This is a genomic window from Agrobacterium sp. ST15.13.013 (assembly GCF_027956525.1).
GTDB classification, from domain to species: Bacteria; Pseudomonadota; Alphaproteobacteria; order Rhizobiales; family Rhizobiaceae; genus Agrobacterium; species Agrobacterium salinitolerans.
Genome location: NZ_JAQKGP010000019.1, coordinates 1 through 111,933, shown reverse-complemented (window position 1 = coordinate 111,933; position 111,933 = coordinate 1). Strand labels below are relative to the sequence as shown.

At 60.8% G+C, this 111,933-nt stretch carries 113 protein-coding genes, 1 tRNA gene and 1 pseudogene (1 of these 115 only partly in view); 52 read left to right on the top strand and 63 right to left on the bottom strand.

What is annotated here, in order from left to right; all coding sequences use genetic code 11:
- On the top strand, positions 1–22 hold the end of the coding sequence (locus PL597_RS18920) for a hypothetical protein (RefSeq protein ID WP_103036226.1). Its footprint begins 119 nt before the window's first position; the window shows 22 of its 141 coding nt (coding positions 120–141); its start codon lies off the left edge, out of view; it ends in the stop codon at positions 20–22.
- Between the two features lie 231 nt (positions 23–253).
- Here PL597_RS18920 and PL597_RS18915 read toward each other — a convergent pair whose 3' ends face one another.
- The 7 genes from PL597_RS18915 to PL597_RS18885 form a co-directional block, all read right to left on the bottom strand.
- A complete protein-coding gene (locus tag PL597_RS18915) occupies positions 254–2,200 on the bottom strand; it encodes a methyl-accepting chemotaxis protein (RefSeq protein ID WP_271365968.1) in 1,947 nt (648 codons plus the stop codon).
- A gap of 380 nt (positions 2,201–2,580) precedes the next feature.
- Positions 2,581–3,783 carry an MFS transporter gene (locus PL597_RS18910; RefSeq protein ID WP_269834220.1) on the bottom strand — a complete coding sequence of 401 codons (1,203 nt, stop codon included), beginning with the start codon at positions 3,781–3,783 and terminating at the stop codon, positions 2,581–2,583.
- A 139-nt stretch (positions 3,784–3,922) separates the two neighbouring features.
- Entirely contained in the window at positions 3,923–4,834 is a 912-nt protein-coding gene (locus PL597_RS18905) for a homocysteine S-methyltransferase family protein (RefSeq protein WP_271365967.1), read from the bottom strand.
- A 19-nt stretch (positions 4,835–4,853) separates the two neighbouring features.
- Positions 4,854–5,543: an ABC transporter permease gene (locus PL597_RS18900; protein WP_142913663.1), complete on the bottom strand. Its 690-nt coding sequence runs from the start codon at positions 5,541–5,543 to the stop codon at positions 4,854–4,856.
- Between the two features lie 11 nt (positions 5,544–5,554).
- Positions 5,555–6,277, bottom strand: a complete 723-nt coding sequence (locus PL597_RS18895; RefSeq protein ID WP_269824465.1) for an ABC transporter permease — start codon at positions 6,275–6,277, stop codon at positions 5,555–5,557.
- A 12-nt stretch (positions 6,278–6,289) separates the two neighbouring features.
- A complete protein-coding gene (locus PL597_RS18890; protein WP_137410828.1) occupies positions 6,290–7,066 on the bottom strand; it encodes a transporter substrate-binding domain-containing protein in 777 nt (258 codons plus the stop codon).
- Positions 7,067–7,108: 42 nt separating this feature from the next.
- Positions 7,109–7,888 carry an ABC transporter ATP-binding protein gene (locus PL597_RS18885; protein WP_271365966.1) on the bottom strand — a complete coding sequence of 260 codons (780 nt, stop codon included), beginning with the start codon at positions 7,886–7,888 and terminating at the stop codon, positions 7,109–7,111.
- A 744-nt stretch (positions 7,889–8,632) separates the two neighbouring features.
- Here PL597_RS18885 and PL597_RS18880 point away from each other — a divergent pair.
- On the top strand, positions 8,633–9,703 hold the full coding sequence (locus PL597_RS18880; RefSeq protein ID WP_165691104.1) for a GNAT family N-acetyltransferase: 1,071 nt from the start codon (positions 8,633–8,635) through the stop codon (positions 9,701–9,703).
- Between the two features lie 42 nt (positions 9,704–9,745).
- Here PL597_RS18880 and uppG read toward each other — a convergent pair whose 3' ends face one another.
- Positions 9,746–10,825 carry a polysaccharide biosynthesis glycosyltransferase UppG gene (uppG, locus tag PL597_RS18875; protein WP_269824543.1) on the bottom strand — a complete coding sequence of 360 codons (1,080 nt, stop codon included), beginning with the start codon at positions 10,823–10,825 and terminating at the stop codon, positions 9,746–9,748.
- A gap of 2 nt (positions 10,826–10,827) precedes the next feature.
- On the bottom strand, positions 10,828–11,895 hold the full coding sequence (gene uppI, locus PL597_RS18870) for a polysaccharide biosynthesis UDP-hexose transferase UppI (protein ID WP_142913658.1): 1,068 nt from the start codon (positions 11,893–11,895) through the stop codon (positions 10,828–10,830).
- A 177-nt stretch (positions 11,896–12,072) separates the two neighbouring features.
- On the opposite strand from uppI, the gene uppH reads away from it, so the two are divergent.
- A complete protein-coding gene (gene uppH, locus PL597_RS18865) occupies positions 12,073–12,984 on the top strand; it encodes a polysaccharide biosynthesis endo-1,4-beta-xylanase UppH (RefSeq protein WP_271365965.1) in 912 nt (303 codons plus the stop codon).
- Between the two features lie 8 nt (positions 12,985–12,992).
- Positions 12,993–13,937 (top strand): polysaccharide biosynthesis UDP-hexose transferase UppJ, encoded by a 945-nt coding sequence (gene uppJ, locus PL597_RS18860; RefSeq protein WP_271365964.1) that lies wholly within the window; start codon positions 12,993–12,995, stop codon positions 13,935–13,937.
- Positions 13,938–13,959: 22 nt separating this feature from the next.
- Here the strand turns inward: uppJ and PL597_RS18855 are convergent, their stop codons facing one another.
- The gene (locus PL597_RS18855) at positions 13,960–14,208 is read right to left on the bottom strand and encodes a hypothetical protein (protein ID WP_271365963.1); all 249 of its coding nucleotides are present in this window, start codon (positions 14,206–14,208) and stop codon (positions 13,960–13,962) included.
- Between the two features lie 177 nt (positions 14,209–14,385).
- Positions 14,386–15,186: a polysaccharide biosynthesis UDP-hexose transferase UppL gene (gene uppL, locus PL597_RS18850; RefSeq protein WP_271365971.1), complete on the bottom strand. Its 801-nt coding sequence runs from the start codon at positions 15,184–15,186 to the stop codon at positions 14,386–14,388.
- 245 nt (positions 15,187–15,431) lie between these two features.
- On the opposite strand from uppL, the gene PL597_RS18845 reads away from it, so the two are divergent.
- A complete protein-coding gene (locus PL597_RS18845) occupies positions 15,432–15,641 on the top strand; it encodes a hypothetical protein (protein ID WP_003509414.1) in 210 nt (69 codons plus the stop codon).
- 22 nt (positions 15,642–15,663) lie between these two features.
- On the opposite strand, the gene uppM is transcribed toward PL597_RS18845, so the two are convergent.
- Complete coding sequence (gene uppM, locus PL597_RS18840; protein ID WP_271365961.1) at positions 15,664–17,286, bottom strand: polysaccharide biosynthesis protein UppM; 1,623 nt, start codon at positions 17,284–17,286, stop codon at positions 15,664–15,666.
- A gap of 257 nt (positions 17,287–17,543) precedes the next feature.
- Between uppM and uppO the strand changes: the two genes are divergently transcribed.
- From uppO to PL597_RS18825, 3 genes are all read left to right on the top strand, one after another.
- Entirely contained in the window at positions 17,544–18,959 is a 1,416-nt protein-coding gene (gene uppO / locus PL597_RS18835; RefSeq protein WP_191217853.1) for a polysaccharide biosynthesis phosphomannomutase UppO, read from the top strand.
- 150 nt (positions 18,960–19,109) lie between these two features.
- Positions 19,110–19,511 (top strand): globin domain-containing protein, encoded by a 402-nt coding sequence (locus tag PL597_RS18830; protein WP_142913653.1) that lies wholly within the window; start codon positions 19,110–19,112, stop codon positions 19,509–19,511.
- Positions 19,508–19,873, top strand: a complete 366-nt coding sequence (locus PL597_RS18825; protein WP_142913652.1) for a DUF423 domain-containing protein — start codon at positions 19,508–19,510, stop codon at positions 19,871–19,873. The genes PL597_RS18830 and PL597_RS18825 overlap by 4 nt, the downstream gene beginning before the upstream one ends.
- 6 nt (positions 19,874–19,879) lie before the next feature.
- Here PL597_RS18825 and PL597_RS18820 read toward each other — a convergent pair whose 3' ends face one another.
- The 3 genes and pseudogenes from PL597_RS18820 to rutR all read right to left on the bottom strand — a co-directional run bounded on the left by PL597_RS18820 (position 19,880) and on the right by rutR (position 21,376).
- A complete protein-coding gene (locus tag PL597_RS18820; protein WP_271365960.1) occupies positions 19,880–20,170 on the bottom strand; it encodes a hypothetical protein in 291 nt (96 codons plus the stop codon).
- A pseudogene (locus PL597_RS18815) lies at positions 20,151–20,474 on the bottom strand (DUF2325 domain-containing protein); the annotation flags it as partial. The gene PL597_RS18820 and the pseudogene PL597_RS18815, both read right to left, overlap by 20 nt.
- Before the next feature lie 260 nt (positions 20,475–20,734).
- Positions 20,735–21,376 carry an HTH-type transcriptional regulator RutR gene (rutR, locus tag PL597_RS18810; RefSeq protein ID WP_077981450.1) on the bottom strand — a complete coding sequence of 214 codons (642 nt, stop codon included), beginning with the start codon at positions 21,374–21,376 and terminating at the stop codon, positions 20,735–20,737.
- A gap of 259 nt (positions 21,377–21,635) precedes the next feature.
- On the opposite strand from rutR, the gene PL597_RS18805 reads away from it, so the two are divergent.
- The 11 genes from PL597_RS18805 (at position 21,636) to PL597_RS18755 (ending at position 35,296) form a co-directional block, all read left to right on the top strand.
- Entirely contained in the window at positions 21,636–22,883 is a 1,248-nt protein-coding gene (locus PL597_RS18805; RefSeq protein WP_271365958.1) for a Zn-dependent hydrolase, read from the top strand.
- A 188-nt stretch (positions 22,884–23,071) separates the two neighbouring features.
- Positions 23,072–23,506 (top strand): endonuclease domain-containing protein, encoded by a 435-nt coding sequence (locus PL597_RS18800; protein ID WP_271365957.1) that lies wholly within the window; start codon positions 23,072–23,074, stop codon positions 23,504–23,506.
- Complete coding sequence (hydA, locus tag PL597_RS18795; protein WP_271365956.1) at positions 23,503–24,960, top strand: dihydropyrimidinase; 1,458 nt, start codon at positions 23,503–23,505, stop codon at positions 24,958–24,960. The genes PL597_RS18800 and hydA overlap by 4 nt, the downstream gene beginning before the upstream one ends.
- Entirely contained in the window at positions 24,957–25,400 is a 444-nt protein-coding gene (locus PL597_RS18790) for an NUDIX hydrolase (protein ID WP_271365954.1), read from the top strand. Before hydA ends, PL597_RS18790 begins: the two co-directional genes overlap by 4 nt.
- Complete coding sequence (locus tag PL597_RS18785; RefSeq protein WP_271365953.1) at positions 25,397–26,191, top strand: ABC transporter ATP-binding protein; 795 nt, start codon at positions 25,397–25,399, stop codon at positions 26,189–26,191. The genes PL597_RS18790 and PL597_RS18785 overlap by 4 nt, the downstream gene beginning before the upstream one ends.
- A gap of 315 nt (positions 26,192–26,506) precedes the next feature.
- Positions 26,507–27,382, top strand: coding sequence for an ABC transporter permease (locus PL597_RS18780; protein ID WP_271365951.1), 876 nt, complete (start codon positions 26,507–26,509; stop codon positions 27,380–27,382).
- A complete protein-coding gene (locus PL597_RS18775; protein ID WP_271365950.1) occupies positions 27,379–28,251 on the top strand; it encodes an ABC transporter permease in 873 nt (290 codons plus the stop codon). The genes PL597_RS18780 and PL597_RS18775 overlap by 4 nt, the downstream gene beginning before the upstream one ends.
- A 21-nt stretch (positions 28,252–28,272) precedes the next feature.
- On the top strand, positions 28,273–29,265 hold the full coding sequence (locus tag PL597_RS18770; protein ID WP_271365949.1) for an ABC transporter substrate-binding protein: 993 nt from the start codon (positions 28,273–28,275) through the stop codon (positions 29,263–29,265).
- Between the two features lie 360 nt (positions 29,266–29,625).
- Positions 29,626–30,819, top strand: coding sequence for an efflux RND transporter periplasmic adaptor subunit (locus PL597_RS18765; RefSeq protein WP_080789910.1), 1,194 nt, complete (start codon positions 29,626–29,628; stop codon positions 30,817–30,819).
- Positions 30,820–30,832: 13 nt separating this feature from the next.
- A complete protein-coding gene (locus tag PL597_RS18760; protein ID WP_271365948.1) occupies positions 30,833–34,153 on the top strand; it encodes an efflux RND transporter permease subunit in 3,321 nt (1,106 codons plus the stop codon).
- A 453-nt stretch (positions 34,154–34,606) separates the two neighbouring features.
- Positions 34,607–35,296: a Crp/Fnr family transcriptional regulator gene (locus PL597_RS18755; protein WP_271365947.1), complete on the top strand. Its 690-nt coding sequence runs from the start codon at positions 34,607–34,609 to the stop codon at positions 35,294–35,296.
- 101 nt (positions 35,297–35,397) lie between these two features.
- Here PL597_RS18755 and ureG read toward each other — a convergent pair whose 3' ends face one another.
- The 19 genes from ureG to PL597_RS18655 all read right to left on the bottom strand — a co-directional run bounded on the left by ureG (position 35,398) and on the right by PL597_RS18655 (position 51,823).
- The gene (ureG, locus tag PL597_RS18750; RefSeq protein WP_271365946.1) at positions 35,398–36,009 is read right to left on the bottom strand and encodes an urease accessory protein UreG; all 612 of its coding nucleotides are present in this window, start codon (positions 36,007–36,009) and stop codon (positions 35,398–35,400) included.
- Between the two features lie 250 nt (positions 36,010–36,259).
- Positions 36,260–36,931 (bottom strand): urease accessory protein UreF, encoded by a 672-nt coding sequence (locus PL597_RS18745; protein ID WP_271365945.1) that lies wholly within the window; start codon positions 36,929–36,931, stop codon positions 36,260–36,262.
- A gap of 3 nt (positions 36,932–36,934) precedes the next feature.
- Positions 36,935–37,420 carry an urease accessory protein UreE gene (gene ureE / locus PL597_RS18740; protein ID WP_162936589.1) on the bottom strand — a complete coding sequence of 162 codons (486 nt, stop codon included), beginning with the start codon at positions 37,418–37,420 and terminating at the stop codon, positions 36,935–36,937.
- A gap of 298 nt (positions 37,421–37,718) precedes the next feature.
- Complete coding sequence (locus tag PL597_RS18735) at positions 37,719–38,255, bottom strand: peroxiredoxin (protein ID WP_010972294.1); 537 nt, start codon at positions 38,253–38,255, stop codon at positions 37,719–37,721.
- Between the two features lie 154 nt (positions 38,256–38,409).
- A complete protein-coding gene (locus PL597_RS18730) occupies positions 38,410–39,078 on the bottom strand; it encodes a TIGR02117 family protein (RefSeq protein ID WP_271365944.1) in 669 nt (222 codons plus the stop codon).
- Positions 39,079–39,086: 8 nt separating this feature from the next.
- The gene (gene ureC / locus PL597_RS18725) at positions 39,087–40,796 is read right to left on the bottom strand and encodes an urease subunit alpha (RefSeq protein ID WP_006315008.1); all 1,710 of its coding nucleotides are present in this window, start codon (positions 40,794–40,796) and stop codon (positions 39,087–39,089) included.
- A 4-nt stretch (positions 40,797–40,800) separates the two neighbouring features.
- Positions 40,801–41,445, bottom strand: coding sequence for a Urease operon accessory protein (locus tag PL597_RS18720; protein ID WP_271365943.1), 645 nt, complete (start codon positions 41,443–41,445; stop codon positions 40,801–40,803).
- 4 nt (positions 41,446–41,449) lie between these two features.
- Positions 41,450–41,866 carry a lysozyme inhibitor LprI family protein gene (locus tag PL597_RS18715; RefSeq protein ID WP_271365941.1) on the bottom strand — a complete coding sequence of 139 codons (417 nt, stop codon included), beginning with the start codon at positions 41,864–41,866 and terminating at the stop codon, positions 41,450–41,452.
- Positions 41,867–41,869: 3 nt separating this feature from the next.
- Entirely contained in the window at positions 41,870–42,226 is a 357-nt protein-coding gene (locus PL597_RS18710) for a GFA family protein (RefSeq protein ID WP_271365939.1), read from the bottom strand.
- Between the two features lies 1 nt (position 42,227).
- A complete protein-coding gene (locus PL597_RS18705) occupies positions 42,228–42,533 on the bottom strand; it encodes an urease subunit beta (protein WP_063948241.1) in 306 nt (101 codons plus the stop codon).
- A 53-nt stretch (positions 42,534–42,586) separates the two neighbouring features.
- Positions 42,587–42,889: an urease subunit gamma gene (locus tag PL597_RS18700; protein WP_269834206.1), complete on the bottom strand. Its 303-nt coding sequence runs from the start codon at positions 42,887–42,889 to the stop codon at positions 42,587–42,589.
- A gap of 106 nt (positions 42,890–42,995) precedes the next feature.
- Positions 42,996–43,850, bottom strand: coding sequence for an urease accessory protein UreD (locus tag PL597_RS18695; RefSeq protein ID WP_271365937.1), 855 nt, complete (start codon positions 43,848–43,850; stop codon positions 42,996–42,998).
- On the bottom strand, positions 43,754–45,010 hold the full coding sequence (locus PL597_RS18690; protein ID WP_269835126.1) for an alpha/beta hydrolase family esterase: 1,257 nt from the start codon (positions 45,008–45,010) through the stop codon (positions 43,754–43,756). The genes PL597_RS18695 and PL597_RS18690 overlap by 97 nt, the downstream gene beginning before the upstream one ends.
- 255 nt (positions 45,011–45,265) lie before the next feature.
- A complete protein-coding gene (gene urtE / locus PL597_RS18685) occupies positions 45,266–45,961 on the bottom strand; it encodes an urea ABC transporter ATP-binding subunit UrtE (protein ID WP_142913633.1) in 696 nt (231 codons plus the stop codon).
- Positions 45,962–46,160: 199 nt separating this feature from the next.
- Positions 46,161–46,922 (bottom strand): urea ABC transporter ATP-binding protein UrtD, encoded by a 762-nt coding sequence (gene urtD, locus PL597_RS18675; protein ID WP_271365936.1) that lies wholly within the window; start codon positions 46,920–46,922, stop codon positions 46,161–46,163.
- A 4-nt stretch (positions 46,923–46,926) separates the two neighbouring features.
- Positions 46,927–48,090 carry an urea ABC transporter permease subunit UrtC gene (urtC, locus tag PL597_RS18670; RefSeq protein WP_077981429.1) on the bottom strand — a complete coding sequence of 388 codons (1,164 nt, stop codon included), beginning with the start codon at positions 48,088–48,090 and terminating at the stop codon, positions 46,927–46,929.
- A complete protein-coding gene (urtB, locus tag PL597_RS18665; RefSeq protein WP_271365935.1) occupies positions 48,087–49,700 on the bottom strand; it encodes an urea ABC transporter permease subunit UrtB in 1,614 nt (537 codons plus the stop codon). Before urtB ends, urtC begins: the two co-directional genes overlap by 4 nt.
- Before the next feature lie 282 nt (positions 49,701–49,982).
- Positions 49,983–51,272, bottom strand: coding sequence for an urea ABC transporter substrate-binding protein (gene urtA, locus PL597_RS18660; RefSeq protein WP_077981427.1), 1,290 nt, complete (start codon positions 51,270–51,272; stop codon positions 49,983–49,985).
- 344 nt (positions 51,273–51,616) lie between these two features.
- Complete coding sequence (locus PL597_RS18655) at positions 51,617–51,823, bottom strand: DUF2735 domain-containing protein (protein ID WP_162520560.1); 207 nt, start codon at positions 51,821–51,823, stop codon at positions 51,617–51,619.
- Between the two features lie 482 nt (positions 51,824–52,305).
- On the opposite strand from PL597_RS18655, the gene PL597_RS18650 reads away from it, so the two are divergent.
- From PL597_RS18650 to PL597_RS18630, 5 genes are all read left to right on the top strand, one after another.
- Positions 52,306–53,340, top strand: a complete 1,035-nt coding sequence (locus PL597_RS18650; protein ID WP_077981426.1) for a glutamine synthetase beta-grasp domain-containing protein — start codon at positions 52,306–52,308, stop codon at positions 53,338–53,340.
- A gap of 218 nt (positions 53,341–53,558) precedes the next feature.
- Positions 53,559–54,329 carry an SDR family oxidoreductase gene (locus PL597_RS18645; RefSeq protein WP_271365934.1) on the top strand — a complete coding sequence of 257 codons (771 nt, stop codon included), beginning with the start codon at positions 53,559–53,561 and terminating at the stop codon, positions 54,327–54,329.
- 31 nt (positions 54,330–54,360) lie between these two features.
- On the top strand, positions 54,361–57,756 hold the full coding sequence (locus tag PL597_RS18640; RefSeq protein ID WP_271365932.1) for a hybrid sensor histidine kinase/response regulator: 3,396 nt from the start codon (positions 54,361–54,363) through the stop codon (positions 57,754–57,756).
- Positions 57,753–58,682, top strand: a complete 930-nt coding sequence (locus PL597_RS18635) for a response regulator (protein ID WP_077981423.1) — start codon at positions 57,753–57,755, stop codon at positions 58,680–58,682. The genes PL597_RS18640 and PL597_RS18635 overlap by 4 nt, the downstream gene beginning before the upstream one ends.
- A 283-nt stretch (positions 58,683–58,965) precedes the next feature.
- Positions 58,966–59,502, top strand: coding sequence for an AAA family ATPase (locus tag PL597_RS18630; RefSeq protein WP_269826871.1), 537 nt, complete (start codon positions 58,966–58,968; stop codon positions 59,500–59,502).
- Between the two features lie 130 nt (positions 59,503–59,632).
- On the opposite strand, the gene PL597_RS18625 is transcribed toward PL597_RS18630, so the two are convergent.
- From PL597_RS18625 to PL597_RS18600, 6 genes are all read right to left on the bottom strand, one after another.
- Positions 59,633–60,751, bottom strand: coding sequence for a branched-chain amino acid ABC transporter substrate-binding protein (locus PL597_RS18625; RefSeq protein WP_077981421.1), 1,119 nt, complete (start codon positions 60,749–60,751; stop codon positions 59,633–59,635).
- 117 nt (positions 60,752–60,868) lie between these two features.
- Positions 60,869–61,222, bottom strand: a complete 354-nt coding sequence (locus tag PL597_RS18620) for a DUF6867 family protein (RefSeq protein ID WP_077981420.1) — start codon at positions 61,220–61,222, stop codon at positions 60,869–60,871.
- Between the two features lie 182 nt (positions 61,223–61,404).
- Positions 61,405–62,133, bottom strand: coding sequence for an ABC transporter ATP-binding protein (locus PL597_RS18615; protein WP_077981419.1), 729 nt, complete (start codon positions 62,131–62,133; stop codon positions 61,405–61,407).
- Positions 62,133–63,011: an ABC transporter ATP-binding protein gene (locus tag PL597_RS18610; RefSeq protein ID WP_077981418.1), complete on the bottom strand. Its 879-nt coding sequence runs from the start codon at positions 63,009–63,011 to the stop codon at positions 62,133–62,135. Before PL597_RS18610 ends, PL597_RS18615 begins: the two co-directional genes overlap by 1 nt.
- Complete coding sequence (gene livM / locus PL597_RS18605; protein ID WP_416372240.1) at positions 63,011–64,363, bottom strand: high-affinity branched-chain amino acid ABC transporter permease LivM; 1,353 nt, start codon at positions 64,361–64,363, stop codon at positions 63,011–63,013. Before livM ends, PL597_RS18610 begins: the two co-directional genes overlap by 1 nt.
- A gap of 49 nt (positions 64,364–64,412) precedes the next feature.
- Entirely contained in the window at positions 64,413–65,315 is a 903-nt protein-coding gene (locus PL597_RS18600; protein ID WP_077981416.1) for a branched-chain amino acid ABC transporter permease, read from the bottom strand.
- A 334-nt stretch (positions 65,316–65,649) separates the two neighbouring features.
- On the opposite strand from PL597_RS18600, the gene cysQ reads away from it, so the two are divergent.
- The 4 genes from cysQ to PL597_RS18580 all read left to right on the top strand — a co-directional run bounded on the left by cysQ (position 65,650) and on the right by PL597_RS18580 (position 68,799).
- Positions 65,650–66,438, top strand: coding sequence for a 3'(2'),5'-bisphosphate nucleotidase CysQ (gene cysQ, locus PL597_RS18595; RefSeq protein ID WP_269826870.1), 789 nt, complete (start codon positions 65,650–65,652; stop codon positions 66,436–66,438).
- A gap of 347 nt (positions 66,439–66,785) precedes the next feature.
- On the top strand, positions 66,786–67,826 hold the full coding sequence (locus PL597_RS18590) for a DUF2793 domain-containing protein (RefSeq protein WP_271365929.1): 1,041 nt from the start codon (positions 66,786–66,788) through the stop codon (positions 67,824–67,826).
- 191 nt (positions 67,827–68,017) lie between these two features.
- On the top strand, positions 68,018–68,293 hold the full coding sequence (sciP, locus tag PL597_RS18585) for a CtrA inhibitor SciP (protein WP_004430042.1): 276 nt from the start codon (positions 68,018–68,020) through the stop codon (positions 68,291–68,293).
- Positions 68,294–68,517: 224 nt separating this feature from the next.
- Positions 68,518–68,799: a GNAT family N-acetyltransferase gene (locus tag PL597_RS18580; RefSeq protein ID WP_003522924.1), complete on the top strand. Its 282-nt coding sequence runs from the start codon at positions 68,518–68,520 to the stop codon at positions 68,797–68,799.
- A 219-nt stretch (positions 68,800–69,018) separates the two neighbouring features.
- Here PL597_RS18580 and PL597_RS18575 read toward each other — a convergent pair whose 3' ends face one another.
- Together PL597_RS18575 and PL597_RS18570 are read right to left on the bottom strand one after the other, a co-directional pair.
- A complete protein-coding gene (locus PL597_RS18575; protein WP_077981414.1) occupies positions 69,019–69,222 on the bottom strand; it encodes a DUF1059 domain-containing protein in 204 nt (67 codons plus the stop codon).
- A gap of 287 nt (positions 69,223–69,509) precedes the next feature.
- Entirely contained in the window at positions 69,510–69,860 is a 351-nt protein-coding gene (locus PL597_RS18570) for a flagellar export protein FliJ (protein WP_003491821.1), read from the bottom strand.
- 480 nt (positions 69,861–70,340) lie between these two features.
- Between PL597_RS18570 and ctrA the strand changes: the two genes are divergently transcribed.
- A complete protein-coding gene (ctrA, locus tag PL597_RS18565; RefSeq protein ID WP_003491823.1) occupies positions 70,341–71,045 on the top strand; it encodes a response regulator transcription factor CtrA in 705 nt (234 codons plus the stop codon).
- A 204-nt stretch (positions 71,046–71,249) separates the two neighbouring features.
- Positions 71,250–71,765 carry a GNAT family N-acetyltransferase gene (locus PL597_RS18560; protein ID WP_173990064.1) on the top strand — a complete coding sequence of 172 codons (516 nt, stop codon included), beginning with the start codon at positions 71,250–71,252 and terminating at the stop codon, positions 71,763–71,765.
- Positions 71,766–71,904: 139 nt separating this feature from the next.
- On the opposite strand, the gene PL597_RS18555 is transcribed toward PL597_RS18560, so the two are convergent.
- From PL597_RS18555 to chpT, 4 genes are all read right to left on the bottom strand, one after another.
- Positions 71,905–72,243, bottom strand: a complete 339-nt coding sequence (locus tag PL597_RS18555) for a DUF6616 family protein (RefSeq protein WP_271365927.1) — start codon at positions 72,241–72,243, stop codon at positions 71,905–71,907.
- 23 nt (positions 72,244–72,266) lie between these two features.
- Positions 72,267–72,815, bottom strand: a complete 549-nt coding sequence (locus PL597_RS18550; protein WP_137410864.1) for a MarR family winged helix-turn-helix transcriptional regulator — start codon at positions 72,813–72,815, stop codon at positions 72,267–72,269.
- 73 nt (positions 72,816–72,888) lie between these two features.
- Entirely contained in the window at positions 72,889–73,416 is a 528-nt protein-coding gene (locus PL597_RS18545) for a GNAT family N-acetyltransferase (RefSeq protein WP_137410865.1), read from the bottom strand.
- Positions 73,417–73,502: 86 nt separating this feature from the next.
- Positions 73,503–74,150, bottom strand: a complete 648-nt coding sequence (gene chpT, locus PL597_RS18540; RefSeq protein ID WP_077981411.1) for a histidine phosphotransferase ChpT — start codon at positions 74,148–74,150, stop codon at positions 73,503–73,505.
- A gap of 248 nt (positions 74,151–74,398) precedes the next feature.
- Here chpT and PL597_RS18535 point away from each other — a divergent pair, with 248 nt between their 5' ends.
- Positions 74,399–74,995, top strand: coding sequence for a DUF1134 domain-containing protein (locus PL597_RS18535; RefSeq protein ID WP_271365925.1), 597 nt, complete (start codon positions 74,399–74,401; stop codon positions 74,993–74,995).
- A gap of 309 nt (positions 74,996–75,304) precedes the next feature.
- Entirely contained in the window at positions 75,305–76,531 is a 1,227-nt protein-coding gene (locus PL597_RS18530) for a hypothetical protein (protein ID WP_271365924.1), read from the top strand.
- 236 nt (positions 76,532–76,767) lie between these two features.
- Here PL597_RS18530 and PL597_RS18525 read toward each other — a convergent pair whose 3' ends face one another.
- Both PL597_RS18525 and PL597_RS18520 read right to left on the bottom strand, forming a co-directional pair.
- Positions 76,768–77,622 carry a TrmH family RNA methyltransferase gene (locus tag PL597_RS18525; RefSeq protein ID WP_271365923.1) on the bottom strand — a complete coding sequence of 285 codons (855 nt, stop codon included), beginning with the start codon at positions 77,620–77,622 and terminating at the stop codon, positions 76,768–76,770.
- Complete coding sequence (locus PL597_RS18520; protein ID WP_137410868.1) at positions 77,612–78,004, bottom strand: hypothetical protein; 393 nt, start codon at positions 78,002–78,004, stop codon at positions 77,612–77,614. The genes PL597_RS18525 and PL597_RS18520 overlap by 11 nt, the downstream gene beginning before the upstream one ends.
- A 38-nt stretch (positions 78,005–78,042) precedes the next feature.
- On the opposite strand from PL597_RS18520, the gene PL597_RS18515 reads away from it, so the two are divergent.
- From PL597_RS18515 to rpoH, 3 genes are all read left to right on the top strand, one after another.
- On the top strand, positions 78,043–79,065 hold the full coding sequence (locus PL597_RS18515; protein ID WP_269824500.1) for an RluA family pseudouridine synthase: 1,023 nt from the start codon (positions 78,043–78,045) through the stop codon (positions 79,063–79,065).
- 271 nt (positions 79,066–79,336) lie between these two features.
- Positions 79,337–80,161: a class I SAM-dependent methyltransferase gene (locus PL597_RS18510; protein ID WP_077981407.1), complete on the top strand. Its 825-nt coding sequence runs from the start codon at positions 79,337–79,339 to the stop codon at positions 80,159–80,161.
- 167 nt (positions 80,162–80,328) lie between these two features.
- Positions 80,329–81,231: an RNA polymerase sigma factor RpoH gene (rpoH, locus tag PL597_RS18505; RefSeq protein WP_080789876.1), complete on the top strand. Its 903-nt coding sequence runs from the start codon at positions 80,329–80,331 to the stop codon at positions 81,229–81,231.
- 297 nt (positions 81,232–81,528) lie between these two features.
- Here rpoH and PL597_RS18500 read toward each other — a convergent pair whose 3' ends face one another.
- On the bottom strand, positions 81,529–83,832 hold the full coding sequence (locus tag PL597_RS18500) for a hypothetical protein (protein ID WP_271365922.1): 2,304 nt from the start codon (positions 83,830–83,832) through the stop codon (positions 81,529–81,531).
- A 70-nt stretch (positions 83,833–83,902) separates the two neighbouring features.
- Complete coding sequence (locus PL597_RS18495) at positions 83,903–85,201, bottom strand: adenylosuccinate synthase (RefSeq protein ID WP_077981405.1); 1,299 nt, start codon at positions 85,199–85,201, stop codon at positions 83,903–83,905.
- A 240-nt stretch (positions 85,202–85,441) separates the two neighbouring features.
- On the opposite strand from PL597_RS18495, the gene PL597_RS18490 reads away from it, so the two are divergent.
- Positions 85,442–86,329 (top strand): DMT family transporter, encoded by an 888-nt coding sequence (locus PL597_RS18490; protein WP_162520557.1) that lies wholly within the window; start codon positions 85,442–85,444, stop codon positions 86,327–86,329.
- A 91-nt stretch (positions 86,330–86,420) separates the two neighbouring features.
- Here PL597_RS18490 and PL597_RS18485 read toward each other — a convergent pair whose 3' ends face one another.
- Positions 86,421–86,954: a transglutaminase-like cysteine peptidase gene (locus tag PL597_RS18485; RefSeq protein ID WP_077981403.1), complete on the bottom strand. Its 534-nt coding sequence runs from the start codon at positions 86,952–86,954 to the stop codon at positions 86,421–86,423.
- Positions 86,955–87,629: 675 nt separating this feature from the next.
- Between PL597_RS18485 and PL597_RS18480 the strand changes: the two genes are divergently transcribed.
- Positions 87,630–88,214 carry a transglycosylase SLT domain-containing protein gene (locus tag PL597_RS18480; protein WP_077981401.1) on the top strand — a complete coding sequence of 195 codons (585 nt, stop codon included), beginning with the start codon at positions 87,630–87,632 and terminating at the stop codon, positions 88,212–88,214.
- Between the two features lie 196 nt (positions 88,215–88,410).
- On the opposite strand, the gene PL597_RS18475 is transcribed toward PL597_RS18480, so the two are convergent.
- From PL597_RS18475 to PL597_RS18455, 5 genes are all read right to left on the bottom strand, one after another.
- Positions 88,411–89,025: an alpha/beta hydrolase gene (locus tag PL597_RS18475; protein ID WP_137410873.1), complete on the bottom strand. Its 615-nt coding sequence runs from the start codon at positions 89,023–89,025 to the stop codon at positions 88,411–88,413.
- Positions 89,026–89,265: 240 nt separating this feature from the next.
- Positions 89,266–90,210, bottom strand: coding sequence for a VOC family protein (locus PL597_RS18470; RefSeq protein WP_271365920.1), 945 nt, complete (start codon positions 90,208–90,210; stop codon positions 89,266–89,268).
- 164 nt (positions 90,211–90,374) lie between these two features.
- Positions 90,375–91,451, bottom strand: coding sequence for a DUF2218 domain-containing protein (locus PL597_RS18465; RefSeq protein ID WP_271365919.1), 1,077 nt, complete (start codon positions 91,449–91,451; stop codon positions 90,375–90,377).
- Between the two features lie 71 nt (positions 91,452–91,522).
- Entirely contained in the window at positions 91,523–92,236 is a 714-nt protein-coding gene (gene ung / locus PL597_RS18460) for a uracil-DNA glycosylase (protein WP_269835133.1), read from the bottom strand.
- 18 nt (positions 92,237–92,254) lie between these two features.
- On the bottom strand, positions 92,255–92,650 hold the full coding sequence (locus PL597_RS18455; protein ID WP_077981600.1) for a VOC family protein: 396 nt from the start codon (positions 92,648–92,650) through the stop codon (positions 92,255–92,257).
- Positions 92,651–92,903: 253 nt separating this feature from the next.
- Between PL597_RS18455 and PL597_RS18450 the strand changes: the two genes are divergently transcribed.
- Positions 92,904–93,260, top strand: a complete 357-nt coding sequence (locus PL597_RS18450) for a YbaN family protein (protein WP_077981397.1) — start codon at positions 92,904–92,906, stop codon at positions 93,258–93,260.
- Positions 93,261–93,276: 16 nt separating this feature from the next.
- On the opposite strand, the gene PL597_RS18445 is transcribed toward PL597_RS18450, so the two are convergent.
- From PL597_RS18445 to PL597_RS18435, 3 genes are read right to left on the bottom strand one after another with little or no spacing between them, the layout of a single operon-like run.
- Positions 93,277–94,059, bottom strand: coding sequence for a heme ABC transporter ATP-binding protein (locus PL597_RS18445; RefSeq protein ID WP_137410876.1), 783 nt, complete (start codon positions 94,057–94,059; stop codon positions 93,277–93,279).
- Positions 94,056–95,144 (bottom strand): FecCD family ABC transporter permease, encoded by a 1,089-nt coding sequence (locus PL597_RS18440; protein ID WP_077981395.1) that lies wholly within the window; start codon positions 95,142–95,144, stop codon positions 94,056–94,058. Before PL597_RS18440 ends, PL597_RS18445 begins: the two co-directional genes overlap by 4 nt.
- Positions 95,141–96,034, bottom strand: a complete 894-nt coding sequence (locus PL597_RS18435; protein ID WP_269824504.1) for a heme/hemin ABC transporter substrate-binding protein — start codon at positions 96,032–96,034, stop codon at positions 95,141–95,143. The genes PL597_RS18440 and PL597_RS18435 overlap by 4 nt, the downstream gene beginning before the upstream one ends.
- 187 nt (positions 96,035–96,221) lie before the next feature.
- Between PL597_RS18435 and PL597_RS18430 the strand changes: the two genes are divergently transcribed.
- Together PL597_RS18430 and hutX are read left to right on the top strand one after the other, a co-directional pair.
- A complete protein-coding gene (locus tag PL597_RS18430; RefSeq protein ID WP_003522597.1) occupies positions 96,222–96,569 on the top strand; it encodes an antibiotic biosynthesis monooxygenase family protein in 348 nt (115 codons plus the stop codon).
- 9 nt (positions 96,570–96,578) lie between these two features.
- Positions 96,579–97,103 (top strand): heme utilization cystosolic carrier protein HutX, encoded by a 525-nt coding sequence (gene hutX, locus PL597_RS18425; RefSeq protein WP_142913610.1) that lies wholly within the window; start codon positions 96,579–96,581, stop codon positions 97,101–97,103.
- Between the two features lie 90 nt (positions 97,104–97,193).
- Here the strand turns inward: hutX and PL597_RS18420 are convergent, their stop codons facing one another.
- Positions 97,194–98,261, bottom strand: a complete 1,068-nt coding sequence (locus PL597_RS18420) for an ABC transporter substrate-binding protein (protein WP_077981599.1) — start codon at positions 98,259–98,261, stop codon at positions 97,194–97,196.
- An 80-nt stretch (positions 98,262–98,341) separates the two neighbouring features.
- Between PL597_RS18420 and PL597_RS18415 the strand changes: the two genes are divergently transcribed.
- Together PL597_RS18415 and PL597_RS18410 are read left to right on the top strand one after the other, a co-directional pair.
- Complete coding sequence (locus PL597_RS18415) at positions 98,342–99,022, top strand: response regulator (protein ID WP_003491888.1); 681 nt, start codon at positions 98,342–98,344, stop codon at positions 99,020–99,022.
- The gene (locus tag PL597_RS18410; protein WP_077981392.1) at positions 99,019–100,413 is read left to right on the top strand and encodes a sensor histidine kinase; all 1,395 of its coding nucleotides are present in this window, start codon (positions 99,019–99,021) and stop codon (positions 100,411–100,413) included. Before PL597_RS18415 ends, PL597_RS18410 begins: the two co-directional genes overlap by 4 nt.
- Positions 100,414–100,439: 26 nt before the next feature.
- On the opposite strand, the gene purU is transcribed toward PL597_RS18410, so the two are convergent.
- Complete coding sequence (purU, locus tag PL597_RS18405) at positions 100,440–101,324, bottom strand: formyltetrahydrofolate deformylase (protein ID WP_137410880.1); 885 nt, start codon at positions 101,322–101,324, stop codon at positions 100,440–100,442.
- Between the two features lie 232 nt (positions 101,325–101,556).
- A complete protein-coding gene (locus PL597_RS18400; RefSeq protein ID WP_271365917.1) occupies positions 101,557–102,333 on the bottom strand; it encodes a YbaY family lipoprotein in 777 nt (258 codons plus the stop codon).
- A gap of 493 nt (positions 102,334–102,826) precedes the next feature.
- Here PL597_RS18400 and PL597_RS18395 point away from each other — a divergent pair, with 493 nt between their 5' ends.
- From PL597_RS18395 to dps, 9 genes are all read left to right on the top strand, one after another.
- The gene (locus PL597_RS18395; protein WP_142913607.1) at positions 102,827–103,771 is read left to right on the top strand and encodes a Bug family tripartite tricarboxylate transporter substrate binding protein; all 945 of its coding nucleotides are present in this window, start codon (positions 102,827–102,829) and stop codon (positions 103,769–103,771) included.
- Complete coding sequence (locus PL597_RS18390) at positions 103,768–104,262, top strand: tripartite tricarboxylate transporter TctB family protein (protein ID WP_077981388.1); 495 nt, start codon at positions 103,768–103,770, stop codon at positions 104,260–104,262. The genes PL597_RS18395 and PL597_RS18390 overlap by 4 nt, the downstream gene beginning before the upstream one ends.
- A gap of 106 nt (positions 104,263–104,368) precedes the next feature.
- The gene (locus PL597_RS18385; RefSeq protein WP_077981387.1) at positions 104,369–105,886 is read left to right on the top strand and encodes a tripartite tricarboxylate transporter permease; all 1,518 of its coding nucleotides are present in this window, start codon (positions 104,369–104,371) and stop codon (positions 105,884–105,886) included.
- A gap of 127 nt (positions 105,887–106,013) precedes the next feature.
- A complete protein-coding gene (locus PL597_RS18380) occupies positions 106,014–106,271 on the top strand; it encodes a hypothetical protein (RefSeq protein ID WP_271365915.1) in 258 nt (85 codons plus the stop codon).
- A 280-nt stretch (positions 106,272–106,551) separates the two neighbouring features.
- Positions 106,552–107,490 carry a siderophore ABC transporter substrate-binding protein gene (locus tag PL597_RS18375; RefSeq protein ID WP_271365913.1) on the top strand — a complete coding sequence of 313 codons (939 nt, stop codon included), beginning with the start codon at positions 106,552–106,554 and terminating at the stop codon, positions 107,488–107,490.
- Between the two features lie 285 nt (positions 107,491–107,775).
- Positions 107,776–108,741 (top strand): ABC transporter permease, encoded by a 966-nt coding sequence (locus tag PL597_RS18370; protein ID WP_137410884.1) that lies wholly within the window; start codon positions 107,776–107,778, stop codon positions 108,739–108,741.
- Complete coding sequence (locus PL597_RS18365; protein ID WP_271365911.1) at positions 108,734–109,702, top strand: iron chelate uptake ABC transporter family permease subunit; 969 nt, start codon at positions 108,734–108,736, stop codon at positions 109,700–109,702. The genes PL597_RS18370 and PL597_RS18365 overlap by 8 nt, the downstream gene beginning before the upstream one ends.
- On the top strand, positions 109,699–110,457 hold the full coding sequence (locus tag PL597_RS18360) for an iron ABC transporter ATP-binding protein (RefSeq protein ID WP_269826853.1): 759 nt from the start codon (positions 109,699–109,701) through the stop codon (positions 110,455–110,457). The genes PL597_RS18365 and PL597_RS18360 overlap by 4 nt, the downstream gene beginning before the upstream one ends.
- 122 nt (positions 110,458–110,579) lie before the next feature.
- Positions 110,580–111,068 carry a DNA starvation/stationary phase protection protein Dps gene (dps, locus tag PL597_RS18355; protein WP_137410887.1) on the top strand — a complete coding sequence of 163 codons (489 nt, stop codon included), beginning with the start codon at positions 110,580–110,582 and terminating at the stop codon, positions 111,066–111,068.
- A 76-nt stretch (positions 111,069–111,144) separates the two neighbouring features.
- On the opposite strand, the gene PL597_RS18350 is transcribed toward dps, so the two are convergent.
- Positions 111,145–111,366 carry a hypothetical protein gene (locus PL597_RS18350; protein WP_004443464.1) on the bottom strand — a complete coding sequence of 74 codons (222 nt, stop codon included), beginning with the start codon at positions 111,364–111,366 and terminating at the stop codon, positions 111,145–111,147.
- A 384-nt stretch (positions 111,367–111,750) separates the two neighbouring features.
- Between PL597_RS18350 and PL597_RS18345 the strand changes: the two genes are divergently transcribed.
- A tRNA-Gly gene (locus PL597_RS18345) sits at positions 111,751–111,825 on the top strand.
- The last annotated feature ends 108 nt before the right edge of the window (positions 111,826–111,933 follow it).

The following is a 111,933-nucleotide window of genomic DNA, read 5'->3' as shown; positions in this document are numbered from 1 at the left end:
AAAGGACCCCAGCGGGCCGTGAGTGTCCGCCGGTCGGGTTCGGACTTCACCAATTGAATGTTTTCCCGCTTGAGCCGGCGCCGCCCCCCATGGCGCTGGTTGCGGATGCGGATGATCTGGCTGTCGCGAAAATATTGCGTTTCACACGGTGGACATCGATTTCGCCAGAACGGCTTTCCATTGCGCCGCATCGCCGTTGAACGCCGGCGGGGATGTCTCCCCGCCGAAACGCATGCTGGAAACGGACCGCCGCTCAGAACTCCCGCCAGTCGCCTTTTGTATCGACGGCGGCATTGCCCGAAAACGCAGAGGCGATCTTGCGACCCAGCGCGCGGACCGGGGATGCCACATATCTGTCGTTATCGCCTGCGCTGCGAACCGGCGCAGGCTGGTTTTTCGGCTGCTGGGTGCCGTCGGCGAGCCGAAACTGGGAGAGCAGCTGGTTGAGCGACGCCACTTCCTTGGCGAGGCTGTGGCTTGCGGCATTGGTTTCTTCCACCATGGCCGCATTTTTCTGCGTGTCCTGGTCCATCTGGTTGACGGCCGTATTGATCTGCTGCAGTCCGGAAGACTGCTCCTGCGCGGCCTCCACAATGGAGACGACGTGCCGGTTGATCTCCTGAACTTCCGAAACGATCGTTGCCAGCGCCTTGCCGGTGTCGCCCACCAGCTGCACGCCCTGCTGTACCTGGTCGTTCGAGGTGGTGATCAGCGCCTTGATCTCTTTGGCCGCGCTGGCGGAACGCTGCGCAAGCTCACGCACCTCCTGCGCAACGACGGCAAAACCCTTGCCGGCTTCACCGGCGCGGGCTGCTTCCACGCCCGCATTCAGCGCGAGCAAATTGGTCTGGAAGGCGATTTCGTCGATCACGCCGATGATGTTGCTGATCTCATTGGCGGATTTGGCGATCTGCTCCATGGCGACCACGGCGCGGCGCACCACCTCACCGGATTGTTCGGCGCCCGTCTTGGCGCGACTGACGATCAGGCCCGCCTCCTGCGCGCGCTTGGTGGAATCCCTGACCGTCGTGGTGATTTCTTCCAGAGCGGCGGCGGTTTCCTCCACAGCCGCGGCCTGCTGCTCGGTGCGCTTGGCCAGATCGTCGGCAGCAGACTTGATCTCGTCCGCACCCGCGCCGATGCCGCTGGCGTTCTGAGCCACCTTGGTCAGCGCCGCCTGCAGCTTTTCAGCGGACATGTTGAAATCGTTACGAACGGCGTCGAGCGTCGCGGTGAACGGCTGGCCGATGCGATAGGAAACATCGCCTTCCGAAAGCTTCGAGAGGCCGGCTGCAAGATTGTCGACGGCGAATTTGACGTCGGCGGCTTCCCTTGCCTTCTGCTGTTCTCGCTCGATACGGTCTTTCTCCGAGAGGGTGCGGTTGGCATCTGTTTCCTGTTCGAGACGAATGCGCTCAATAGCGTTTTCCCGGAAGACCTGCACGGCTTTCGCCATCTGGCCCACCTCATCCCGACGCGCCATGCCATCGATCTCCGTGGCCGTCTCGCCGCCGGCAAGCGATACCATGCGCTCGCGCAGACGGGCGATCGGGGTGGTGATGCCACGGGACGCCACGAACAGCGCCAGAATGATACCGACCGCAAAAGCGATGCCGACAATCACCAGCGAGGCCATGATGGTCGAATTGGTCTGATCCGTCAGTTGGGTGCTTCCCTTGACGACACCCTTGGCAAGCTTGTCCAAGAGGGCGGCGATATCACTTCCGACCGAGCGGATTGCAACGTCGGCCTTTAGCAGTTCCGCAGCGGATTCTTGGTTGCTGTTGGCAGAGCCAAGTTCCACAGCCTTATCGGTAATTGCAATAATGCCCTGAACCTGCCCCAACAACCTGTCCACCGTCGCGGCCTCTTCCGGGAAAATGGCTTTGACATTGTTCAGGCGCGATATCAAATCTCCCTTGTCTCTCTGATATTCCCGCATGACGATCTTGAAGTCGGGAGCCTTCGCATCGTAGGCCATGACCTGATAGGCGCCATAGGCCATCGCCTCCAGATTGCGATTTGCGCGGGAAAGCTCCACCAGCGCGGCACTGTCAGTAGCGATAAAGAAAGAATAAGCCGTGTCCGCTTGCTTGTAATGGGTGGACATGTAAGCCGTGGCGCCAAGGCCGACGATGCAGAGCGGGAGAATGAGTGACAGGATTTTGGTGCGAATACTGGCGTTTTGAAGAAAAGACACGGAAAGCCTCACGTCATTAAAAACCGCTCCTTCCCCGTGCCGGAGGTGTTCGGCAAGACTGACATTGCACGTCAAGCGCCCCGATCATCGAGGCTTCGCTAGCCGCATCATAGGCTCTGGTCGCATCTGCATCATGCATGCGCCGCAGAAAGCAGCCCGTCCCCTCAAATGCGGGGAGGCCGCTTCCCGCGTTGGCGCGGCGACCCGCCAGCAGGCGGAAACGCCGGACCTAATTTCCGGGAAAAAGCGAAAGCATGCGAGCTTTCAGCCGTCGCCATCGATTTATTTTACAGTAAAATGATTATAATCAAAAACTTTACAATTCCTTCATGCCGTGGCGGGCAAAACCCGCGTGTTTTTTGCCCGTCGAAGACCGGTCGTCAGTCGCCCGGCGTGAAGGGTCGCGCCCTTCGCATGAGCGTCCACCGTTGCAAAATGGCGGCCATGACGGCAAGTCCTGCCATGGCGGCGAATATCGAGGCGATGTCGCGATAGGCGGCGGCAAAGCCGAAGCGGGCAATCCATGGCTGGCTTGCCAGCGGCGAGATGAAATGCCCGAGAAACATCGAGGCGGTGACGATGCCGGCGATACGCCCGCGCAGTCTGAGCGGTGCCAGCAAGATGGTGGTGGACATGATGCCCGGCATCACCAGGCCGAGGCCAAACCCCACCACCGCAAGCGATGACAGCAAGGCAACCAGCCCTTCGGCCCTGGCAAGCAGCGCAAAACCCGCCGCCATCGACACCAGCCCGACGGCAATGATGGCGGTGACGGTGACCCTTGCCCGCAATCGTCCGAAATTGAGCGCCGCCAGCGCCCCTGCCAAATTGAAAATGCCGATGGCGTATCCCGCAATGCTACCGGAAAACACCCCAAGCTCCCGCAGGAAAAACGGCAGCTGCGAGGGAATGGTGTAGAACAAGGCATTGACGAGAAACACCGCCAGCGCCAGCACGCCCACCAGCAGCCAGTTGACCGCAAAATCCCGTTCGCCTCCGGCCTTGACAGCGCCATCGTTCCTCACCGGCTCCGTCAGAAAGAACAGGGCTGCCGGCAGAATGAGCAGGGCGACGGCATAGACCGCGAAGGGCGCGCGCCAATGCAGATCCGCCAGCAAACCGCCCGCCACCACAAAAACCACACCGCCGATCTGAGTAAAGGCCTGTTGCAGGCCGAGATAGCGCTCCCGCGCCGAACCTTCGAAATAATCGCCCACCAGCGCCGTGCCGATCGTCATGATGGCGCCGATCGCCAGCCCCAGAAAAGCGCGCCCGACGAGCAGGCCGACAAGACTTTCGGAAAAAAGGCCGGACATGCCGGAAAAGCTGTAAAGCAGGATCGCGCCGAGCAGCAGTCGCTTGCGGCCGAAGCGATCCGCCAACACGCCGGCGACCGGTGCACAGAGCGCCACGAACACCGATGGCAATGTCAGCACCATGCGGCTCATGATCTCAACATCAGGCGTCGACAGGAAGCTCTGTTCGATGGCGGGCAACGAGGGCGCGACCGTGGTTCCGGCCATGATGGTGAGTGTGGCAACGAATAGCAGCGTGAGCTTCAACGCCTTGGAATTCTCGATCATGGAACGTCCTTATTATAGTGTTCCATGCACTGATAATTCCTCAACTATGGTTGAGGTCAATAGCCGCAGACAAAAAAGCGGCCGGCCTTTCAGCCCGCCGCATTCATTCCCGATAGTGCGTTAAAAGCCGCCGACCGCGTCAGGCGGCCGCGCGCCGCAGCGCTGTCGCAACCTTGTGGATATGCGCCGCACCAATGCCGCAGCAGCCGCCGATCATGGTCGCGCCCGCATCCGCCCAGGAGCAGGCAAAACGGGAATAGACATCGTCTGTCAGGTCGGCACGGGTGCCATGCAGGCCTTCATTGGCAGCGGAATCGCCCTGTTCGCCCTCGAAAGCATTGGCATAAACGCCGATCTCGAGCGAAGCACCCTTGTCCGCAAAGACGGCGGAGGCGGTTTCGACGGCGGCCTTCATGACCTCGGGCTTGCTGCAATTGAACAGCAGCGCGGCGGCGCCCGATTGCGCCGCCCATTCGGCGGCCGCCTTGACCGTTTCGCCGGAGCGAAGCGCAGGCTCCCCGCCGACCGCAGCCGCGTCGTCGTTAAGCGTGAAGGAAATCCAGAACGGTTTGCCGGTCGCGGCAACGGCTTGCCGCACCGCCTCGCCCTCGGCGATCAGGCTGAGCGTCTCACCGAGCCAGGCATCGACATGAGGCGCGAGATTGTCGACCAGCACCTTGAGATAGTCCTGCACCCGGCCCGCATCGAAATTCTGCGGCTCATAGGAGCCGAAGATCGGCGGCAGCGAACCGGCAACCAGCACCTTGCGACCGGAAGCATCCGCCGCCTCGCGGGCCAGCTTGCCAGAAAGGGCGATCAGCGATGCACCATCCTTCTGGAAACGCTCTTCGCCGATGTGGAAGGGCACCAGCGCATAGGAATTGGTGGTGACGACATCGGCACCGGCCTCGATGAACTCCGCATGCACCTGCCGCACGATATCGGGGGAATTGATCAGCGCCAGCGCCGACCATTCCGGCTGTTTCAGCTCAGCGCCCAGCCGCTGCAATTCGCGGCTCATGCCGCCGTCGAGAATACGGATAGTGCCCATGGTGATACTCCTTGAATGTTTACCGCCGGACCGGCACCTGCCGTTCGACAAGGCCGAAACAGCGGGCGATGATGGCGGTGAGAATGAGATAAAAGACGGTGACGACGATCAGCGGCTCATAGACCAGAAGCGTATCCTGCCGCACCTTGTAGGCGACGGCGTAAAGGTCCATGACCGTCACGGTGAAAGCAAGCGGCGTGGCTTTCAACTGCATCACCACCTCGCCAGCGATGGTCGGCAGCGCGATGCGGATCGCGCGCGGCAGCCAGATGCGTCGAATGAGGGTGAAGCGGCCCATGCCGAAAGCCCTGCCCGCCTCCAGCTCGCCCTTCGGCACCGCCAGCAGCGCGCCGCGCAGCACCTCCGCCTCATAGGCCGCATAATTCAGCGTGAAGCTGACGGCCGCGAAGAAGAACCCTTCGCGCAGCACCGGCCACATAAAACTTTGCCGGAGGCCTGGGACCATCGGCAGAAGCGAGCCGACGCCGTAATAAAGCAGCCAGAGCTGGATGAGCAGCGGCGTTCCGCGAAAGAAGGTGCAATAGCCCCGCGCCAGAATTTTCGTCACCCGCCCGCCGCTGACCTGCGCAAAGGCAAGCCCGATGGCGAGCACGAAGCCGATGCTGACGGAGATGACGAGCAGCGCCAGCGTCTGCCATGCGCCGGATAAAAGCAGCGGCCAATATTTGGCGACCCAGGAAAAATCCATGCCGTTCCCCCTTACGCCAAAGCCGGCTGGCCGCGCCGCACCCGGCGTTCCAGCAGTGAAAAGACGAGGTTGGAGACGAGCGTGATGGCGAGATAGAGAAATGCCGCCGCGAGGAAGAACAGGAAATATTGCTTGGTGCTGGCGCCTGCCAACCGCGTCGCGAGCGCCAGTTCCTGGTAACCGACAACAGCCACCAGCGCGCTGTCCTTCGTCACCGCAAGCCAGAGATTGGCGAGCCCTGGCAGTGCATTCGGCAACAGTGCCGGCAGGATAACCCGGCGGAACCGAAGCGCCGGCGACATGCCGAAGGCGCGCGCCGCCTCGATCTGCCCGTTCGGAATGGCAAGGATCGCGCCGCGCAGCACCTCGGTCATATAGGCGCCCTGCACGAAACCCAGAACTGCAACGGCGGCAACGAAACCGTTGACCTCCAGCGGCGGCATGCCGGCGAGCAACAGCAGCCGGTTGAGACCGTCCGTCCCGGCATAATAGAGCCCGACAATGAGGATCAGTTCGGGAACGGCGCGGATGGCCGTGGTGTAGAGATTGAGCAGCAGGCCGAGCGGCCTGTTGCCCGAAAGCTTGCCGAGTGCGCCGGCAAGCCCGATGATAATGCCGATGAGGTAAGCACCGGCGGAAATGGCAAGCGTCGACGCCGCACCCTTCAAAAGGGTGCCGCCCCATCCCGGAGGATAGGGTGACAGCAACTGCAACGTGGTTTCAAGGCTTGCCATCGATGTGACCGATCAGGGCTTGCTGCCGTAAATATCGAAGCTGAAATACTTCTTGGTGATTTCGTCATATTTCCCGCTGGCGCGGACGGCGGCGAGAGCGGCGTTCAGCTTGGTCTTCAGTTCCGTATCGTCCTTGCGCAGGCCGCCGGAAACGCCAAGACCAAGGATTTGCTTGTCGTCGGCCACATTGCCCATGTCGGCGCAGCAATCCTTGCCGGCATCGCTCTTCACGAAGGCATCGAGAACCAGCGAGTCACCGAACACATAGTCGATACGGCCGGCGGCCAGATCCTGAAACGCCTCGTCCAGCGTCTGGTAGGTCTTTTCGTCAGCGACATCAGCGAAATATTTCTTGTAATATTCAGACTGGATGGTCGCGACCTGAATGCCGATGGTCTTGCCCTTGACGTCCTCGGCCGTCGCACCCGCCTTTTCACCCTTGGCGCCGATCAGCTTGCTCGGTGTGTTGTAATATTTGTCGGTGAAATCGATCACCTTCTGGCGCTCTTCCGTGTTGGACATGGACGACCAGATGACGTCGAACTTCTTGGTCTGCAGCGCCGGGATCAGGCCATCCCAGGATAGCTCGACGATCGAGCATTTTTCCTTCATTTCCGCGCAGACGGCGTCCATGAGATCGATTTCCCAGCCCTGCCACTTGCCGGTAGCGTCTTTGGCGAAGAAAGGCGGGTAGGATTCGTTCATGATACCGAAGCGGACATCGGCGCTGGCGGTGAAGGCGGAAAACGCAAATGCCGTTCCGGCAAGCAGCGTAGCGAAGAATTTCATTTAAAGTCTCTCCTGTTGAATACGAACTGTCAGGCAAAAGGGTCAATTGGCCAGCGCGCCGGTGAATTCACGACACCGGGCGCTTGTGGGGTTGCCGAACACCTGCGCCGGCGGTCCCGCTTCCTCCACCCTACCCTGATGCAGAAACATCACTTCCGAGGAAACATCCCGCGCAAAGCGCATTTCGTGGGTGACAAGCAGCATGGTGCGGCCTTCCTCGGCCAGATCGCGGATGACCTTCAGCACTTCGCCCACCAGTTCCGGGTCAAGCGCCGAGGTGGGTTCGTCGAACAGCATCACCGCCGGTTCCATGCAGAGCGCGCGCGCAATGGCGGCGCGCTGCTGCTGTCCGCCGGAAAGGAACGCCGGATAGGCGTTTTTCTTGTCATAAAGCCCGACCTTGTTCAGCAGAGCCTCGGCTTTTTCGACCGCCTCCTGCCGCCTGACGCCCAGAACGTGAACCGGCGCCTCGATGACATTTTCGAGAACGGTGCGATGGGCCCAGAGATTGAAATTCTGGAACACCATGCCAAGCCCGGTGCGCAGTTTTTCCACCTGCCGCCAGTTTTTCGGCACGGCCTTGCCGTCACGACCGGTTCTCGTGGCGATTTCCTCGCCATTGACGATGACCCGGCCGCGATCCGGCGTTTCGAGAAAGTTGATGCAGCGCAGGAAGGTGCTCTTGCCGGAACCGGACGAGCCGATGATCGATATGACATCGCCCTTGTGGGCTTTCAGTGAAACGCCCTTCAAAACTTCATGCGTGCCGAAGCTCTTGTGGATGTCATCCGCCTCGAGCGCACAGGCGCCTGTATCTGTCATCGATTGACCTTGCCGATCCGTTTTTAGTGCCGCCTCGCCAATAGCCAGGGTCTCGCGGTGCGACGTGCACAATAACAAAGACTTGAGCCGCGCATGTTTAGCGAAAATAGCCACAGACGCGCGCAACAATCGGCTCTTTTACATATTTGTAACGAAAAATCATTTCAAAATATCACCTTGGACGAACAACAGCGGAAACCTGTGCGTCTGGCGATGTCGGAGCGACGCCCGCTTCTGGGCCTGTCCGGTTCCCCTCCGTCTTTCTCCACAATGGCCGGCCCGCCAATGCGATTTTTGGGTTATCCGCGATGCACGAGGAGATAGCGCCGTGAACGCACGCTTTGCCCTCGGGAAATCAAAATCGGGAGACAAAAATCAAGACAGTCATTTCCAAAAGTTAAACTTCGGCACCCAAAAAAGCATCCGCAAAAAATGATCCACATTTCATCCACCGGTTGCTTATGTGAGTATATCTTGTTAACCTCGAATAGCGCAGGATTATAAATCCAACTTGTTGATATAAATGTGATTTATCTTCAATTCGATATTTCACACCCGAGCGTATCGCCGGTTTTATATCTATATTAATACATTAAAATATACGCTGCCTATGGTTGATTTCATCTATGCGCAAAAGCTTGGGGGCCGACGGTGGACGTTCCGATACACACCAAAATGGACGACGGCGATAGTGGTCAGTCGCCACAACGCCCGGTTCAGCCAGGTGTCTCCGGCGTTCGCCCCATGCGCAGGGATGACGTGCCCGCCGTCGAAGCCGTCCTCAACAGCGCTTTCAGGAAGACCGGGCAGGAGCGCAATTTCGACTTCCGCTCCTATATAGAAAAACTGTTTTTCGGCAGTCCCGCCTTCAGCCCGGAAAACGGCAGCGTTGTCTACGACGCCGGGGAAAACGGGGTCACCAGCGTCATTCTCGCCGTGCCCATGCGCTTCGTTGCGAATGGAAAAACGATTACCGCCCGGCTGCTTTGCGCCTTCGCATCGGACGGGAAACGCGGCGCGCTCGGCGCGGCGCGCCTGTCCCGCGGCATGCGGGCATCCAAACACGACATGTTGTTCTCGGATACGGCTTCTCCTGTCAGCGCCGATCACTGGGTGGCGACCGGCGGCGACATGCTGCCGATTGAAAGCCTGCAATGGCACAAGGCGCTCAAGCCCTTCTGCACCATAGCGTTGCGCATGCCGCGCCGCTCGAAACTGGCCAAAACCACGCTGGCGCTCGCCGCGCTTGGACTTGTGGATGGAATCCTGCGGCGGTGGAAAAAGGGTCTGAGGCCGCAGGAGGCCGCTGGTGCCAGGGTGAGAACCGTGGATTACGAAACCTTCCGACGCAGCGCGCTCGCGATGATCGAGCGTTTTTCCATCCGCCCGGAATGGTCTCACAAAGAGTTCCACTGGCTGATAGAGATGAGCAAGGCCAATGAAAGCCTCGGCGAACTGAAAAGCGTGATGATCGAGAATGCCGAAGGTCACGCCATGGGCGCCGCACTGTTTTTCGGCCAGCGGGGAAGAACGGCCTATGTGCTCAATCTCGTCTGCGATGCCGGCTGCGAAAACGATGTGCTCAACACCCTGTTCCGCCATTTCGATGATGAAAACTATGCCCATGTCACCGGCATGGCGCAGCCCTTTCTCATCAACGCGCTTTACCGCCAGAACCACATGAGCTTCCGCCACGACGGTTATTTCTGCATGGCGACGCGCGATGACGCGCTGAGGGAAAAGGCGCTGGGCGGCGACATCTATATTGGCGGGTTGTGCTCGGAAAGCTGGAGCAAACTCATCACCGACTATTGAGGTTCCTGCCCGGCCCCGGAGCGGAACACGGTCGCGACGCCCTCAAGCCTTGCGGAACCGCCCGACATTCGCCGAGATGAGATGGCGCAGCGCTTTCGCATAACGTTTGGAGCGCGTCTTGGCCGCCAGCGCGCTTCCCCAGTCCACCATCGACCCGTTGATATCGAAATCGCCGAGCTGGCCTTCGGGAATATCGCCCTTCTCGATGCGCTCGACGATGGAGGGTAGAGCCGCATAGAATTCCGGCGAACGATAGGGCGGATGCAGCGAATACATGCCCTTGCCCGTGCCGAGAAAATCGAGCCGGTGAACGCCGGTGCGCATCATGTTGGTGCTCAGCACTTCCTCGGCAGGCATGGAGACCGGCTGCTGGTTATAGGCATAGGAGCGGATACGCCGTTTGACATCGGGCCTGAGCAGTTCCAGCGAGCCGATCCTTTTCGCAAGACGGTCCATGTCGATCATGAACAGCCGGGTGGACACGGTGGCGAAACGCCAGGTGGGAATGCGCGACGGCAGCTTGCGCGGCGCAGGGATGTTCTTCACGCCGGGCATGCCGACATGGCGGGAAATATCCAGATCGCCGCGAACCGTCGGCGGCCCGGAAAAGGGCGTGATGCACAGCGCATCCGGATTGGCCTTCTGCAATGCAATCGCCTCACTGAACCAACTCTGGCTGCCGCCACCGAACATCATGTCGCTGTCCATGTGCATCACGTAACGGGCATTGGCGCGTTTCAGCCCGTAGAAATAGACATGGAAAGGCCCGCCATCGAAAGCCTTGGCGGGATAGGGGATGGGAGAGCGCGAAAAGAAGGTCTGCGTCACCGTATCACGCGCCGCATCGCTGTAATCGACGATATCCACAGAGAGATGCGGATAATTGGTCTGCATTTCCTCCAGCATGTCGAAGAGACGCTGGCGCGCCGCATCGAAACCATTGCCCTTGTACCGCCCCGCCCCCACCTGGCCCGTATCGACCGTCAGCAAAATGCGGTCCACCTGCCCGCCCCAGACCCTGAGCTGATGCGGCAGCGTCAGGGCCGCATGCGGGGCATCGAAGGGATGGAGGTTGATTTGCAGCGCCTTTTGCACGGGAGGAAGCGGCATTTCAGCATTCATAGTCATGCACCACGGTTGCGGAATTCATTGATGACGGCCATCATGGGTTTTTCGTTGAAACTCCAGTCGAGCGGCAGTGGTCGGTTGGCGGTACCGTCCCGGCGAGGATAGGCCCAGCGGATCCAGGTATATTGATCCGAGATGCCCCATGTGGTGATGGAGGAAAGCGCGCCGCCCGCCGAGGCGGCCTCCAGAAACTCGCGGACCTGACCGTTGATCAGCATATCCCGTTCGGCCTCAGGCGCGGGCAGCGTCTGGTCCATCACGTCAAGCTCCGTCACCAGGACGGCAAGACCGTAGCTGCGCATTTCCGTCGTGAAGGCGGCAAGCTCGTCCTTGGCGATCGGCCAGCCGCCGCGCAAATGCCCCTGCAGGCCAACGGCGTTGATCGGCGCGCCCTTTTCCAGCAGTTCGAGGATGAGATTGCGGAAAGCGGCGCGTTTGGCCGGCGATTTCTCGGCGGCAAATTCGACATCATATTCGTTGAGCACGAGCTGCGCCTTCGGATCGACCGCATGGGCGATCTCGAAAGCCTTCTTGATGGCGTCAGGACCCGCGCCATAATACCAGGCATCGCGCCGCGCCCGCACATTGCCCGGCACATCGGGGATCGGTTCGTTGACCACGTCCCAGCTGTGGATCACGTCCTTATACCGCTCCATTACGGTGACGATATGGGTTTCCATCAGCTTCTCGACCTTGGCGCCGCCAACACTGGCAAGCCAAGGCGCGTTGGAGGCATACCAGATCAGCGGATGGCCATGCATGGCTAGCTTGTGCTGGCGCGCGAAATTGGCGAGTGCATCGGCAGCGGCGAAATCGAAAACCTCCGCCGAAGGCCGCATCACCTCCCATTTCATTTCGGTGACGGGGGTGATGCGCGAGCAATATTTCACCACCGCCTCGCCGATGCGGCTATCGGCATTAAGGTCAGGCAGGTAGACGGCCGCGCCATAGGGGGCGGTTTTGATCGTGGCTTTCTTCTGCGCGGCAAAGGCCGGGCCGGCCACGGCATGCAGCAGGCCAGCGCTTGCCGCACCGCCTATAAAATTCCGCCGCCCGATCCGCATTCGCCCGCCTCCGCAACCTTTATTCCCAAAACATAACATCCCTATCATAGGAAAAGGATATTAAAGATTTGCAAGGTTAACCGACGTTATACCACGTCATAATTGGCCAGACCCGCTTAATGCGGTAGTAACTTCGCTGTGCGAATTCTTGGCCCACGCCGCAGGGAGTTTGAAGTCTTGGTTTCCGTTTCGATTGTCATTCCCGTTCGCAATGGCGAGCGTTACATCGTGGAAGCGATCGAAAGCGTGTTGCTGCAGGGCGAGACCATCGGTGAAGTGCTTGTCGTCGATGACGGCTCCACCGACACCACCGCGCAGAAAGTGGAGGGTTTTTCCGATCCCCGCGTCAAATTGCTTGCCCGGCCGCAGGGAAGGCAGGGCGTTTCCGCCGTGCGCAATTTCGGCCTGTCGCAGGCGCGCGGCGAATGGACGATGTTCCTCGATGCCGACGATCGCCTGAAACCGGGCGCCATCGCGGCCCTTTGCGCCGGCATCTCCGGGCCGGATGTCGTCGCCGTCTATGGCGATTACGAACGCATCGATGAAGATGGCTTCAAGACCGGTCGGCGCAACCTCATCCGCCGCCGGGAAAAACCCGATGGTTTCATTCTCCAGCCGCTGCTCGGCGGAAACTTCATCGTCAATGGCGGCATCATGCTGGTCAGAACCCGCATCTTTCAGGAATTCGGCGGTTTCGACGAGACCTTGCGTTATGCCGAAGACTGGTATGGCTGGTGCCGGCTGGCCGCTGCCGGCCGTTTTGTCTATCTGGCCGGCTGCCATGTGCTCGACTACCGGGTGCACAGGACGAGCGTGATGATGAACCGGCTTTTGACATTCCGGGATTGCGAACCGGCGATCGAGGCTGTGTTTTCCGACCCGGCCATCGTCGCCGCCATTTCGCCGCCGGAACTGCGACGGCTTCGCCGCCGTTCGGAGAACCATATGAACGCCTATACCGTGGCGCAGGCCTTCCGCGCCCGCCGTTACCGTGAGGCTTTTTCGGCGCTGGCCGACACCTTCCTCAACCGCCCGCGCCAAAGCCTCAGGGCCGTCGTTTTTTCCGCCGCAGCGCTTGCCGGAATTTAGGAGTTTCCATGTCCGAGATCATGCCGGAAGCGGTGGTGTGCATTCCGAGTTTCCGCCGGCCGGAAGGCCTGAAAAAGACGCTTCGGTCACTCGCGGCCCAGAAGGTTGATTTTCCCTTCGCCATTGTCGTGGTCGATAATGACGGCGCAGGCCAGCAGGGTCTCGCCGTCGCACGCACATTTTTCTCCGAGAACGGCGTGAACGGTCAGGCGCTGGTGGAGCCGACGCAGGGCAATTGTTACGCCATCAACACGGCCTTCCGCACCGCCCGGCAAAGCTATGCTTCGGCTGAGTGGTTCCTGATGATCGATGACGACGAGGCCGCCTCCCCCCAATGGCTTGCCGAAATGGTTTCAGCGGCGAAATCCTTCGGCGTCGACATCGTCGGCGGACCGGTCAACCGGGAATTCGATGCGCCCGCGTCAAAGGCGGTCCTGTCGCATCCGCTGTTCGGCTCCATCGAAGCGCCGACAGGTCTTGTCGAGCAAATCCACGGATCGGGCAATTGCCTGATCTCGCGACGGGTGTTCGAGACCCTGCCGAAACCGGAATTCGATGTGCAGTTCAACTTCCTCGGCGGCGGCGACATGGATTTCTTCACCCGCTGCCGCAAGGCCGGTTTCAAATTCGCCTGGAATGCCCGCGCCGTCATCATCGAATATGTGCCGGAAAGCCGGATGGCACCGCGCTGGATCATGGAGCGCTCGCTCCGCACCGGCATCATCAATTACAGCATCGACCGCGCCCGCCGCCCCGGCCTGAAGGGAGGGCTGCTGCTCGCCGCCAAAAATACCGTCAGCCTGTGCCTGTCTCTGTTGCGCGCCGTTTCCGCCGGGCTGAAAACCGGCGCATGGCTGCCCGCCACACATCCGCCGCTGATGTCCATCGGCCGGGTGATGGCAAGCCTCGGCATCACACTCACGCCCTACAAGGCGCCGGCGAAGAAGACCTGACCGCAATCGCTCCGCCGCCGGTTTAGCTGAGGGTCTTTTCCCTGCCGAACGACAGCATGGTCGGGCGTCGTTTTTGCAAACCAAGCGCCGAAAAAGCTGTTGCGACAACGAGGAGCGGCACCAGCAGCGGCCAGAAGAAACACAGGACAATGCCGGTCACCCGGTAAAAATCCCAGTTCTTGTCGCGGCGGGCACCTTCAATATAGGTCATGGCGAGAGATGTGGCGGTGCCAATTCCATATATGAAAAGAGAAATGGACGTAATCACCATCGGCTTCCCCAAAATATCTCGGATTCGAATAAATTTTTAATATTGGGACAGTGTAGCGCGCTCCTTCGCAGTTGCAACGAAATTCAGCGGCAAATCCCGTTCGCTCAATACGTTAGCGAAGCCTGATTTACTTGATGCAATGCGATATGCCTGTCACCGAAGGGGCTTGCCGCGCCTTTAACGGCCCTGACCCGACGCCCCGAAGCGATACTTCAACAGCGAATATATGGCGATGGGATTGGTCAGCAGATATCGTTTTCCGAGACGTTTCGGCTCGAGCATTGCCCGATAAAGCCATTCCAGCCCCATATCCTGCATCCATTGCGGCGCCCGGCTGTTCTTGCCGGCAAGGAAATCGAAAAGGCCGCCGCAGGTCTTGATCACGGCGACGCCGGAAAGCCTGTCGAGATTGCGCGAAACGAAACGCTGCTCCAGCGGAATGCCGAAGCCGACCCAGAGAATATCCGTTTTCGAAGCGGCGATATCGGCAAGGACTGCGTCTTCCTCGGCGCGGCTGAAATAACCGTTGCGCCGTCCCGAAAATACGAGACGCGGATAGAGCCTCTGCATTTCTTCGACCGCCGCACGGTTCACCTCTTCCGAACCGCCGAGGAAATAAAACCGGCTTCCCGTCTCTTCGGCACGCTTGGCGACCGCATGAACGAGATCGGTCGTCGCGACCCGTTCCCTCAGCGCCTGCCGGCAGAATTTTCGGGAGAAGATCACCAGTGACATACCATCGGCATGAATCTGGTCCGCCTGCCGCAGCATGGCGTCGAATTCCCGGTCGTGATGACAAAGCGCAATGACCTGGCCGTTCGCCGAGGTCGAATAAAACGGTCTTGCACCGGACACGCGCTCGCTTCCCGCACGCAGGATGAAATCCCGCGCCGTTTCATCGATGGTCGCGTCAGTGATGGGCAGTGCCGCAAGGGAAATAACCGGCCATGCCTGGCCCGGCGCTCCCGCATCCGGCATCTCTCTCCCTGTCATGATCTGTCCGGTGTCCAAGATAGGCATCGTTTCATTGTTATAGTCACGCTTATGCATAGGGTATAAGGCTTCAGACACTACGAAGAACTATCATTAATATTTTTATAAATCCCCGTATGCAGTGGGCATTTTACACGCCTGAAGGTTGTGCGCCACATTTTCTGACTATTCCGGTTTTCCAACCGATGGGTTAAGGGACGCGGAAATCAAACCACGGAAGGGCTCCGGCCATGGAAACAATCTCGATCGACAATCGCGGCGATTTCGGCCTCTGGGCGATAGAACGGGCAAAAGAAATCGTCGCCAACGAAGCGTCCGACCTTGCCATTTCGGTTCGCGATGGAGACGAGGCCGGTATTCGCGATGCCGGCAATGCGCTGGGCGCCGCCATCGCCGCCGCCCTGCTCGAGGTTTATGACGGTCTGATTTCGGAAGAATAAGGCGACACGCAGCCGCCTCGTCTTACCGCGCCACGACATCCGCGTGATCGTCCCGGCGCAGATAACCCCAGAGGCCGAGCGCCACGGCAATGCCAAGACCGAGGAACAGGCCGCCCATGCCGCCGGCGATCAGGAAGGTCAGCTTGCCCGGCGGCCAGCTTCTGGAATTGGGCGCAACCGGCTGCGAAATCACCCGCACATTGGTGGAATCGATCGACTGCTGTTCGGCAAGCTGGCGCGAGCGGGTGAGGTAAGTCTCATAGATCGCCGCCGCCGAGCGGGCGTCGCGCTCCAGATCGCGCAGCCGCACCTGCGCCTCATTGTCGGTAAAGACATTGGCGCGTTCCGCCACGGCCTTCAGCCTCAGCGCATCCAGCGAGGAGCGCGCTTCGGCGACATTGATCTTGGCCGCCTGCAGGATGCGCCGCGCCTCGTCCGCCATGCCGCGTTCCAGCATTGCCCGCTCCGCACCCGCCGTCGCCAGACGCGGATGGCGTGCGCCATAGGTCAGCGTCATCGCGCCGATCTGCTGCTGCAGGGTGCTATATTGCGCGCGGATGGTGTTCATGGTCTGGCTGTCAAAGATGGCGTCGCTTTGCGTGCGGTTCTGGGCAATCGCCGCCTCCATCTGCTTCAGGCGGGATTCCTCCTGAATGAGCCGCTGCTGGGTCGCAAGAACCTGCGCATTGAGCTCGCCGGAGGCGAGATTGCTGACGAGCTGGCCATTATTTTCCTGCAAACCGTTCTCGCGGCGGAAATCTGCCACACGCTTTTCGGCGATGGTCACATTTTCGCGCATTTCCTCCAGCCGCTTCTTGAGATCGTCAACGACACGCTGGCTGCTGTCGGAGGTCGTCTGGAACAGCTCGCTTTCGAAAGCTTTCACGATGGCCTTGGAGACCGTCACCGATTTTTCGGCATCATTGGTCCAGACCGAAAGCGTGACCACGAAGGAGCGCGGGTCGCGTTCCGCCGCCACCCGATCACCCAGTGAACGAAGCGCGCCGACGCGGTTGTCATCGTCTTCCGGTTTCGATGAGAACATTGCCTTCAGCCGCGCAAGCGGCGGCGGGCTGATGAATTCAGGGTCCTGATCGAGCTTCAGCTCGTCCACCACCCGCGCCAGCACGTTGCGCGAAGTGATGGTGCGCAGCTTGCTTTCCACCTCGAGTATCTGTGTGTCACGCTGCTGGTTGGGCGAAAACACCCCATCATTAACGACGTTCAGATTGGAGGGATTAACGACGATATCCGTATAGGCCTTGTAGCGCGGCGGCGTCATAGAGGCGTAAGTGAGTGCGCCGGCGACGCAGAGAATGATCGCCAGCACGATCCAGACGACACCTCTGCGAAGCCAGAGGATGACGTCATCCACACCGATCCTGTCGATATGTTTCAGGCCCGGCAGCGCAGCCGCCAGATTGCCGCTCGGCGAAGCAGCCTTTACCGGCGTCTCGGCAGCGGCCGGCGCAGCGGCGGCCTTCGGCGGTTTCGGCTCAAGATGCTCCTTCAGCACCGTGCGCTCGAAAACCTCGTCCTCGTCCACCAGATCGTCCAGCAGGGAACCATGGGTTCTCGCGGCAGGCGCCGTTTTTTCATCGAGCGGGCGTGCCTGCTTATGTCCCGCCTTTTGAAGCCTGTACATCAGCCAATCCAACTCGAACGAACCACAAAAAGGCCGGCAACAGAGGGTTCCCACCGTCGCCATAGCCGCCATCGACGGACAAGTTTAAATATGACGGGTGAATTTTAGGTTACCCGCACCAGTCCCGCCATCATCGCCTATTCGCGGCCACGTTGAAAGGGATGATTGACTTGGATGGATCGATACGGTTCTTTCAACCGTTATATTTTTGCATTATCCATTTGACCCTCAAAGATTTTATCGAAACGGAGTTTGGCATGAGCCTGAAATTTGGAACGAGCGGCCTTCGCGGCCTCTCCGTCGATCTGAAAGGAAAAGCCTCGGCCGTCTATGCCACGGCATTTGCAAAACACCTTCTCATATCGGGCCAGGCAAAGGCGGGCGACCCCATTCTCGTCGGCCGCGATTTCCGCGATTCGAGCCCGGAAGTTTCCGCCACCTGCATCGCCGCGCTCAAAAAAGCCGGCCTGAACCCGTTCGATTGCGGCGCCGTGCCGACACCGGCGCTGGCGCTTTACGGCCTGTCGCTGAAGGCCGGCGCGCTGATGATCACCGGTTCGCATATCCCTGCCGACCGCAACGGCATCAAGTTCTACCGCCCGGACGGCGAAATCGACAAGCAGGACGAGACGGCGATTGCCGCTCTTGCCGCCGAAATCGAGGCCGAAGGCATAAGTGCCGAGGCGGCGACCGCCGAAGACCATTCCGCCACCGCCGCCGAACTTTTCTACGAGCGCAACATCGCGTTGCTGCCGGAAAAGGCGCTTTCCGGCCTCAAGATCGGCGTTTACCAGCACAGCACGGTGGCGCGCGATCTCTTTGTCGACGTGCTTGCCCATTATGGGGCGGAGGTCGTTCCGCTCGGCCGCTCCGAAACCTTCATCCCCGTCGATACTGAAGCAGTCTCCCCGGAAACGCTGGCCCTTCTCAAAAAATGGTCGCCGGAGCACGGTCTCGACGCCATCGTTTCCGCCGATGGCGACGGCGACCGCCCCCTGCTGACCGATGAAAACGGTGTGCCGCTGCGCGGCGACCTTATCGGCCTGATCACCGCAAATTTCCTCGGCGCCGGCGTGGTCGTCACCCCCGTCACCTCCAATTCGGGTATCGAGGCCAACGGTTCGTTCGACGTCGTCCGCACCAAGGTCGGCTCCCCCTTCGTGATCGCGGGCATGGCTGAGGCGCTCGCCGCCGGCAAGAACGGCGTCATGGGCTTCGAGGCCAATGGCGGCCTGCTGACGGCCTCCGCCTTCACGCTCAACGGCAGGCCGCTTTCGCCTCTGCCGACGCGTGACAGCTTCCTGCCGGTTCTCGCCGTGCTGCTTCTCTCGGCGGAACAGAAAAAGCCGCTGTCGCAGATCGCCGCCGCCTACAACCTGCCGGTCGCCGCCGCCGACCGCCTGGAAAATTTCGCCCAGGAAAAGAGCGCCGCGCTGATGACACATCTGCGCGCCTCCCGCGACAATCTCGAAACCTTCCTCGCCCCGGTCGGCACGGTAAAGGCGCTGAGCGACATCGACGGCCTGCGCGTGGCGCTCACCGATGGCAGCACCATTCATTTCCGCCCTTCCGGCAACGCCCCGGAAATGCGCTGCTACGTCGAAGCCGCCAATCAGGATGAGGCCGAAACGCTTCTGAAAAAGGGGCTCGACCTCATCCGCAATTTTGGCTGAGTGTAGATGCTTGCGCGTCATTTCAGCCTGAAACCGGAATGACGCGCTTCAGCAGTCGAGACCGATGTCCCAAATGTCGCATCCCGCCTTTCCCTGTTGCACTCGCTGGCCCGGAAAGCGATAAGGACCGCAGGGTCCAAGGAGGCGACGATGAGCGGCGAGACCGTTACCCTTTACGAAGCGATCGGTGGCGATGCGACTGTCAGGGCGCTCACCCGGCGTTTTTATGAATTGATGGATACCCTGCCCGAGGCCGCGCGCTGCCGCGCCATCCACCCTGCCGATCTTTCCGGCAGCGAGGCGAAGTTTTACGACTACCTGACCGGATATCTTGGCGGACCGCCCGTCTATGTCGAGAAACACGGCCACCCGATGTTGCGCCGTCGCCATTTCGTCGCCCCTATCGGCCCCGCCGAGCGGGATGAATGGCTGCTGTGCTTCCGCCGCGCCATGGATGAGACGATAGAAAATGCGAAGCTGCGCGAGATCATCTGGGCGCCGGTGGAGCGGCTGGCCTTTCACATGCAGAACCAGGAAGCGGATAAGCCATGACCCACGAGAGACTGCGCGCCTTCATTCTGCTGCTTGGTAGCCTCCTGGGTGCTGCCGGCGTCATGCTTGCCGCCGCCGCGACCCATACCGGCGAAACCTATATGCTGGGCAATGCCTCGGCCATGGCGCTGGCGCATGCGCCGGTGCTGGTGGCGCTCAATATCGGCGCGGACCGCATCAGAACCGCCATTCCGGCAGGCCTAATCCTCGGCCTCGGCACGGCGATCTTTGTCGGTGATCTCGCCGTCAGGCATTTTTCCGGCCACAGTCTGTTTCCCTACGCAGCACCCCTGGGCGGCCTCGGCATGATCGGCGGATGGTTGGTGCTCTGCGCCGGCGCGTTCCTGAAGCCAAAAGGCTGATCGACCTTAACGCCGCCGCGTCCAGCGAAACGGCAGGATGTTACGGCCTTTTTCCGCCGCCTCGCCGAGAGCGAAGGGCGGGGCTTCGCCGGGCTGGCGGGTGCGCAGGTGGGGAAAGATCGCCACATTGCCGCCGGCGGTCGCGGCGCGGTTGCGCCTTCGACGTTCGCCGACGATCTCAAACATTTCCATCAGGGCCGGATCGGCAGCCTGTTCGGCCATCTTGTGCAGTTCCACGCGGCAGGCCTCGTCTGCCGCCGGCTCTTCACCCTTTAAATTATTGCGCTCGTCGCTCATCGTTGGGGGTCCGTTCATTCATCGTCTGCAGCGCCCGCTCCAGACTGGATTTGCTGCCATTGCGCAGCGGAATGAACGTCTTGCCGAATTTCTTGCAACCGGACTTCACCCGCAGACACGCATCGTGGCTGATACAGTCGATCGGGCAGAAAACGCAGTCGACGGAGGGGAGCACGGTATCGATGCGCGAGACCGCCTCACGCAGGCCGCCATCGTGGTGGATCAGTTCGGCGCCGAAATTACTGGCGATCTGGCGAAGATGTGCAACCTGACAGTCACGGCCGCCCACATAAAGAAAGCTTTTCGGACCCGAGAGCTGCTCTTCGGCCGCCACCTTTTCAGTCTGCGGCGCGCCCTTGCCCTGCTTGCCGCCACGTTCGGCCTTCTTCTTTTCCTTGCGTGCCATTCCCTCACCTGCCGGTTGGTTTTTGATACCCCGATATTGGGCCCCGACATTCGGGATGCGGGCACCATAATAAAGATGAGTTTTCTAGTAAAGTATAAAGGTGATAATTTTCATCATGTTTTTCACAGCACGCTCAGGCGCTGAGAATCCGGCGATGCTCAGCCGGTTATCCGTAATCCGCCCATGAAAAGCTGCTCGAGATGGCGGGCCGCATCTTCGAAACGCCCGTCGCCGCCGTGTCTGTCCCCCAGCACCGCCCGCACCTGCACATCGAAATCGGCATAGTGCTGAGTGGTTGACCAGATAGAGAAAATGAGGTGGTAGGGGTCGCATTTGGCCATCCGCCCGGCCTTCACCCAGGCGCGGATCACCTCTGCCTTCTCATCCACCAGCTGTTTCAGCGGGCCTTTCAGTTCGTCCTCGATATGGGGCGCCCCCTGCAGGATTTCATTGGCGAACAGGCGGCTTTCACGCGGAAAATCCCGCGACATTTCCAGCTTGCGGCGAATGTAGGAGCGGATTTCGCTTTCGGGATTACCCTCGGCGTCAAAGGCGCGCAGCGGGTCAAGCCATGTATCCAGCACTCGCTCGATCAGCGCGCGATGCATCGCCTCCTTGGTGCGGAAATAGTAAAGCACGTTCGGCTTGGACATGCCGGCCGCCTCGGCAATCTGGTCGATGGTGGAGCCGCGGAACCCATTCGTGGAAAAAACACTGAGCGCAGCTTCAAGAATCGCTTCCTGCTTTTCCTCCTGAATGCGGGTCCGCTTCTGTGTTTTCGCTGCGCGCGGTATGGCCATTCTCAGCTCTCTGTTTCTTTTCAATGCAATTGCCGCTACAGTATGCTTAAAAAATAATCGCCGTTCATAGCTTAGGCAAAATTACTGCGATTCGTCACAAAATCCCTTGCTGACGCCAGTGCGAATTTGCAATGTTTACCAGCCGGTCAATTTATCCACCATCGCCGCCACAAGGCAATGGCTGTTATCTTAACCGGCAAAAAAGGGAACGGCACAAGCTTTGCTTTGATAAAAACAAAACAGGTGAGGACGACACTGCATGGCGGCGGGTAAGAACTTGACGGTCAATGGCGACCGTCTGTGGGACAGTCTGATGGACATGGCGAAGATTGGCCCCGGCATCGCCGGCGGCAATAATCGCCGCACACTGACGGATGAGGATGCGGAAGGCCGCCGCCTGTTTCAGCGCTGGTGCGAGGCGGCGGGTATGACGATGGGCGTCGACCGCATGGGCACCATGTTCGCCACCCGCCCCGGCGAAGACCCGGACGCGCTGCCGGTCTATATCGGCAGCCATCTCGACACCCAGCCGACCGGCGGCAAGTACGACGGCGTGCTTGGCGTGCTGGCCGGGCTGGAAGTGGTGCGCAGCCTGAACGACCTCAATATCAAAACCAGACACCCGATCACCGTCACCAACTGGTCGAATGAAGAAGGCGCGCGCTTCGCGCCCGCCATGCTGGCCTCGGGCGTCTTCGCCGGCATTCACGATCTCGATTACGCCTATAGCCGCACCGATACCGACGGCAAGACCTATGGCGAGGAGCTGAAGCGCATCGGCTGGCTGGGTGAAGAAGAGGTCGGCGCCCGCAAGATGCACGCCTATTTCGAATATCACATCGAGCAGGGGCCAATCCTGGAGGCGGAAGGAAAACAGATCGGCGTCGTCACCCATTGCCAGGGCTTGTGGTGGCTGGAAGTGACGCTGACCGGCAAGGAAGCCCATACCGGCTCGACGCCGATGGCCATGCGCGTCAATGCCGGCCTAGCCGCCGCCCGCATTCTTGAAAAAGTGCAGGAAGTGGCAATGGCCCACCAGCCGGGTGCCGTCGCCGGCGTCGGCCAGATGATCTTCACGCCCAATTCCCGCAATGTCCTGCCCGGCAAGGTGGTTTTCACCATCGACCTTAGAACCCCCTCGCAGGCGAAGCTCGACAACATGCGGGCCATCTTCGAACGCGAGGTGCCCGCTATCGCCGAAAAACTCGGCGTCGGCTGCTCGATCGAGGCCATCGGCCATTTCGATCCCGTCACCTTCGATCCGGTGCTGGTGGGCCGCGTGCGCAATGCCGCCGAAAAACTGGGTTATAGCCACATGGACATCATCTCCGGCGCCGGCCACGATGCCTGCTGGACCGCACGGGTCGCCCCTTCCACCATGATCTTCTGCCCCTGCGTGGACGGGCTTTCGCACAACGAAGCGGAAGAGATTTCGCCGGAATGGGCAAAGGCTGGCTGCGATGTGCTGCTGCATGCGGTGCTGGAGACTGCGGAGATCGTGGAATGATCGTGCCCACGAGGCCTTGCCCCCTCATCCGGCCCTTCGGGCCACCTTCTCCCCGGCGGGGAGAAGAAACACGCGGCAACACCCCCGACCCTACCACCGGCGTCATGAAAATCTGCGACGGTGCCTCCCATTTCTTCTCCCCGCCGGGGAGAAGGTGGCCCGAAGGGCCGGATGAGGGGGCAAGGCTCATGGTGGACCACACGGGCAAAAAAGCAGCAAAACGCCAACCTGGCAAAACCACGCAAGCCCGAAAACTCCGCCGCGACGAGACCGACGCCGAATACCGCCTCTGGTATGAACTCAAAGGCCGGCGGCTAAACGGCTTCAAGTTCAGCCGGCAAGTCCCGCTTGGCGCTTACATCGCCGATTTCGTCTGCCGCGAGAAAATGTTGATCGTCGAACTTGACGGATCGCAGCACGCCTCTTCCCCCCACGACCGGCAACGGACGCTCTGGTTAAACGGGCAGGGCTATGCCGTGCTCCGGTTCTGGAACCACGAAGTTTTCGAAGACCTCTCCTCCACGCTCACCACCATCCTCGCCGTCCTGAACGCCGAGACTTTCCTGCCCGATCATCCCGACCGTTATTTGCCAGCCCTCGTCACCGGGAACACGCCACAATGACCGCCACCATCATCAAGAACGGCACCGTCGTCACCGCCGACCTCACCTACAAGGCCGATGTGAAGATCGAAGACGGCAAGATCACCGAGATCGGACCCGACCTCACCGGCGGCACGATCCTCGATGCCACGGGATGTTACGTCATGCCCGGTGGCATCGATCCGCATGTGCATCTGGAAATGCCCTTCATGGGCACCTATTCCGCCGATGATTTCGAGAGCGGCACGCGCGCCGCACTTGCCGGCGGCACGACCATGGTGGTGGATTTCTGCCTGCCGGAGCCGGGGCAATCGCTTCTCGATGCCCTGCAACGCTGGGACAACAAGGCAACGCGTGCCAATTGCGATTATTCCTTCCACATGGCCGTCACCTGGTGGGGCGAGCAGGTCTTCGATGAGATGAAGACGGTGGTTCAGGAAAAGGGCATCAACTCCTTCAAGCACTTCATGGCCTATAAGGGCGCACTGATGGTGAATGACGACGAGATGTTCGCCTCCTTCTCGCGCTGCGCGGAACTCGGCGCCATTCCCTTCGTGCATGCGGAAAACGGCGATATCGTCGCGCAAATGCAGGAAAAACTGATGGCGGAAGGCAATGTCGGGCCGGAGGCACATGCCTATTCCCGCCCTCCCTCGGTGGAAGGCGAAGCCACCAACCGCGCCATCATCATCGCCGATATGGCCGGCGCTCCGCTTTATGTCGTCCACACCTCCTGCGAGCAGGCGCATGAGGCCATCCGCCGCGCCCGGCAAAACGGCATGCGGGTCTATGGCGAACCGCTGATCCAGCACCTGATCCTCGATGAAAGCGAATACGCCAATCCCGATTGGGATCACGCCGCCCGCCGGGTGATGTCGCCGCCCTTCCGCAATCGCCAGCATCAGGACAGCCTCTGGGCCGGTCTCGCCTCCGGTTCGCTGCAATGCGTGGCGACCGACCATTGCGCCTTCACGACCGAGCAGAAACGCTTCGGCCTCGGCGATTTCCGCAAGATACCGAACGGCACCGGTGGGCTTGAAGACCGCATGCCGTTGCTGTGGACCCATGGCGTGGCGACCGGCCGCCTGACGATGAACGAATTCGTCGCCGTCACCTCCACCAATATTGCGAAAATCCTCAACATCTACCCGAGAAAAGGCGCGATCCTCGTCGGCAGCGATGCCGATATCGTCGTCTGGGATCCGGCGCTCACAAAGACCATCAGCGCCGCAAGCCAGCAATCGGCCATCGACTACAACGTGTTCGAAGGGCAGAAGGTGAAGGGCATGCCACGCTACACCCTGTCGCGTGGCCTCGTCAGTGTCGAGGAGGGCACCATCGAGACACAGGAAGGCCACGGCCAGTTCGTCGCCCGCGACCCCTACCCCGCCGTCAGCCGTGCGCTTTCCACCTGGAAGGAACTCGTTTCGCCGCGCAAGGTGGAGCGTAGTGGCATTCCGGCATCGGGCGTATGACCATGAGCAGCGAGCCGAAACGCGAAATCCTCATCGCCGCCGCCGTTCTCCTTAATGAGCACAGGCAGATGCTTGTGGTGCGCAAGCGCGGCACCACGCAGTTCATGCAACCGGGCGGCAAGATCGATCCGGGCGAAACGCCGGAGCAGGCGCTGCACCGCGAACTGGCCGAGGAAATCGGCCTGACGCTGCCCGAACATGCCGTTCGTTATGAGGGCATCTTTCGCGAGGAAGCCGCCAATGAACCGGGCGCCGATGTCGTCGCCCATGCCTTTACCGCCAGACTTCAAGCCGAAGTCATGCCGCAGGCGGAAATCGAGGAAGTGCGCTGGCTCGATCTCGACCGTAACACCGGCGTGACCATCGCCAGACTGACGGAAACCCAGATGCTGCCGCTGGCGCGCGCAGCGCTCACGGAAAGCGACAATCAGCAAAGATGAACCAAGCCTCTCCCTATTCCGTCGTTTCCGCCAAAAAGCTGGGCCTCACCTTCGAAACGGGGGATGGCCCGGTCCACGCGCTGTCCAATGTCGATCTGGATGTAAAAAAGGGCGATTTCGTCTCCTTCATCGGCCCTTCCGGCTGCGGCAAGACCACCTTCCTGCGGGTCATCGCCGATCTTGAAAAACACACGTCAGGCGAGATCACCGTCAACGGCACGACGCCGGAAAACGCCCGCAGGGACCGGTCTTACGGTTACGTCTTTCAGGCCGCCGCACTTTACCCGTGGCGCAGCATCGAAAAGAACATCGCCCTGCCGCTTGAAATCATGGGTTACAGCAAGGCCGAGCAGCGCGAGCGCATCGACCGCACGATGGACCTCGTCAACCTCACCGGTTTCGGCAAGAAATACCCCTGGCAGCTTTCCGGCGGCATGCAGCAGCGCGCCTCCATCGCCCGCGCACTCGCCTTCGATGCCGACCTGCTGTTGATGGACGAGCCTTTCGGCGCGCTGGACGAGATCGTTCGCGATCATCTAAACGAACAGCTGCTGAAACTCTGGGATACGACCGGCAAGACCATCTGTTTCGTCACCCATTCCATTCCCGAAGCGGTCTATCTCTCGACGAAAATCGTCGTCATGTCGCCGCGGCCGGGGAGAGTGACTGATGTGATTACATCCACGCTGCCGCGGGAAAGGCCGCTGGAGATCAGGGAGACGCCGGAGTTTCTGGCCATTGCCCATCGGGTGCGTGAGGGGTTGAAGGCGGGGCATAGTTATGACGGGTGAGGTCAGCGCCAGCATTGGCTCATTTGGCGGGAGGTTGCCACACGTTTCTTCTCCCCGCCGGGGAGAAGGTGGCCCGAAGGGTCGGATGAGGGGGCAAGGTTGCGGCCTACCGCTACCCTTGCCCCCTCATCCCGCTGCCGCGACCTTCTCCCCCTCGGGGAGAAGAAGGCAGGCGGCTCTACCTCCATTCCATTCGCAAACAGTGAGATGGCCGAGACCCACCCACGAGTCGATCTCCCCCCTTGAGGGGGAGATGTCCGGCAGGACAGAGGGGGGGAAGCCTCACCCTCGGAATGATCGGCGGAGCAAAACCCCATGACCCTCCTCCGCCACCGCGTCCTTCCCATCCTCACCGTCCTCCTCGCCATCCTCATCCTCTGGCACATCGCCGTCATCTACCTCAACATGCCCTTCGCCCGCGATCAGGCCACCCGCGCCGGGCAGACGCCGGGTTTCTTCGAACTCCTGCCGCAAACCTTCGCGCAGGAGCGCCCGGTCCTCCCGGCCCCGCACCAGATCGCCGCCGAACTCTGGGACACGACCGTCAACAAGGCCATCACCTCCAAGCGCAGCCTCGTCTACCACGCCGGCATCACGCTTTCGGCCACCCTGCTCGGTTTCGCCATAGGCGCAGTGCTGGGCATTCTCCTCGCGGTCGCCATCATCCACAACCGCGCCATGGACCGCTCGGTCATGCCGTGGATCATCGCCAGCCAGACGATCCCCATCCTCGCCATCGCGCCGATGATCATCGTCGTCCTGAACTCCATCGGCATTTCCGGGCTTCTGCCGAAGGCGCTGATCTCCACCTACCTCTCCTTCTTCCCCATCGTCGTCGGCATGGTGAAGGGCTTAAGAAGCCCCGAAAGCCTCCAGCTCGATCTGATGCACACCTATAATGCCTCACCGGCCCAGATCTTCTGGAAGCTGCGCTGGCCCTCCGCACTGCCTTATCTTTTCACCTCGCTGAAGATCGCCATTGCGATTGCGCTTGTGGGTGCCATCGTCGGGGAACTGCCGACGGGCGCCGTCGCCGGCCTCGGCGCGCGCCTGCTCTCCGGCTCCTATTATGGCCAGACGGTGCAGATATGGGCGGCGCTGTTCATGGCCGCCGGTGTGGCGGCGTTGCTGGTGTCGATCATCGGCATTGCCCACGCCGCCGTCCTCAAGAGAATGGGAGCACGGCCATGACGAACCCCTTCTGGTTTATCGGCGCGATCCTGTTCTGGCTTGCCGCCTGGGCCTTCAACGAATGGCTGGTGCGGCGCAATTTCACCTCGATCTCTGGAAAGCGCATCGGCCGCATCGCCGTGCCCCTCCTCTTCGGCCTTGCCCTTCTGGTTCTGTGGGAAGGCATCGTGCGTGGTTTTTCCGTGCCGCCCATCCTGCTGCCGGCCCCCAGCGCCATCCTCGCCCGCCTTCTCGGCTCGCTGCCGATCCTCTGGGCGGATTTCCGCCAGACCTTCCTCAAATCGGTGCTGACGGGTTATGTGCTCGGCTGCGGCCTCGGCTTTCTCGTCGCCATCCTCATCGACCGCTCGCCCTTCCTCCAGCGCGGGCTTCTGCCCATCGGCAATTTCGTCTCCGCCCTGCCGGTCGTCGGCATCGCACCCATCATGGTCATGTGGTTCGGTTTCGACTGGCAGTCGAAAGTCGCCGTCGTCGTCATCATGACCTTCTTCCCGATGCTGGTGAACACGGTGCAGGGACTTGCCGCCGCCAGCCACATGGAACGCGACCTGATGCGCACCTATGCCGCCGGCTGGTGGCCGACGCTGATAAAGCTGCGCCTGCCCGCCGCCTGGCCCTTCATCTTCAACGCGCTGAAGATCAATTCCACGCTGGCGCTGATCGGCGCCATCGTCGCGGAATTCTTCGGCACGCCCATCGTCGGCATGGGGTTCCGCATATCCGCGGAAATGGGCCGCAGCAATGTCGATATGGTCTGGGCCGAAATCGCGGTCGCCGCACTCGCCGGCTCCGGCTTTTATGGTCTCGTGGCGCTCGCAGAGCGGGCCGTCACCTTCTGGCATCCGTCCGTCCGTGGGGGACGAACGTAAATAACGAAAAAGGGAACAGCGATGAAAATGAAACTTGCATCCATGCTTCTTGCCGGCGCGTCACTTCTGACCGCATTCGGGGCTGAGGCCGCCGACAAGATCACCCTGCAGCTGAAATGGGTGACCCAGGCGCAATTCGCCGGTTATTACGTCGCCAAGGACAAGGGCTTTTATGAAGCCGAAGGCCTCGATGTCGACATCAAGCCCGGTGGCCCGGATATCGCGCCCGCGCAGGTTCTGGCTGGCGGCGGGGCCGATGTGATCGTCGACTGGATGCCGTCAGCACTCGCCACCCGCGAAAAGGGCGTGCCGCTGGTCAATATCGCGCAGCCGTTCAAATCGTCGGGCATGATGCTGACCTGCCTGAAGGAAACCGGCATCACCAAGCCTGAAGATTTCAAGGGCAAGACGCTGGGCGTCTGGTTCTTCGGCAATGAATATCCGTTCCTGTCTTGGATGGCGCATCTGAAAATCCCGACCACCGGCGGCGCCGATGGCGTTACCGTGCTGAAACAGGGTTTCAACGTCGATCCGCTTTTGCAGAAACAGGCCGCCTGCATTTCCACCATGACATATAATGAATATTGGCAGGTGATTGACGCCGGCATCAAGCCGGAAGAACTCGTCACCTTCAAATATGAAGACGAAGGCGTGGCGACGCTGGAAGACGGACTTTACGTTCTCGAAGACAAGCTGAAAGACGCCAAGTTCAAGGAGGACATGGTCAAATTCGTCCGCGCCTCCATGAAAGGCTGGAAGTGGGCCGAAGAAAACCCTGACGACGCCGCCGATGTCGTTCTCGAAAACGACGCCTCCGGCGCGCAGACGGAAAAACACCAGAAGCGGATGATGGGCGAGGTTGCCAAACTCACCGCCGGTTCCAAGGGCGCGCTTGACAAGGCAGACTACGAGCGAACGGTAAAAACCCTGCTCGGCGGCGGCTCCGATCCGGTCATCACCAAGGAACCGACAGGCGCCTACACCACTGAAATCACCGATGCGGCGCTGAAATAGCCGAATTAAACCCGAATGAAGGGAACGCGCGGCGCCATCCGCGCGTTTTTCTCGCTGGTAACCCATTCGAAGAATTACAATATCCAGCCCCATACAAAAATGTATATCAACCATCGCGGCTATGCGGATTGATTTGCACGGCAACAGGAATTACAGTCCAGCCTACAAGACTGCCAACTTTGATCTTGTAAAATAAGCACAGGGCAAAGGTGCTTAAGATTCGCGTTGAGGGGCGTTTGAATCGGGAGGATCGAAAAGGAAGTATTGTGATCCCTTGTTTCACATTCGCTATCGCATGACCTTTTAAGACACGCCTTGGGCTGCAGGACATGCGATCGGATATTGCGCGAGCCAAGACACATGCAGCATAAAGTCACGTTTAACCGGTTTGTATTCCTTCTTCTTTCGGCAACGGCGCTTCCCCTCTCAGCAGCCGCCGAGGGAGAGACGCAGGCGCCGGCCAAACAGCAGAACCTGCCATCAATCATCGTCGCGCATGCGGCAAAACGCGATCTCGTGGACCGCATCATCGCCACCGGCACGATCCGCCCCGTGGACGAGATTTACGTCCAGCCGCTGGTCGACGGTCTGTCGATCGACACGCTGAACGCCGATATCGGCGACCGGGTGGAAGCGAATGCGGTTCTCGCGGTCCTTTCATCGGACAGTCTGATCCTTCAGAAAAGCCAGCTTGAGGCCAATAAGGCCAAGGCACAGGCCGCTGTTGCGCAGGCCAAGGCACAGGTTCTGGAAGCGGAGGCGAGCGCCAACGACGCGAACCGCCAGCGTGACCGCGCCGCAAAGCTCGGCCAGAGCGGTTCCGGATCCGTCTCGCAGGTTGAGCAGACGCAGGCGCAGGCGGAAGTCGCCGCCGCCAAGCTGAACGCCGCCCGCCAGGCCGTTTCCGCCGGCGAAGCCGATATCAAGGTTGTGGATGCGCAGATTGCCGATATCGACCTGAAATTGACGCGCACCGGCGTGAAAACCCCGGTCGCCGGTATTGTTTCGGCCAAGAATGCCAAGGTCGGCGCGATTGCCAGCGGCGCCGGTGATCCGCTGTTTACCGTCATCAAGGATGGCGCGATCGAACTTGTCGCCGATCTGTCCGAGACGGATATCCTCAAGGTGAAACCCGGCCAGAAAGCCTATTTGACGGTTGCCGGCGGAGCTGAGAAAATAGAGGGCAAGGTGCGCCTCGTGTCGCCCACCGTCGATCCGACCACGCGCCTCGGTTCCGTGCATGTGGTGTTGCCCGAAGGTAGCCCGGCGCGATCCGGCATGTATGCCAGCGCGGCGATCATCGTCGAGGAGACGAATGCGCTCGCCTTGCCGCTGTCGGCCGTCACCTCCGGGCGTGAAGGTTCAACCACCCGCAAGGTGGAAGGCGACGTCGTCAAACAGGTAAAGATCGAGACCGGCATCGAAGACGGCGGTTTTATCGAGATTGTCAGCGGTCTTGCCGCTGGAGACAAGGTTGTCGAGAAAGCTGGGGCATTCGTGCGTGATGGGGACCGGATCAGACCGGTGGAAGCCCAGACGGCTGCGTCCAACTGACTGAGGGAATGAGATGAACTTTTCCGCATGGTCAATCCGTAACCCGATTGCGCCGCTGCTCGGCTTCGCGCTTTTGATGATCCTCGGCATGCAGGCGTTCAACACCCTGCCCATCACCCGTTTTCCGAACATCGACGTTCCCGTCGTGGCCGTCACCGTCACCCAGAGCGGCGCTTCGCCGTCCGAGCTCGAAATGCAGGTGACGAAGGAGATCGAGGACGCCGTCGCCGCCATCAGCGGCGTCGACGAAATCCAGTCCACCGTGGTCGATGGCCAGTCCACCACCACGGTCGTCTTCCGCATCGAAAAGCCGACGGAAGAAGCGGTTCAGGATACGAAGGACGCCATCGACAAGATCCGCAGCGATCTTCCCGCCGATATCGAGGAACCGATTGTCAGCAAGATCGACGTCGAGGGTCAGGCGATCCAGACCTTCGCCGTCTCCTCGCCCAACATGACGCTGGAAGAACTGTCCTGGTTCGTGGATGACACGATCAAGCGTTCGCTCCAGGGCCAGTCGGGCATCGGCAAGGTGGACCGTTATGGCGGCGCTGACCGCGAAGTGCGCGTTTCGCTGAACCCCGAAAAGCTCGATGCCTATGGCATTACCGCCACCGAGGTGAACAGCCAGCTGCGCGGCACGAACGTCGATCTCGGCTCGGGCCGAGGCCAGGTTGGCGGCAACGAACAGACCATCCGCACGCTCGGCGATACGCGCGACGTGAGCCAGCTTGCCAATACCACGATAGCGCTGTCCAACGGTCGTTTCGTCAAGCTCTCCGAACTCGGCACGGTCACCGACACCTATGAGGAGCAGAAATCCTTCTCGCGCTTCAACGGCAATCCCGCCGTCACCTTCGCGGTGTTCCGCTCCAAGGGCGCGAGCGAGGTCTCGGTCGCCGAAACCGTGGCGGCAAGCCTCGATCAGGTGCGCAAGGATCATCCCGACGTCTCGATCGAAATGGTCGATGACGCCGTCTATTTCACCTATGGCAATTACGAGGCGGCGCTGCATACGCTGATCGAAGGCGCTATCCTCGCCGTTATCGTCGTCCTGCTCTTCCTGCGCAACTGGCGTGCAACGCTGATTGCCGCCGTAGCGCTGCCGCTTTCCGCGATCCCGACCTTCTGGATCATGGATATCATGGGCTTCTCGCTCAACCTCGTCAGCTTCCTGGCCTTGACCCTCGCCACGGGTATTCTCGTCGACGACGCCATCGTGGAAATCGAGAACATCGCCCGCCATATCAAGATGGGCAAGACGCCCTATCGGGCAGCGCTGGAAGCGGCGGATGAAATCGGCCTCGCCGTCATCGCCACCAGCTTCACCATCATCGCCGTTTTCGTGCCCGTCTCGTTCATGCCTGGTATTCCGGGCCAGTACTTCATCCAGTTCGGCCTCACCGTCGCCTTCTCGGTGTTCTTCTCGCTTGCCGTCGCCCGCCTCATCACACCGTTGATGGCGGCCTATCTGATGCGCGCCGAAGATGCGATGGACGATCACCACGACAATGACAGCCGGCTGATGAAGGCCTATACGCGCATGGTCACCGCCACCACCCGCAAGTGGTGGGCGCGATATCTGACGCTGCTCGGCGCCATCGGCTTCCTCGTCGCTTCCGTCATTCTGCTCGCCGGCGTTCCGGGGAGCTTCCTGCCGCCGGACGACGCCTCGCGCGTGACGCTTTCGGTGGAACTGCCGCCCAATGCGACGCTCGACGAAACCGACCGCACGACAACGCAGATTTATCACGCCATCCGCGACATCGATGGCGTGGAAAGCGTCTTCATCCTTGGCGGCGCTTCGCCCAAGGGGGACCTGGAACTGCGCCGCGCCACCGTCAACGTCATCCTGCAGCATATCGACCATTCGCTGCTGAAAACCCTTGTCAACAAAGGCCTCGGCTCCCTTCCGCTCATCGGTCAATATCTGCCGAAGGTGGAAGAGAAGGGCCGCACACGTCCGCAATGGGATGTGGAGCAGGATATTTTCGCGCAGGTGCGCGGCATTCCCGATGTGCGCATCATCAAGCTCAACGACCGTGCGGAACGCGAGCTCTCCTTCAACTTCCTCTCCTCAAACGAGAAGGACCTGAACGACGCCGTCGGTATTCTAGAAAGCCGCCTGCGGGCCTCGCCGATCCTTGCCAATGTCAGCTCGGAAGGCGCCCTGCCCCGGCCGGAACTGCAAATCCGCCCGCGCAAGGATGAAATCGCCCGCCTTGGCATCACGCCGCAGCAGATTTCGCAGACCGTGCGTGTCGCCACCATCGGCGATATCGACGCGCAGCTGACGAAGATTTCGCTGGACGACCGGCAGATTCCGATCCGCGTGCAGGCGTCGCTCGACACCCGCCGCGACCTCGCCACCATCCGCGCGCTGAAGATCAAGACCGCCTCCGGATCGCTGGTGCCGCTCTACAGCGTTGCCGATATCGATTATTCGGAAGGTCCAAGCTCGATCAAGCGCAACGACCGCAACCGCGTCGTCTCCATCGGCTCCGACGTTCCCTTCGGCACGGCGCTCGATACGTCGACGGCCGAATTCAAGCGCATCGTGTCGGAAACCGAACTGCCGGCGAGCGTTCGCCTTGCCGAAAGCGGCGACGCCAAGGTACAGGGCGAAATGCAGCAGGGCTTCGTCAATGCCATGCTGCTCGGCCTGATGCTGGTGCTGGTCGTGCTCATCCTGCTCTTCAAGGATGTCATCCAGCCCTTCACCATCCTGTTCTCGCTGCCGCTCGCCATCGGCGGCGTGGCAGTGGCGCTCATTATCACGCAGAACGCGCTCTCCATGCCGGTTCTCATCGGCATCCTGATGCTGATGGGCATCGTGACGAAAAACGCCATTCTGCTGGTGGATTTCGCCATCGAAATGCGCCGTCACGGCATGGAACGGGTGCATGCCATGGTGGAGGCAGGCCGTAAGCGCGCCCGCCCGATCATCATGACCTCCATCGCCATGTCGGCGGGAATGTTGCCCTCCGCCCTCGGCGTCGACGAAGGCGGTTCGTTCCGCGCGCCGATGGCGATTGCGGTGATCGGCGGCATCATCGTCTCGACGGTGCTGTCGCTCATCGTGGTGCCGGCCTTCTTCCTGATCATGGACGACCTCTCGCGCCTGCTCGCCCACCTCTTCGGCCGCTTCGTCGGCAAGAAGGAAGTGGAGGAGGAAGCCCTCTCCAACGAGAAACTCTCGGAGATCGCCCACGAAAACAGCCTCGCCCTTTCCTCGCTGGAGGCCCGCGTCGCCAACATGGAAAAGGGCACCGGCGAAAAGGCAGGCGAAAAGGGCAGCAATATATTGCGACTGCCGCCGCTTGCTGCGGAATGAAAGTTGCAAATACGAAGATTGAAACGCCGGGGCTTGTACCCGGCGTTTTTTCGTCTCTGTGGTAAAGCACGACATCGCGGCATATTTCTTTTCCCCGCCGGGGAGAAGGTGGCCCGAAGGGTCGGATGAGGGGGCAACTTTGCCGAATCTCTCTACCCTCGCCCCCTCATCCCGCTGCCGCGGACTTCTCCCCCTCGGGGAGAAGAAATATGCCGCACCTACTCACTCCATTTTCCCCTGCCGCCCTGATCTTCAACGGCTCGGCCGCATTGCCAAACCCGTTTGATCGAAATCAATTCGCTTTCCAGATGAACTGCTAGTCTCCCTCGCATCGGGAATTGCCGGTTGAGGATTAATGCTATGGGTTCTTTGCAGATAGGCGTGAGGGAGAAGGAACTTCCCCGGTTTCGTATCGCTTCGGACAGCCCGGCAAAAGGTTTAAGCGGGAGCCGGATGGACGTGAACAAGACCGTGAAGCTGAGCAACAGGGACAGGAACATTCTGCTGCGCGCACCCTTGATCGGGATAGCGGATGATGCGGCGGCGCTGAAGCTGATGGAGGCGGCGACCATCACCAATGTCAACGCCCGCCACGTCATCTTCAAGGAAGGTGAAGCGGCGCAGCATTTTTACTGCGTGCTGTCGGGTTATATCAGGCTTTACCGGCTGGACCGGCACGGGCGCGAGGCGGATGTGCGCGTCAGCGGCCCCGGCGATACTTTCAATGAGTGCCTGATCTTCGGCAGCGATACCTATCGTTACAGCGCGCAGGCGGCGGAAAACTGCACCGTGGCGCGGTTCGAACTCACGAGAATCCGCAGCCTGATCGACCAGGAGCCGGCCATCGCCAAGGCCGTCATGCGCTGCTTGTCCAACAGCCTGCTCGGCACCATGGATTGCATCGCCAACGACCGGCTGCAAACTGCGCCGCAACGTGTCGCCCATTACCTCATCAATCAGGGCCCGCGCGACGCCACGTCCTTTTCGCTGCGGCTGCCATTCCAGAAAAGCCTGCTTGCCGGCAAGCTCGGCCTTGCACCGGAAGCCTTGTCACGCGCCTTCTCGACGCTGAAAAAATCAGGCGTCACGGTGCGTGGCCGCATCGTACAGGTCAATGACGTCGCGGCGTTGAAGCAGATTTGAAAAATCTCGGGGAGAGAGGGAGGAGGACGGCGCGCCCTCGGGCAGCCGTCCTCTGACGTTTCATGCGACCGAATGCCCGGCCCTCCAACCTTCGGGCTATTTCAAAGACCGCCCTGCTCTTTCAGGAAACCAACGATACGATCGACGCCATCGCCGCGCTTCATGTCGGTGAAAACGAAAGGCATGGTGTTGCGCATCCGCGTTGCATCGCTGTCCATGACGGTCAGATCGGCGCCGACATAGGGCGCAAGGTCCTTCTTGTTGATGACCAGCAGGTCCGAGCGGGTGATGCCCGGCCCGCCCTTGCGCGGAATTTCCTCGCCCTGGCAGACGGAAATGACATAGATGGTGATATCGGCGAGATCTGGCGAAAAGGTCGCGGCGAGATTGTCGCCGCCGGATTCGATGAAGACCACATCGAGATCGGGAAACCGCGCATTGAGCCCGGCAATCGCTTGCAGATTGATCGTGGCGTCCTCACGAATGGCGGTATGCGGGCAACCGCCCGTCTCCACCCCGACGATACGCTCGGACGGAAGCGCCTGCATGCGCACCAGCGCCTCGGCGTCTTCCTTGGTATAGATATCATTGGTGACGACGGCGACGGAATAATCCCCGCTCATCGCCTTGCAGAGCTTCTCCGTCAGCGCCGTCTTGCCGGAACCCACCGGCCCACCAATGCCGACGCGCAGAGGCCCATTACCCGATTTCATCACTCTGTTCCCTTCATCATGCTGTGGTCCAATCTTACGACAACCACTCAAATTTCAGCTCAAATATACGCAAGGATCGTGCCACTTGTTTCTTCTCCCCGCCGGGGAGAAGGTGGCCCGAAGGGTCGGATGAGGGGGCTAGCTCTCGGTATATCTCTACCCTTGCCCCCTCATCCCGCTGCCGCGACCTTCTCCCCGGCGGGGAGAAGAAACAAGTGGCATGCGCTCGCCCCATCGATTGCCGTCGCTTTCACGACCGGAAAAGCCGCGTACCCTGTGTTTCGTGCCGCATCGCCGCCGTATCGGCGATAACAGTGGCGCTGCCGAGATCATCGAGCGTGGATAATGCGGCCCGTGCCGCAACCTCCAAGACAACACCCTCGCTTGCAGCCACAATGGCGACGCCATCCTTTTGCCCCGCGACGCCAAGACGGATGCCGGCTGAAACGATCTGCGAAACACCTGCATGCAGAAAAGCGGCAAGCGTCTCGCGCAGCGGTACTCCATGTCCGGCAGCAATAGCGCCTATGGCGACGGGATAAGGAGCCTCCTTCGGCAACAGCTCCAGAACCGCGTGCGGCCATGCGCCGGCAGCGGCAACGAAAGCATCGCCCAGAAGCACGGTCTCACGATAACGCTCCGCCGAGCCGGCCAGCGCACGGCCGAGATCAGCCATTTCGCTGAGCGCCGCGGCATCCTGCGAGCTTCGCCAGGCATGCGCCAGAAACACCGCATCGTTCCACAGGCTACCGTGGCTCAGCAGCGTTTCGAGCCAGTCGCGCAGGGCCGCCGCATCGCCGACGCGCCGATCTTCCACCGCCTTTTCAAGCCCGCCGGAATAGGAAAAACCACCGACGGGAAAAGCCGGCGACATCCAGGCCATCAACCGCAGCAGCGCGGCGACGCCGCTTTCCGCGCTCACGGCTCAGCCGTGATCGTGATGGTGGTGGCCATGATCATGGCCATGGGAATGACCGCCATGAGCGTGGTAAGCGCCGCGTGCCGGCTGGAACGGTTCTTCGACCTCCCGCACGGTAGCGCCCAGACCTTCCAGCATGGCACGAATGACGTGGTCGCGCAGGATGAGAATTCGCTCTTCCTCGATCTGCGCCGAAAGATGCCGGTTGCCCAGATGCCAGGCAAGCTCGATCAGGTGAAGACGATCCTTCGCTTTGATTTCGAACAGCTTTTCATCCGCCGCACGGACCTCGATCAGGTCGCCGTTTTCCACCACCAGAAGATCGCCATGGGCAAACAGCACCGCTTCCTTCAGGTCCAGCATCACCATTTCGTCATTTTGCAGATGCAGCAGCTTGCGGCGCAGATGCCGTTGGTCATGCGCCAGCGTGACATAACCGGAGGGCTCGTCGGCAGGGGTTCCGGCCGGATGATAGGAGGTGACGCGCAGCATGGGATGATCCGTTTCAGAAACAGTCTTGGGAGGCTGATTTTTGCCGGATAGGCGGGGTGATTTCAAGACGCGATTTCAGGGCACATGGCCACCAGAATGACAAAGCCCGGCATCACGGCCGGGCCAAGTGCAAACCTTTCTCCACTTTCGACGTCATCCTCGGGCTTGACCCGAGGATCCACCCGTCAGACGCCTATGGATCCTCGCCTCAAGGGCGAGGATGACGGATGAGAGGTTTTCGCCTCCTGTCAGCACCCCGAAGACACGACATCGGTGCCGGGCCTTCGCAAAACCAAAATCAGGCCGCAGCGCGGCTTTTCAGGTTTTCGAGAATATTCTGCGGCGAAGAAACGCCGTAAGGGTCGGATTCGCAATTGTCGGAATAACCCTCTTCCTCGAACCACTGCTCCACCAGACCGTCATTGATGACGGCGGCGTAACGCCAGGAGCGCATGCCGAAACCGAGATTGTCCTTGGCGACCAGCATGCCCATCTTGCGGGTGAACTCGCCCGAACCGTCAGGAATGACCTTGACGTTTTCGAGGTTCTGGCCCTTGGCCCAGGCATTCATGACAAAGGCATCGTTGACCGACAGGCAATAGATTTCGTCGACGCCCAGCGCGCGGAATTCACCCGCCAGCTTTTCGAAATCCGGAAGCTGGTAGGTCGAGCAGGTCGGCGTAAAGGCGCCGGGCAGCGAAAACAGCACGACCTTCTTGCCCTTGAAATAATCGTCGGAGGTCATGTCCTGCCAACGGAACGGGTTGGGGCCACCAACGGCCTCATCGCGAACGCGCGTGCGGAAGGTTACGGCGGGCACTTTTTTGCCGAGCATGTCTTGTCTCCTGTTCTGGCGTTTTGCGGGATCGCTTGGGATCGATCCGCGCGGACTTGTTTAGCAGTTTCCATAGCGCATGACGCGCTGCGGTGCAGCATAAAAAAAGGATTTCAGCCGCCAAATACGCGAAATGGCCGCACGGAATTTGGGATCAATTGTGCATATCTAACGACCAGCGCAACAGCGGCGGCAAGGGCGTCCACCAGCCGGTTTGAATGCCCGCGTCCCGCAACATCGCGGCTGACCATGTGTTGCATCCGGCGACCGCATTGAACCAGCCATTTGCCTCGAAAAACGCGTCCGTCAGGCCGTAGCCGGCACCGGCAACCGGCCTGACACCGTTGTCGTTTCCGGCAAAACTTGCCCTGATGCCCGCGACAAGGCGCTGATAGCCCGCTTCGGAAATGCGAAGCCGTTTCACGCCGGCGAGATTGGCGGGAAAATCGCCTGTCACATCCACATGCATGACGGCGCTGTCCAGCGTGAAGGAGCGCAGCACCGGCATCGGCTTCAGATCGGCCCAGGTGGGCGTTTGGATGTAAAACGAGCGGCCGCCCCAGCCGAACACCAGATAGGCGGCCGCCGGATGATTGACCGCAATGCCGCCCTCCTGCAACTCGGCAAAAACCCGCCGCAGATCGTCATCGACCGGCAGGGCAATGTCCGTGTGGATCGGGTTGGACAACAGCAGGATTTCGCGATCTTTCGCACCGTTTGCATCATCGGCGAGAAAGGGGCGCGGCACCACGGTGCCGAGCACGAAAAGCAGGACGACCAGCAGCAAGCCGCCGCCGATCCATCTGAGAACAGTCCGCAACACAACGTCCGTTAAAACAGGAAATAACGCTGCGCCATCGGCAGCACCGTTGCCGGTTCGCAGGTCAGAAGCTCGCCATCCGCCCGCACCTCATAGGTCTCGGGATCGACCTCGATATGCGGCGTCAGCGAATTGTGGATCATCGACGCTTTCGAGATACCGCCACGCACGTTCTTAACCGCCAAAAGCTTCTTGGCGACCCCGAGGCGCTGGGCAAGGCCACCGTCGAGCGAGGCCTGCGACACGAAAGTGACCGAGGAATTGGTGCGCAGCTTACCGTAGGCCGCAAACATCGGCCGGTAATGCATCGGCTGCGGTGTGGGAATGGAGGCGTTCGGATCGCCCATCGGTGCCGCGGCGATGGAACCGCCGAGCAACACCATTTCCGGCTTCACGCCGAAAAACGCCGGATTCCACAACACCAGATCGGCGCGCTTGCCGACTTCGACGGAGCCGATCTCGTGGCTGACACCCTGGGCGATGGCCGGGTTGATGGTATATTTGGCGATGTAACGACGAACACGGAAATTGTCGTTCTCGCCGGTCTCTTCCTTCAGGCGGCCGCGCTGGCGCTTCATCTTGTCGGCGGTCTGCCAGGTGCGGATCGCCACTTCGCCGACGCGGCCCATGGCCTGGCTGTCGGAAGAGATGATCGAAAAAGCACCGATATCGTGGAGAATATCCTCCGCCGCGATGGTTTCCTTGCGGATGCGGCTTTCGGCGAAGGCGATATCCTCGGGAATGGATGGCGACAGATGGTGGCACACCATCAGCATGTCGAGATGTTCGGCGAGCGTATTCACCGTGTAGGGCCGGGTCGGATTGGTGGAGGACGGAATGACGTTCGGGTTGCCGCAGACCTTGATGATGTCTGGCGCGTGCCCGCCGCCCGCACCTTCGGTGTGGAAAGCATGGATGGTGCGGCCTCTGATCGCGGCGACCGTGTCTTCGACGAAACCGCTCTCGTTCAGCGTATCGGTGTGGATCATCACCTGCACGTCATATTCATCGGCCACCGTCAGGCAATTGTCGATGGCGGCGGGCGTCGTGCCCCAGTCCTCATGCAGCTTCAGCGAGGAGGCGCCGGCGAGGATCATCTCTTCCAGCGGCGCTGGCAGCGAGGCATTGCCCTTGCCGGCCAGCGCGAGGTTCATCGGAAAGGCATCGAAGCTTTCGATCATCCGCTCAATGTGCCAAGCACCGGTGCAGGTGGTGGCAAGCGTGCCGTGCGCCGGGCCGGAACCGCCGCCCAGCATGCAGGTCACACCGCTCATCAGCGCTTCTTCGATCTGCTGCGGGCAGATGTAATGGATATGCGCGTCCATGCCGCCGGCCGTCAGGATCTTGCCTTCGCCGGCAATTGCTTCCGTCGAAGGGCCGACGATGATCGTGACACCCGGCTGCGTATCCGGGTTGCCCGCCTTGCCGATGGCATGAATGCGGCCGTTTTTCAGGCCCACATCCGCCTTGTAGATGCCGCTATGGTCAACGATGACGGCATTGGTGATGACGGTATCGACGGCGCCTTCGGCCCGCGTCGCCTGGCTCTGGCCCATGCCGTCACGAATGACCTTGCCGCCGCCGAATTTCACTTCCTCGCCATAGGTCGTGTGGTCCTTCTCGATCTCGATGAAGAGTTCGGTATCGGCAAGCCGCACCTTGTCGCCGACAGTCGGGCCAAACATGCCGGCATAAGCGGCGCGGGAAATCTTGTAAGGCATGGGCTCAGGCTCCTTCGGACGCGGAGAAAATCGATGTGGGAGAAATTCGTTTGAGCCGGCCCTCGCCCGCGAGGGCTTCGACCAGCTGTTGTTCGGCGGTAAATGGATGTCCGCTCCAGCCCTGATGGCCGAAGCCGGCAATCGCCACCTCGTCATCCTCATCGCTAACATTCTCAAGAACATGGGCGATGGCGAAAAGGCCGGTGCTGGGGCAGACATAGGGCGCGGGCGCATAGGCTTCGAGCGCGACATCGAGCCGTTCGTGAACGCCCCGATGGATAACAACATGGCTCTTGCCGCCCGCCCGCGCGATTGCCGCAAAACCGGGGGTATAATCGGCGCAGAAATCGGTGAGTTCCGGCCAGCGCGCGCGGATACCGGGTTCCATTTCTGCAAATTTCGCGGGATCACGCACCGACCAGATGGCAGCCGCCTGTCGCACACCGTCGCTTTCGCGCCATTCGGTCCCTTCGGTCATCTCGCGACCCGGCCGCCCGGTATTGCAGACGGCAACGACATCGGTGCGCGTGCCGCCAAGCCCGAGGGAGCGGCAGTCGTTGAAACGGATGACGATATCCGAACGGTCGATGAGCCGGGCGGCGCCAGGCGGCAACTCCCCATTTCCGACAATCGTGATCTGCCGCCCCATGCGTTCAGAAGCCTTCCGACAGCTGGCGCAGTTCGTCGGCGCGCCTTGTGCTCATCTCGGCCAGGCAGGAGGAGATCAGCATCGGCTCCATCGAGCCGCCCCGCGCCTGAAAGCCGGCAACCGCGCAATTGGCGTCGCGAAACGCCACCCACGCCCGCTGCGCTGTCACCAGAGCGTCGGTCGCGCCCTTGCCGTCGGCATCTGCCGTCTTGTCGCGTTCGACAAGCAGCTTGCGCAGCTTCTGATAGTCGACATTGAGCTGCTTGTCGGCCTTCTCATAATCCTTTCCAGCGCAAATCGTCATATCCGCCTGCGTCTGCGGGTCCTTGCAGTTTGGCTCCTGTGCGGCGGCCGGCCCAGAGATGCCTGCAGTCACGCAGAAGACGGCGGCCATGGCGAGGCTGTTTTTGCTGATCGCCATCGCTCAGGCCGCCGCGCCGTCAAAAGCCTGCGATTTCAGCGCCCGCGGATCGACGCCATCGAGACAATTGGCATTGACCGCCACCATGGGCGTGCCATCAGGCCCATCGGCATAAGCGAAGCTTTCAATGCCGCAGTTGGAGCAGAAAAAATGATGGATCTTGTGTTTGTTGAAGAGATATTCGCTGAGCTTATCCTCGCCGGAAAGCAGGGTGAATTTCTCTCGCGGTGCAAAGGCGAGCGTGGAACCCAGACGCTTGCAGCGCGAACAATTGCAGATGACGGTATGGTCGAGATCGGCATCGACCTCGAAGCTCACATCGCCGCACTGGCAGCTTCCATGATAATGCGCCGTCGCCATTTCATAACCTCCCCATGACCTGTTGACGGAAACCATAAACCTCGCGCTTGCCGGACAGCGGCACCAGCGTCACTTCCCGTTTCTGGCCGGGCTCGAAACGTACCGCCGTGCCGGCCGGAATATCGAGGCGCATGCCGCGCGCCTTGTCGCGGTCGAACAGGAGACCCGCATTGGTCTCGAAAAAATGGTAATGACTGCCCACCTGCACCGGCCGGTCGCCCGAATTGGCCACTTCAATCGTCACGGTCGGCTGGCCGGCATTGAGTTCGATGGTGCCCTCTGCGGCAATGATTTCGCCTGGTTTCATGGAATTTCCCCTTTTATCTCAGGCAGCGTTGGCCGCCATGCAGCCTTTGCCCCTCACCTGATCGGTTCGTGAACGGTCACCAGCTTGGTTCCATCGGGAAAGGTCGCTTCCACCTGCACATCATGGATCATCTCGGCGATACCATCCATCACCTGATCGCGGGTAATGACATGCGCGCCCGCCTCCATCAGCTCGGCCACGGCGCGGCCATCGCGGGCGCCCTCGACCACGAAATCGGTAATCAGCGCAATCGCTTCGGGATAGTTCAGCTTCACGCCGCGCTCCAGCCGGCGGCGCGCCACCATGGCGGCCATGGAAATCAGCAGCTTGTCTTTTTCTCTTGGGCTAAGGTTCATCGTGGTCCCGCAGCTTGGAATCTGTTCCGCCAGCATGGTTGCGGCAAGCAGATCCGACGTGTTGACAGACCCCGAGGGACGCCTGATACGAAGCGATCCGAAGGGTTTACAGATTCCAGACTTTCGGCACTGGCGCGCCGTTTCGCAAGAGCGAAATGATCGGAAAAAGCAATTTTCTCAAGGAGAAACCGTCTGCGGCGGCAACCCGTACCACAAGCTTGCCCTGCCATTGGCTGGCGCCGCCGCTTTCCCCGGCAATAGCCCGGATTTTAGGCAGAAGCGCCTCGGCCAGCGGTCCGACATAAAGCAGCGTGGCAAAGGCGACCTGGCCGGCGAGAACCGCCGGTTTCGCCGTCAGCGCCGCCACCTCGCCCGAAAGCAGAAGCTCTTCGGCATGCACAAGCGTGCCCCCGTGGCGAATGCGCCAGCGGTCACGAAAAAGCCCATGCGTCATCGCCTCGCCCATGGCCTGGCGACCGAGCAACACGGCTTCGACGGCGATGAATTCGGAGGATTGGTCGAGATCGGCCTCGAGCCGACGGGTGAGCGATGCCCGGTCGAAGAGAATGGTTTCCTGCGGCAGCCAGTGCAGTTTCGCGCCCGGCCCGGCAGAAATGCGGGCGGTAACCGTGGCTGTGCCTGATGATGCCTTGTAGACTTTCTCACAGGCCTGCGTTGTCACGACAAGCGAGGTGCCGGCACCGGCGACCGCCTGCCATTCGATCTCGTCTCCGCCGGTGAGCCCGCCGGAGGAATTGATGAGAATGGCCTCGGCTTCGTTCGAAAAAGTGTCCGGCAGGCGGATCTTGGCGCAGCCTTCCTGAAACAATTCGTCCAGCCGGCTGCGCCCTTCAACGGCCTTGGTTACAATGCGTCCTCTGCCACGGGCGCGTTGCTGCCGGACAGGCTGTTGAGCGTCTTCACAACCGGAAGGGACGATGACTTGCTGTTGCTGCTGCACGCGGTCTCCGAAGCACTTGCGGAAGCGGACGAGGCTTTTGCGCCGCAATCCTTCTTGACGACGGCGTCCACCACCAGCTGTCCTTCCGTATTGCGGAAGAAATCCCACATTCTTTCGGCCGCATCAACCGTGCGCGTCACTTCGCCTGTGGGCATCTTGCGCTCCACGGCCGGTTCCGCCTTCGGCGTCTGTTCGCCGCCCGGCTTGCGGGTGACGACAGCGCTCGCGGCCAGCACTTCCGCCTTCATCGTGGCGCGCGGCCAGGCATGGTCCCAGTTCTCGATGACATAGGACTGAATGCGCGCACCGGCCTTGCAGACATCATAGGAATTGACGGTGAAGCTCTCGCCCACCTTGCTTTTGGCGGCGCCTTTGCAGCCGTCCATTTCGGCCCAGCGCTTCAGCGCCGTCTCGCCGCCATATTGCCAATAGGACTTGCCGCCGCCCTGATAGGGATTGGCGGGGTCTTTCAGCCCGGCAAATGCGATGATCGACATCGGCCGCGCCGGTTTGCAGCTTGCCGCATCCGGTCCCCATTTGCCTTCGGTCTCCAGCGGATAACCCGCGCGCAGCGAGGCGACGAAACCGGCAGCGGTGAAATCCGCGCCGCCATTGCAGATGAATTGCGACAGCATGCGCCCGCCGCCGGAATAACCGGAACCGTAAAAACGCTCCTCATCCACGCAGAACCTGCCCTTCACCATGGTGATGGCATCGCGGATGAAACCGACCTCGTCCAGCCCGCCCGGGCGCTTGGTGACGCCGGGAACATTCCAGGCATGGGTGCCGGGCAATTCGCCATTCAGGCTGCCGGCCAGCGCCACCACCACCACACCGTCCCGTTCGGCAAGCTTGTCCCAGCCGCTGCGGTTCAGCTGGCCATGCGGATTGCTGTTGGAGCCATGAAAATCGAACACCACGGGCAGCGGCTTTTTTCCATCATAAGCGGATGGAACAAAATAGACGCCATCGCGTTTCTGGCCATTGGAAAGAATGGAAAAATCATGCCTGCCCGGTTCCATGCCGGGTCCGGGCAATTGACCGCAGGTCGATGCCGACGCTGCGACACCGGCGCTCGCGCACATGGCAAGACCCAGAAAGAGGGTGCGTGCGGAGCGGAACAGCCGGGCGGTCCGGCCAATGGCAAAATCTTGATGCATTGACACGCCTTTATTGGGCACGGTTTTCCCGACGATACGTCGGACGTGCGTGGAATGTAAGGGATCAACTGTCGCGGCGTGCGAATAGACTTTTCCTGTGTCCCGCATGCAGCATTTGCGCTGCCAATATCACAGGCTTTTATTCAACGAAATGCTAAGATTGCGCATAAAAGCCATGCAGACACGCATAGACTTTCAAAATATTAATCGACCGTTTGCACATCGTGATCGGCGTGCGGCATCTTTAGTCTCGGTTTATACTGTCAGGTGACGCCGCGCCTCGGGCGTATCCAGCGTCTCGGCCAGGCCCTGATGCACGATCTCGCCGCGATCCATGATGTAGACGTAATCGGCGAGCTCGCGGCAGAAATCCAGATATTGCTCGACCAGCAGGATCGCCATGCCGGTGGAATCGCGCAGATATTTGATCGCCCGGCCGATATCCTTGATGATCGACGGCTGAATGCCCTCGGTCGGCTCGTCGAGAACGAGGATCTTCGGCCGCGTCACCAGCGCCCGGCCAATGGCAAGCTGCTGCTGCTGGCCGCCGGAAAGATCGCCGCCGCGCCTTCCCAGCATGGATTGCAGCACGGGAAACAGGCTGAAAATATCATCCGGAATGAACCGTTCCTTACGCGGCAGCGGCGCATAACCGCTCTCCAGGTTTTCCTGCACGCTGAGCAGCGGAAAGATTTCCCGCCCCTGCGGCACGTAACCGACGCCGCGCTTGGCCCGGTGGTAAGGCGCCAGCCCATCCAGCGGCGCACCGCCAAAGCTGATCGAACCGCCACTGATGGCATGCTGGCCGGTGACGGCGCGCAAAAGCGAGCTTTTGCCTACACCGTTGCGGCCGAGAACACAGGTGATCTTGCCCATTTCAGCATTCAGCGAAACGCCGCGCAGCGCCTGGGCTGCGCCGTAGTGGAGGTTGATGTTTTCGACGTTCAGCATGGTGAAACTCCAATGACGGTATGGTGGGCGGCTTTACCCCCCTCTGCCCTGCCGGGCATCTCCCCCTCAAGGGGGGAGATCGGCAAGCGGCGAAAACTCTGCCCATGGAACGGGCGGGTGCGGCATCTGATCTCCCCCCTTGAGGGGGAGATGCCCGGCAGGGCAGAGGGGGGGGGTACGGCAAACGCAGACGCTTCCATCACCGCCCCAGATAATTCTCGATCACCTTCGGATCGCTGGACACGAAATCGATCGACCCCTCCGCCAGCACCGAACCTTCGGCAAGGCACGTCACCTTCACCCCCAGCTCGCGGATGAAGCCCATGTCATGCTCCACCACGACAACAGAGCGGGTCTTTGCGATTTCCTTCAGGAGCACGGCGGTTTCGGCGGTTTCCGCGTCCGTCATGCCAGCCACCGGCTCGTCCACCAACAGCAGCTTCGGCTCCTGCGCGAGCAGCATGCCGATCTCCAGCCACTGTTTCTGCCCATGGGAAAGATTGGCGGCGAGGTCGCCGCGGCGGTTGGAAAGGCGCACGGTGGCGAGGATTTCCTCGATGCGTGCCTTGTCCTCGTCCGTCAGCCGGTAGAACAGCGTAGCGAACACGCCGCGCTTGCGGTTCAGCGCCAGTTCCAGATTGTCCCAGACGGTATGGCTTTCGAACACCGTCGGTTTCTGGAACTTTCGCCCTATGCCGAGCTGGGCAATATCCGCCTCGTCCTTTTTGGTGAGGTCGATGCTGTCTTCGAACAGCACCGTGCCGGTATCCGGCCGGGTCTTGCCGGTGATGATGTCCATCATCGTCGTCTTGCCAGCACCGTTCGGGCCGATGATGGCGCGAAGCTCGCCCGGCTCCACCACGAAGGAGAGAGAGTTCAGCGCCCTGAACCCATCGAAGGAAACGGAAACACCGTCGAGATAAAGCAGGCTCTTGGTTCTGTTTTCGGAAACCGTGTTCATGGGCTTACTCCGCCGCCTGTTGCGCAACCGCGCTGTCGTTGCCAGCTTCACGCGCCGCGCCCGCCGCCCGCTTTTCGCGCCGTCCGGCCAGATAATGCTGCACCGTGCCGACGATGCCCTTGGGGAAGAACAGGGTTACAGCGATGAAGAGGCCGCCGAGCGCAAACAGCCAGAACTCTGGAAATGCACCGGTGAAATAGCTCTTGCCGCCATTGACCAGCAGCGCCCCGATGATCGGCCCGATCAATGTGCCGCGCCCGCCCACCGCCGTCCAAACCACCACTTCGATGGAGTTGGCCGGGGAAAATTCGCCGGGATTGATGATGCCCACCTGCGGCACGAACAATGCACCGGCAATGCCCGCCATCATGGCAGACACGACGAAGGTGAAGAGCTTGATGTTTTCCACCCGAAAACCGAGGAACCGCACCCGGCTTTCGGCATCGCGCACGCCCACCAGCACCTTGCCGAATTTTGAGTTGACGATGCCCGAGGCAATCAAAAGCGAGATCGCCAGCATCACCGCCGTCATGGCAAACAGGACGGCACGGGTGCCATCGGCCTGTACGGAATAGCCAAGAATATCCTTGAAATCGGTCAGCCCATTATTGCCGCCGAAACCCATGTCGTTGCGGAAGAAGGCAAGCAGCAGCGCATAGGTCATGGCCTGGGTGATGATCGAGAGATAAACGCCATTGACGCGCGAGCGGAACGCGAACCAGCCGAAGACGAATGCCAGCAGCCCCGGCACGACAAGCACCATCAGCGCCGCAAACCAGAACATGTCGAAGCCGTGCCAGAACCAGGGCAGTTCCTTCCAGTTGAGGAACACCATGAAGTCAGGCAGCACGGGATGACCGTAAACCCCGCGCGTGCCGATCTGCCGCATCAGATACATGCCCATGGCATAACCGCCGAGCGCGAAGAAGGCGGCGTGGCCGAGCGAGAGAATGCCGCAATATCCCCAGACCAGATCAAGCGCGAGCGCGAGCAGCGCATAGGCCAGATATTTGCCCAGCATCGACATGATATAGGTCGGGATGCGGAACGCGCTGTCTTCAGGCAACAGCAGGTTGGAGGCGGGCACCAGAACGGCGATGGCGAGAATAATGCCGATGGCGATGGAAATACGGCGATCGAGCGCGCGCAGGAGGAAGCCGGTAATCATGCTTCGATCGCCCTTCCCTTGAGTGCGAAGAGACCGCGCGGCCGCTTCTGGATGAACAGGATGATGAGGACGAGCACGAGGATCTTGCCAAGCACAGCGCCTACCGTCGGCTCGAGGAACTTGTTGAGCACGCCGAGCGACAGTGCGCCCACCAGCGTTCCCCAGAGATTGCCGACGCCGCCGAACACCACGACCATGAAACTGTCGATGATGTAGCTCTGGCCGAGATTGGGCGAGACATTGTCGATCTGCGACAGCGCCACGCCGGCAAGCCCGGCAACACCGGAACCGAGCGCGAAGGTGAAAGCATCCACCCAAGGGGTGCGAATGCCCATGGAGGAAGCCATGCGGCGGTTCTGGGTGACGGCGCGCATCTGCAGGCCGAAGGCCGAACGCTTCAGCAGCACCAGCAGCGCAAAGAATACCGACAGCGAGAAGCAGACGATCCACACCCGGTTCCAGGTGAAATTGAGGTAACCGACGCTGAACGAGCCGGACATCCAGCCGGGGCTGCCGACCTCGCGATTGGTGGGGCCGAAAATCGAGCGTACACCCTGTTGCAGGATCAGCGAGATGCCCCAGGTGGCCAGCAGCGTTTCCAGCGGTCGTCCATAGAGATAACGGATGACGCCACGTTCCATGATGAGGCCGACACAGGCCGTGACGAGAAAGGCGGCTGGCAGGGCAATCGCCAGCGACCATTCGAAAAGGCCGGGGAAATGGCTGCGGATCAGTTCCTGCACCATGAAGGTGGAGTAAGCGCCGATCATCACCATCTCGCCATGCGCCATGTTGATGATGCCCATGACGCCGAAGGTGATGGCAAGACCGATGGCGGCGAGCAGCAGCACGGAACCGAGCGACAGGCCATACCAGATATTCTGGGCGTAATCCCAAAAGGCAAGGGAACTCTCGATGCTGGAAATCGCCTCGTCCACATCCGGCTTCAGGCTCGGATCGACCGACGGCGTCGCCGCAATCAGAATGCTGATCGCATCGCGCCCGCCAAGCGCCTTGATGGTGGCGATCGCTTCTTTTTTGGCTTCGAGGGGGCGGTCGGAGGAGAGCAGCGAGACAGCCCGCGCCTCCTCCATCCGGGTCCGCACCTCACTGTCGGTTTCCTTTGCTATGGCCGCTTCCAGCAATTCGAGATTTTCAGCGCTCGGGGCTTTCAGGACGGCGTCAGCCGCCGAAAGCCGCACGGATTTTTCCGGGCTGAGCAAGGTCAGCCCGCCCATCGCGGCGCGGATAACGCGGCGAAGATTATTGTTGACCCTGATCTTGGAAACCGCCGCCTTCGGCGCCGAACCGGCGCTTTCACCCGTCAGCGGGTCGATGAGCGTGAAATCGGAACCGGCGGGCTTGGTCATGAAGACGAGATTGTCGGACTTGCGCACATAGAGATCACCCGCCGCAAAAGCCTCCAGTGCCGGAACGACGCGCGCATCGCCCGTTGCGGCAAGCTGCCCGATCAGCACTTCGGCCTGCTTGAAATCAGCCGTGCCGAGCTGGTCGATCAGCGCCTTTGGGTCGCTTTGCGCGACGGCGTGGGCTGCGATCCCCATGGTGAACCAGAGGAAGATGGCTCCGAGAAAAGATCGGATCGTCATGTCGGGGTCCTTGGAGCGGTTTGCGATGGGGCGTGTGAACTTGGTGGCCGTTGAGTATGCGGCTTTACCCCCCTCTGCCGTGCCGGGCATCTCCCCCTCAAGGGGGGAGATCGATCTGAGGCTAGGTTCCGCCCATCTCAAATGTTGAGGTGAAGCGATGGGGTTTGTCTTGCTGATCTCCCCCCTTGGGGGGGAGATGCCCGGCAGGGCAGAGGGGGTAATGCTTGCTGAATTTTCAAATAAGTCCGCCCCTCCTGCGAGGGGCGGCACCAACCCCGCTAATCAGCTACCCTTGCCGCCGCACTTACCCGTGGCCACGTTGAAGTTGCCGCAGGACATCGGCTTTCTCCAGTCCGAAATCAGATCCTTCGAGTCCGGCAGGTAATCCGACCATTCGTCACCCACCACCTGCGGTGTCTGCTGCACGATCTCGAACTGGCCGTCGGCCTGGATTTCGCCGATCAGCACCGGCTTGGTGATGTGGTGGTTCGGCATCACGGTGGAGTAACCGCCCGAAAGGTTCGGCACGGAGACGCCGATGATACTGTCCAGAACCTGGTCCGTATCGGTGGTGCCGGCGGCCTCGACAGCCTTTACCCAGGCGTTGAAGCCGATATAGGCGGCTTCCATCGGGTCGTTGGTCACGCGCTTGTCGTTCTTGGTGAAGGCATGCCAGGTCTTGATGAACTCGGCATTGACGGGAGCATCGACGGACTGGAAATAGTTCCAGGCGGCAAGGTGGCCGACCAGCGGCGCGGTATCGAGACCGGCAAGCTCTTCTTCACCCACCGAGAAGGCGACGACCGGAATGTCCTCGGCCTTGATGCCCTGGTTCGCCAGTTCCTTGTAGAAAGGCACGTTGGCGTCACCATTGATGGTGGAGACAACGGCGGTCTTCTTGCCGGCCGAGCCGAATTTCTTGATGTCGGACACGATCGTCTGCCAGTCGGAGTGACCGAACGGCGTGTAGTTGATCATGATGTCCTCTTCCTTGACGCCCTTCGACATCAGGTAGGCCTTCAGGATCTTGTTGGTGGTCTGCGGGTAGACATAGTCCGTACCGGCCAGAACCCAACGCTCGACGCCTTCGGTATTGGCGAGGTAATCGACGGCCGGAATGGCCTGCTGGTTGGGTGCTGCACCCGTGTAGAAAATGTTGCGCGAGGATTCTTCACCCTCATACTGAACCGGATAGAACAGGATGGAGTTCAGCTCTTCGAAAACCGGCAGAACGGATTTGCGCGACGACGAGGTCCAGCAGCCGAAAACGGCGGCGACCTTGTCCTGCGAAATCAGCTGACGAGCCTTTTCGGCGAAGAGCGGCCAGTCGGAGGCCGGATCGACCACCACGGCTTCGAGTTTCTTGCCGAGCACGCCACCCTTCTTGTTCTGCTCGTCGATGAGCATCAGCATGGCGTCTTTCAGCGTCGTCTCTGAAATCGCCATGGTGCCGGACAGCGAATGCAGCACGCCGACCTTGATGGTGTCGTCTGCGGCGAAAGCGCCGTGGAAGGCGGTGGTGGACAGGATCGCGCCAAGCAGCGCGGCACTAAGCGTCTTGCGGAATATCATCGGAAGAACCCCTCTCCTTGTTGGCCTCTCGTGGAGGCTCAGCGGCATCTGCGGCCGCTGCTGGGAGGGACTATCGATCTCGCGAGCGCGAAACCGTATACGTCAATTGACGTAGTCGGGGTGGCGAAAGCTGCAGTGGGGGGTTGGGAGATTAGCGCCCAGGGCGGAACTACCTATATGGAGAGAGACGTCTCCCCTTGTTTCTTCTCCCCGCCGGGGAGAAGTCCGCGGCAGCGGGATGAGGGGCCGAGCGTCAATATATACGGAGGGGTTACGCCCTCATCCGACCCTTCGGGCCACCTTCTCCCCCTCGGGGAGAAGAAATTCGCGGCAACGTCCGCACATCAAGAATGCGGCTTGCCGTCCCGCTCTTCGTCACGGATCGCCTCGTCGTGATACCACGAGCCAAAATCCACATGCGGCTCCCGCGCCTCGCGCTCGAGGTCACTCAGCCCGCTGTTGCGGAACTTGGACACCCCCGCGCGCCCGCCATTCGGGAATTGATAGATCGTCGCCGTCTCACGATGAAAGCCAGTCGCCATTTCGGTCATCTCACTCTGTTTGCATCGAAGCACTTTGGTATCAGGAGCAAACCCTTAAAACCCGGATTCGCTCCGTTTGATTAAAAAAAAATCACCTTGCGAAAAATATAGGCATTAATCGCCTCTTCTACAAGAAAAACCATTCCGAAAGCGCCGGTTTTTGGGGCAATTGCCAATCCCTCGCGCGCAATCGAAATCATTGCACCGCAGCAGGGCATTTCCCAAGAGCATGCCGGCTATCTATCAGGATTCAATGATGAAACATGAGGGGTGAATTTGCCTGCCGCAGTGCAGCAGAAGCGCGCGTGGGCGATATCGCAGCCGCTGAGCGACATGGGCCTTGAAAGATTTTTCGAAAAAATCGCCAGATATCGCCAATCTGGCACGCGGCATGCATCTAAGGGGTCAGCCCTTGAACGCGAATGCGCTTCCGGTGGCGAAAGCCACGGGAGGCCTCAAGGCTTCGCATTGTTACCTATGAGAGGTTCGTAATGACTAAGTTCAAACTCGAGTACATCTGGCTGGACGGATACAAGCCGGTCCCCAACCTGCGCGGCAAAACCCAGATCAAGGAATTCGATGAATTCCCGACACTCGAGCAGCTGCCGCTTTGGGGCTTTGACGGCTCTTCCACGCAGCAGGCCGAAGGCCACTCTTCCGATTGCGTGCTGAAGCCCGTCGCGATCTACCCGGATCCGGCCCGCTCCAACGGCGCGCTCGTCATGTGCGAAGTCATGATGCCCGATGGCGTCACCCCGCATCCGTCGAACAGCCGCGCCACCATCCTCGACGACGAAGATGCATGGTTCGGCTTCGAGCAGGAATATTTCTTCTACCAGGACGGCCGCCCGCTCGGCTTCCCGGAACAGGGTTACCCGGCTCCGCAGGGTCCTTACTACACGGGCGTCGGCTTCAAGAACGTCGGTTCGGTTGCCCGCGAAATCGTTGAAGAGCACCTCGATCTGTGCCTCGAAGCCGGCATCAACCACGAAGGCATCAACGCCGAAGTGGCGAAGGGCCAGTGGGAATTCCAGGTATTCGGCAAGGGCTCCAAGCGCGCCGCCGACCAGATCTGGATCGCCCGTTACCTGCTGCTGCGCCTTTGCGAACAGTACGGCATCGACGTCGAATTCCATTGCAAGCCGCTCGGCGACACCGACTGGAACGGTTCGGGCATGCACTGCAACTTCTCCACCAAGTTCATGCGTGAAGTTGGCGGCAAGGAATATTTCGAAGCCCTCATGGCCGCTTTTGCCAAGAACTGGAAAGAGCACATCGACGTTTACGGTCCGGACAACCACATGCGCCTGACCGGCAAGCACGAAACCGCTCCGTGGAACAAGTTCTCCTACGGCGTTGCCGACCGTGGCGCCTCGATCCGCGTTCCGCATTCCTTCGTCAACAACGGTTACAAGGGTTACCTCGAAGACCGTCGTCCGAACTCGCAGGGCTGCCCGTACCAGATCGCTTCCGTCGTTCTGAAGACGATCGCAGAAGTGCCGCTCGCAAAGTCGGCTGCTGCCTGATAACCCAAGACATGGCGTCGCCCGCAACCGGGCGACGCCATTTTTATGTCCACCGAACGGCCGGACCGGACAGGCGACCTTTCGCCGAGCGCCGCACACGGCATAGTCTTCCCATACGCAAGCTCAAACAAGCGGCGTGGCTTTGACCAACAGCCTCGGGTTTTCCGAAAACCGCAACATCGTTTTCGGTCCGATGCTCTCAAGCAAGAAGGTGAGCGATGGGCATTCTCCAGAAATTCTCTCTCGCAAACCGCATCGCCGTTATTACCGGCAGCGGTCGCGGCCTTGGTTTCGAAATCGCCAGCGCCTTTGCGGAAGCGGGCGCCCATGTGTGGCTGACCGGCCGCAACGCCGAGACGCTCGAACAGGCGGCGGGCATCATTCGCGCTGCTGGCGGAAAAGCCGACTATGCCGCTTTCGACATTGCCGATACCGCCGCCGGAAGCGCCCTCGTCCGCCGTGTCATGGGCGAGTTCGGCCATCTCGATATCCTCGTCAACAATGTCGGCGCGCGCGACCGCCGTCCGCTTGCCGAATTCAGCGACGAGGACGTGCTGGATCTTATCCGCACCGACCTCACCTCCTCCGTCTCGCTCTCGCGCGACGCGGCTGAAGCCATGAATGCCAACGCTTACGGCCGCATCATCACCATCACCTCCATTCTCGGCCATATCGTCAGGCCGGGTGATGCGATCTATCCCGTCGCCAAACAGGGGCTGACTGGACTGATGCGCGCAATTGCTGTCGAATATGGCGCGCGCGGCATCACCAGCAACGCCATTGCGCCAGGCATGTTCGCCACCGAAACCAATGCGGCCCTCGCCGAGAACCCTGAGATGGTTGCCTTTGCCAAGCTGCGCGTGCCGCTGGAGCGCTGGGGCAGGCCGGATGAAATCGCCGGTGCCGCCCTGTTTCTGGCGAGCGACGCGGCCTCCTTCGTCAATGGCCATGTGCTGACGGTGGATGGCGGCATGTCGGTGCGGCTGTGAGAGGCCCCTTGCGGAAAGGCGCTCGATAGGCATGGCGGCACGGCAACGCATCATCCCCGTCAGGCGCGAATATAACCGCTGGGTCGCCAACCAGACGCTGGAAGATTATGCGCTGCGCTTCACCGCCAAGAGCGCCCGGCAATTTTCCTCCAACCGCATCTCCCACACCGCCATCGGCGCGATTTCCTTTCTGGCGCTGGAAGCCATCGGCGGCGCGATCACGCTGTCCTATGGCACCACAAATGCCTTTTACGCCATCCTCGTCGCTGCCGTCGCCATGCTCGCCGTCGGACTGCCGATCAGCCGTTATGCCATCCGCCACGGCGTCGATATCGATCTCCTGACGCGCGGCGCGAGCTTCGGTTATATCGGCTCCACCATCACTTCGCTGATCTATGCCGCTTTCACCTTCATGCTCTTTGCCATCGAGGCGTCGATCATGTCCGGCGCGCTGGAGCTGGCGCTCGGCATACCGCTCTGGATCGGCTACATCATCTCCGCCGTCATGGTCATTCCGCTCGTCACCCATGGCGTGCGCCTCATCAGCCGTTTCCAGATCATCACCCAGCCTTTCTGGATCGTGCTGAACATCCTGCCCTTCATCTTCATCGCCCTGATGGACTGGGAAAAATACGATCTCTGGCGCGCCTTTGCCGGCATTCACCACGCCTCCGGCCCGCCCGGCACCGTGGCGGATTTCAACCTCGTGGAATTCGGCGCGGCCTCGGCCGTCATTCTGGCGCTGATGTCGCAGATCGGCGAACAGGTGGACTTCCTGCGCTTCCTGCCGGCCGAAGGCCAGAGCCGGCTGCGCCATCGCATCGCGGTGTTTCTGGCCGGTGCCGGCTGGGTCGTCGTCGGCGTGCCGAAGCTGCTGGCCGGTTCCTTCCTTGTCGTGCTCACCTTCAGCTCCGGCGTCTCGGTGGACCGCGCCGCCGATCCGGCCCAGATGTATCTCACCGCCTTCGGCTACATGATCCCCAACCAGACGGCGGCCATGCTGCTGATGGTTGCCTTCGTGGTGGTCTCGCAGCTGAAGATCAACGTCATGAACGCCTATGCGGGCTCGCTCGCCTGGTCGAACTTCTTCTCGCGGCTCACCCACAGCCATCCCGGCCGCGTCGTCTGGCTGGTCTTCAATGTGGCGATCGCGCTGCTTCTGATGGAACTCGGCATCTACCGCCTGCTGGAAGAAACGCTCGGCATCTTCTCCATCATCGCCATGGCGTGGCTCTGCACCATTTCGGCCGATCTCTTCATCAACAAGCCGCTCGGCCTTGCCCCACCGGGCATCGAGTTCAAGCGCGCCCATCTCTACGATATCAATCCCGTCGGCGTCGGCTCCATGACGCTTTCGGCCACAATTGCGCTAATGGCGCATTTCGGCGCCTTCGGGCCGCTCGCCGCATCGCTCGCGCCCTATCTGACGCTCATCGTCGCTTTCATCGCCTCGCCGCTGATTGCCTGGGGCACAAAGGGTAAATTTTATCTCGCCCGCAAACCGCGCCAGAAATGGCGCGAGGAGAGCAGCATCACCTGCTCCATCTGCGAACACCCCTTCGAACCGGAAGACATGGCCTGGTGTCCCGCCTATGCCGCGCCGATCTGTTCGCTCTGCTGCTCGCTGGACAGCCGCTGCCATGACATGTGCAAGCCGAAGGCCAAGCTCAACTATCAGGTCGCGACTGTCGCAAAAACCTTTCTCCCGAGACAGCTGGTGGCCAAACTCGCCACCCGGCTGGGGCGTTATGGGATGGCGGCGGCCATCGCCGTCACCGCCATCGGCGGCATATTGGCGATGATCGCCCATCAGGTCGGCACCGCCTCGCCGGCAACGGCAGATGTGGTCAACCGCACCATCCTCATCGTGTTTTTCGTCTTCGCCGTCATTGCCGGCATTGTCTGCTGGTTTCTGGTTCTTGCCCATGACAGCCGCGTGGTGGCGGAAGAGGAATCCTCGCGCCAGAACACGCTACTGTTGAAGGAAATCGCCGCCCACAAAAAGACCGACGCCGCCCTTCAGGACGCCAAGGAAACGGCGGAAGCCGCCAACCGCGCCAAGAGCCGGTATGTCGTTGGCCTCAGTCACGAATTGCGCACGCCGCTCAACGCCGTTCTCGGTTATGCCCAGATCCTCGAGCGGGACGAGACCATCCCCCCTCCCCGCCAATCGGCGATCAAGGTCATCCGCCGCTCCGCCGACCACCTCTCGGGTTTGATCGACGGGCTTCTCGACATTTCCAAGATCGAGGCGGGCCGCCTGCAGGTCTATTCCAACGAGATCAACATTCAGGATTTCCTCGATCAGATCGTCGATATGTTCCGCCCTCAGGCGCAGGCCAAGGGCCTGGAATTCCGCCACGACCGCTCGCCCGCTCTGCCGCAATATGTCCGCACGGATGAAAAGCGTCTGCGCCAGATCCTCGTCAACCTGCTCTCCAACGCCATCAAATTCACCGATGAGGGCGCGGTCACCTTCGATGTCGGTTATCGAAGCCAGGTGGCAAGCTTCACCGTGTCCGATACCGGCCGCGGCATCGCGGAAAAGGACCTCGCCCGCATCTACGAACCCTTCCAGCGCGGCGAGGCCGAAAGCGTGCGGCCGATGCCCGGCCTTGGCCTGGGGCTGACGATTACAAGGCTTCTGACCAATACGCTCGGTGGCGAGATTTCCGTTTCCAGCGAAAAGGATGAGGGATCCACCTTCCGCGTGCGCCTCATGCTGTCTGCCGTGCACCGGCCAAGCACGACGCCAGCGGCGGAAAAGACCATCCGCTCCTATTCCGGGCCGCGCCGCACCGTTGTCGTGGTCGATGACAATGAGGATCACCGCGAACTAATGCGGCAGGTGCTTTCGCCGCTCGATTTCGTAGTGCTGACGGCGCAATCCGGCCCCGAATGCCTCACCCTCATCGAAGGGGTGAAGCCAGACCTTTTCCTCATCGATATTTCCATGCCCGGCATGACCGGCTGGCAGCTGGTGACGAAGCTTCGCGAGGCAGGGCAGACGGCCCCGCTCATCATGCTCTCGGCCAATATCGGCGACGGCACTGTCGCTGGCGCGGGGGAGGACAACCACAATGACGCCATCGCCAAGCCGGTCGATATCCGCCATCTCTGCGACAGGCTCGCCGTGCATCTCGGGCTGAAATGGATTTACGATACCGATCTGCCGCCCGCGCCAAAGCAGCAGCCCCCTGCCGAGATCATCCATCCCGGCGCAATTCATATCCAGGATTTGCAGCGGCTCGGCGAAATAGGCTACATACGCGGCATCGAGGCGAAACTCGCCGATCTTGCCCGCAACACGGATAACCTGCCCTTCACGCGGGAGCTCGGCACCTATGTGCAGGCCTTCGATCTGGCCGGTTACGCGCATTTTCTCAAACGGTTTGCAGATAAAGACACGGGAGACGGCAAGGCATGAGCGGTCAGGCGGCGGCAGCCCCGAGAGACATCGTATTGCTGGTGGATGACAGCCCGGAAGCTCTGGGGTTCCTCACCGACGCGCTGGAACAGTCAGGCTTTTCCGCCCTCATCGCCACCTCCGGCCAGGCCGCGCTCAACATTGCCGAACGCATTACGCCCGATATCATCCTGCTCGACGCCGTCATGCCGGCCATGGACGGTTTCGAGACCTGCCGTCGCCTGAAGGCCAATGCGGCGGTGGCGCAGGTGCCGGTCATCTTCATGACCGGGCTGACAGAGACCGAACATGTGGTGCGGGCGCTCGAATCCGGCGGCGTCGATTATCTGACCAAGCCAATCAATATCGACGAGCTGCGCGCCCGCATCCGCGTGCATCTCTCCAACGCCCGCTCGGCGCAAAGCGCCCGCGTCGCCCTCGACGCCGCCGGCCGCCATCTGCTGGCCGTGCGCGCCAATGGCGCCATCCACTGGTCCACCCCGCAGGCGACGCGGCTGGTCAACGCCGCGACCGGCCGGGATGATGGGCTGGAGATTGTCGTTGCCCATATTTCCGGCTGGCTTTCGCACCGGGCAACGGTGGATGCCGCCCGCGACACGCCGCTGACGATCACCGAGGCCGGGCGGCCCGCTTTGCAACTCTCCTTCCTCGGCGCGATGGGACCGGACGAATATCTCTTCCGCCTGACCGCCGCCAATGAGAAATCCGACGACCATCTGCTGAAGGACCACTTTGCCCTGACAACGCGGGAATCGGAAGTTCTGTTGTGGATTGCCAAAGGCAAATCCAACCGCGATATCGGCGATATCCTCGGCCTTTCCGCGAGAACCGTGAACAAGCATCTGGAGCAGATCTATGTGAAGCTCGGCGTCGAAAACCGGGCATCGGCGGCTGTGAAGGCCGCGCATGTCCTGCATCAGGGGTGACGACCGCCGTTAATATGCTAAGGTTCGTCCGGCATATATTTTCCGCTTGAGTGCACGCCACCCGCTTATTGGCCGGGCGGCCGCCGCTTGTTTCTTCTCCCCGAGGGGGAGAAGTCCGCGGTAGCGGGATGAGGGGGCGAGGTCTCCGAATTCCGGCGAGATTGCCCCCTCGTCCGACCCTTCGGGCCACCTTCTCCCCCTCGGGGAGAAGAAACCAGCGGCGACCCACCACCCAAAAAATCAATGTTCGACCAACTACACCCTGTCACAGGATAGAAATTCCATGGACCGTTTCATCATCCTTTCCGGCTGCTCCGGCGGCGGCAAATCCACCCTGCTTGCCGAACTAGCCCGACGCGGTTTCGCCACCGTCGAGGAACCAGGCCGCCGTATCGTCGTCCAGGAAACCCGCAATGGCGGCACCGCCCTGCCGTGGATCGACATGCAGGCCTTCGCCCGCCGGGCCATCGCCATGGCGCTCGAGGACCGGCAGAATGCGCCACCGGAGGGCCTCGTCTTCTTCGACCGCAGCCTGATCGACGCCGCCTCAGCACTTCGCCATATAAATGGCGATACCTTCATCGAGGCGCTGCGGGCTTCACACCGCTATAACCGCCTGGTTTTCCTAACCCCGCCATGGCCTGAAATTTACACGGGCGACAGCGAGCGCAAACATGGCTTCGATGCAGCGGTCGAGGAATATGGGCGTTTGCTCCGCGACTATGACGAGCTGGATTATGAAACGATAATATTGCCGAAGGTACCGGTATCGGAGAGAGCCGGCGTGGTATTGGAGCAGCTTGCCAAGAAAACGCGCTGAGGCCGGGATTGCAGTTGACCCGCGCGCCAATTTGGCTGGGGTCAGTTATTGCGAAGATTGGAGGCGTCCGCCTCGAAAATAAAAGCCCGGCATCGCTGCCGGGCTTCGATAGGCTATGATCCAGTGAGACTCACGTCCCCTGCTGGATGTAGGTGAACTTGCCGTCCGGACCCTTCTTCCACTCGTACATGACGTAACCGGGAAGCTTCGGGTCGCCCTTCTCATCGAAGGAGATTTCGCCAAGCGCGGTCGGGAAAGTGCCGGACTTCAGGGCCTCGGCAACCTTTTCCGGATCCACGGAACCGGCGGCCTTCGCCGCACCGGCAATCGCCTGCATCGCGGCATAGGAATAGAGCGTGTAGGCTTCCGGGTTGAAGCCGGCGGCCTTGAACTTCTCTACCAGTTCCTTGTTTTCCGGGCGCAGTGTCGGATCGGGGCCGAAGGTGTTGAGCGTGCCTTCGACGGCGTCGCCGGCGATGGAAGCAAGTTCGTTCGAGACGATACCGTCGCCCGAAACGAGCTTGGCCTTCAGGCCCTGGTCAGCCGCCTGGCGGATGATCAGACCGGCTTCGGTGTGCAGGCCACCCCAGTAGATGATGGAAACGCCGGCTTCCTTCATCTTGGAGATCAGCGCGGAGAAGTCCTTGTCGCCGACATTGACGCCTTCATACATGACTTCCGTCACGCCGGCGGCATTGGCAGCCTTTTTGGTTTCATCGGCAAGGCCCTGACCGTAGGGCGTCTTGTCGTGAATGATGGCGACCTTGGCATCCTTGAAATGATCGGCCAGGTACTTGCCGGCAATGCCGCCCTGCTGGTCATCACGGCCGCAGGTGCGGAAGGTGTTCCACAGGCCGCGTTCGGTGAAGACCGGGTTGGTTGCAGCAGGCGTGATTTCGAGAATGCCGTTTTCGGCGTAAACTTCAGAGGCCGGAATGGAAACGCCCGAGTTGAAGTGACCGACAACGAATTTCACGCCGTCAGCGACGAACTTGTTGGCAACCGAAATACCCTGCTTGGGGTCGGATACGTCGTCGCCCAGCACGATCTTGATCTGCTCGCCATTGATGCCGCCGGCGGCATTGATGTCTTTCGCAGCCTGTTCGGCGCCCTTCTGGATCTGAGCGCCGAAAGCAGCGTTCGGGCCGGTCAGCGGTGCGCCGACAGCGATCACGACATCGGCCCAGGCCGAACCGCCAAACGCGACCATGGCGGTCAGCGCAACAGCGGAAAGAAGAGACTTCTTCATTACTTTACTCCCAGTTCCTTGGATGGGTTGATTGCAAGGACCTGTTCGACACCCACCTTAACCGAACAGAAACCGTTCCACTCTGACGAGCATTGTGCAGCCGGAAAAATCCGCCTGTCAATCTTTCTTCTTGTAGGAAAATGCCGACGTCCGGTCGTAGAGCCAATAGTAGTTATTGACCATCTGGCTCGTCCGGCGCATGCGGAAACCGACGCTGGAAAAAGCCAGAAGAAGAACGACGTCAAACACGTAATAGAAACCGTTGATGAACGGCCCGGCAAAGAGCGCGTAATGCAGAAACCGCATCACTACACCCAGAGCGAGCGTATAGATCACCACCCGCGTATAACCGCCCCAGCCATCGGCCACGGACTTGCCCGTGCGCCATGCTGTCCAGAAACCCAGAAGAACAACCAGCGCGCGCAGAACATACCGCACGCCGTTATCCGTTTCGAAAAAAAGGCCCTGCATCTCTTTCCCCATCAGTGCCGGGCTGAAACGCCCTGGCCCTGCCTTGTCTGTCGTCCCGTCGTTTTCCCGCCGGGCATTTTATTGTTTGCACCCCGCCATGGATCCTTAAGGTTTGGCCGAAAGGACGACAGGCCACCGTTTGCAGTCTTGCGCCGCAAAATTTCCGGCGCAAGTAAAATCTTTCAGTGCCGTCCACCTTCGAGATAGGCGGCGCGCACCTGCGGATCGGCGAGCAGTTCCCTGCCCGAACCACTCATGGTCACCTTGCCGTTGACCATCACATAGGCGCGGTCGGAAAGCTTGAGCGCGGCAAAGGCGTTCTGCTCCACGAGGAAGACGGTCAGCCCCTCTTCCTGGTTGAGTTTCTTGATCGCCTCGAAAATGCCCTTGACGATCAGCGGTGCGAGACCGAGCGACGGCTCGTCCAGCAGCAAAAGCTTCGGCCGCGCCATCAGCGCGCGGCCGATGGAGAGCATCTGCTGCTCGCCGCCGGAAAGCGTGCCGCCGCGCTGGCTCTGACGTTCTTTCAGGCGCGGGAACATCACGAAGATCTTCTCGACGTCTTCCTTGAAATATTTCAGATTATCGAGATTGGCGCCCATCTGCAGGTTTTCCAGCACCGTCATGCGCGGGAAAATCCTGCGGCCTTCCGGCGACTGGGCGATGCGCTTGCGGGCGATGAGATGGGTCGGCAGCCGGGTGATATCCTCGCCGTCGAAGATCACCTGGCCGGCGCGCGCCTGCGGGCTGCCGCAGATGGTCATCATCAGCGTCGACTTGCCAGCGCCGTTGGCGCCGATCAGGCTGACGATCTCACCCTTTTTGACCTCGACATCGACACCGGCCAGAGCGCGGATATTGCCATAATAGGTTTCGACACCCTGGACTTTCAGAAGCGGTTCACCAGACATCAGGCCGCTCCTCCGTCGAGTTCTTCCGCAATCACGTCTTCCACTTCATCATCCTCGACACCCAGATAGGCGGCGATGACCTTCGGGTCGTTCTTCACATGGTCCGGCGTGCCGTCGGAAATCTTCTGGCCATATTCCAGAACCACCACATGATCGGAAATCTGCATCACCACGGACATGTCGTGCTCGATCAGCAGCAGCGACGTGCCTTCATCGCGGATACCGCGCAACAGTGTGTTGAGCGCCAGCGATTCCTTCGGGTTGAGGCCGGCGGCCGGCTCGTCGAGGCAAAGAAGCTCCGGCCCGGTGCACATGGCGCGGGCGATTTCCAGACGGCGCTGCGCGCCATAGGGCAGATCGCCGGCCGGATCGTCGGCGCGGTCGATCAGATCCGCCTTTTCCAGCCAATACTTGGCCTTCTCGATCGAGGCGTCCACCGCCCGCCGGTAAGCGGGCAGGCCGAGAAGACCAAGGATCGTGTAACCCGAGGCCTTCATCAGCACGTTGTGCTGGGCCACCAGCAGGTTTTCCAGAACGGTCAGGCCCGAAAACAGCCGGATGTTCTGGAAGGTGCGCGCCACCTTCGCCTTTTTGGTGATTTCGAAATCCGGCAGGCGCTCGAGAAGATGCGCCTCGCCGCTTTGCTGGCGCATGGTAATCATGCCCATGGTCGGCTTGTAAAAGCCGGTGATGCAGTTGAAGACCGTGGTCTTGCCCGCACCGTTGGGGCCGATCAACGCCGTGATCTCGCCGCGCTTCGCCTCGAAGGAGAAATCGTTGATGGCCATCAGGCCGCCAAAGCGCATCGAGAGATGTTCGACCTTGAGGATCGTATCGCCAGTCGTATTGGGTGTCATTGTTGCCGTTCCGGAAGCCATCAACCGTGACCTTCCTTGGTAAAGCTGCCGGAGACGGCCTTGCGTTCTTTAAGGAAAGCCGTGGGTTCACGGGAGCCGACGAAGCCGCGCGGCTTGAACAGCATGACGATGACCATGCCGAGACCGAAGAGCAGCATACGGTAGAGTTCCGGTGTGAAATCGGGCCCGAAGACATGCTTCAGGAATTCCATTTCACGCAGCGCCTCGGTGCCGCCGACCATGACCAGCGCCGCAATGGCGATGCCCGTGAGCGACCCCATGCCACCGAGAACGACGATGGCGAGGATGACGGCGGATTCCAGGAACACGAAGCTCTCCGGCGAAACGAAACCCTGGCGCGCGGCAAAGAAGGAACCGGCAAAACCGCCGAACATCGCACCCGTTGCAAAGGCGGTGAGCTTGGTGATGACGGTATCGATGCCGAGCGAACGGCAGGCGATTTCGTCCTCGCGCAGCGCTTCCCATGCCCGGCCGATCGGCATGCGGCGCAGGCGGATGGTGACATAGGCCGTCAGCATGCAAAGCAGCAGAATCACGTAGAACAGGAAAATCTTGTAATAGGCCGAAGACATGGACAGGCCGAAAACCTTGGCGAAATTGTTCGGCGCGCCGATATCGAAGGACCAGATGCCGAAAACCGACGCCTTGGCGATGCCCGAAATACCGAAGGTGCCCTTGGTCACATCCGTCCAGTTCAAAAGCACGAGGCGGATGATCTCACCGAAGGCGAGCGTCACGATCGCCAGATAGTCGCCGCGAAGACGAAGAACCGGGAAACCGAGAATGATGCCCCAGAAACCGGCGAGAATGCCCGCGACCGGCAACAATACCCAGAAGGACAGGCCGAACTGGCTGGAGAGCAGCGCATAGGAATAGGCGCCCACCGCATAAAAGGCCACGTAACCGAGATCGAGCAGGCCGGCGAGGCCGACGACGATGTTGAGGCCCCAGGCCAGCATCACATAGATCAGGATCTGGATGCCGAAATTGTCGACGAATTTCAGCGAGCCCTGAAAGCCGAAGAGCTGCACGGCGATCATCGGATAAAGCAGCAGAAGGACCAGCGCCAGCTTCAGGAAGTGCTTGTGGAAAAAGCCCTTTTCCTCGGAAATCTCCGGCACGCCGCTTTTGGCCTTTGCCAGCTTGCGGCGGTCCAGCGACGGCTTGATGAAGCCGACCATGAGGAACCGGCCGACGGCGGCAACGGCGACGAAAATCGCCAGAAGGCCCCAGCGCGTACCCCAGATCAGCTGGTTGTTGATATCCTGATAAGTGATGATGCCGACATAAAGAATGAACATGCCGAGCGATACGAGGCCCGCAATCAGGCCCTCCTTCACAGCCGTCGCCATCAGGCTCGGGCTGGAAGCAGCATTGTCGGAAGCGATATTGGTCATGGGATCACACCTTCTCGACTTCCGGACGACCGAGAATGCCGGTCGGCTTGAAGATCAGTACGAAAGCCAGGATGCCGAACGCCGCGACATCCTTGTAGGCGATGGAGAAATAGGCCGACCACAGCGATTCGATGAGGCCTATTAGCAGACCGCCGAGCACGGCGCCCGGCAGAGAGCCGATGCCGCCGAGAACGGCTGCGGTAAACGCCTTGACGCCAGGGATGAAGCCGTCGCTGAAAGACGCAACGCCGTAATACATCAGATACATGGTGCCCGCGACAGCGGCGAGCGCCGCGCCCATGATAAAGGTGATCGAAATCGTCTTGTCGACATCGACGCCAAGCAGCGCGGCCATCTTGCGGTCCTGTTCCGTGGCGCGCTGCGCCCGTCCAAGCGGGGTCTTGTTGACGATATACCAGAAGGCGAAGAGCAGCACCGAGGTAACGACCATGATGATCAGCTGCTTAAGCGACACGGTGATGTCGCCGAAATGATAGCTTTCCGTCACCAGCGACGGGATCGGCTTGTTGCGCGGACCCTGCGTCACCTGAATGAAGTTGGACAGCACGATCGACATACCGATGGCCGTGATCAGCGGCGCGAGACGGAACGACCCTCTGAGCGGGCGGTAGGCGACGCGTTCGATAACCCAGTTCCACAAGCCGGTCATCAACATGGCGACGACCATCATCAAAAGCAGAAGAAGCGCCACCGGAATGCCGGCGACAAAGGATGTCACGATCAGGAAAACGATCAGCGCGGCGAAGCCGCCAAGCATGAAAATGTCACCATGGGCGAAGTTGATCATGCCGATGATGCCGTAAACCATCGTATAGCCGATAGCGATGAGGCCATAGATCGATCCAAGAGTCAGCCCGTTGATGAGCTGCTGGATAAAATACTCCATGTCTTTCCCCCGGGTATGGCCTCAAATGGGCCACGCCTCGTTATGTTAATTATAGGGGAAGCCTTTCAGGCAGACCCCCACCCTCAAAATGCATATCGTGTTCGTTAAAAATGTGAAGTCAAAAACGGGCGATCCTGCACAAAATTTGGAATTTCCACATGGACTGCCGCTTTCCCGGTCAAAAGAGCCATGATTTTGGCAGGAAGTGCTGAAAAAATGACGGCCGGATGCTTATTTCAGCATTGTCCGACGCCATTATTTGACGGGCGGCGGGCAAAGGAGTAGCGAAGATCGGAACGGCGATATCCCGCAGACGGGATCAATTGGCAAAGAGATGATCGACATATTGACGAAAGCGGCGCTGGACGCCGGGCAGGCCATCATGGCGGTCCACCGTGCCGGCCCGCATGTGTCGTATAAGGACGACTGCTCGCCGGTGACCGAGGCCGATCAGCGGGCCGAGACGATCATCCTTGCGGCGCTGGCCGCCCATTTTCCCGATATCCCCGTGGTTGCCGAAGAAGCGGTGTCGAGCGGCATCCTGCCGGAAACCGGTGCGGAGTTCTTCCTCGTCGATCCGCTGGACGGCACCAAGGAATTCATTTCCGGCAAGGACGATTTCACCGTCAACATCGCGCTCATCCGCAACGGCGTACCCGTGGTCGGCGTGGTCTACGCCCCCTGCCGCGGGCAGGCATGGACGGGCGAGCACAATGCCGCCGAAAAGCTCACCATTTCCGGCGAAGGCGTCATCCTTTCGCGCCGCCCCATCCGCGCGCGCCGGCGCGGCGCTTCCCCCGTGGCGCTGATCAGCCGCTCCCACTGTACGGCAAAAACGGAAGCCTTCGTGGCCGAACACGGGCTGAAGGACTGTATCTCCGTCGGCTCCTCGCTGAAATTCTGCATGCTGGCGGAGGGCGCCGCCGATATCTATCCTCGCTTCAGCCGCACCATGATGTGGGACACGGCCGCCGGCGACGCCGTGCTGCGCGCCGCCGGCGGCAGGACGCTCGATTGCGAGGGCAAGCCGCTTGCCTATGCGGTGCGGGGTGACGGCGAGGATGCGCTGGCCAATCCGGATTTCATTGCCGAAGGGGCGATGGCGGTGGAACAGGCGGGGTAATACCCGCTTGCCGTCTCCTGCGGCTACTGCAACGGGTGGATCGGATTTCTGCCTTGGTGAGCTTCGGCGTATGCCGCTTCACCCCCTCTGCCCTGCCGGGCATCTCCCCCTCAAGGGGGGAGATCGGCAGGAGGCGCTACCACCGCTTCATTCGTAAACGTCGTGATAGGCGAGACCTATCCACGAGTCGATCTCCCCCCTTGAGGGGGAGATGCCCGGCAGGGCAGAGGGGGGTGAAGCGGCATACGCCGAAGCCTCCAAAAAATAATCCATCCCCGCTCATCCCCACCCCACGCCACCGCCCCACAATGCCCCGCAACGAAACACCGCAGCGCGGAAGGCACACCATGACGGAACAGACGGCAAGACTTCGGCTTCCCTACATCCTGCCCTCGCAGGCCCAGAAGCACGTCACCCACAACGAAGCCCTGCAAAGGCTGGATGCGATCGTGCAGCTCGTCGTCAGGGCCACCGTCGCGACACCGCCCGAAGATGCAGCAGAAGGAGACTGCTTCCTTCTCTCCGCCGGCGCCACCGGCGACTGGGCCGGCAAGGGCGGCAGACTTGCCTTCCGGCAGGATGGCGCATGGCTTTCGATCACGCCGCAGCCCGGCTGGACGGCATGGTTTGCGACCGAGAGCAGATATCGCATCCTGCGCGACGGCAACTGGCGCGACTTGCCGCTGCCGGCAAGCGGTCGGCTGGAAAGGCTGGGCATCGGCACGGAGGCAGACGCCGCCAACCGCATGGCGCTCGCCTCCCCCGCCAGCCTCTTCACCCATGGGCCGGAAGACGGCAGCCACCGCATGACGGTCAACAAGGCAGGCAAAACCGATACCGCCTCGCTGCTGTTCCAGTCCGGCTGGAGCGGCCGGGCGGAAATAGGCCTTGCCGGCAGCGACGGTTTTTCGATCAAGACGAGTGCGGATGGCGCCACCTGGCATACGGCGCTTTTGTGCAGCGGCGATGGCCGGGTCTCGATGCCGAACCGCGCGCTCACTGTTGCCGGCCTGCCGGCGGGCACGACGAAACCCGCCAACGGCTCGGCGGCAGGTTTTTCCGTGCTCTTCATCGCCGAGGGCGGCTTTACGCTCGGTGATGTAGTGAGCGGCGGCGGGCGTGAACTCGTCGTTCCGGCAAAAGGCCTCTATCTGGCGGTATTGGGGCTTGCCGTCGCGTCTTCCTCCGGCCACCGGGTAACGCTGTTCGTGAACGGCGCGGCGACCAGCTTCAGCATCGCCGGCAACGTCTCCGCCACCGGCACCCAGCAGTCGGCCACATCCATTCTTTCTCTCGATGCCAGCGACCGCCTGCGGCTGCAGCATGAGGGAACGGCGGAATTTACCCAGGGCGATGGGAAAACGTGCCTTTCGCTTGCGGCACTTTGACGGAAACAACCGGTGAGAGAGAAAAATTGCGATTTTTGGAAAAATTTTTTCCCGGCAAAATAAGGCGACTCGAACAAATCAGGCGAAACCGTTCAAATTCTTAATAAATTGTCACGAGCTGCTTAGGCAATTTTTAAAGGTACCGGGATAGAGTTCCCGTCATATGGTCTTGAGTTTGTATAGAGTGTCCAATGACCGAAATGATACGCCCACGAGTTAAATATGTCATCGGCCCCGATGGCAGCCCTCTGACGATTGCGGATCTTCCGCCTGCCAATACCCGTCGTTGGGTCATTCGCAGAAAGGCCGAGGTGGTTGCCGCCGTACGCGGAGGACTGCTGAGCCTCGAGGAAGCCTGCGAGCGTTATACGCTCACCGTCGAAGAATTCCTGTCCTGGCAGTCCTCGATCTCCGATCATGGCCTTGCCGGCCTGCGCACCACGCGCATCCAGCAATATCGCCACTAAACAGTGGGCCGGCGCGGCAACGCGCCCAGACCGAGTGTAGAGAACGCCCCGCCGGATTATCGACGGGGTTTTCGGTCTAATTTCGGATGTCCATCTGAGAACTGCGCTACAGAGCCGGTGATTGTCGCCGGTTTGTGTCCGCTGCGTTTGCTATCATGCTGTTTCAATTCAGGCTGAAGCCGGTACAGTGGCGACAACGAACAGCAATGCGGAAGGCGCTCATCATGGACATCAAGACAACCGAAACCGGATCGCACGGCGAATACTCGGCAACCATCGACGGCCACAAGGCGGAGATGACCTATTCGCGCACTTCCCCTTCCCTCATCATCATCGACCATACCGGCGTGCCCGATGCGCTGCGCGGTAAAGGCGTCGGCCAGGCGCTCGCCGCCCATGCGATCGATGAAGCCCGTAAGGGCGGCTGGAAAATCATTCCACTCTGCCCCTTCTTCAAGGCCCAGACGTTGCGCCATGCCGAATGGGCGGATGTTATCCAGGGGTAACCCGGCAGTATAGCGCAAGCGTCACGGCATATTTCTTCTCCCCACCGGGGAGAAGGTGGCCCGAAGGGTCGGATGAGGGGGCTAGCTCTCCGTATATCTCCACCGTCGCCCCCCTCATCCCGCTACCGCGGACTTCTCCCCGGCGGGGAGAAGAAACAAGCGGTTCACACCTGATCCCTCAACAACCGTTCCAGATATCGCGTTATTCATAAAAGGACGTCACGCCACCTTCAGCGGCGGTGTTCCCGCATGCATGCTGTGACGGACTTCCTCGCGAAATTCAGGCGTATCCTTTGCGCCATGCACAGCCACGGCATGTTGCACGGCTGCTTCCATAAGCTCCTCCGGAGAATCGGCGGAGATGGCAACGGTGCATCTGCTGTCACTGGGGAATTCGCGGCAATCTATATATTGGCGGGCCATTTTTTCCTCCCTGCAAGTGCCGCCCGCACCCGCACGGGGCGCGTGCGCGTAAAAGCCTCCGGCTCACGGTCGGAACCTCCGTAAAATACGCCTTTCCCCAGGTCCGGACAATCGAAATCAGGCCCGACCATCCCGGCGGAAAACACCGGCGACGCGGCAAAACAAAAGGCCGCCCTGAACGAGCGGCCTTTCGAAAAAATGCATGGCGTCCCGTCATTGAAAGCCGCCTCCTGATCCACCGGCAGCCGTCAATGAGGACGATCCTCGTAACCTCCTGCGCCTATAGGTCAGGCGCGGGCGCGGATGGCTCCGTCGCGGTTTTCGAGGGCAGCGGCCTTTTCATATTCGGCCTGCACCTCTTCCAGCGAAGCTTCGGCGGCTTCCTGTTGTGCCTTCAGCTCACGGATCGAGACCTGAAGATTATCCGCCCGCTGGCGCGCGGCCTTGGCGAAGGTCGGATAGGCGAAATGCGTCGGATCGGTAATGCCCGACTTGCTTTCTTCCAGAGATATCTGATGCACCAGTTCCTTTGCCATCCGCTCGAACTCGGACATCATCTGCTGCAGCTGGTTAAGCTGCCGGCGTTTTTCATTGACCTGAAATTCCTTCAGGCGAACCAGGCTGTCACGCGACTTCATACGCAATACTCCATGGATAGCGAGACCCGGATCAAAAAGGCACTATGCCACCCTGATCGGCCCGTTTAACCCGCCCGTTTTTCCGCAAGGGTTGCCCCCTGTCCCGGAATGATTCCCAAAAGTTACCCGGCGTTAATAAAAAACCACCGCCGTTAACCTTTCGTTTACGGGCATCGTTAATGATAAACACGATCATTTAAGGGTCGGTAAATGCCAGGTCCAAAAAAATGGACCCGACGATGTAAGAGTCGATTGAATCACTTAACGGGATTTCCTCACGTTAAGCTTCAATTTTGGCGATGGTGGATTCACGTGCAAAAACAGCAAAATGCCTTGTTTGCTTAATAAATTCGATACACCTTGCCAAAGGCAATTAGAATTTGTTAACCATTTGGTGGCAGCCTGCAAATCAGGCAACGTCTGGATCCGCATCGCGCGAGGCAATGATTTACCGGTTCGCGGGCGGCAAAGGGGATAATTATGCGGGTTCTACTTATTGAAGACGACAGCGCGACAGCGCAGAGCATTGAACTGATGCTTAAGTCGGAAAGCTTTAACGTTTACACGACCGACCTCGGTGAGGAAGGCGTGGATCTGGGCAAGCTCTACGACTACGACATTATTCTTCTCGACCTCAACCTGCCTGACATGTCGGGTTACGAGGTTCTGAGAACGCTTCGCCTCTCCAAGGTCAAGACGCCGATCCTCATCCTGTCCGGCATGGCCGGCATCGAGGACAAGGTTCGGGGCTTGGGCTTCGGCGCAGACGACTACATGACGAAGCCGTTCCACAAGGATGAGCTTGTTGCCCGCATTCACGCCATCGTCCGCCGTTCCAAGGGCCATGCGCAGTCGGTCATCTCCACCGGCGAACTCATCGTCAATCTCGATGCCAAGACGGTTGAAGTGGGTGGCCAGCGCGTTCACCTGACCGGCAAGGAATATCAGATGCTCGAGCTGCTTTCGCTGCGCAAGGGCACGACGCTGACCAAGGAAATGTTCCTGAACCACCTTTATGGCGGCATGGACGAGCCGGAACTGAAGATCATCGACGTCTTCATCTGCAAGCTGCGCAAGAAGCTCGCAAACGCCGCCGGCGGCGCAAACTACATCGAAACCGTCTGGGGCCGCGGCTATGTTCTGCGCGAGCCAGATGGCGCGACGGAATTCCTCGAAACCGCCTGATCCATTCCGGGACAGGACAGTTTTTAAAAGACCCGCTGGAAACGGCGGGTTTTTTGTTGTGATTTGAAGGTCGCAGGTAACGGTGTCATTGGCATATTACGACACACGATCATATTCCGGCGCATGGATACGCCCTCTTTCCTGTGCTTGTACAGGAATGAGGGAAGAAGAGCTTGGCTATGCGCCGCAAAAGGATGATGGCACATGAACCACCCTATCCCCACCCTCAGGACCGAACGCCTGACGCTGCGCCCGCTGATGATCACAGACTTTCCGGCCTATCGGGATTTCATGATGTCATTGCGCTCTATCGGTGTGGGCGGGCCTTACGACCTGCCCTCGACATGGGGTGTGTTCTGCCACGATCAGGCCAACTGGTACTTTTTCGGCCATGGCGCACTAATGATCGAGCTTGACGCAACGGGACAATGTGTCGGCCAGGTCGGCATCAATCACGGTCCGCTGTTTCCGGAAAAGGAACTGGGCTGGCTGCTTTACGAAGGCCATGAAGGATACGGCTATGCGGCGGAGGCCGCCTCGGCGCTGCGCGACTGGGCCTTCAAGACCCTGAACCTGCCTTCGCTTGTCAGCTACGTCTCGCCGCAGAATCGGAAATCTGCAGCCGTTGCCGAGCGAATCGGCGGCATGCTCGATCCGAAAGCGCCCCGTTCAGATCCCGAAGACCTCGTTTATCGGCACCATCCGGCAAACGCCGTTTGAAAGAGGAACACCTCAGGATCATCCCGGTCACGACGCGTCCCGAAACATATGGCAACGCTTAGCAGACCTCGAACGTGTTCACAGTCGTTCTCGATCGCGATCGAGACCGCCACGGCGGCCGCCTCGATCAGGCGGCGGATCAGACCGCTGCAAGCTGCTGGAGATGGCTTGCCATGCCGGCACCCTCCCCGCCCGCATTCACCGTGTCGAAATAGTCATGCCATCCGCTGTCAGCGATTGCCTCCACCAGAAGAGAAAGGGCCTGCCGGTCACGGCAGCGCCACAGCGCAAAGAATTCATGGGGGGACGCGTGGCCCAGCGAGGTATTGACCGCGCCCGTTGTGATCACTTCGATACCCGCCTGAGAAAGCGCGCTCATGCCCGCGCCGATCCGGGCAAAAAAAGCTGCCCGCGCCTCGCCGCTCAAGGCCTTCCAGCTTGGTTTGGCCGAATAAAGTTCAGCGAGAAAATAAGACATGTCATCAGTCTCCATATTTGGAATCAATTGTCGGGAAGGCGGGCCGAAACAGTGGCCGCGCCCGTCTTTGTCCGCACCTTCACAAGAAGCTTGCTCAACAAACAGCGCTCGCTTTGGTCGAGACCGGAAAGCAGCGAGGATATCCATTCGGCATGTTCAACAAACAATGTCTCCACCAACGTCTTGCCGCTGACAGTCAGGGAGACCAGAAGCTTGCGGCGGTCGTCATAAGCGGGTCGGCGCGTCACGAACCCATCCTTCTCCAGCCCGTCAAGCAGGCCGGTAATGGTGGCGCGCGTGACGCCGGAAGCGTCGGCAAGTTCATGCGGCGAAAGGCCCTCCGCCCTGTCTCGCAAGAGTACAAGAAGCAGAAATTTCCCTTCCGACAGACGGTGCGGCGAGAGCCGCGCGGCGCAATCCCGGTCAATAGCCGCAGCAAGCGACAGAAGCTCGAAACAAAGCCTGATCCCGCCGGGCTCTGCGGTGATTTCGTTTGTTAGGGGCCTTCCCGGTTCAGAAACGCCCGATTGCAATGTGCGCGCCAACAGCGCTTCATATTTCTTTTCCAGCATCATAAGCCGGCATATAGTATGCCGCCTTACCATCCGTCAACCCTTTTATTCCTTGGCCCCTGCCCCCGCAGATTTATGTTCCCATAAGTCTTTCGAAAAGCCGCACCGGGCTTTTCCGGAACGTCGTCTCCCGGAAAGGACGGAAGCCGAAGCGGGCGGCGATTGCGAGAGAGGGCGTATTCAGCGGATCGATCATGCAGACGACACGGCTCGATATGCCCGCGGCGTCAAACCAGCCGAGCGCGGCTTGTACGGCCTCGCTGGCCGCGCCTTTGCCTGTCAAATCCCTGTCGATCTTCCACATGGCCTCCGGAGCGGTGTCGAAATCCGCGCCATGTCCACGGCGCATATGGGCAAGACCGACCTCGCCGACGATTCGTCCCGTGGCGGCCTCCTCAACCACGAAGGGGCCGAAGCCGAAGACGGACCAGTGACCGATGAAGCGCAGGAGCCGCGCAAAGGCGAGTTCGGGATCGAGCGGCGCGATTGAGCTCACCCCTGGTATCGGACGAACATCCGCGCCCCAGAAGGAGCAATAAAGTGCTTCGTCCTCAATGGCGTGAGGCCGCAGCACAAGACGCGCGGTTTCGACACGGATCATGAGACCTTCTCCTCGGAAAAGAAAAAGGCCGGGCGCAGGCTAAAGCCGCACCCAACCCTGGTGGCATCCTTGTCGCATTGAAACGATCACGCCGTAATCGTCTTGGCGGTAAACACGATGCGGTCGTCATGCACCTTGTATTCCACCGCCATATTGGCCTCCTCGGCCAGAAGCAGCGTGTAGTAGGGCTGCACGGAATGGGCGTCGACCGCCTCTTCCAGCCTGCCCTCGTAAATTTCCACGAACTTGGCCGGCACCCGCATCATCCGGCCCTTGACGGTGATTTCGAACCTGGCGTCGCCGTCGGGGTTTTCCAGCAGCACGTCCACATTGCCGCCGCGCGGAATGGAGCCGTAAGCGACGAGGAAGAGGTTGAGCAGAAGTTTGACACGATTCTTCGCAACGATGGCGCGCGGGCCGTTCCAGCTCACTTCCGCCTTCTTTTCGGCGGCAGCGAAATCCTGGGCGGCTTTTTCGGCCTCACCGGTGTCGATGGAGGCGCCAGCGGAGCCGGAAGCGCCGAAAGCAAGGCGGGCGAACTTCAGCCGCACGGATGCGTTAAGGGCTGACGTGCGGATGAGATCGAGCGCATCGTCATCCGTGCCGCCCTCGTCCAGAAGCTCGAGGCCGTTATTGATGGCGCCGACAGGAGAAATCACATCATGGCACACACGGCTGCACAGAAGAGCCGCCAGATCGGGACCGGACAGCGTGATATTGAGTTTGCTGGTCATAAAATTCTCTCCTGCGCAAGGGAGGCGCGGACGGTGTGGAAATTGTTAAGCCATAATGACACCATATTTGGTAAACCGATTGTTAATAGGATGGTTTCAAAATGCCAAATGGCTTAACAGGCCACACTGGAGCCATGTGTATCCGCAAGGATGCGCGAAATATGCTGTAGAATTTTTTCTGCACGCCAGTCCTCAAGAAAACCGATTCGGATTTCGGGCTGGTGCGCTAACGAAACAGACGGACGGACATGACGATGCGCCTTACGAAAACCCGCACCATTGCACGCCTGGAACTGGGAAAGATTGTCGCGCTCCTTGCGAGCCTCCTGATATGGGCCGCACCGGCCGCAGCCCAGAACAGCGATCAATATTCTTTCCAGGAAGTCATTGATGCGGGCCACGGATTCTTCGGTGAAACCACCGGCGGCCTTGCCAAGGTGGTGGAGCGCGCCTTCCAGCAATACGGTCTTCCGAACGGTTACATTCTCGGCCAGGAAGGCTCCGGCGCCTTCGTAGCGGGCCTCACCTATGGCGAAGGTACGCTTTACACCAAGAACGCCGGCCAGCACCCCGTCTTCTGGCAGGGCCCCTCCCTCGGCCTCGATTACGGCGGCCAGGGAACCCGCGCCATGATGCTGGTCTACAACCTGCCTTCGGTCGATGCGCTTTACCGCCGTTACGGTGGTGTGAGCGGCTCCGCTTTCATCGTCGCCGGCGTCGGCATGACCTATCTGAAGAGCAGCGACGTGACGCTTGCCCCCATCCGCACCGGCATCGGCGCGCGCCTCGGCATCAATGTCGGTTACCTGAAGCTCACCCAGCAGCCGACCTGGAACCCCTTCTGATTCGCCGAGGTCTGAGTGGAGCTAACGGTGGTCTACAGGATGAGGCATTGCGGCAGGTTTCTTCTCCCCGCCGGGGAGAAGGTGGCCCGAAGGGCCGGATGAGGGGGCGACGTTGCCGTATCTCATAACCCTTGCCCCCTCATCCCGCTGCCGCGGACTTCTCCCCCTCGGGGAGAAGAAGCAAGTGGCAACGTCCCGCCCGCTAACTGCCTAGGGGAAACCCCTCCCCACGGTTGCAATAATAGCGTAACGTGCTTTCGCGCCCTCTTTCCGAATGCGCGCGTATCTGAGTTTCGGAGACTGTCCCGCGTGATCGAATATGCCATTCTTTTCGGATTGGGTTTTCTCACCGCAACCCTGCTGGCCCTGTTGATCGCACCCGCGATCCACCGCCGCATCGTCGCCTATACGGAAAATCGCATACGCGCGACGATGCCCATCAGCCCGCAAGAAGTTCGCGCCCAGAAGGACATGGCGCGTGCGCTTTACGCCGCAGAGAACGCCAAGATCCGCCAGGAGCTGGATACGGAACGGGAAAAAAACACCTCCCTGCGCCTCGCCAACGAGGCCGCCTCCAGCGATGCCTACCGCCTTGGCGAGCAGAACCGCGGTTTCTCCCTGAAAATCGAGGAGCTGACGCTGGAAATCGGCGAACTGCGCGCGGCCCTCGATGCCGCCGAAGAACACGCCGGCGCCCTACAGGCGAACCTCGCGAAACAGGAGCAGGCCGCCAACGAGCGCGCCGGCCAGATGTCCGATCTCACCGCCCGCCTCACCCATCTGACGCGCGAGCTGGATGATTCGAAAATCCTCGCCGCCACCCGCGATCTGGAAGCCGAACAGGCCAAGCAGAGCGCCACGCGTTTCCGCAAGGAGGGCGAGACCGCCACCCGCGAATTGCAGGATGTGGCGGCCCGCAACAAGGAGGCGATGACGGCGGTTGCGCGCGAAAGCCGCAAGGTCACACGGCTCGAGGAGCAGGTCGCGGCTGTCATGGCGAAAAACGCCGATCTCGACACGCTGCTGACACTGCGCAACCAGGAAGTCGCCCGGCTTAAGGAACAGCTTGCGGCAACCGGCGGCCGCAGCAACGACATGATCATCCGTCTGCCGAACCCCGCCGTCTCGGACGACAAAACGGTCAGCCCATCGCAACCGACGGCCCCTGCCCCAGCCGCCGCGCTTGAACCCGCATCCGCCGCCGAAGAGGCGATACCGGCTGCCGCCGCAGAGGAACCAGCCCCCCCGGTATCGACCGAGCCAGCGGCGTCGCAAGGCCTGGAGCAGGAAATCGAGGATATCCGTAATCAGGGCGCCGCGCTCACCGAACGCCTGCTGAATGTGCGCGGCGTCGGCAATGACGAACCCATCCGCCGCGAAATCGCAAGGATCGCCGCCGAGATGATCGCGCTCACCGCCGCGCAGGAGGGTGAGGCCTCGCCTATTCCGGGGTTGCTGGCCAAGGCCTCCGGTTCGTCAGGGCGGGAGAGCCTTGCGACGCGGGCGAAGGTGGTGATGGAGAAGCGGGAACGCTAGGTTCGCCGAGGGTCTGGTTTACCTCAACGTTGAGTGTGCGGCTCACCCCCCTCTGCCCTGCCGGGCATCTCCCCCTCAAGGGGGGAGATCGGCAGGAGGCGCGACCACCGCTTCATTCGCAAACGTTGAGAGGGGCGAGGCCTCACCACGAGTCGATCTCCCCCCTTGAGGGGGAGATGTCCGGCAGGACAGAGGGGGGTGAGCCGCATACGCCGAAGTGCTAAAGCGGCTCTGATCTACACCCGCCCCATCACCCCCGCCATCTGATAAAGCGCCAGCCCCGAAGCCGTCCCCGCATTCAGGCTATCCAGCTGCGGCGACTGCGCAATCCGCGCGGTATGAAACCGCGAGAGCACCGATTGCGGCAACCCCTCGCCTTCTGTGCCGATCACCAGCGCCATGCGCTGTGATCGGGGAATATCGCGTATCTCCGTCTCGCCATTCGGAGACAGGCTCCAGATAGCAAACCCCGCCTCGGAAAGCCGCTCCAGCATGTCCACCGCCCCGCCACCGCGATGATAGGGAACCGACAGCACCGAGCCCACGGAAACCCTGAGCGCCTTGCGATAAAGCGGGTCGCAACACGTCTCGTCCAGCAGCACCGCATCGGCGTAAAAGGCCGCCGCATTGCGGAACATCGCGCCGAGATTATCGTGGTTGGAAATGCCGCAGCCGACAAGCACCAGGGAAGATGCGGGAAGTGCCGCCGTCATTTCTTCCAGTCCGCGATCCTGAACCCGCCGCCCGAGCGCCAGAATGCCGCGATGCAGGTGAAAACCGACGATGCCGTCCAGCACCGGCGCTTCCGCCACATAAACCGGCACATCCGGCGGGAAATCCGCAAGGATATCAACAACGCCGGAAAGGCGGTTGCGCAGGATCAGGATGCTCTCGGCTGCAAAGGCACCGCCCGCTTTATGGGCGGCGGCCAGCATGCGCAGCACCACCGTGCCTTCCGCAATGAACCGACCTTGACGGCCGGTGAGATCACGCTCGCGAATATCGCGAAACGCGGCGATGCGCGGATCGGCGGGATCCTCGACCGGGATCAGCGGTCGCCCCTCCAGCAGGTTATTGGCCTCACTGGCCATCGACCGTCACATCGGCGAGGAACCGGCCGGTCGCAACATTGAAGACCAGCGCCTTGCGGGTGCCATTGGAAAGCCGGCCATAAAACAGCATGTCGCCGCCGGAATAGCTGACATTGTCGATCGTGAAGCCCTGCGGCAGGCTGGCGGTGACCGCCATCGGGCCATTGCCGGTGGGAACGGCAAGGTTCGGCGCTTCCGCCTGTGTCTGAACCGCCTTCGACGGCCCCATCGCCTTGTAGACAACCGCACCGAAGACGGCCATAAGGCTGATAAACATCACGGAGCCCGACACGATCTGCAAACGGATCATCTTGCGGCGAACTTTTTCCATGGCCGGATCAAGCGGCTTGTCTTCCTGTTCGTCTTGCTCGATCTGCGTCATCGGGTTCCCTGAAATGCTGATGGATCGGAAAAATAAGAATGAACGACCCCTTTAAACAAGGCGGAGACGCAAGGAAAGTCCTGATTGCCGGGGAAGATGCCGAAGGCCGCCTCGATTCGTGGCTGGCAGGCGAGGTGGGCGGCGACTTCTCCCGCAGCCGCCTGAAGGCGCTGATCGAACAGGGCGCGGTTTCCCTCAACGGCAATCCGGTGACGGAGCCGAAGAAGAAGGTGCATCCCGGCGACCGTATCGAAATCATCATGCCCGAGCCGGAAGACCCGGAACCCAAGGGCGAGGACATTCCGCTCGACGTGGAATATGAGGATGAAGACCTGATCGTGCTGGTCAAACCGGCCGGTCTCGTCGTGCATCCGGGCGCAGGCAACTGGACCGGCACGCTGGTCAACGCCCTCATCCACCATTGCGGCGACAGCCTCTCCGGCATTGGCGGCGTCAAGCGCCCGGGCATCGTGCACCGGCTGGACAAGGAAACCTCCGGTGTCATGGTCGTGGCGAAGAACGACAATGCCCACCGGCATCTCGCCGCGCAATTTGCCGATCATGGCCGCACCGGGCCGCTGGAGCGCGCCTACAAGGCCGTCGTCTGGGGCCGCCCGCGAACCCTGCGCGGCACCATCGACGCAGCACTCGGCCGCAGCGCCGACCGCACCAAACGCGCCGTCAAACACGAGGATGCCGACGATGCCCGCGAGGCGATCACCCATTACGAGGTGATGGAGCGTTACCATGAGCGGCCGGACGCCACCTGCCTCGCCTCCATGGTGGAATGCCGGCTGGAAACCGGCCGCACCCACCAGATCCGCGTGCACATGGCCCATATCGGCCATCCGCTGATCGGCGATCCCGAATATGGCGCGGCCTTCCGCACCAAGGCGAACCTTCTCGAAGAACCGGCCAAAAGCACCGTCCGCGGCTTTCCGCGCCAGGCTCTGCATGCCTATCTGCTCGCTTTCGAACATCCGCGCACCGGCGAGGTGATGGAGTTCGAAACCGACCTGCCCGACGACATGGAAGCGCTGACCGCCGCATTGCGTGGCTGAAAACCTGCATGGCGCCGTCAAAAAACCGCGCCATGCATTTCGCCGGAAGCCCCGGATAATAAAAAAAGATTAGCGGATAGCGATATTCCGCAGTCGGTCCTTTTTATAGACCGCCCCAATTTCGCTTCAATCGTCACACCTCCTCGGCCCCGCAAAGCCTGAAATCGCGGCCATTAAACTGTGACGATTTCAAGCCTGCCAAATAAAGCGCAGAGACGCCATTCGTTCGATCCGCCCCGAACGGAACCGGCATGATGACGGGATCTATCGCATGAATATCGAAGACCGCCGGTTTATATTTCAGGAGTTGCGCAGCGTCGAAGGTTATATCGACCCGCCCGATGCGCTCGTCTTCAAAGCGCTGTTGCAGGCCCAGACGAAAAGCGGCCTCCATGGCGGCCTGGCGGAAATCGGCGTTTATTATGGCCGATCCTATTTCCTGCTGCGCAAATTCGCGCAGCCGCAGGAAAAGGTTCTGGGCGTCGACTTGTTCGATCTCGACCCGCCGGAAGACGGCAGCCTCGACCAATATGAGCGCCTTATGGAAAACGGTCGCCGGCTGGACTTTCCAATGGACGAGAACCTCATCATCAAGGGCGACAGCACCCGGCTGGCGCCCGCCGATATCACCTCCCGCATCGGCCCCGCCCGCTTCTTCAGCATTGATGGCGGCCACACCCTGCACCATGTGCTGGCCGATGCGAAACTGGCCATGGAGGTGATCGCGCCGCATGGCGTCATCGTCTTCGACGACACTTTCAACCCCGCCTGGCCGGAAGTGACGGTGGGCGTCGCCGATTTTCTGCGCACCCATGGCCATAGCCTCGTCTGCTTCGGCATGACGAAATACAAGACCTATGTCTGTCACCGGGAATTTCACGCCACCTATGCTGCTGCCATCGCCGCCGATCACGATCTACAGGCGCTTTCCCATGTCGAAACGCAGTTCCTCGGCTCGAAGGTGGTGCGCCTGCACAATCCCATGCGCAGACGGGTGATGTATGAACTGATGGTGCGCTCCGGCCTTGGTGGCTTCTCGGAACGAATCTACCGTTCGAAAGTTAAACAGATCAAGGAAGGTGTGACTGGAATATAACGCATGTGTGAACGCAGCGTTCGCTTGAAACGCGGCGGGCGCGTACATATTTGTCACATGGGTTCGTGCGGGGTCGGTAACGACCCGCAGCTTACGGTGTGCCTCGGGCGGGTGATTTGCCATGCCAAAGAGGGTGCCGTTCCAGACCATAGATAAGGGGGTGCTTTATGGCCCGCAATAGTTTGCCTACGATTACAGCCGGCGAAGCCGGCCTCAATAGATATCTCGACGAAATCCGTAAATTTCCGATGCTGGAGCCGCAGGAAGAATACATGCTGGGCAAGCGTTATGCCGAGCATGGCGACCGCGACGCCGCACACAAACTCGTCACCAGCCACCTGCGTCTTGTTGCCAAGATCGCCATGGGTTACCGCGGTTACGGCCTGCCGATCGGCGAAGTCGTGTCCGAAGGCAATGTCGGCCTGATGCAGGCGGTGAAGAAGTTCGATCCGGAACGCGGCTTTCGTCTGGCCACCTACGCCATGTGGTGGATCAAGGCCTCGATCCAGGAATATATCCTGCGCTCGTGGTCGCTGGTGAAGATGGGTACGACCGCCAACCAGAAGCGTCTGTTCTTCAACCTGCGCCGGCTGAAAGGCCGCATCCAGGCGATTGACGATGGCGATCTGAAGCCGGAACACGTCAAGGAAATCGCCACCAAGCTGCAGGTGTCGGAAGAAGAAGTCATCTCGATGAACCGCCGCCTGCATGGCGACGCATCGCTGAATGCGCCGATCAAGGCCTCCGAAGGCGAATCCGGCCAATGGCAGGACTGGCTGGTGGACGATCATGACAGCCAGGAAGACGTGCTGATCGAGCAGGACGAGCTGGAAACCCGCCGCCGTATGCTGGCGAAAGCCATGGGCGTGCTGAACGAGCGCGAACGCCGCATCTTCGAAGCCCGCCGCCTTGCCGAAGACCCGGTGACGCTGGAGGAACTCTCCTCCGAGTTCGACATCAGCCGTGAACGCGTGCGCCAGATCGAGGTTCGCGCCTTCGAGAAGGTGCAGGAAGCGGTGCAGAAGGAAGCGCTGGAAGCCGCGCGTGCATTGCGCGTGGTGGATGCGTAAGCGCTCCTTAAAACGCTAGTCGACATAAAGCCCGCGGATCGCAAGAACTGCGGGCTTTTTGTTTGAAACCGGCATTATTCAGGACGGTAGGTGCAGCCCCCTCATCGCCTCGCTGCGCTCCGGCACTTCTCCCCGGCGGGGAGAAGAAGCTGGGGCACCGTCTCATTCCACAGGGGATTTCAGACTGATGCTTTGAGAGGTCGATAGGTTGCCGCAAATTCTTCTCCCCGCCGGGGAGAAGTGCCGGAGCGTAAGCGAGGCGATGAGGGGGCCAGCTCTCGGCAAGCCCCCGGATCATCACTGCCCGGTCGCCGGCGTTGCCGCCGCCCATTCGCTGAGCGCCTTGTCGAAGGCGGCGATGCCGTCATTGCCCTTTTGCAGGGTCAGCAGCGCACGCCGGCCATTGCGATAGGAAACCGGAATGTCGATCCAGTTGCGACTCTTCAGAAGCTCCAGATTGGTCTTCATCGCATCCGGGAAATCGTTGAGCGCAATCATGTGGAAATCGTCGGTGATCTTGGCCGGAACCGCAATCAGGGCGTTGCCGCGATCCTGCTCGGTGCTCTTCATCGCGATGCGCTGGACGCTGTCGATAGCGCCGCCTTCGAAGCCGGGCGATACCGAGAAGACGATCTCGATCAGATGGCTGGCCGGCAGCGACGGGTCGGTATTGCGCTTGAAGGTGATCAGTGCGCTGAGGCCACGGCCGGGAACGTTGATCTGACCCTGCACGGTGGGCGAAGGTTTGCCATCGCCGTCATTTTCCTGCTGCAGCGACCAGGAAACGCTGCCCTGAATGGCGGTCGGCACCGTCTGACCCAGCACTTCCTCATAAAGGAACATGCGGTCGCCGGCGGCGGCGGGCTGCTGCGCCGGCGTGCCGGCAGGCGTTCCGGCTGGCGCACCGGCATTATTGGCCGGAGCCTCGCCCGCAGCCGGCGGCGCGACATTCTGCTCATAGACCGACTGGCCTTCGGCGGTAACGGGCTGGCCGTTCGCGCCCGGCGCAGGTCCCTCGTCACGCTCTGTGCCGTCGGCCAGAAGCCGCTGGGTGAACTTGGTGCCGGTGACGGAGCCGTCATCGCCATGGGCCGGCGTCTGTTGGTTGGTCGGGGACGTCGGCTGCTGCCCCGTGGCGGGCGGCTGCTGGGTCGCCGGCGGTGTCGAGGTCTGCGCCTCACCCGTCCCGTTCGAAGCCGTCTCGCTTGAGCCGCCGTTCTGTGCGGAGCTGACCAGCCCGCCGACCATATCGTTCAGCGCATCGCGGTTCATCCACACGGCATAACCGCCGCCGGCTAGCAGCGCCACGCCGGCAAGGGCAAGCACCACCGACGCATAATTGCGACGCGGCTTCTTCTTGACCATATAAGCGGGCGTCGCGGCGGCAGCGCCCACACCATTCGGTTCGCCCGGAGCCTGACTGGTGGAGGACGACGCGCCGTCATAACCGATCAACTCGTCCAGATCGTCCCAGGGCGTGCGTTCCTTATTGTCCTTTGCCGCTGCCTGATCGCCGAAGAGATCGTTATCGGCGCGCGGCAGCGCTGGCGCGTCCTTCGGCGGAATGGCGATATCCGCATCCTGGAAATAGGACGAAAAATCCTCGACCACGGCTGCCTTTTTCGGGGCCTGCTCTTCCGTCTGGCGATGATCGTCGAAATCGTGCCGGCCACCAAAGGCGGGCGCGTGCTCCACGGCGGCAGGGCCGAAATGGTCATCCGCCTCGCGACGCTCATGCTCGTCGTAAGGGGCCGGCTCGAAGCTTACCTCCGGTTCCTGGTAATGCTGAGCGGCATAACCGGCAACGAGCGGACCTTCGTCGGTCTCGTTACGAACCTCTTCATATTCCTCTCCGGCCGGACGCACATCGTCGTCCTGCGCGTCCTCGAGCTTGCGCCAGTCGTCCTCATCCACCGGCTGCGCCCAATGGGACGGAACGGAATCATCAGCAGGGGCGGACGCCGTTTCAGGCTCCACATAGTCATCCTGCGGCTGGTGAGCCGGCTCTTCTTCCGTACGGACGAAATAGGTGCCGACGGCTTCGTCGGAGCCGTGTGCCGGAGCGTGAGCGGCATGAACCGTTTCCGGCGCATCATAAAGCTCTTCCGGCTCGCGGCCGCCGTGATGCGGCTCCTCATCAGCAGCGGTGTCAGCGTGCCGGGGCTCTTCCTCTTCGACCGCGTCTTCGTAAACCGGCTCGGATTGCGCGGGTTCAGCGGCTGCCGGTTCTTCGTAGACCGGCTCGTGCCGCGCCTCTTCCCGGTCGGCATCCTCCGCCGGCTCGGCGGCGCGGGCGTCGTCTTCGTCGGCGGCATCCTGCTGGTAATAGGACGCCGCCGTCTCTTCCGCAGCGGGAGAGACAGCGTCATCTTCCTCCAGCGCCGGAAGCGCCTCTGCATATTCGCTGTCCACCTCGGCGATTGCGGCGTCCAGCTTGGCGATCTGCCGGCGCAACAATTCTTCCGGCGGACGTGGCTTCATATTCTCGAGCTGGCGCACAACAGCACTGCGCGCCTTGTCGTAAACCTTCGCCCGGTTTTCGGGAGTATTGTTCGCCAAGCCATCCACGGCCTTGCGAATGACTGCTACAAAATCCGCCATAAGCACTTTCTCGTCGTGACCGGCGACGTACCGGCCCGATATGGTTTATGAATCTAGATCGCCGAGGACATTAATCCTCAAACGGATCAGTCACAAGTATGGTGTCGTCACGCTCCGGACTTGTCGACAGAAGCGCGACAGGCGCCCCGATCAATTCCTCGACCTGACGGACATATTTGATTGCCTGAGCAGGCAAATCCGCCCATTTTCGGGCACCGACGGTAGATTCCTTCCAGCCTTCCAGTGTGACGTAGATCGGCTCGACCCGCGCCTGCGCGCCCTGGCTTGCCGGAAGATGATCGATTTCCTGCCCGTCCAGCTTGTAACCGACGCAGATTTTCAGCTCGTCGAGACCGTCGAGAACATCGAGCTTGGTGAGCGCGATGCCGGTAATACCGTTGGTGGCGACCGACTGGCGCACCAGTGCGGCATCGAACCAGCCGCAGCGGCGCTTGCGGCCGGTGACGGTGCCGAATTCATGACCCTTTTCGCCCAGGAACTGGCCGATCTCGTCGTTCAGCTCGGTCGGGAACGGACCTTCGCCAACACGGGTGGTGTAGGCCTTGGTGATGCCGAGAATGTAACCCAGGGAACCCGGACCCATGCCCGAACCGGCAGCGGCCTGACCGGCAACCGTGTTGGAAGAGGTCACGTAAGGATAGGTGCCATGGTCGATATCGAGCAGCGACCCTTGAGCGCCTTCGAACAGGATGCGCGCACCGGCGCGGCGCTTCTTGTCGAGCAGCAGCCAGACGGTTTCGCTGAACGGCAGGATGCGTTCGGCAATCGAGCCCAGTTCTTCCATGATCGTCTCATGCGCCACTTCAGCCGCGCCGAAACCGCGACGAAGCGCATTGTGATGGGTGAGGATGCGGTCGACCTTGGCGGAAAGCGCCTCCATGTCGGCGAGATCCATGACGCGGATGGCGCGGCGGCCGACCTTGTCTTCATAGGCCGGGCCGATGCCGCGGCGTGTGGTGCCGATCTTGGTGCCGCTGTTGGAGGCGGCGTCTTCGCGCATGCCGTCCAGTTCGCGATGCAGCGAAAGAATGAGCGTGGCATTGTCGGCAATGCGCAGGTTTTCCGGCGTGACCTTGACGCCCTGCGCTTCCAGACGGCCGATTTCGGCGATCAGGGCATGCGGATCGACCACGACGCCATTGCCGATGACGGCAAGCTTGCCGGGACGCACGACGCCGGACGGCAGGAGCGAAAGCTTGTAGCTGATGCCATCGATGACAAGCGTATGGCCGGCATTATGGCCGCCCTGATACCGCACGACGACATCTGCCCGCTCGGACAGCCAGTCGACAATCTTGCCTTTGCCTTCGTCGCCCCATTGCGAGCCGACCACCACAACATTCGTCATTTCTTGCTTTCCTGCTCATGGCGCTTGCACGCCCGATAACCCGATGGGAAACCCAAACCCGCGAATGTATACTGCGTTGTTTTACGGAAAGCGACCCTGTTTCTTATGGAGAATTTTGCTTTTTCCGTGACAAGACGCGGATTTCCCGCATTATCTCGCCCCGTGGGGGCCAAGCGCGGGCGCAAGGCCGCCATCCACCCCTCTCCGTTTTCCCACCCATTGAAGAAGCGAAACATCAGCGTGCCTTCGAAAGCCTATATCGCCCTCATCATCGCCACGCTCTGCTGGGGCGGCAACACCGTTGCCGGAAAGCTGGCCGTCGGCCACATCAGCCCCATGGCCTTCACCTTCCTGCGCTGGGTCTTCGCCGTCGCCATCATCTTCGCCATTTCCGTGCCGCAACTCATCAAGGACTGGCCGGTGGTGAAACAGCGCCTGCCCTATTTCTTCGTGCTCGGCAGTGTCGGTTATACCGCCTTTAACGTGTTTCTCTACACGGCCCTGCAACACACCTCGGCCATCAATGCCGCCGTCATCCAGGCCGGCATTCCCATGGTCATCTTCGTCCTGAACTTCATACTGTTCCGCACCCGCGTGCTGTTCGGCCAGATCGCCGGCTTCTGCCTCACCATCGCCGGTGTGGCGCTGCTCGCCTCGCATGGCGATCCGGTCTCACTGCTGCAACTGGAAATGAATGTCGGCGACGCCGTCATGCTGCTCGCCGTGCTTGTTTATGCGATCTACACCGTCATTCTGCGCTGGAAACCGGCCGTCGACTGGCGCACGCTGATGGCCATCCCCGCCTTCTTCGCGCTCCTCACCTCGGTGCCGCTGGTCTTCTGGGAAATCTCCCGCAACAGCGTCGTCTGGCCGGATCAGAAGGGTTGGGTGCTGGTGGTCTATGCCGGCATTTTTGCCTCACTCGTCGCGCAGATCCTGTACATCAAGGGCGTGGAACAGATCGGCGCCAACCGCGCCGGCCTCTTCATCAACCTTGTGCCTGTCTTCGGCACGCTGCTGTCCGTCTTCGTGCTCAGCGAAACGCTGCACACCTATCAGATAGCCGCACTCATCATGGCGCTGGCGGGCATTGCCGTCGCAGAACGAAAAAAATCGCCGGCTTCCTGAACCAACAGGGTCAGGAACACCGGCGCAGTCTGGCAGGCATGAAAGAATGGAGCATCGGATCGCAAACTGTTTCCGATGCTCGAACCAGAGGTCAAAGCGCGGTTTCGCGCTCTGCCGGAGAAAAGACGGCGTTGCCAAGGACGATATCGCCCTTGTCGGTGGTAACGATCAGCACTTTTTCGAGCGATCCGTCATTGTTCAGCGAAAAGGCGAGGCGCAGCGCGCTGGAGGACCAGCCGGCGCCGGCAAGGGCCGTGCGCTTGATGGCGGCGCAATCACCGCAATCGCCAAGGCTCAAAGACGGCGTTGCCGGAACATCGGTTGCAAAACCGGAGACATAATCGTCGAGCGCGCCCATTGTGGCGTTCACGTCGCGGTTGACGCGCAGCAGTTCCTCACGGCGCTCGACCGTCAGCGGCGCAGCGATGGCAGAGACGCACTGGCCGGCTGAAAGAACGCAGCCGTCGAAACCATCAGGCGCGGAAACACCGATCTGCGTCACGGCGGACTTCTCGACGGCGGCGAAACCGCGGGCAAAACCGGCAGCGCCAGCAGCGTCGGCATGGTTGGACATGGAAGCAACGGCAATCCCGCAGATGGCGGCAGCAATAATCTTCTTCAGCATTTCATACCCCGTTTGCGATCCGCCGGCTTGTGCCGGTCTCGATTTCTGTTTTGTGGAGCGCCTCTTGCAAGGGCCGCTCTCCGTCTGTGATCCCACAATGGCACAGCACTGTTTTCAGGCGCTTTAAGCCGATTGCTACAATTTTATCGGTTTTGATTTTTGGGACACCGAGCACATTTTCAGACATGCGCCGATGCCGTCGCCGCGACAGTCGCGGCAACGTGGCGGGAGAGAAAGGGCCGCATCGCTGCGGGGCATGGATTGGTATTGGAGGGTTTGCAGACGATGCGGCCCGGCTCCGATATTTTAACCTGTAACGCACCCGCCAAACCGGTTCCTGTTTGGAAGGAGGTCACATGCCGGCCACCTCAACCGTGACATTGGGAAACTCCCCAGTCTCGGCCGCCTGCCCCGCCCATCTCGCGCCGCGCGCACGTTTGATGACCGGTATGGAGACAAGCCTACCGCGCAGATAGACACCGGGGATGCACGGGGAAGAAAAAAGTCGAAAGATGACAGGAAGCGACGATGCGCGGCTGGTTTTGCCCCATCCCCGCCACAGGAATTTTCAGCGGGTTAACGGCCGCGCGATGTCAGGCATTTGAATTAACCTTGTCTTAAAACCCGACGTTAATGGTTAGCAATTTAAGAATAACGGAACGAAAGGGTTCCGTTATGCGTGGCGTATCTGCCGTTGTTTTTCTGATGCTCGTCCTGGCCGGCTGCGCCACCGCACCGTCGCAGGTCACCAATGCCTGTGCGATTTTCGAGCAGCGGAACGGCATCTTCAACAACTGGCGGCGTGATGCCAAGGCGGCCGAGCGCGAATTCGGCGTGCCCGTGCCGGTCATGATGGCGACGATCTACACCGAATCCGCCTTCCGCCCCTATGCACGGCCGCCGCGCACCAAACTCTTGGGCTTCATTCCCTGGAAACGCCAGTCGAGCGCCTATGGTTATGCACAGGCGCTGGACGGCACATGGAGCGTTTACCAGCGCGAAACCGGCCGCTGGTCGGCAAGCCGCACCGATTTCACCGATGCCATCCATTTCGTCGGCTGGTATCACGCCAAGAGCCGGCGCGAAAACGGCATTGCGCTGAACGACCCCTATAATCTCTACCTCGCTTATTATTCCGGCCATGCCGGTTATGCGAAGGGCAGCTGGCGCAACAATTCCGCGGTCCAAAAGGCCGCCCGCCGCTCCGCCAACATGGCGATGCGTTACGAGGCGCAGTTGCAGCAATGCGGATATCGCTGAGGCGAGACTAGACAAGTTCACTTGAGAACAAGGGACGGAGTAGCAACCACCTCCGTCATCCTCGGGCTTGACCCGAGGATCCATGGTCACGCCGGGCGGTGGATCCTCGGGTCAAGCCCGAGGATGACGTTTTGTCGGGAGCGGCATGGTGCCGGAATGGTCGCGCCAGACGGAGAACGCCTGTGCAGCCACACGCCTATTCCCCATAAGCCGCCAGAAAACCCCTGACCGCATCGATCTCGCCGGCGCGGATTTCATGCCCGCCCGGATGCCATACGGTTTCCACCGTGCCGCCCTGTGCCTTGAGGCTCTGTTCCAGCGCCTTCGTCAGCGGCACCGGGCAGATAGGATCGCGCTCGCCGGCCGTAATCAGCACCCGGCGCGAGGCCTTGGCGGGAGAAATCTTCGGCTCGAACGGGATGAGCGGATGCATCAGCACCGCCGCATCGAAAAGTCCGGGTTCTTCGATCAGCACATTGGCGAGAATATTCGCACCATTGGAAAAACCGAGGCCGATGACCGGACCCGCCTGGTAATGCTCCCGGTTCGCCTTGATGAAATCCGCCATCTTGACGGTCGCCCGTTGAAGGTCGGCCATGTCGTAGACGCCCTCTCCCGTGCGCCGGAAAAACCGCGCCGCACCGTGTTCGGAGACATCGCCGACGGGTGAGAGAATGGTCGCCTCAGGCAGCAGGCGCGAGCCGAAATCGAAGAACTGGTTTTCATCGCCGCCGGTGCCGTGCAGCAAAACGAAAAGTGGAGCATCCGCAGTGCCGGCGCGGGATTTGTGGAAATAACTATCCTTGGTCATGGGAGTATCCTTTCTGGAAGGAAGAAGGTTCAACGATACACGCGGCTTCTTCAGCCAAGCGGAGCAATCATGGGGAGCGAGCGGCTGCCGCCTGTTTCTTCTCCCGGCCGGGGAGAAGTCCGCAGCAGCGGGATGAGGGGGCAAGGGCGGTGAGATACGGCAACGGTGCCCCCTCATCCGACCCTTCGGGCCACCTTCTCCCCGGCGGGGAGAAGAAACGGGCGGCCAAGTCCCTGACAATTAAACCGTCTTTTCATCCCCAAGCGGTTCCAGCTGCTCTTCCAGCACGGAGCGCAGATGCGCGTGCTGGGTCGGCAGTTTCAGCGTCTCGCCGAGATGGGCGGTGTCCTCGTCGCGGTCGAAACCGGGTTCGTTGGTGGCCACTTCGAACAGCACACCGCCTGGCGTGCGGAAATAGATCGCCCAGAAATAATCGCGGTCGATCACCGGCGTCACCTGATAACCGGTATCCATCAGCGCCTTGCGCACCTCCAGCTGCTTTTCACGGTTTTCGACCGCAAAGGCGATGTGGTGCACAGACCCCGCACCCAGCCGCGCGCCAGAAATATTCGGCATGGTCTCGATGTCGATGAAGTCGGCGCCGTTGCCGCCGGGAATGCCGAGGCGCAGTACGCCATCCTGACGATCCACTTCCTGATAGCCCATGAATTTCAAAAGCTCGGCCGTCGCACCTTCATCGCGAAGGCGCAGCGACGCACCCTGAAAACCATGGATCGCCTGATCCGCGCCGACACCGTTGCCGATCCATTGCGCACGGTTGTCGTCCCTGACCTCGACCAGCGCGAAACCGTCGCCATCGGGACCTGCGAAATGCAGGCGCTTGTTGCCGAAGGCTTCATCACCCTTCAGGCCGTCCACGCCGGCCTTCGAAAGACGATCCTGCCAGTAGCCGAGCGATCCTTCCGGGACGGAAAACAGCGTCGTGCCCACCTCACCGGTGCCGGGACGGCCACGGGCGATGTGCGGGAACGGAAAGTAGGTCATGACCGAGCCGGGCGTGCCGACCTCATCGCCATAATAGAGATGATAGACGTCAGGCGCGTCGAAATTGACCGTCTTCTTCACCCGGCGCAGGCCGAGCGTATCGGTGAAAAAATTGTTGTTCTGGCGCGCGCTCGCCGCCATGGACGTGACGTGGTGCAGGCCCTTGATCTGGTTGAGCATGATAAACCCCTTTTGCCTGGCGGGCCTCACGGTTGGGGCCTGCCCTGTTCATGGGGTAAAGATGGGGTAAGAGCGCTCTTGCGCATAGAGTGGGCAACGGGAACGGATTGTTCCCGAATGATGAACGATAAATTCGACTGTTCAACGAGCCCGATAAGGCAGCCTCAATGATCGTCGGCAGCGCCCAAAGTCCAGTAACCGACGGCGCGCAGCGATGCTTTCGGGAAAGCTATCTCGTCGGTGAGGAAGGATTTTGCCGCCCTCGCCTCGGATTTTTCGCAGGCGACAAAGACATGCAGACCGTCATGATCCGCGCTCCAGCCATGGTCGCGCAGCGCCTTTTCGATGAGGCCGGCGGTGCCGGCGGGCTTGCCGCGGCGATAAAGCCATGTCCACTCGACATTTGCCGCGCAGACGATCTCCTGCCGCTCGGCTTCGTCATCGATTTCGGCATAGACGCTGAGCTTTTTCCCGGCCGGCATTTCGGCCGCCATGCGCAGCATCACCGGCAGCGCCGTTTCGTCACCGGCAAAGACATAACGCTCGGCTTCCGGGCAAACACCGCTCGGGCCGATAATGCCGAGAACATCGCCGGGCTTCGCCGTCGCGCCGAAGGTCGCGCCCGGCATGTTCTCACCCTCATGCATGACGAAGTCGATATCGACTTCACCGCGCGCGATATCCCCGGAACGAATGGTGTAAACACGCCGTGTGAGAAGATCGTCGCCCGCCGGCCAGACGATCGCCCCGGTGGGCGCAAGATAAGGCCAGACCGGCGCACGGGCCTGATCCGGCACCAGAAGCAGGCGCACATGCATGCCGCCGGTCAGCAGCTTTTCGATGCCGCTTTCGACGGAAACCACCAGCCGGCGCATATGCGGCGTCAGATTATAGGCGCGGGCAACCTTGCCGACGAAAAGATTGGGCAGTTCACGCTGCTCGGCGCCATGGCCGCTCCAGCGGAAATCCAGCCCCGTCTCGCCGGAGAATTCGACGATATGCTCGGCCACCATCGCCTTTACCGACATCAATATATGTTCGGAAATGCAGCTGACCCTTGCGGCGAAACGGCCGCTCTCGGCGCTGAAGCTGCCATGGCCATATTCGGTCTTGAACCGCACCGTCGCACCTTCGCGTTCCATCTCCATATGCTCGGAAAAATGATCCTCGAAAGCATCGACGATCGACAGCGGATCGGACAGCGAGACGGAGGTTTCGGCAGACAGGAGAGACACGGGCATAATCCTTCACTTCATAGTCCGGTTATCTTTAATCCCGACAACCGCGAAGCGTAAAGGTATTTTATGAGTGTCTAGAGAAGGTTTTTGTCGCTTCCCACCGTTTCCGGCAATTGCCAGTCGATCGGCTGGCGGCCATGGGAGAGGAGAAAGGCGTTTGCCTTGGAAAAATGGCCATTGCCGAAAAAGCCATTATGGGCCGAAAGCGGAGACGGATGCGGCGAGCGCAGCACGAGGTGCTTGCGCTGGTCCACGAAGGCCGCCTTCTTCTGGGCATAGGAGCCCCAGAGCAGAAAGACGACAGGGTCGCATTCATCGTTGACGGCGCGGATGACGGCGTCGGTGAATTTTTCCCAGCCCTGCCCCTGATGCGAGGCGGCGCGGGCCTCTTCCACCGTCAGCACGCTGTTGAGCAAAAGCACGCCCTGTTTCGCCCAGCTTTCCAGAAAGCCGTGACCGACCGGGCGAATGCCGAGATCGTTCTGCAATTCCTTGTAGATATTGACGAGCGAGGGCGGAATGCGCACGCCGGGCTGGACCGAAAAGCACAGCCCATGCGCTTGGCCGAGCCCGTGATAGGGGTCCTGGCCTAAAATGACGACCTTGACCTCATCGAGAGGCGTGAGATCCAGCGCCCGGAAATAGTCCGCGCCCTTCGGGAAGATGCGCTTGCCGGCGGTCTTTTCGGCAAGCAGGAACTCCTTCAGCTTGAGCATATAGGGGCTGGCGAATTCACCGGAAAGAACGCGCTTCCAGCTATCCTCGAGTTTCACGCCTGCCTCTGCCATGCCTGTCTCCATCCGAGCTTATTTGAACCGGTTGCCGCGCTGCAGCACTTCGATCTTGTAACCGTCCGGATCGCAGATGAAAAAGTATTTCGCGAAGGGCTGGCCCTTATAATCGGCTTCGATGATCTTGCCCGGAGAAAGCCCCATGTCGATGAAACGTTGGTGTTCGGCGTCCACATCGGCAACGCTGACGGCAAGGTGGCCGTAACCGTCGCCCAGCGCATAGGGCACTTCGCGGCCGCGATTGACGGTCAGTTCCAGTTCGAAATCACCCTCGGCATTGCTGAGATAGATCAACGTGAAATTCTCGAACTCGGCGCGTTCCGCGATCTCAAGGTCGAAAGCCTGCCTGTAAAATTCCACCGAACGCTTTTCGTCCAGCACCCGGACCATCGAGTGGATCAGCTTGGCCATGGTGTTTTCCTTCTTCTTCCTGTTGACGGCCCGGTTATGCTCCGTGCATCGCGGCCCAAGGGAATAAGGATTGAGCGTCACGCTTTCAACCCTAAAGGCGGTCTGCGACAGGACCTAGCGGCCAGATCACGGCAAATGTGATAGCGGAAACCCCTGATTTTTTGTGGTGTGGCCGGGGCATGCGGCAACGGGACCGCATGGTTTTGAGCCCGCCGCTCTATCCTGAGTGACGAACTCATGATACCGGCTAGGCATGCGCCTTTTATACCTCTGTCTTGGCTGGGTGATGGTCGCGACCGGCATTGTCGGCGCGTTTCTTCCCGTTTTGCCCACCACGCCGTTCCTGCTTCTGGCGCTCTGGTGTTTTTCCCGCTCCTCGCCAAAACTCGAAGCGTGGCTTCTGGCCCACCCCCGATTCGGCCCTTCGCTGCGGCGCTGGCGTGAACGCGGCGCAATTGCCCGCAATGCCAAGGTCGCAGCACTTTCTGCCATGTCCGTCAGTTACGCCGCCTTCTGGTTTCTCAGCGAGCCGCCGCCGCTGCGGGCGACAATCGTCGCCGTCGTCATGCTGGGTTCCGCGCTCTTCATCGCCACCCGTCCGGAAAGCTGAAGCGAAGGACAGGCCCTTAACGGTGGCGCGACTGCGGCAGCACGTAAGGAATATGCCGCGCCGGCAACCGGCCGACGACACCGCCGATGCCATAGACACGCGCAATCGTCTCGTCGCTGATCGTTTCCAGCGAGGGGCCGCTCGCCGTCACGCGGCCGCCATGCATGACGATGAGTTGATCGGCAAATTCCGCCGCAAGATTGAGGTCGTGCAGAATGGCGAGCACCAGCCCGCCGCCGCTTGCAAAGTCACGCGCCGTTTCCAGCACGGCGATCTGGTGGCCGATATCGAGACTTGCGGTGGGCTCGTCGAGAAAGAGCGCCCGCGCCTCGCCGTTTTCCATCGGGTTCGGCACCTGTGCCAGCGCCCGGGCAAACTGCACCCGCTGCTGCTCGCCGCCGGAGAGCAGGTTGTAGGACCGCTGCTCAAAACCGCGCAGCCCGGCCTTGGCGAGCGCCCGGCGGGCCTGTTCCTCCGGCGTACGAGCCCCCTGTGCAACCGCTCCCATGCGCACGATTTCGAGCGCCGTGAAAGGAAACGCCAGCTGGGTGCTCTGCGGCAGTACGGCCCTGAGACGGGCAAGCTGGAGCGGTGTGAAGGCCGGCAGATCGACATCGTTATAGGTCACCGACCCGGCCTCAGGGCGCATCTCGCCCGAGAGAACCTTCATCAGCGTGGATTTGCCAGCACCGTTGGGGCCGATGATGACATTGACCTTGCCGGGCTTCAGATCGACGCTGACCGCATCGAGAAGCCTGCGGCCGGAGCGGATGAGGGTGATGTTTTCAGCCCGGATCATGACATGTTCCGCATGGAAAACCCGCCGCGTCCCAAGAGCAGGAACAGGAAGACCGGCGCGCCGATGAGCGCCGTGACGACGCCGATGGGCAGTTCCGCCGGTGACGCAACGGTGCGGGCGAAACTATCGGCCAGAAGCAGAAGTGCCGCCCCGCCAAGTGCGGAGGCCGGCAGCAGGAAGCGGTGCGACGGACCGATGGCGAGGCGAAGCAGATGCGGCACGACGATACCGACAAAACCGATGGAACCGGCCGCCGCCACGCTTGCGCCGCAGGCGGCGGCAACGGCGAGAATGACGATCCGTTTCAGCCGCTGCACCGGAATGCCCATGTGGAAGGCGGCGGCATCGCCGAGAATGAGCGCATCGAGCCCGCGCGCAACGAAGGGAATGATGGCGAGAACGACAATGATGAATGGCAGGGTGGCGAGCACCTTGGCGGGCGTGGCCCCGCCGAGCGACCCGAGCGACCAGAAGGTGATGTCGCGCAGCGCCCGGTCATCCGCCACGAAGATCATCAGCCCGGTCAGCGCGCCGCTGATCGCCGCAACCGCAATGCCGGCGAGAATGAGCGTGGTGGTGGAGGTCGCGCCGTCCTTGGTGGCGATCAGGTAAAGCACCCAAGTATTCAACAGCCCGCCGAAAAACGCCATGAGCGGCAGGAAATGCGGGCCGAAAAACACGGCAACCGTGGCGAGCGCGCCTTCCCCCAGCGAAATCGCCGCAACCGCAAACAGCGCCGCACCCGAGGTGACGCCGACAATGCCGGGATCGGCCAGCGGATTGCGGAACAGGCCCTGCATCATCGCCCCCGAAACGGCAAGTCCCGCGCCGATCAACATGCCGAGCGCCGTACGCGGCAGGCGCACCGCCTCGAGAATGACCCTGTCGCGCGCATCGAGTTGATCCGCGCCGCCCGTGAAATAAGCCCAGAGTTCGGACATGCCGACACCCGTGGGTCCGCTGACCAGCGACACGCCACAGGCAAACAGCAGGATGCCGACGAGCACGGCAAGGGTGACGACCCCCTGGCGGGATCTGTCGCCCGCAACCCTGCCTTCAGCGGAACTCAAGGCGGCAAGGCTCACGGCTTCACCACGTCGGGATAGAGCTTAGCAGCCAGCTCGCGGCCCGCAGCGGGCGTGCGCGGGCCAAAACCGATGAGATAAAGCCCATCCATGCTGATGAGCGCCTTGCTTGCGGCGGCAGGCGTGGACTGGAAGGCCGGCAACGCGAAAATCTCTTCTGCCTTGGCGGCATGGTCGCCGCGCGCCATGGTCAGCACCACATCGGGTGCTGCGGCAATGACCGCCTCGTCCGTCAGTGGTTTATAACCCGTGATCTCCTGCGCCGCATTGATGCCGCCTGCCATTTCGATGATCGCCGCCGCTTCAGTATCCTTGCCCGCCGCCATGATGCGGCCGCCAGCCGTGGAAAGCACGAAGAGAACGCGCTTTTTGCCCTTTTCCGGCACAGCCGAAACATCTTTGGCGAGCGCATCGAGCCCGGCTTTGGTCTCGGCTGCCAGTGCCTTCGCCCTGTCCGACAGCCCCACGGCCGCGCCGACATCCTCGATCTTTTTGGGGATGGCATTACCGCTCGGCGGCGTATCGACGGTGACGAAAGGCACGGCGCTTGCCTTCAGGATGGCGATGACATCGGCCGGGCCGGAACCGTCTTCAGAGAGGATGAGATCGGGCTTCTGCGACAGGATGCCCTCCGAAGAAAGCGCCCGCATGTAACCGATGTCAGGCTTGGTCAAGGCGTCAGCCGGGTAGCTGCTGGTGCTGTCACGCGCCACGATACGGTCCTGCGCACCCAGCGCATAAAGGATTTCCGTCACCGTGCCGCCCACCGCAACGATGCGCTTCGCCTCCGGATTACCTTTGTCCGAAGCCATGGCAGCCGGCGCTGCAAAGGCGATTGCGACGGGCACGAGGGCGGCGAAAACGAAGGAACGAAGGCGGGAATTCAACATGGCGCTATCCTGAAATACGACCCGGCACGGCTTTGCCCGCGTCACTTAATCTTGAGTTCTTTGCACATGTTTATGGACGGCGCAATCGATAAGTGGAGTATTTTTGTTTGCTTTGTCGTGACCCCCTTCCCAACCTCCCCTCGGCTGGATATCCTGACTCAAACTGGAAACTTAAAGGGAGACTTTCATGTTTATCGCAATGAACCGCTTTCGCGTGGTGCCGGGTTATGAGGAAACCTTCGAATCCATCTGGCGCGAGCGCAAATCGCACCTCAGCGAATTGCCGGGCTATATCGAATTTCACATGCTGAAAGGCCCGAAGGCGGACGACCACACGCTTTATGCCTCGCACACCGTCTGGGCCACCAAGGACGATTTCCTTGCCTGGACGAAATCCGAACAGTTCCGCGCCGCCCATGCCAAGGCCGGCGAAAACCGTGGCAAGGTTGAATATCTTTCCGGCCCGCATTTCGAAGGTTTCGACGTCATCATCCATGAAGACAAGAATGGCGAACGCCGTTCGATTGCGGCCTGAGGCCGCCCGATGAGCATTGCAGCCCAAAAGACCGACGACGAGAGGCGGGCCCGCGCCGCCGCTGCACTCGCCGAAAAGCCTGACGGCGTCGTGGAGGCCATCGCCGCCAAGGCCGAGGTGACGCCAGCCGAAATTCTGGCGATCCTGCCGCAAGGCGCCGCCGTTTCCGCTGCCGCCGACCGGTTCGACACGATCTGGAACGAGATGCGCGGCTGGGGTGAGGTCCTGATGATCGTGCAAACCGGCGACATCGTGTTCGAAGTGCCGGGCCACCTGCCGGAAGGCAACGAAAGCCACGGCTGGTTCAACATCCATGGGGACAGCCCCATCGGCGGTCACATCAAGAAGGACAATTGTGCCGGCATCACCTTCGTCGATCGCGGCTTCCATGGCCGCCGCTCCTGTTCCGTCTGGTTCATGAACGCCGCCGGCAGCGCCATGTTCAAGATTTTTGTCCGCCGTGACGAGAACAAGGAGTTGCGCCCGGAGCAGCTGGCGAGGTTCGAAGCGCTGCGGGACGGTTTCCGCGGCTGAGACCCTGGGAGGAGAGGCTGCCCCGCCTCTCCCAGCCTCCTGTGACAAGCACTGGATGAGGGGAATTCCAGCATTCGCCATTCTCCACGCTTACTGCGACCGCAAGGCCTCGTTCCAGCGCTCGATCAGGCGGCTGCGCTTGACCTGATCCAGATAGACCATCAGGCCAGGGCTGACCGGGACCGGGCGCAGTTGCGCGCCGTGGATGGCCTGCATGGTGTTGGCGGTGTTTTCGCCCGCCACTTCCGGGCTGACGGCGGGGATCTGCAACTGCCGGGCCATGATCGTCTGACCTTCCTTCGACATGAAGAATTCCAGATAACGGCGGCCGAGCGCCGGGTTGGCGGCGGCTTCCGGCACGAGCCCGATGCGTGACATGACTACGGTATAGTCTTTCGGCAGCACGATGCCGACATCCGGGTGGCGCGAGGCCCAGTCCGCCGCATAGGAGCCGAGAATGTTGTAACCCATCACGAAGCGACCGTCCGAGACACGCTCCAGAATGGCGGACGAGGTGGAATAGACCTTCACGCCCGCCGCGCCCATGGCCTTGATGACGCTCCATATATCGCCGAACTGCTCCTGGTCGCGCGACATGAAGAGGAAGCCGACGCCGGAGCGCTCGATGTCGTAAGTCGCGATACGGCCATGCACTTCTTTCGCATGGCGTTCGAGATAGTCGACGAATTCGGCGCGGGTTGCAGGCGGTTTTTCGGTGGTGAAGCTCGGCTTGTGATAAACGAAAACCGCCGGCTCGAAGGTTAGCGCGTAAGCGGTGTTGCGCCAGTTCGCCCAGGCGGGCCAGCGGGCGCTCATGGCCAGATCCGAGCGCTGGGCGTAACCGTCATTGCTCAGCTTCACCTGCAAATCCATGGCGGAGGAGAAGGCGAAATCGGCGGTCTTTTTCCCCGCATCGGTTTCTTTCACGATGCGGTCGTAAATCTCGCCGGTCAGCATATCCTCGTAATGGACGGCGATATCGGGATTGGCCTTCTGGAAACCCTCGATCATCGGCGTCGCCAACGGCTCGTCCAGCGAGGAATAGACGACCAGCGTTTCGGCATCCGCCTTGCCTGACGGCGCCGGAAAGATGGCGACCTGGGCAAGCGCCGGCGAGGCCATGCAAAGACAGAGGCAGAGAAGAAGGCGGATACGCATGAAAAGATCATGCCGCAGGCGGCGGCCATTCACAAGCGCTGAGGGTCTGGTTAAACTCGGCAATGCTGTGGGAGGAAAATTTGCGCATTTTACTGGTCGAGGACAATCAGGTGCTGTCGGAGGGGTTGTCGGCGCTTCTGCGCGGCAGCGGTTATGCCGTGGATGTGGTATCCGACGGCGCTTCCGCCGATGCGGCGATTGCGGCGGAAAGTTTCGATCTCGTCATTCTCGATCTCAACCTGCCGGAAATGGACGGCATTGAGGTGCTGCGCTCCATGCGTTCACGTCAGGACAAGGCGGCGGTGCTGATTCTGACGGCGCGCGGCACGCCGGAGGAAAAGGTCAAGGGGCTCGATCTCGGCGCCGACGACTACATGATCAAGCCTTTCGACATCACCGAATTCGAGGCGCGGGTGCGGGTGCTCCTGCGCCGCAACGCCGGGCTGCGCTCCTCGGCGCTGAGTTTCGGCAAGGTGCTGTTCGATCTCAATTCCCGCACCTTTTCGGCCGATGGGCGCCCGCTCGATATTCCGGCGCGCGAGGTGGCGCTGCTTGAAGTGCTGTTCATGCGGGCCGGCAAGGTCGTCGCCAAGGAGGCCATCGTGCAGTCGCTGACCGGCTTCGACGACGATATTTCCGCCAATGCCATCGAGCAATATGTCAGTCGCCTGCGCAAGCGGCTCGCCCCCCACGGGCTGACGGTGAAGACGGCGCGCGGCATCGGCTATTATCTGGAAAAGCTGCCGGAGATGGCTGAATGAGACAGGCCGGCTATTCGCTCAGGCGGCGACTTTTAGGCTGGCTTCTTATTTCAACCGCCATCATCGGTTGCGTGGCGCTCACCGATACCTGGCGCGAGGCGGTGAATACCGCCAATGTCGTTTCCGACCGCGTGCTTTCCGGTTCCGCACTTGCCATCGCCGAGCGGGTGGTTGTGGCCGAGGACGGCTCGCTGGAAGTGGACATTCCCTATGTCGCGCTGGAAATGCTGACATCGGCCGCGCAGGACCGGGTATTTTACCGTGTCGACGGGCCGAACGGGCAATTCCTCACCGGTTACCAGAACCTGCCGACGGTGGAGAACAAAAATGGCGATACGCCCGCCTATCGCGATGCGGTGTTCCGCGATGAGCCGATCCGCGTCGCCGCCATCAGACGGTTTGCGTCCACCGGCATCAATTCCGTGCCCTTTTCCGTCACGGTTGCCGAAACCACCATTGCCCGCAGCCAGCTTGCGCAGGCGATCATCCTGCGATCTGCGCTGCGCCTGCTTTTGATGATCGTGGGGGCGGCGATCATCGTCTGGATCGCGGTGACGATTTCGCTCAGGCCGCTTTACCGGCTCAGCGAAGCCATTGCCGAGCGCAGCCCGAACGACCTGCACCCCATTCGTCAATCCGTGCCGGTGGAGGTGGAAAACCTGGTGGAAACGGTCAATTCCTTCATGGTGCGGCTGCAATCGGCGCTCGATGCGCTCCGGCATTTCACCGGCAATGCCAGCCACCAGCTGCGCACGCCGCTTGCCATCATCAGCACCCAGCTCGCGCTTTCCGCCCGCGCTGCAAGCCTTGAGGAGGCGCAGGCGGCGGCGCTGAAGGGCGGGGCATCGGTGGCCCATGCCGAACATATCCTCGCCCAGCTGCTGCGCATGGCCAATATCGACGCCGCCGGCTCCAGTGAGAAACACGATTTTTCCGCGATCGACCTCGTGGCTGTGGCGCAGAACGTGACGGCCGATTTCGTGCCGCGCGCCGCAGAGGCGGGTATCGATCTCGGTTTCGAAGGCGAAGGCGAGGCGACAATTCTGGCTGAGCCTCTGCTCATCGGCGAGCTGATCGGTAATCTTGTGTCCAACGCCATCAATTATGCCGGACGCGGCGCGGAAGTCACCGTGCGGGTCGGCAGGCAAACGGGCGCCGTCTGGCTGGAAGTGGAAGATAACGGCCCCGGCATCCCACACGAAAAGCGCGCCATGGTGCGCCAGCGTTTTGCACGCGGCGAAGCCAACGCCGCCCCCGGCGCCGGTCTCGGCCTCGCCATCATCGAGGAGATTGCCGGGCTGTTCGGCGGGCGGCTTACGCTGGAGGATGGCACGGACGGGCGTGGGCTGAGGGCGCGGGTGGTGTTTGGTGGTCCGGAAAGAGCGGCGTAGCAGGGCGGCTTGTCAGGCAGCCGTTATCACCCCATCCGCTCGGAAGCATAACTTCCCGGGCTTGGCGGGAAGACGACCGTGCGGTTGCCGTTGATGAAGGTGCGGTGGTGGATATGGGCGTGGATGGCGCGGGCCAGCACCTGGCTTTCGACATCGCGACCAAGCGAGACATAATCGTCGGCCGATTGCGCGTGGGTGATGCGCACCGTGTCCTGCTCGATGATCGGGCCTTCGTCGAGATCGGCGGTGACGTAATGGGCCGTGGCGCCAATCAGCTTCACGCCGCGCTCATAGGCCTGCTTGTAAGGGTTGGCGCCCTTGAAGCTCGGCAGGAAGGAGTGGTGGATGTTGATGATTTTGCCAGACATCTTCCGGCACAGGTCATCCGAGAGCACCTGCATGTAACGCGCCAATACCACCAGTTCGGTTCCGCTGGTCTCGATCAGCTCCATCAGCTGCGCTTCGGCCTTTGGTTTATTCTCCTTCGTCACCTTGATGTGGTGGAAGGGAATGTCGTGGTTGACGACGACCTTCTGATAATCGAAGTGGTTGGAGACGACGCCGACGATATCGATAGGCAGCGCGCCGATCTTCCAGCGGTAGAGCAGGTCGTTGAGGCAATGGCCGAAACGCGACACCATCAGCATCGCTTTCATGCGCTGGCCGTCCGGGTAGATATCCGCATCCATGCCAAACTTTTTCGCCACCGCCTGGAAGCCTTCGGTAATGGCCTCAAGCGAGGCGCCCTCTTCGGAGATGAAGGAGACGCGCATGAAGAACTTGCCGGTCTCGAGGTCGTCGAACTGCGAACTATCGACGATGTTACAGCCTTTTTCCGCCAGATAACCGGAAATCGCGGCCACAATGCCACGGGTCGATTTGCAGGCTACGGTCAGAACATAGGATGTCATTCGTTTTCCCTCACAGACTTGGCGTCGGCATCAGCCGGCACAGTTCAGCGCGTTCCATAGCGCAGCTCTGCGGCGGTGCAAAGTGTCGAGACGAACGCAGCCAAAGTCATAGGGCGGGAAAGGGCAGCGCGCCGTGCCGGAAGCGACATGGAATGTTCCATGGCCAGCACAGTTGGGCCAGCACAGTTTGGGCCAGCACGGCGACGCAGCGTGTTTCGGCAGGTTGTCGGCCTCAGGCGCGGCGCAGACGCATCGCCGTACGGCCGCGGCCGTCGATCAGTTCCAGCGTACCGCGACGCGGCTCCAGCCTAAAGGAGCGGGCCTGTTCCAGGGTTTCGATGAACTGCCGTTCCTGGCGCATGATGTCCGGGGCGCAGGCCATCTGGGTGGAAATCATCCGGCCGAAATCGACACGGTTGCGGCGGATTTTCACCTCGCCGCCGATGCCGTTGCAGCCGGCATTGCCCGAAACGCGGCCCTCGCGGGTAATTTCCAGCGTCGCCTGACGGCGGCCGCGAACCCGTTCGCCGCGGATCTCCTGCACCAGCCAGCGCCCGTCGATGCTGGCTTCCGGCTCGGGTCTGCCGGGACCAGCGCCCACACGCTCCAGCACGAGGTCGGTATCGTCGCGACCGCCGGTCAGCACGGAGTAACGCTGCGTGGTGGTGAAGAGCAGCCGGTCGCGGTCGCGGATTTCGGCGCTCAGCGCATAGGAACGGCGGCCCCTGATGTCGCGGTCGTCATAACGCAGCACGAAGGGCACGGGCACCTGACCGCGCGGGCGGATTGTGGTTTCGGCAATTGTCTGCGACGGCGCATCCGCCAGCGAAACATCGATCAGGCGCACGGTGACGGTCGCGCCCGGCGGTAGCGCGATGCGCTCGCGATAGGAGACGCTGCCGCGCAGGCTTGCCGGTGCGGCAGCCGCGCCGCCCGCTGCAAAAAGCGGGGCGAGAGCCAGGAGACCGGCGAAACTGCGGCGCGAAAGAAGAGGTTGGCGGTCGGTCATGGTGCTTGCTCCGTGCTGGTGCCGTTTGAATTTGAACAGATGATAGAAAACGGCACTGAACGGGCGATGAACCGTGGATATTTCAGTCATGTGCAGAGGGCGAGATCAGCCCGGATGGTGGCGGGCGCGATTGTGAGAGTTGTGTCCGGCGCGTCCCCATAGCCTCATCCCTGTGCTTGTCGCAGGAATGAGGGCGGAACAAGCATCGAAAGCACAAAGCAAAGCCATCCCACGCGCCACAGTAGACGTCCGATACAAATTAATAGAGAGTAAATGCGCAAGGACTTGCGTAGCGTCAGTTAGATGACAGCTTTTTGTGATGCTCTGCAATCCTTCTTCATTCCGTGGAGGCGGAAGAAGATGCGGGAGGAAATTCAGGACGGTTGCCAGGTCACCACGCTGAGCATTCAGCGCTGGCGCACGCGTGTCTAAAAAGCCCCCCGCATAAACGAAAAACGACGCCCAAAAAGGGCATCCTGAGGAGGGTTTTCAAGTGAAGCATTTTCTTATCGGCACATTTCTGGCGGGCGTGATCGCCCTTCCGGCAGCGGCAGCGGATTACACCATCATCGCGCCGGCCAACCCCGGCGGCGGCTGGGACCAGACCGCGCGCTCCATGCAGACCGTGCTGCAGGAAGAAGGCATTTCCAAGAGCGTGCAGGTGCAGAACGTACCGGGCGCCGGCGGCACCATCGGTCTCGCGCAGTTCGCCAGCCAGCAAAAGGGCAATCCTAACGCCCTCATCGTCGGCGGTTACGTGATGGTCGGCGCTATCCTCACCAACAACGCGCCCGTCACCCTCAAGGAAGTGACGCCGATCGCGCGTCTGACCGGTGAATATGAAGCCATCGTCGTTCCGGCGTCCTCACCGCTGAAGACCATTGGCGACCTCGTCGACCAGCTCAAGAAGGATCCCGGCAGCGTGTCCTGGGGCGGCGGCTCCGCCGGCGGCACCGACCATATCGCCGTTGGCCTGATCGCCAAGGCGGCCGGTGTCGATCCGACCAAGATCAACTACATCGCCTATTCCGGCGGCGGCGAAGCGCTTGCCTCGATCCTCGGCTCGCAGGTGACGGCCGGCGTTTCCGGCTACGGCGAATTCGAAGGCCAGATCAAGGCCGGCACGCTGCGGCTGCTCGCGGTCACCAGCGAAAACCGTCTGGACGGCGTGGACGCGCCGACGCTGAAGGAAAGCGGCCTCGACGTCGTCGTGCAGAACTGGCGCATGGTCGCGGCTCCTGCCGGCCTTTCCGCCGATCAGGAAAAGGCGGTGAATGCCGACATCGAGAAACTGGCAAAATCCGAAAAATGGCAGGAAACCCTGAAGACCAAGGGCTGGATGGACACCTATCTCGCTGGTGACGCCTTCAAGGAACAGCTCGCCAAGGATACCGCCGCCACCGAAACCATTCTCAAAGACATCGGACTGGTAAAATGAGCCAGGGTTCCAACCCTTCGCAGCATCAAAAGCGCCGCCCTGACTGGGCGGCGCTGGCGATCGCCGTCTTCCTCGTCATCATCGCCTGCGTGATCTTCTGGGACAGCGCCCGTCTTGCAAGTGTCACCGGTTATTCGCCGGTCGGCCCGGCGACGGTGCCTTACGCCATCGGCTTCTGTCTTGTCGGCCTGGCGCTGTGGACAGCCATCGAGGCCTGGCGCGGTGATTTCCCCGCGCGCGACAAACAGGAAATCGCCCCGGTTATCTGGGTCGTCGCTGGCCTTGCCGCGCAGATGTTGCTGCTCAACGTCGCGGGGTTCTCCATTGCCACCGGCCTGCTTTTTGCCTTTACGGCGCGTGCCTTCGGCAAACGCAAGCTCTGGTATTCGATCCCCATCGGCATCGCGCTCAGCTTCTTCATCTGGTTCATCTTCGCGCGGCTGCTGCAGCTTTCGCTGCCTGCCGGGCCTCTGGAGCGGCTGTTCTTCTGACAGCCATTCCGACCAAAATTCGAGATCACGGGAACAGCCGGCGCGCAATGACGCAAAAGCCAGCCGTTCCGCCCGCTCATTTGCTCGACTTGGGGGACATCTGCCCATGAGTACCTTTGAATTCCTGCTGCACGGTCTTGAGGTTGCCGCCCAACCCATGAACCTGCTCTATGCGCTGATCGGCGTCACGCTCGGCACCGCCGTCGGCGTTCTGCCCGGCATCGGCCCTGCGCTGACCGTGGCGTTGCTTCTGCCCGTTACCTATAGGCTCGATCCCGCCGGTTCGCTCATCATGTTCGCCGGCATCTATTACGGCGGCATGTATGGCGGCTCGACCACCTCGATCCTGCTCAACACACCGGGCGAGAGCGCCTCGATCGTGACCGCGCTCGAAGGCAACAAGATGGCCCGCAAGGGCAGAGGCGGTCCGGCGCTGGCCACCGCCGCCATCGGTTCCTTCGTCGCCGGCCTCATCGCCACCATCGCGCTCGCCTTTATCGCGCCCTATATCGTCAAGCTGGCGCTGGTCTTCGGCCCGCGTGAATATTTTGCGCTGATGGTGCTCGCCTTCGTCACCGTTTCTTCCGCTTTCGGAGATTCGGCGCTACGCGGCCTCACCTCGCTATTCATCGGCTTTGCCCTTGCCATCGTCGGTATCGACCAGCTGACCGGCCAGACCCGCATGAGCTTTGGCATTCCCGACCTGCTCGACGGCGTCGAAGTGACGACGCTTGCGGTTGCGATGTTCGCTATCGGCGAAACGCTGTTCATCGTGGCCCAAGGCCAGAGCGGCCCCGACAAGGTCGAGGCCGTCAAGGGCTCGGTCTGGATGAGCGCGCAGGACTGGTCGCGCTCCTGGAAAGCCTGGCTGCGCGGCACGCTGATCGGCTTCCCCATCGGCGCCATGCCGGCGGGCGGTGCTGAAATCGGCACTTTCCTCTCCTATGCCACCGAAAAGAAGCTGACCAAATATCCGGAAGAATTCGGTGAAGGCGCCATCGAAGGCGTGGCCGGTCCGGAAGCCGCCAACAATGCGTCCGCCGCCGGCACGCTGGTGCCGCTCTTGACGCTCGGCCTGCCGACCACCGCAACCGCCGCCATCATGCTCGCCGGCTTCCAGCAATATGGCCTGCAGCCCGGTCCGCTGCTGTTCGCCACCAATCCGCAGCTCGTCTGGGGCCTGATCGCCAGCCTGTTCATCGCCAACCTGATGCTGCTGGTTCTGAACCTGCCGCTCGTCGGTCTCTGGGTGAAGCTGCTGACCATCCCGAAGCCATGGCTTTACGCCGGCATCCTGCTGTTTGCGACGCTCGGCACCATCGGCGCCAACCCATCGGTCTTCGAACTCGGCATGCTGCTCGCCTTCGGCATTCTCGGTTACATCATGCGCATCTTCGGTTATCCGATTGCGCCTGCGGTCGTCGGCCTCATCCTTGGCCCGCTTGCCGAACAGCAGCTGCGCCGCGCGCTCGCCATCGGCCAGGGCGACCCGACGGTGCTGTTCACCTCGCCGATCGCCATTGGCCTCTTCATCGTGGCAGCCGCAGCCTTCATCATCCCGCTCATCATGCGTATCCGCGGCCGTGGCGACGTGCTGACGCAGCTTGCCGCCAACGAGGACTGAGAAACCGGAAACCTCTCAAGGCAACTGGCCCCGCATCTCCGGATGCGGGGCCTTTTTTATTCACGCCAACGGGATGTGTCATGCGGACACGCCCATGATAGAATTGCGCCAACCGCAGGAGAAAGACATGCGCACTATTGCGATCATGATGGTTCTGGCGCTTGCCGGCTGCACCACCGCCCCCGATGTCGAGCCCATTCCCGGCAGCATCACCTATGGCGGACAGCCGCGCGCCAAACTCACCAAGTCCCCCATCGGCAGCACGCTCAGCAATGAATTCGTCATGGGCGACGGGCGGCTGGCGATCGAAACCTACCGCGTGCAACCGGATCGGTCCCTGAAACTTGAAAGGCGCGCAATCGTCGGCGACTGGCCGCCGGATTGAGAACGGTGCTTCCGTCATCCTCGGCCTTGTGCCGAGGATCTGCGGCCTGTCGATTTTGTTCAACGTGACTAGATCCTCGGCACAAGGCCGAGGATGACGTCCGGACAGATTGCAGGCCATGCTTTTCCACCCGCACATTTCCCGCTCACCGCAATTCAGAATCGTTCTAAAACATAATTTTGATTTCCGCCGACCTTGCCAATAAAGCTGATCGCCAACATCAAGTTAACCCGGTGGGATCGTTTCCGCCGACTCGGAACATAGTGCAAGGGACATATAAGTGGCCATCAACTTCACCTTCCCCGTTCGGCTGCTGGCGGCAGCGGCCTTCAGCCTCGGCGCAATGACGGCAAATGCCGAAGACATGACGATCAAGCACGCCCAGGGCGAGACCGTGCTGAAAGCGGCCCCGAAGAAAGTTCTGGTTCTCGATATTCCCTCGCTCGACAATCTCGATGCGCTCGGCGTCGATCCAACGGGTGTCGTCGGCTCCAACCTGCCTGTCTATCTGCAGAAATATGCCGACGGAAAATATCTGAAGGTCGGCACGCTGTTTGAGCCCGATTACGAGGCGATCAATGCGGCCGAGGCCGATCTCGTCATCGTCGGCGGCCGTTCGCGGGCGAAATATCCGGACGTTGCGAAGATCACGCCCGCCATCGACATGTCGGTGGATTCCAAGGAATTCATCGGCAGCGTGAAAGCCAACATCACCAAGCTCGGCAATATCTTCGGCAAGCAGGAAGAAGCCAAGAAGCTCGATGCCATGATCGATGAAAAGGTAGCGAGGCTGAAGGAGATCGCACCCAATTCCGGCACGGCGATGATCCTCGTCACCAATGCCGGAAAGGTCGGCGTTTATGGCCCCAGTTCGCGCACCGGCTGGCTGCACACCGAAATCGGCTTCAAGCCGGTCGCGGCCGACATCGACGACCGTTTCGACCGCGGCGACGTCGTCTCCTTCGAATATCTGGCCGAGGTCAATCCCGAATGGCTGTTCGTGATCGACCGCGACGCCGGCATCGGCCGTGCGACCGACCCCGGCAAGGCGGCCGCACAGGTGCTGGACAACGAGCTGGTGCACCAGACCAATGCCTGGAAGAAAAAACAGATCGTTTATCTCGACCCGCAGGCCGCCTATATCGTCAGCAGCGGTTATACGGCGCTCACCACCCTGCTCGACCAGGTCTATAACGCGGTTTCAGGCAAGAAGTCGTAGAAGGCATAGACCATCTTCTCCAAGGCTGCTCCATATGCGACGTCATCCTTGGGCTTGTCCCACTGCTGTCCGGTTTAGATTTTGATTGAGGCCTGAAGCCAGCTGGCAAGGGTAAACATCCCCTCGGCGTCATCCTCGGCCCTGTGCCGAGGATCTAATCACGTCGAATAAAATCAATCGGTTGCAGATCCTCGGGACAAGCCCGAGGATGACGGAGGACAGGTCTGAACCCCTCAACACCCTCAAGGCCGCCTGAACTTTTACCATTTTCGAAACACCATCGACGTGAAATCCTTACCCCTCATATCAGCCCTTCTTCTGGCTCTGACGCTCGCCATCACCAGCCTGTTCGTCGGCGTCAGCAATGTCTCGCTCGCCACGCTCTTCGCACCGGATACGAGCGCGGACGCCCTGCGCGTGCTGCTCGTCAGCCGCATTCCGCGCACGCTGGCGCTGATACTCGCCGGAAGCTCAATGGCGATTGCCGGGCTCATCATGCAGATGCTGGTGCGCAACCGCTTCGTGGAGCCGTCGACGGCGGGCACCACCGAATCCGCCGGCCTCGGCCTGCTCACCGTCACCCTGCTGGCACCGGACACGCCGATCTTCGGCAAGATGCTGGTGGCCGCCGTTTTCGCGCTCGGCGGTACGGCTCTTTTCCTGCGTATCCTGAGGCAGGTGCCTTTGCGCGACGTGCTGCTGGTGCCGCTGATCGGCATCATGCTGGGCGGCGTCATTGCCGCCGTCACCACCTTCTTTGCCTATCGTTTCGATCTCCTGCAATCGCTGGGTGCATGGATGACAGGGGATTTTTCCGGCGTGCTGCGCGGCCGTTACGAACTGCTGTGGGTCGGCTTCCTTTTCGCCATCGCCGCCTATCTCGCCGCCGACCGTTTCACCGTGGCAGGCATGGGCCGCGATTTCACCACCAATCTCGGTCTGAACTACCGCCGCGTCATGGCGCTCGGCCTCACCATCGTGTCGCTGGTGAGCGCTGTCGTCGTCGTCACGGTCGGCATGATCCCCTTTTTAGGCCTGATCGTTCCGAATGTCGTCAGCCTGATGATCGGCGACAATATGCGCCGCTCCGTGCCCTGGGTGGCAACGCTCGGCGCGGTCTTCGTACTTTCCTGCGATATCATCGGCCGCACCGTGCGCGCACCTTACGAAATACCCATCGGAACCGTGGTCGGCGTCATCGGCAGCGCGCTCTTCCTCTATCTCCTGCTGCGGAAACGCCACCATGCGTGAGAGACATCCCGACCGGCGTGCAAAAACCGCTCTCATCGTGCTTGCGGCATTCGCACTCCTCTCCATGGCCGCCTTCATGACGCTCGGCGCAAAAGGGAGCTGGAGCTTCGTGTTGCCGTTTCGCGGCATCAAGCTTCTGTCGCTCTTGCTGGTGGCCTATGCCATCGCGGTCTCCACCGTGCTGTTCCAGACGGTGACCAACAACCGCATCCTCACTCCTTCGGTAATGGGTTTCGATTCGCTTTACGTGTTGATGCAGACCGGGCTGATCTTCGTTTTCGGCTCGGCAACGGTCGTCATGATCGATCCGCAACTGAAATTTCTCGCTGAAACCAGCCTGCTCGTCGCTTTTTCCGCCCTGCTCTATCGCTGGCTTTTTGTCGGTGCGGAACGCAGCCTGCATCTGCTGGTGCTGGTCGGCATCGTTTTTGGCGTCTTCTTCCGCAGCCTCTCGGGTTTCATGCAGCGCGTGCTCGACCCCAATGAATATACCGTGCTGCAGGATGTGCTGTTTGCCAGCTTCAATTCCATCGATCCCACGCTTCTTGCCGTCTCCGCCGTCATCATCGGCGTGGTGACCATCATCGGGCTCAGGCTCACGCACACGCTCGACGTCCTCTCGCTCGGCCGCGCGACGGCCATCAGCCTCGGCGTCGAATATAAGCGCACGGTCACTATCATCCTCGTGCTGGTCTCCGTGCTGGTCGCCGTCTCCACAGCGCTGGTCGGCCCCGTCATGTTCTTCGGCCTGCTGGTCGCGGCCCTTGCCCATTATCTTACCGGCAACGGCAAACACGCCTATGTGCTGCCCGCGGCAATCCTCATCGCCATAATCTGTCTGGTGGGCGGCCAGGTGGTACTGGAGCGGGTTTTCGCCTTCGATACGGCGCTCTCGATCATCATCGAATTTCTCGGCGGTATCGTCTTTATCGGTCTAATTTTGAAACGGGGTGCGCGATGATCATCGCCAGTCAGATCAGCAAATCCTATGGCGACAGCCTCGTCGTCGATGGCGTCTCCGTCTCCATTCCGGCAGGCGGCGTCACCTCCATCATCGGGCCGAACGGGGCGGGAAAATCGACCCTGCTCTCCATCGTCGCAAGGCTGATGTCGATGGATGCCGGAACGGTGACGGTGGACGGTCTGGATGTGGCCAAAACCCCATCCGATACGCTGGCGAAGCGGCTTTCTATCCTGCGGCAGGACAACCACATCTCCTCGCGCCTGACGGTGCGAGACCTCGTCGGTTTCGGTCGTTACCCCTATTCCAAAGGCCGCCCCACCATAGAAGACAAGGTCCATATCGACCGGGCGCTGGAATATCTCAATCTCGAAGCCCTTGCCGGCCGGTTTCTGGACGAGCTTTCCGGCGGCCAGCGCCAGCGCGCCTTCGTGGCCATGGTGCTGTGCCAGGACACGGATTACGTGCTGCTCGACGAGCCGCTCAACAACCTCGACATGAAACACGCCTCCAGCATGATGAAGATCATGCGCCGCGCCGCTGACGAGCTGAAGAAGACCGTGGTTCTGGTGCTGCACGACATCAACTTCGCCTCCTGGTATTCCGACACCATCATCGCCATGCGCGAAGGCCGCATCCGCCATCAGGGGCCGGCGAACGAGATCATCCGTCCGGACGTCCTCAAGGACATCTACGACATGCCGATCCGCGTCAATGAGATAGACGGCCGACGCATCTGCCTGTTTTACGAATGATACGATGATTGTGCAGGATTTTTGCTGTCCCAGCGCCTGGCATGGAACACGGCCGCAGGCCCGGACGTTAAACGACGGACTTTTCCAAAGCGGCATTCCGTCCGCAACTTCAGGAGACATCGATGAAGACGCACAAGACGAAGAACGACCTGCCTTCCAACGCCAAGTCGACCGTGATCGGTATTCTCAATGAATCGCTCGCTTCCGTCATCGACCTTGCGCTCGTCACCAAGCAGGCGCACTGGAACCTCAAGGGCCCGCAATTCATCGCCGTCCATGAACTTCTCGACACGTTCCGCGCCCAGCTCGACAATCACGGCGACACGATTGCCGAGCGTGTGGTCCAGCTTGGTGGCACGGCGCTCGGCAGCCTGCAATCGGTCTCCTCAACGACAAAGCTCAAGGCCTATCCGACCGATATCTACAAGATCCATGACCATCTGGACGCCCTGATCGAGCGTTATGGCGATGTGGCCAACATGATCCGCAAGGCGATCGACGATTCCGACGAGGCCGGTGATCCGACGACGGCCGACATCTTCACCGCCGCCTCGCGCGATCTCGACAAGTCGCTCTGGTTTCTCGAAGCGCATGTGCAGGAAAAAAGCTGAGCGGAAAACGGCTCTCGCCTGCCCAAACAGCAAAGCGCCCGAGATACCCGGGCGCTTTTTTAACGGAATGGCGCAATCAATGCCGACGTAAGACAGCAAGCCCTATATCGCGCAACATTTCATGGTCGAGAATGCCGCGCTGGGCGCTTCGGATCAAAACCGCTGCGCACTCATTGGCGACATGGCTGCTGCGATCTTGAAGGCACTCGAAACATACGCCATCGAAAATATTCTGTAGATCGGTGATCTGCTCTGGCGACAATTGTGCGCCAACTCTTTCAAAAGCTGCGTACGACAAGGCTCATCCTCCCGATGATGATATGCCAAGTATCGTTCCCAATATCGTGTCGGATTTTTCGTGGACAGGAAATTTGTACACCCGAACGAATCACTTGTCGAATCAGATTTTAACCAAATGTAAACAGGTTATTTTCTGGCCTTCCCGCCGGCCGCCACTCCCGTCACAGGGAGATAAAAACCAGCTGAAACAACATCTTCAGCGGAAATTCCCTGCGCTTGCGCCCGTAATGGCCGCCAGATTTCGGATAAATCCGCACACAGGCGGATTTCCACCGAAACCGCAAAAGAAACTATTGCATTCCAAAAACGATTGAGCGATATAGCACCCGTCGCCACTTGGCGGCCCACGGTTCAGCGAACTACCCCGGACCGGTGGATTTGAGCGGGTGTAGCTCAGGGGTAGAGCACAACCTTGCCAAGGTTGGGGTCGAGGGTTCAAATCCCTTCGCCCGCTCCAGTTTCCCAATGTCCAGACCGGAGACATAGGTAACAGTTTGTACCTAAGACATAGGTGACAATCTCGTGCCGAACGGATTGTCGATTGTTTGCAGCGTTCTCTGTTCCA

Excerpts from the sequence above, each read along its gene's own strand:
- PL597_RS18525 (WP_271365923.1), bottom strand. The coding sequence starts at position 77,622 with ATGGCCAGTGAGGCCAATAACCTGCTGGAGGGGCGACCGCTGATCCCG.
- ureE (WP_162936589.1), bottom strand. The coding sequence starts at position 37,420 with ATGCTGCGCGTCACCTCCTATCATCCGGCCGGAACCCCTGCCGACGAG.
- PL597_RS18400 (WP_271365917.1), bottom strand. The coding sequence starts at position 102,333 with ATGACCGACCGCCAACCTCTTCTTTCGCGCCGCAGTTTCGCCGGTCTC.
- PL597_RS18800 (WP_271365957.1), top strand. The coding sequence starts at position 23,072 with ATGGTGGACCACACGGGCAAAAAAGCAGCAAAACGCCAACCTGGCAAA.
- PL597_RS18535 (WP_271365925.1), top strand. The coding sequence starts at position 74,399 with ATGACGATGCGCCTTACGAAAACCCGCACCATTGCACGCCTGGAACTG.
- PL597_RS18555 (WP_271365927.1), bottom strand. The coding sequence starts at position 72,243 with ATGTCTTATTTTCTCGCTGAACTTTATTCGGCCAAACCAAGCTGGAAG.
- chpT (WP_077981411.1), bottom strand. The coding sequence starts at position 74,150 with ATGACCAGCAAACTCAATATCACGCTGTCCGGTCCCGATCTGGCGGCT.
- PL597_RS18905 (WP_271365967.1), bottom strand. The coding sequence starts at position 4,834 with ATGGGCACTATCCGTATTCTCGACGGCGGCATGAGCCGCGAATTGCAG.
- PL597_RS18720 (WP_271365943.1), bottom strand. The coding sequence starts at position 41,445 with ATGGGGCGGCAGATCACGATTGTCGGAAATGGGGAGTTGCCGCCTGGC.
- PL597_RS18890 (WP_137410828.1), bottom strand. The coding sequence starts at position 7,066 with ATGAAATTCTTCGCTACGCTGCTTGCCGGAACGGCATTTGCGTTTTCC.
- PL597_RS18635 (WP_077981423.1), top strand. The coding sequence starts at position 57,753 with ATGAGCGGTCAGGCGGCGGCAGCCCCGAGAGACATCGTATTGCTGGTG.
- uppM (WP_271365961.1), bottom strand. The coding sequence starts at position 17,286 with ATGTACAGGCTTCAAAAGGCGGGACATAAGCAGGCACGCCCGCTCGAT.
- PL597_RS18600 (WP_077981416.1), bottom strand. The coding sequence starts at position 65,315 with ATGGAGTATTTTATCCAGCAGCTCATCAACGGGCTGACTCTTGGATCG.
- PL597_RS18645 (WP_271365934.1), top strand. The coding sequence starts at position 53,559 with ATGGGCATTCTCCAGAAATTCTCTCTCGCAAACCGCATCGCCGTTATT.
- PL597_RS18885 (WP_271365966.1), bottom strand. The coding sequence starts at position 7,888 with ATGACAGATACAGGCGCCTGTGCGCTCGAGGCGGATGACATCCACAAG.
- uppO (WP_191217853.1), top strand. The coding sequence starts at position 17,544 with ATGAGCCTGAAATTTGGAACGAGCGGCCTTCGCGGCCTCTCCGTCGAT.
- uppG (WP_269824543.1), bottom strand. The coding sequence starts at position 10,825 with ATGAATGCTGAAATGCCGCTTCCTCCCGTGCAAAAGGCGCTGCAAATC.
- PL597_RS18790 (WP_271365954.1), top strand. The coding sequence starts at position 24,957 with ATGACCATGAGCAGCGAGCCGAAACGCGAAATCCTCATCGCCGCCGCC.
- PL597_RS18560 (WP_173990064.1), top strand. The coding sequence starts at position 71,250 with ATGAACCACCCTATCCCCACCCTCAGGACCGAACGCCTGACGCTGCGC.
- PL597_RS18520 (WP_137410868.1), bottom strand. The coding sequence starts at position 78,004 with ATGACGCAGATCGAGCAAGACGAACAGGAAGACAAGCCGCTTGATCCG.
- PL597_RS18760 (WP_271365948.1), top strand. The coding sequence starts at position 30,833 with ATGAACTTTTCCGCATGGTCAATCCGTAACCCGATTGCGCCGCTGCTC.
- ctrA (WP_003491823.1), top strand. The coding sequence starts at position 70,341 with ATGCGGGTTCTACTTATTGAAGACGACAGCGCGACAGCGCAGAGCATT.
- PL597_RS18755 (WP_271365947.1), top strand. The coding sequence starts at position 34,607 with ATGGACGTGAACAAGACCGTGAAGCTGAGCAACAGGGACAGGAACATT.
- PL597_RS18360 (WP_269826853.1), top strand. The coding sequence starts at position 109,699 with ATGATCATCGCCAGTCAGATCAGCAAATCCTATGGCGACAGCCTCGTC.
- uppL (WP_271365971.1), bottom strand. The coding sequence starts at position 15,186 with ATGCCGGATGCGGGAGCGCCGGGCCAGGCATGGCCGGTTATTTCCCTT.
- PL597_RS18575 (WP_077981414.1), bottom strand. The coding sequence starts at position 69,222 with ATGGCCCGCCAATATATAGATTGCCGCGAATTCCCCAGTGACAGCAGA.
- PL597_RS18385 (WP_077981387.1), top strand. The coding sequence starts at position 104,369 with ATGAGTACCTTTGAATTCCTGCTGCACGGTCTTGAGGTTGCCGCCCAA.
- PL597_RS18650 (WP_077981426.1), top strand. The coding sequence starts at position 52,306 with ATGACTAAGTTCAAACTCGAGTACATCTGGCTGGACGGATACAAGCCG.
- rutR (WP_077981450.1), bottom strand. The coding sequence starts at position 21,376 with ATGGCCATACCGCGCGCAGCGAAAACACAGAAGCGGACCCGCATTCAG.
- PL597_RS18430 (WP_003522597.1), top strand. The coding sequence starts at position 96,222 with ATGTTTATCGCAATGAACCGCTTTCGCGTGGTGCCGGGTTATGAGGAA.
- PL597_RS18690 (WP_269835126.1), bottom strand. The coding sequence starts at position 45,010 with ATGCATCAAGATTTTGCCATTGGCCGGACCGCCCGGCTGTTCCGCTCC.
- PL597_RS18620 (WP_077981420.1), bottom strand. The coding sequence starts at position 61,222 with ATGCAGGGCCTTTTTTTCGAAACGGATAACGGCGTGCGGTATGTTCTG.
- urtC (WP_077981429.1), bottom strand. The coding sequence starts at position 48,090 with ATGATTACCGGCTTCCTCCTGCGCGCGCTCGATCGCCGTATTTCCATC.
- PL597_RS18910 (WP_269834220.1), bottom strand. The coding sequence starts at position 3,783 with ATGATCGAGAATTCCAAGGCGTTGAAGCTCACGCTGCTATTCGTTGCC.
- PL597_RS18610 (WP_077981418.1), bottom strand. The coding sequence starts at position 63,011 with ATGGCTTCCGGAACGGCAACAATGACACCCAATACGACTGGCGATACG.
- ung (WP_269835133.1), bottom strand. The coding sequence starts at position 92,236 with ATGGCAGAGGCAGGCGTGAAACTCGAGGATAGCTGGAAGCGCGTTCTT.
- urtB (WP_271365935.1), bottom strand. The coding sequence starts at position 49,700 with ATGACGATCCGATCTTTTCTCGGAGCCATCTTCCTCTGGTTCACCATG.
- PL597_RS18480 (WP_077981401.1), top strand. The coding sequence starts at position 87,630 with ATGCGTGGCGTATCTGCCGTTGTTTTTCTGATGCTCGTCCTGGCCGGC.
- urtA (WP_077981427.1), bottom strand. The coding sequence starts at position 51,272 with ATGATATTCCGCAAGACGCTTAGTGCCGCGCTGCTTGGCGCGATCCTG.
- PL597_RS18455 (WP_077981600.1), bottom strand. The coding sequence starts at position 92,650 with ATGGCCAAGCTGATCCACTCGATGGTCCGGGTGCTGGACGAAAAGCGT.
- PL597_RS18770 (WP_271365949.1), top strand. The coding sequence starts at position 28,273 with ATGAAAATGAAACTTGCATCCATGCTTCTTGCCGGCGCGTCACTTCTG.
- ureC (WP_006315008.1), bottom strand. The coding sequence starts at position 40,796 with ATGCCTTACAAGATTTCCCGCGCCGCTTATGCCGGCATGTTTGGCCCG.
- PL597_RS18710 (WP_271365939.1), bottom strand. The coding sequence starts at position 42,226 with ATGGCGACGGCGCATTATCATGGAAGCTGCCAGTGCGGCGATGTGAGC.
- PL597_RS18830 (WP_142913653.1), top strand. The coding sequence starts at position 19,110 with ATGAGCGGCGAGACCGTTACCCTTTACGAAGCGATCGGTGGCGATGCG.
- PL597_RS18895 (WP_269824465.1), bottom strand. The coding sequence starts at position 6,277 with ATGGCAAGCCTTGAAACCACGTTGCAGTTGCTGTCACCCTATCCTCCG.
- PL597_RS18365 (WP_271365911.1), top strand. The coding sequence starts at position 108,734 with ATGCGTGAGAGACATCCCGACCGGCGTGCAAAAACCGCTCTCATCGTG.
- dps (WP_137410887.1), top strand. The coding sequence starts at position 110,580 with ATGAAGACGCACAAGACGAAGAACGACCTGCCTTCCAACGCCAAGTCG.
- PL597_RS18900 (WP_142913663.1), bottom strand. The coding sequence starts at position 5,543 with ATGGATTTTTCCTGGGTCGCCAAATATTGGCCGCTGCTTTTATCCGGC.
- rpoH (WP_080789876.1), top strand. The coding sequence starts at position 80,329 with ATGGCCCGCAATAGTTTGCCTACGATTACAGCCGGCGAAGCCGGCCTC.
- PL597_RS18780 (WP_271365951.1), top strand. The coding sequence starts at position 26,507 with ATGACCCTCCTCCGCCACCGCGTCCTTCCCATCCTCACCGTCCTCCTC.
- purU (WP_137410880.1), bottom strand. The coding sequence starts at position 101,324 with ATGACATCCTATGTTCTGACCGTAGCCTGCAAATCGACCCGTGGCATT.
- PL597_RS18470 (WP_271365920.1), bottom strand. The coding sequence starts at position 90,210 with ATGCTCAACCAGATCAAGGGCCTGCACCACGTCACGTCCATGGCGGCG.
- PL597_RS18615 (WP_077981419.1), bottom strand. The coding sequence starts at position 62,133 with ATGTCTGGTGAACCGCTTCTGAAAGTCCAGGGTGTCGAAACCTATTAT.
- sciP (WP_004430042.1), top strand. The coding sequence starts at position 68,018 with ATGACCGAAATGATACGCCCACGAGTTAAATATGTCATCGGCCCCGAT.
- PL597_RS18580 (WP_003522924.1), top strand. The coding sequence starts at position 68,518 with ATGGACATCAAGACAACCGAAACCGGATCGCACGGCGAATACTCGGCA.
- PL597_RS18855 (WP_271365963.1), bottom strand. The coding sequence starts at position 14,208 with ATGGTGATTACGTCCATTTCTCTTTTCATATATGGAATTGGCACCGCC.
- PL597_RS18515 (WP_269824500.1), top strand. The coding sequence starts at position 78,043 with ATGAACGACCCCTTTAAACAAGGCGGAGACGCAAGGAAAGTCCTGATT.
- PL597_RS18655 (WP_162520560.1), bottom strand. The coding sequence starts at position 51,823 with ATGACCGAAATGGCGACTGGCTTTCATCGTGAGACGGCGACGATCTAT.
- PL597_RS18765 (WP_080789910.1), top strand. The coding sequence starts at position 29,626 with ATGCAGCATAAAGTCACGTTTAACCGGTTTGTATTCCTTCTTCTTTCG.
- PL597_RS18715 (WP_271365941.1), bottom strand. The coding sequence starts at position 41,866 with ATGGCGATCAGCAAAAACAGCCTCGCCATGGCCGCCGTCTTCTGCGTG.
- PL597_RS18705 (WP_063948241.1), bottom strand. The coding sequence starts at position 42,533 with ATGAAACCAGGCGAAATCATTGCCGCAGAGGGCACCATCGAACTCAAT.
- PL597_RS18700 (WP_269834206.1), bottom strand. The coding sequence starts at position 42,889 with ATGAACCTTAGCCCAAGAGAAAAAGACAAGCTGCTGATTTCCATGGCC.
- PL597_RS18390 (WP_077981388.1), top strand. The coding sequence starts at position 103,768 with ATGAGCCAGGGTTCCAACCCTTCGCAGCATCAAAAGCGCCGCCCTGAC.
- PL597_RS18410 (WP_077981392.1), top strand. The coding sequence starts at position 99,019 with ATGAGACAGGCCGGCTATTCGCTCAGGCGGCGACTTTTAGGCTGGCTT.
- PL597_RS18625 (WP_077981421.1), bottom strand. The coding sequence starts at position 60,751 with ATGAAGAAGTCTCTTCTTTCCGCTGTTGCGCTGACCGCCATGGTCGCG.
- PL597_RS18825 (WP_142913652.1), top strand. The coding sequence starts at position 19,508 with ATGACCCACGAGAGACTGCGCGCCTTCATTCTGCTGCTTGGTAGCCTC.
- PL597_RS18485 (WP_077981403.1), bottom strand. The coding sequence starts at position 86,954 with ATGCTGAAGAAGATTATTGCTGCCGCCATCTGCGGGATTGCCGTTGCT.
- PL597_RS18805 (WP_271365958.1), top strand. The coding sequence starts at position 21,636 with ATGGCGGCGGGTAAGAACTTGACGGTCAATGGCGACCGTCTGTGGGAC.
- PL597_RS18510 (WP_077981407.1), top strand. The coding sequence starts at position 79,337 with ATGAATATCGAAGACCGCCGGTTTATATTTCAGGAGTTGCGCAGCGTC.
- PL597_RS18435 (WP_269824504.1), bottom strand. The coding sequence starts at position 96,034 with ATGTTGAATTCCCGCCTTCGTTCCTTCGTTTTCGCCGCCCTCGTGCCC.
- PL597_RS18495 (WP_077981405.1), bottom strand. The coding sequence starts at position 85,201 with ATGACGAATGTTGTGGTGGTCGGCTCGCAATGGGGCGACGAAGGCAAA.
- hutX (WP_142913610.1), top strand. The coding sequence starts at position 96,579 with ATGAGCATTGCAGCCCAAAAGACCGACGACGAGAGGCGGGCCCGCGCC.
- urtE (WP_142913633.1), bottom strand. The coding sequence starts at position 45,961 with ATGCTGAACGTCGAAAACATCAACCTCCACTACGGCGCAGCCCAGGCG.
- PL597_RS18380 (WP_271365915.1), top strand. The coding sequence starts at position 106,014 with ATGCGCACTATTGCGATCATGATGGTTCTGGCGCTTGCCGGCTGCACC.
- PL597_RS18880 (WP_165691104.1), top strand. The coding sequence starts at position 8,633 with ATGCGCAGGGATGACGTGCCCGCCGTCGAAGCCGTCCTCAACAGCGCT.
- ureG (WP_271365946.1), bottom strand. The coding sequence starts at position 36,009 with ATGAAATCGGGTAATGGGCCTCTGCGCGTCGGCATTGGTGGGCCGGTG.
- uppI (WP_142913658.1), bottom strand. The coding sequence starts at position 11,895 with ATGCGGATCGGGCGGCGGAATTTTATAGGCGGTGCGGCAAGCGCTGGC.
- livM (WP_416372240.1), bottom strand. The coding sequence starts at position 64,363 with ATGGCGACGGCTGTGAAGGAGGGCCTGATTGCGGGCCTCGTATCGCTC.
- PL597_RS18475 (WP_137410873.1), bottom strand. The coding sequence starts at position 89,025 with ATGACCAAGGATAGTTATTTCCACAAATCCCGCGCCGGCACTGCGGAT.
- PL597_RS18775 (WP_271365950.1), top strand. The coding sequence starts at position 27,379 with ATGACGAACCCCTTCTGGTTTATCGGCGCGATCCTGTTCTGGCTTGCC.
- PL597_RS18545 (WP_137410865.1), bottom strand. The coding sequence starts at position 73,416 with ATGATCCGTGTCGAAACCGCGCGTCTTGTGCTGCGGCCTCACGCCATT.
- uppJ (WP_271365964.1), top strand. The coding sequence starts at position 12,993 with ATGTCCGAGATCATGCCGGAAGCGGTGGTGTGCATTCCGAGTTTCCGC.
- PL597_RS18785 (WP_271365953.1), top strand. The coding sequence starts at position 25,397 with ATGAACCAAGCCTCTCCCTATTCCGTCGTTTCCGCCAAAAAGCTGGGC.
- PL597_RS18550 (WP_137410864.1), bottom strand. The coding sequence starts at position 72,815 with ATGCTGGAAAAGAAATATGAAGCGCTGTTGGCGCGCACATTGCAATCG.
- PL597_RS18630 (WP_269826871.1), top strand. The coding sequence starts at position 58,966 with ATGGACCGTTTCATCATCCTTTCCGGCTGCTCCGGCGGCGGCAAATCC.
- PL597_RS18420 (WP_077981599.1), bottom strand. The coding sequence starts at position 98,261 with ATGCGTATCCGCCTTCTTCTCTGCCTCTGTCTTTGCATGGCCTCGCCG.
- urtD (WP_271365936.1), bottom strand. The coding sequence starts at position 46,922 with ATGAACACGGTTTCCGAAAACAGAACCAAGAGCCTGCTTTATCTCGAC.
- PL597_RS18570 (WP_003491821.1), bottom strand. The coding sequence starts at position 69,860 with ATGAAGTCGCGTGACAGCCTGGTTCGCCTGAAGGAATTTCAGGTCAAT.
- PL597_RS18445 (WP_137410876.1), bottom strand. The coding sequence starts at position 94,059 with ATGATCCGGGCTGAAAACATCACCCTCATCCGCTCCGGCCGCAGGCTT.
- PL597_RS18820 (WP_271365960.1), bottom strand. The coding sequence starts at position 20,170 with ATGAGCGACGAGCGCAATAATTTAAAGGGTGAAGAGCCGGCGGCAGAC.
- PL597_RS18735 (WP_010972294.1), bottom strand. The coding sequence starts at position 38,255 with ATGCTCGGCAAAAAAGTGCCCGCCGTAACCTTCCGCACGCGCGTTCGC.
- PL597_RS18465 (WP_271365919.1), bottom strand. The coding sequence starts at position 91,451 with ATGCCCGTGTCTCTCCTGTCTGCCGAAACCTCCGTCTCGCTGTCCGAT.
- PL597_RS18450 (WP_077981397.1), top strand. The coding sequence starts at position 92,904 with ATGCGCCTTTTATACCTCTGTCTTGGCTGGGTGATGGTCGCGACCGGC.
- cysQ (WP_269826870.1), top strand. The coding sequence starts at position 65,650 with ATGATCGACATATTGACGAAAGCGGCGCTGGACGCCGGGCAGGCCATC.
- PL597_RS18640 (WP_271365932.1), top strand. The coding sequence starts at position 54,361 with ATGGCGGCACGGCAACGCATCATCCCCGTCAGGCGCGAATATAACCGC.
- PL597_RS18590 (WP_271365929.1), top strand. The coding sequence starts at position 66,786 with ATGACGGAACAGACGGCAAGACTTCGGCTTCCCTACATCCTGCCCTCG.
- PL597_RS18845 (WP_003509414.1), top strand. The coding sequence starts at position 15,432 with ATGGAAACAATCTCGATCGACAATCGCGGCGATTTCGGCCTCTGGGCG.
- PL597_RS18500 (WP_271365922.1), bottom strand. The coding sequence starts at position 83,832 with ATGGCGGATTTTGTAGCAGTCATTCGCAAGGCCGTGGATGGCTTGGCG.
- hydA (WP_271365956.1), top strand. The coding sequence starts at position 23,503 with ATGACCGCCACCATCATCAAGAACGGCACCGTCGTCACCGCCGACCTC.